We start from the raw sequence: 115,343 nt of genomic DNA, 5'->3' as shown, positions 1-115,343 counted from the left end.
TGATCGATCAGCGGCATGGCCAGAGCATCGTCGCCCATGCGCCAGGCGCCGAAGCCCTCGCCCATGTCGCAGTTCAGGAGAATGGGGTTCATGCCGGCAGCTTAGAGCGCCTGGAAAGCCTGCGTAAAGCCCGCGCCACATTCGAGAATCAGTCGCATTTACAAAATTTACACTTGCCTGCAGGCCAACCACCACGGCCTTTCCAGCCGGACACCCTGTCCATCAGTATCATTCGCAATTGAACCTTATATGCAAATCACTATCATCCCGGCCATCTGCACCGTTCCGACTGCACCCTCTTACTGCCAGGAGTAGATCGATGTCCGCCCTCAATTCCCGCACCGCCTTGGCCAGCGCCATTGCGCTGGCCGCCAGTTTCGGCGCCCAGGCCAACGAGCCTATCGCCCTGGGCGATGTGGTCGTCAGTGCCTCCGGCTTCGAACAGAAGATCACCGAAGCCCCCGCCAGCATCAGCGTGATCAGCCGCGAGGAGTTGCAGCAGAAGCGCTACAACAACCTGGCCCAAGCGCTGGGTGACGTCGAGGGTATCGACATCGGCCAGGGCACCGGAAAAACCGGTGGGCTGAACATCAGCATCCGTGGCATGCCCAGCCAATACAGCCTGATCCTGATCGACGGCCGCCGGCAGAACGCCGCCGGCAACGTCACGCCCAACGGTTTCAACGAGACGTCCACCAGCTTCATGCCGCCGCTGTCCGCCATCGAGCGTATCGAAGTGATTCGTGGGCCCATGTCGACCCTTTATGGTTCCGACGCCATGGGTGGCGTGATCAACATCATCACCCGCAAGGTCGGCAAGCAGTGGACCGGCTCGTTGACCCAGGATTACACCTATCAGGAACATCGCGATTTCGGCGATACCCGCAGCACCAGCGTCTATGCCAGTGGTCCGCTGGTAGACGACCTGCTCGGCCTGCAGATACGAGGCAGCCTGTTCAATCGTGAAGAGTCCGACCTGAGCTACGGCAATGGCGTTGATGTCAGCAAGCGCGGCCCATCTCCGGTCGATGGCGGTACCAACAATCTGGGCGCACGCCTGACGCTCACCCCGCACGAGAATCACGACTTCGGTCTGGACATCGAGCGCAGCCGCCAGAAGTACAACAACGACGAGTGCCAGCTCGGCAGTCTGGATGGCTTGAACCGCAACTGCACGGCCAGCGCCACCACCGCCAACGGCTATGCCGACGAGCTACGCTTCGAGCGCGAACAGATTGCCCTGACCCACAGCGCACGACTGGGCTTCGGCACTCTGGATTCCAGCCTGATGCACAACCGTACCGAAACCATCGGCCGCACCATTCCGGGCAATGTGATCGGCAACAGCTCCGGCATCCCGGGCACGCTCATCGGTGACGACCGCGATCTGGAAACCACCAATCTGGTTTTCGACAGCAAACTCGTGGCGCCAATTGGCGAATCGCACATTGCCACGCTCGGTGGCCAGTGGTGGAAAGCCGAAATGACCGACGGCATCGCGCTGGATGATTTCGAGCAGAAAACCTGGGCACTCTTCGCCGAGGACGAGTGGCGCCTGCGGGATGATCTGGCGCTGACACTGGGCGCTCGCTATGACGACCACGAAGCCTTCGGCGGCCACGTCAGCCCGCGCGCCTATCTGGTATGGAACACAACCGACAACTGGACGCTCAAGGGCGGCATCAGCCGTGGCTATCGCACGCCGGATCTGAACGACCTGCACAGCGGCATCAACGGTGTAACCGGCCAGGGCACCATCATCACCATCGGCAACCCGGACCTGGAACCCGAAACCACCACCAGCACCGAGTTCGGCGTGTACTTCGACAGCCTGGCCGGCTTCAATGCCAACGCCACCCTGTTCCACAACAAGTTCAAGGACAAGATCGCCACCGGCGACCCGGTCGCAGACCCGCTGTGCGCTGGCAACACCGGTGGCACCTGCGCCCAGCAGATCAACATCGACGAAGCCGTGACCCAGGGCCTTGAACTCGCTGCAAGCTGGAACTTCGCGCCGGCCTGGACACTTTCAGGCAATTACACCTACACCGACAGCGAACAGAAAAGCGGCGACAACAAGGGCGAACCGCTGACCAATACTCCCGAGCACCTGGCCAATGCCAAGCTCGCCTGGCAGACCACTGACCGCCTCAACCTCTGGCTCAAGAGCGAGTACCGAGGTGAACGTGCCCGATTTACCTCCAGGTACGAAAATCTGGCCAACGCCAATGGCAGCTACTCCACCAACCAGTCGATCTACGACACGCTGGGCAAGAACACCAAGGCCTATACCTTGTTCCACCTGGGTGGCTCGTTCAAAGCCTCGGAAAACGTCACGCTCAACGCCGCTATCTACAACCTGCTCGACAAGGACTTCGTCAAGGGCAAGGCCTACACCACTTACGCCAATAGCGGGGCGGCCAATGGCACGGCCTACGGGACGGACTATATCCAGAGCACCCAGTCCACCACTGGCGTGATGGAAGAAGGTCGTCGCCTGTGGCTGTCGGCAGTGGTCGAATTCTGACCACAAGCGCAAAAAGCAAAACGCCCACACGAGGTGGGCGTTCATCACGCGGCAGCGCGGGCCTGTCACCCGTAGGGTGCGTTGCGCGCACCTGCACTATCAGTGCGGTGCGCACGGCGCGCCCTACGCGGCATGGTCTCCAGGCTACGGTAGCAACCTGAGGGTGCGGCGCCTTACAGGTAGTAGGACTTCAGCGGCGGGAAGCCATTGAACTCCACCGCGCTGTAGCTGGTGGTGTAGGCACCGGTGGACAGCCAGTACAGGCGGTCGCCGCTGGCCAGGTTGAGCGGCAGGCCGTACTTGTAGTTCTCGTACATGATGTCGGCGCTGTCGCAGGTCGGCCCGGCGATCACCACCTCTTCCATCTCGCCCTTCTTCTCGGTCCAGATGGGGAACTTGATGGCTTCGTCCATGGTTTCGATCAGGCCGCTGAACTTGCCCACGTCGGCATAGACCCAGCGCTCGACCGCAGTACGCGACTTGCGCGCCACCAGCACCACTTCCGAGACCAGCACGCCAGCGTTGGCGATCAGCGAGCGGCCCGGCTCGAGGATGATTTCCGGCAGTTCGTCGCCGAAGTCTTCCTTGAGGAAGCGGGTGATTTCCTCGGCGTAGGTTTCCAGGTCATTGGTACGCTGGATGTAGTTGGCCGGGAAACCGCCGCCCATGTTGATCATCTGCAGGGTGATGCCGTCTTCTTCCTTGAGGCGCTCGAAGATCACCTTGACCTTGGCGATCGCGGCGTCCCAGACGTCGATATCGCGCTGTTGGCTGCCGACATGGAAGGAGATGCCGTAGGGCACCAGGCCCAGTTGCTTGGCCAGGATCAGCAGGTCCAGGGCCATGTCCGGCTGGCAGCCGAACTTGCGCGAGAGCGGCCAGTCGGCGCTGGTGGAGCCTTCGGTGAGAATGCGCACGTAGATCTTCGAGCCCGGCGCAGCCTTGGCGATGTTGCGCAGGTCGGCTTCGGAATCGGTGGCGAACAGGCGCACGCCCTTGTCGAAGAAGTAACGGATATCGCGGGATTTCTTGATGGTGTTGCCGTAGCTGATGCGCTCCGGGCCAACGCCGGTGGCCATGACCTTGTCCAGCTCGTAGATCGAGGCGATGTCGAAGCTCGAGCCCTTGTCGCGCAGCAACTCGATGATCTCGCTGGCCGGGTTGGCCTTGACCGCGTAGTAGATCTTGGCGAACGGGAAGCAGTTGCCCAGTTGATCGTAGGCGTCACAGATGATCTGCCGGTCGATCACCACGAACGGGGTTTCGTGCTGATCGGCGAACGCCTTCATGCGCTGGAAAGTGGCGGGTGCGTAGTAGTCTTCGACCTTGATCGACATGCTGGGGACTCCAATGGCAAAACCGGGAACACATTGATTCGGGCAGCAGAACCGCTTACAGGTTCCGCTACGTGTCGGGGCTGGCCGCGCTTAACACAGGCCTGAACGTCTGACAGTTTCCCCACTTTGGTTCGCCTACTTCCCAAGGCATGTCGCCGAGCATCACCGGTACCGACCATTCGCCGGCCGGCAACCTCTCGTCGTCAGTACTTGAGCCGGATGGATCGTTTCCAGCATGGACGTTCGGGCGCGGACTTTAAGACCATGCGTCCCTCAGATCAACCGGAAATTCTTCCTAATTTCATCTCGTTCCGGATATCACACAAAACGTCCTAAAATGCTGAACAGGCGGGGCTTTCAGCCAGTTTGGCGCAGCTGTGTTTCAGTGCCATTGCAGCACCAGTTCGTCCACCTGGGCGAAGCCCTGCAGATGGCGCCTGAGCAGCTCCTGCAACTCGTCGAGTTCGGCCGCACTCGGCGCGGTGCAGGTCAGCTGCAAGGCCTCGTCATCGGCCTGCAGCACGCACTCGCCGATGGAGAAACGCAGCAGGCCTTCGTGCTCGCTCCAGCGCGCCTCGATCTTGTGCGAAAAGTGCTTGCACAGGCGGCCAAGCAGGCGTGGCGCCTGGCTGCTGGGAAAACGGCTATGGCTATTGGGCATGAGGTGAGACTTCCTTGAGCAGAGGACTATCGGCCAGCACCAGCGGCTGGCCGAGCGAGCAGCGTTCGATACGTGCTTCGATGGCGTAGGCGCGGCGCAGCCATTGCGCATCCAGCACCTCGGCGGGAGCGCCGAAACGGTAAGCCCCGTCCGGCGCCAGCAACAGCAGGTGACTGCAGAACCGCAGCGCCAGATTGAGGTCATGGCAAGCCACCAGAGCGATGGTGCGCTCCGTGCGGCAACGCTCGGCGACGCAGTCGAGCACGCGCAGTTGCCAGTGCAGATCGAGCGCGCTGGTGGGCTCGTCGAGCAACAACAGTTGCGGCTCGCCGACCAGCGCCTGCGCCAGGCCAAGCAGTTGCCGCTGCCCGCCGGACAGGCGATCCATGCGCTGCAAGGCCAGATGCTCGATGCCCAGGCGCTGAAGAATCGTTTCGACCCGTACCGTCAGCTCGTGCGAAGCAAGCTGCGGACAACGCGCCCGCGCCGCCGCCAGCAAACTCTCATACGCCAGCAGCGACACCGCCTGTGGCAATTGCTGCGGCAGGTAGGCCACCTGCACCTGCTGGCGCCAGGGCGGCACACCGCTCAGCGTCGAATCACCCAACCGCGCTTTTCCCTGGCACGCCTGCAAACCGGCAATGGCGCGCAACAGCGACGATTTTCCGACGCCGTTCGGGCCGAGCAGGCCAACCAGGCTGCCGGCTTCCATGGCAGGCAGGCTCAGATCCTGCAAGATGCTGCGCGCGCCATAGCTCAGCCCCAGCCCCTCGATCTGCAGGCTCATAAGCTGCGCCCCCGCGCCAGGATCAAACCAATGAACAGCGGCACTCCGATCACGGCAGTGACCAGCCCCACCGGCAGGATCACCCCGGGCAGCAGCGCACGGCTGGCCAGGGATGCCAGCGACAACAGCAAGGCACCGGCCAGCGCACTACCGGGCAGATAGAAGCGGTGATCCTCGCCCAGCAACAGGCGCGCCACGTGCGGCCCGACCAGGCCGATAAAGCCGACCTCGCCGACGAATGCCGTGGCCACGCCGGTCAGCAGGCTGACCCGCAACAGCACGAAGGTGCGCAGGCGGCCGACGCGAATGCCCAGGCTACGCGCCTGTTCCTCACCGCCGCGCAGGCTGGTCATCGCCCAGGCCTGACGCAGCGCCAGCGTCAGGCACACGGCAAGCACCGCAGTCACCAACCCCACACGCTGCAGATCGGCACGCGCCAGGCTGCCGAGGGTCCAGAACACAATCTGCTGCAGCGCATCGGCATCGGCGAGAAACTGCAGCAACCCGACCAGCGCATTGATCCCGAACAACAGGGCGATACCGAATAGCACCAGGGTATGCAGCGCCTCCCCCAGCACCCGCGCCACCATGAGCAATAGCAGGCAGGAGATGAAGGCGCAGACGAAGGCCGCCAGCGGCAGCAGCAGGTCGGCGCCGAGCCCGCCCAGATTGGGCCGCAGCAGGATCACCAGCGCAGCACCGAGCGTCGCCGCCGCGCCGACGCCAAGCGTGAAAGGGCTGGCCAGGGGGTTGTTCAGCGCCGTCTGCATCTCCGCGCCAGCCAGGCCCAGGCTGGCGCCCACCACCAGCGCCATCAGCGCGTAGGGCACGCGAATCTCTAAAATGATCACCGCCTGCGCGGCGTCCAGATGCTGCGGCTGCAACAAGCCATGCGCCACATCCCACCAGCTCAGGCCAGCCGGGCCGGTGGCCAGATCGGCGATGAAACTGGCCAGCAGCAACGCCGCCAGCACGCCCAGGCAAGCCCAGCGCCGCAACAAGGTTCGCCGGTAGCCGATGCGCAACGCCTGCTGCGCACTCACAAGCTGATCCAGTACTGGCCGTCCAGCGTCACCGGCTGGAACTCACGGTAGAAGTGTTCCAGGGTGCGCTGCGGATCGAGATCGACAAAGGCTTCGGGATACAGCCACTTGGCGAACACCTGCACCGCCACCACGTTGAACGGACTGTTGTAGAAGCCATGCCAGATGGCATGCGCCCTGCCCTCGCGTACGGCGCCCAGATGCTGCAGGACGCCGCGTCCGAGCAGGTGCCTGAGCGAGGCCTGCGCCGCATCCGCCGTCACGCCCGGCCCCAGGGCGATATAGGGCGCGTCCTCAGCCAGGCTGTCGGCCGAGCCCACGGCGCTGGCGATGTACAGTTCGGGCGGCTGGCTGAGCAGCAGCTCCAGGCTGAGGGTGCCGGCATGGCCGGGCAGACGCTCGCGGGCGATATTGTCGCCGCCGGCCTCGGCCAACAGATCGGCGAACATGCCGCGCGCCATGCTTTCGCAGCAGCCCTCGCCAAGGCCGGCGCGGCTGTGCAGAAACACCTTGGGCGCGGCGCCTTGTGGCAAGCGTTCACGCACCGTAGCCAGCGCCTCGGCATGCGCCGCGTTGAAGGCTGCGGCACGCACCTCACGACCCAGCGCCTGGCCGAGCAGGGCCATGCTGCGCGGCGTGTTCAACAATGGCTGCTCGCGGAAATCAACGAACAGCACCGCCACTCCGGCGCGCTGCAGTTGCTCGATCAGCCTGCCCTGCGTGCTGTCCGGGCCATGCCCGGACAGGCTGAAAATGGCCAGATCAGGGCGCAGCGTCAGTACCTGCTCCAGGCTGAAAGTATCGGCCGCGCCCTGGCCAATGCGCGGCACCTTGGCCAACTCGGGAAAGGCCTGCTGGTATTGCCGCGCGCTGCCGGGATCGACCAGCGCCAGATCGGCAGGCATGCCCACCAGGCGCTCCAGCAACTGCTCGCCTTCAAGAATGGCCAGCACCGGCAACAGACGGCCCTCGCCCAACACGATGCGCTCGACGCGCTCGGGCACCTGCACCTCACGCCCGGCCAGATCGATCAGCACCTGCGCCTGTACCGGGGCCAGCAACGCCAACCCCAGCATCACTGCAGCAATTGCTCGCCCCATCAGATTCGCCATGCCAGGCCCAGACGCAGCTCACGGCCTGGCTCGTAGGAGCCACGGATACCCTCGTAGTCCGGAATGTGCTCGAAGTCCTCGTTGCTGGCGTGATCCAGGTACTGCTTGTCCAGCAGGTTCTTCAGCGTCAGGGTCACCGTCAGGCTCTCAGGCACGGCCTGCCATTCGGCATACAGGTCGTGCACGCCGTAGCCTGGCTTGGAGACATCGCCGACACCGGTGTGCAGGGTGTCGATGCCGCGCACGAAGCGACCCTGCCAGCCGAGGTTGAGATTGTCGCTGGCACGGTAGTCGGCAAAGGCGGTCCAGGTGTCGCCGAGGCTGGTGCCCAAACCGTTGTATTCGTAGACGTTGAGACGCTCGCCATCCAGACGCGCCTCATTGCGGTGGTAGCTCAGCCCCAGGCTGAGCTGCTGCCAGTGGTAGGCGGTGCTGAGCAGCACACCCTTGCTCTTCAGGTCACCGACGTTCTCATACAGATTGGGCCGGCCGATGGGGTCGGCGATGGCATCCTTGATCCGGGTGACGTAGGCCTTGCCGCTCAGCTCCCAGCCACCGTCGCGGTAGTCGAAGCCGACCTCGTCGGTACGCGCCTTCTCGGCTTTCAGGTCCGGGTCGTTGCCGGATACATCGAGCTTGAAGGCATCACGCACCTGCGGCCCGCGCAGCGCCCGCGCCTGGCCGGCGAAAACAGCCAGTTCGGGAGTCAGCTGGTAACGCAACCCCAGGTTGGGGCTGATGCCTTCCTCGGTGAAGTTCTGCTTGTCGCGGTCGTCGAGCTTGTAGCGGTCGTAGCGCAGGCCGGCGTCGAGCTGCAGACGCGAGGTGATCTGGTAGCGGTCCTGCAGGTAGACACCGAGCACTTCGCCGTCTTCGTGATCCAGCTCGCGGTCACCCTCTGGACCAAGGGTGGTGCGATCATCACGCAAGTCGACGCCATAGGTCAGCTGATGCGCGCCGATACGGCTGGTGTTGCGCAGGTCGAACCCCGTGCTGCGGGTATCGCCGAAGTACAGACCGAAGCGGCCGTCCTGCTCCAGCTCGTTGGTGGTGTGATAGGTGGTCAGCTCGACATCCAGCAGGTCGTTGTTCACGGGCTGCCAGGCGTAGTTGAGCGTCCAGGTCTCGCGTTCGGTGCTCAGCGGATACAGGCGATTGAAGCTGCTCGGGATCCACTGCGGGCGCTGGCTGCGCTCGCCTTCATCAATGCGCTTCTCGTAGCTCAGGCGCAGGGTCTGCTCCTCAGTCAGCTTGCCCACCAGCTTGGCGAAGCCGAGTTTCTGCCGCGATGCAGTGCCGAGCACATCATCGTTGTTGCCGTCTTCAAAGTCGTTCTGATCCTGGTAGGTGGTCATGGCCAGCGCCGACCAGTTCTCGTTGAAACGGCCGAACACACTGGCGCTGCTCTTGTAGCCCTCGCCATTGCTGAAGTAGCCGGTCTTGAGCAGCGCACCGAGCTGCTCGCCATCGCGCAGCAAGTCGTCCGGGTCCTTGGTGACGAAGCGGATCGCGCCGCCCAGCGCGCCCGGCCCGGCTGTCGCATCGCCGGTGCCGGCCTGGACTTCGGCGCGTTTGAGCAGTTCCGGCTCGATGCCGATGCGGCCCGTATGGTGGAAGGTCTGCCCCGGCTGGCTGGCGCCGTCGATGCTGATGTTCAGCAGGGTGTCCTCCAGGCCGCGCAGGTAGAGCTTCTGCGCCACGCCGGGGCCGCCGGCCACGGACACCTCGGGATTGGACTCGAACACTTCCTGCAGGTCGCTGGCCTGGTAACGCTGCAGTTGCTCGGCCTCGACGCTCTCGTTGCGGTCGATGGCGGCGGCGGTGATCTCCTGCGCCTGCAACTCCAGCGCGGTATCGGCGCCGTGCGCCTGCGCGGCGAGCAGGCTGGCAAAGGTTATGGCGCCGAGCAGACTCAGGCGATAAGGGCAGTGCGGCATGATCGATCCTCCCCAGGAAAGATGTGAATATTTCGCATTTGCGAATTCTCATCACAAGCACCCAGGCAGGGAACCACTTTTACAACTGTTACACCGCCGTGCGCGGCAGGCGGATGTCCATGAGCAAACCGCCACCGGCGCGATTGCTCGCCCGAATGCTGCCACCAGTGGCGCTGACCTGGCGCTGTGCCAACGCCAGGCCGAGGCCGAAACCGGCGCGCTCGCTGCCGCCGCGAAAGAACGGCTGGAAGATGCGCTCCAGCCATTGCTCGGCAACGCCCGGGCCCTGATCGGCGACCCGCAGCAGCCAGGCGCCATCCTCCTCGGCCAGGCTGACCTCGATCTGGCCGCCCGCCGGGGTGTGGTCGAGCGCATTGCGCACCACGTTCTCGATGGCCTGGCCCAACGCCCGATTACTGCTGCCATGCAGCGGCGCGCTGTCGGGCATCTGGCAGAGAATCTGCCGGTCCGGGTACTCGAAGCGAGCATCGTCGAGGATGCTGTCGAGCAGCTCGGACAGGTCCAGGCTCTCGTCGCGCAGCTCGGGTCGTTCGTTTTCCAGCCAGCTCAGGGTCAGCGCGTCCTCGACCAGGCGACGCATGCCGGCGCAGTCCTCGCGGATGCGTTCGAGCAGGCCGACCCGGTCGCTGCCTTGCTCGGCCAGGCTCACCGCCATCTCGATGCGCGTCAGCGGCGTGCGCAGCTCGTGGGACATGTCCGCCAGGCGCTGACGCTGATCGATGATCAGTTGCCCGGTGCGCGCGGCCATGGCGTCGAAGGTCTCCGCCAGGCGCGCCAGCTCGTCATTGCGCGAGCCCAGCAGCGAACGCACGCGCACGTCCAGGCGGCCGTCACTGAACTGCCGGGTGGCCTGTTCCAGGCGACCGAGCGGCTGCATCAGGTGGCGGTAGAGCACCAGGCAGACGATCAGCATCAACACCAGTGGCACCACCAGTTGCAGCAACAGCTTGGCGTAATGCCAGTTGAGGCCGGGGCGCATGCGCTGCGGCAGGATGATCAGGAAATGGGTCCGGCCGTCGGCGAACGGCAGATCCATGATGGGGTTTTCCTGGAAGTACAGGTGAATCTTCCAGCTCACGTCGCGGCCCAGGCCGAAGCCCTCGTAGAAGCGCTCGTTGAGCACGCTGCCGGCCAACGGTCGCACCTCGGACTCGACCACTGCCGCCCAGGTCTGCTCCTGCTGCTGCAGGGTAGTGAGCCAGCGCGCCAGGGCTTCATGATCGCCAGCGCGGTACATCGCCTCGGCCTGCTCGCCGTAGTGGCGCAGGGTGCGCTGATGTTCGGCGTCGATGAAGCTCATGCGCTCCTCGGTCTGCCAGGCGACGCGGGCGATGATCCAGAACAGCAGCACGCTGCCCAGACCGATGACCAGGCACAGCTTCCAGAACAGGCGCCGGTTCATGTGAAGGCGTAACCACGGCCGTGCAGGGTCTGCAGCCGGTCGGCGCCCAGGCCGGCCTCGCCCAGACGGCGACGGATACGGCTGACGTGCATGTCCAGGCTGCGGTCGTACTGGCTGTACTCGCGCTCCAGCGCCATGCGGTACAGGTAGGGTTTGCTCAGCGCCTCACCGCGATGGCTGACCAGCAACCAGAGCAGGCGGAACTGCAGTGGCGTCAGCGCCAGGTCGCAGCCTGCGACCCGCGCCTGCTGGGCGTGGCGGTCCAGTTGCAGTTCGTCGACCTGCAACTGTTGCGCCTGGCCGCCGCGCGCACTCTCCTGCGGGCGCGTGCGGCGCAACACGGCGTCGATGCGCAATTGCAGTTCGGTGATGTTGAAAGGCTTGGGCAGGTAATCGTCGGCACCATGGCGCAGGCCGCGAATGCGCTCCTCCTCAGCCCCGCATGCGGTGAGCATGATCACCGGAGTCTGCTGTTGCTCGCGCAGGCGCCGCAGCACGGAAAAGCCATTGACGTCCGGCAGCATCACGTCGAGCAACAGCAGATCCGGCGACTCACGCAGCGCCGTCTCCAGGCCCGCCTCGCCCAGATGACAGGCGCTGGTGGCGTAACCCTGACCGCGCAGCAGCTCGCCGAGCTGGGCGGCCAGGGTGCGATCGTCCTCGACGATCAGGATGCGAGCCAGGCTGGCGGTCATGTGGGTCACTCAGGGCGATTAAAGCGAATGATTCTCATATATAAAAATCACTTCGGCAACCCTGACCCATATGGCGCGTCTTGCTCGGGTCAATACACGTCACGACGATAGCGACCCTCCTCGATCAGCGCCTGCACCGCCTCGTCGCCGAGCAGGTCGCGCAACGCCGCATCCACACCGCCGGCCATGCCCTGCAGGCTGCCGCATATGTAAAGGGCAGCCCCTTCGTCCAGCCAGGCACGCAGGCGCTCGTGCTGCTCGCGCAACAGATCCTGCACGTAGCGCTTGTGCGCCTGATCGCGGGAGAACACCAGATCCAGATGCTGCAGCTCGCCGGCGGCCAGCGCCGTCTGCAGCTCGTTGCCACAGAAGAAGTCGCAGGCGCGGTTACGCTCGCCGAACAGCAACCAGTTGCGTGCCTGCCCTTCCAGAGTACGAGCCCGCAGCAGCGCACGCAGCCCGGCCAGGCCGGTGCCATTGCCGATCAGGATCAGCGGACGATCGTCGTCCGGCAGGTGGAAGCCGCTGTTGCGCCGTACCCGCGCCAGCACCTGGCCGCCCTCCGGCAGATGCTCGGTCAGCCAGCCAGACCCCAGGCCGAGGCTGCCGTCGTCCTGCATGGCCTGACGCACGATCAACTGCAGCACGCCATCGGCCACCACCGAGGCAATGGAGTATTCACGCGTACCCAGCGGCACCAGCGCATCGATCAACGCCTGGGCATGCAGGCCAACCAGGTGAGCGAAGCTGTCCGGCAACTGCCGTTGCGCCAGGGCTTCACCCAGGCTCGTCGTCTGCCCATCGAGCGTCACCGGCTCGAGGCCGTCGAAACCGGAGTGCTGCAGCCAGGCCTGCACCCGCGCAGGCGCATGCCGTGGGCGAATTTCCAGGATGTCGCCGGCCTGCCAGGTGCTCTGCGCCGGCGGCGTCAGGCCAATGAAGAACACCGGTGCGCCCTGGCTGCACGGGTTGAGCAGGCGCCGTTCGGCCAGCGTCCAGTTCTGCCAGGGCAGTTGTTCGAAGCGAATCGGCGCGGCGCCGGTCAGCTCGCTCAACTGCTGCTGCCAGCGCTGCAGCGCGGCCTGGTCAGCGCCATCGACTTCGATGCTGTCGAACAGCCGCTGCGCGCCCTGCAAGCCCAGCCAGTCGTTGATACGCCGGGCAAAGCCGCAGAAGTGCTGATACTGCCGGTCACCCAGCGCGAGCACGGCATAGCTCAATTGTTCGAGTGGCAGCGAGCCACCCAGCACCTTGCGCTCGAAGCCCTGCGCGGCATCCGGCGCCTCGCCGTCGCCAAAGGTGCTGACCACGAACAGCGCCTTCTGCGCATGGCGCAGGCTGTCGGCATCGACGCGCGACAGCGGCTCGACCCGCACCGCAATGCCGGCGGCCTGCAACTGCCCGGCGCTCTGCCAGGCCAACTGCTCGGCGAAGCCGCTCTGGCTGGCGAAGCCGACCAACCAACCGTCACCGGCATCGTCGCCCTTCAACGCAGCGCGTGCCGCCAGCGCCGCGCGCTTCTTGCGCCGGCGATCCAGATACAGCAGCCAACCGGTAATGAAGAACAGCGGCATGGCCCCGGTGGCCAGCATCATCAGAATGCGCCCCGGCATGCCGAAGTACTCGCCGACGTGCAGCGCGTAGATGCTGGCCAGCAGCTGCGCCTTGAAGCTCTTGTCGGCGTAGCGTTCATGGCGGCTGACTTCACCGCTTTTCGGATCGATCTGGAACTGGTTGAAGGCACGCACATGCTCGGCGCCATCGAGCATGTAGAAAACCGTCGCCGGCTGCCCGGCCACCGGCGGCAGGCGCAGGTTCCAGGCCACCAGCTTGGGTCCGGCAGTCTGCTGGATGCTCTGCCACACCGCGTCGTAGTCGACTTCCGGCGCGGGGCCGCTGGGCGCCTGGCGGCCGCCACGGCCACGCTCGCTGCGTTGCTCGGCCGGGGTATCGGAAAGCATGCGCGTCAGCCCTTCGCGGTACCAGTCATAGGACCAGTAGAGACCGGTGAGCCCGGCGCAGAGGTAGAACAGCAGCGCCCAGGTGCCCACAACGGCGTGCAGGTCCCAGTTGAAGCTGCGACCTTTCTTCCTCCAGTCCAGAGTCAGCCAGGTGCGCCAGCTCAGGGCCTGGCGCGGCCAGCGCAGGTACAGGCCTGACAGGCAGAAGAAGATCAGCGCAATCGTACTGGCAGCGGTTATCTGCTTGCCCACTTCGCCCATGGACAGGAAGCGGTGCAGCATCAGCATCAGGTGGAAGAAGTCCTGGCCAACGGGCTCGGCCAGGACTTCACCAGTGTAGGGGTCGAACACGATGCGCGGCCCACGCCGCTCGCCCGGCGGAGGTACAAGAAAAGCGGTGCCCGGCCCGTCATGGCGACTATCGACCCACAACCCGGTGACGCGATCAGCGGTAGCGGCCTCGATCTTCGCCGCCAGCTCGCCGGGCGGGAGATGCCCCTGTGCGCTGGGCTGGATCTGCCAGCGCTCGGCGTTGAGCGCCCGGGTTATCTCGCCCTCGAAGCTGTAGAGAGCACCGGTGATGCCCATGATGACCAGCACCAGGCCGGCGCTGATGCCGAAGAACCAGTGCAACTGGAAGATGATTTTCTTGAACACGACGGAGCCACCCTTGCCCTGACCCACTGCGACGGGCGGCCACTCTATATGGGAATAATTTTCATAACCATTCATTTACGCGTTATTTACGCATCCGCAAACTGGCCGAGTCGCGTCGCCTGCCGGCGCACTTGAAAGCCGATAGTCGTGCCTCCGCCAGAGCTCGCAGTTATCGGTATAATCACGCGTTTTACGGGTGCCAAGGCACCCTCAACGACTCCATCCAGGCACGTATTCATGACCACCCAGGCCGCAGAAGTCGCCAAGCGCCGTACCTTCGCCATCATTTCCCACCCTGACGCCGGTAAGACCACCATCACCGAGAAGCTGCTGCTGATGGGCAAGGCCATCGAGGTCGCGGGCACCGTGAAGTCGCGTAAATCCGACCGCCATGCCACTTCCGACTGGATGGAGATGGAGAAGCAGCGCGGCATCTCCATCACCACCTCGGTGATGCAGTTCCCCTACCGCGAGCACATGATCAACCTGCTCGACACCCCCGGCCACGAAGACTTCTCCGAAGACACCTACCGCACCCTGACAGCAGTGGACAGCGCGCTGATGGTGCTCGACGGCGGTAAGGGCGTCGAGCCACGTACCATCGCCCTGATGGACGTGTGCCGCCTGCGCGATACGCCCATCGTCAGCTTCATCAACAAGCTCGACCGCGACATCCGCGACCCCATCGAACTGCTCGACGAGATCGAGGCGGTGCTCAACATCAAGGCAGCGCCGATCACCTGGCCGATAGGCTGCTACAAGGACTTCAAGGGTGTCTACCACCTGACCGGCGACTACATCATCGTCTACACCCCGGGTCATGGCCACGAGCGCACTGCAGTCAAGATCATCGAGAAGCTGGATTCCGACGAAGCTCGCAACCACCTCGGCGACATGTACGAGCGCTTCGTCGAAGAGCTGGAACTGGTGCAAGGCGCCTGCCATGAGTTCGAACCTGAAGCCTTCCTCAAAGGCACGATGACCCCGGTATTCTTCGGCACCGCACTGGGCAACTTCGGCGTAGACCATGTGCTCGACGCCGTGGTCGACTGGGCGCCGCGCCCACTGCCACGCGCGGCCAACGAGCGCACTGTGGAGCCGACCGAGGAGAAGTTCACAGGCTTCGTGTTCAAGATCCAGGCGAACATGGACCCGAAACACCGCGACCGCATCGCCTTCATGCGCATCTGCTCGGGCAAGTACACACAGGGTATGAAGATGCGCCACGCGCGCCTGGGCAAGGACGTGCGCGTCGGCGATGCCCTGACCTTCTTCTCCAGCGAGCGCGAGCACCTGGAAGAGGCCTACGCCGGCGACATCATCGGCCTGCACAACCACGGCACCATCCAGATCGGCGACACCTTCACCGAAGGCGAAAACCTGGGTTTCACCGGCATCCCGCACTTCGCCCCGGAACTGTTCCGCCGCGTGCGCCTGAAGGACCCGCTGAAATCCAAGCAGCTGCGCCAGGGCCTGCAGGAGTTGGCCGAGGAAGGCGCCACCCAGGTGTTCTTCCCCGAGCGCAACAACGACATCATCCTCGGTGCGGTCGGTGTGCTGCAGTTCGACGTGGTCGCCAGCCGCCTGAAGGAGGAATACAAGGTCGAGTGCGCCTACGAGGCGATCAACGTCTGGTCGGCCCGCTGGATCGAGTGCAGCGACGAGAAGAAGCTCAAGGAATTCAAGGACAAGGCCCATGAGAACCTCGCCGTTGACGGCGGCGGCCACCTCACCTACCTGGCCCCGACCCGCGTCAACCTCAGCCTGATGGAAGAGCGCTGGCCGGAGGTCAAATTCCGCGCCACGCGCGAGCATCACTAAAGGCTCAAACCTGTAGGAGCCCGCTTGCGGGCGATCAGCTTCTGAATCACGCTTGACCCTGATCGCCGGCAAGCCGGCTCCTACGAAGAGCACTCGCTGACCAACAAACTACCGTGCTCGCAGGTACAGAGCAGCCGTGTCGTCGCGGGATCAGCCAGCAGGTATTCGGCGATTGCCGGCTCCAGCTCGGTGCGTATGCGCCGTGCCAGAGCCCTGGCACCGAAGCGGATGTCATGCTCGCGACAGAGCCAGGCGCGGGCACTCCGCTCCACGTGTAGCGAGCGACCCTGACGACCCAGGCGCTGATTGAGCTTGTCCAGCTCGATGTTCAGCAAGGCATCGAGCCACTGCTCGTCGACATGTTCGAACACCAGAATGCGGTCGATACGATTGAGCCATTCCGGCTCGAAGCGCTCATGCAGCCTCTGCTCCAGCAATGCGGCCTCGCCTCTCGGCGCCAGCCCCAGCCAACGTCGCCAGCCACGCGTGAAGCGCTCACGGTAGCGCTGCGCCTGGTGCGCGCCGATGTTGCTGGTCATGAAGATCAGGCTGTTGCGAAAATCCAGGGTGCGACTGCCGGCGGTCAGGGTCAGACGGCCATGTTCGAGAATGCCGAGCAGGCTCCGCAGCACTTCGGCACTGGCCTTCTCCAGTTCGTCGAACAGCACGATACCGGGCCGCCCGAAACTGCCGGCAATGGCTTCGGCATCGAACAGCGTGGTGCCCTCCTTGCTGCCGACGTAACCAGGCGGCGCACCGGTCAGGGCGGCGGCGTAGTGCTCCTGGGCCAGGGTGTGCATGTCGATCCGGCACAAGGCATCGACGCGGCCATGAATGGCCTGCGCCAGCAGGCGCACGATCTCGGTCTTGCCGACGCCGGTCGGACCCATGAACAGGTTCACCGCCAGTGGCCGCTCGCGCTCGCCGATATCGGCCTTGACCACCTTGAGCATGGCCTCGACCTGCGCCAGCACCGCGTCCTGGCCGACGATGCGCGAACGTAGCAGGGCCATCACGGCAGCGGGTTCAAAGAGGAAACGTGATTGCAATCGTGCGACGGAGACTTCGTCCAGTCGGTGGCGATTGTGTTCAATAAGGTCGTTTACGAAAGGCATGGGACGATCACCGGTAGGGTGCGCCGTGCGCACCAATGGTTCTCACGGTGCGCACGGCGCACCCTACACCGCCCGCTCCTTGCCGGAGTGCGGCAACTCACCCACGGGGCAGTCGGCCACGCCGATGCTCGAGCGGGTCAGCTTCTCCACGTCCTCCTGGGCCTTCTGCGCGTCCAGCACCCAGGTGCGGTAGAACTCGAAGGGGCAATCGGCCACGCCCTTGTCGCCATCACCGGAGTTGTAGACGCCGGTGTAGCCACGGTGCAGCAGCTTGAACAGATGGTTCTGCGACTGGTCGTTGGCCCGCGCATCACGGATCTGCGACACCGACAGCTGGGCGTACTGGATGCCCATTTCCTCTTCACCGCATTCGCCCAACGTCCGGCCGTCGAAGCCGATCAGCGCCGAGTGGCCGAAGTAGCTGTACACGCCGTCGAAGCCGGTGGCGTTGGCCACCGCCACGTAGCAGTTGTTGGCCCAGGCCATGGTCTTGGCCATCAACACCTGCTGGTCCTTGGCCGGGTACATGTAGCCCTGGCAACGCACGATCAGTTCGGCGCCCTTCATCGCGCAGTCACGCCAGATTTCCGGGTAGTTGCCGTCGTCGCAGATGATCAGGCTGATCTTCATGCCCTTGGGGCCTTCGGAGACGTAAGTGCGGTCGCCTGGATACCAGCCCTCGATGGGACACCAGGGAATGCATTTGCGGTAACGCTGGACGATCTCGCCCTGGTCGTTGATCAGGATGAGGGTGTTATACGGTGCCTTGTGCGGGTGCTCTTCGTGACGCTCGCCGGTAAGCGAGAAGATGCCCCAGGTCCTGGCCTCGCGGCAGGCGGCGGAGAAGATAGCCGTTTCCTCACCGGGGATGGTCGCGGCGGTGGCCATCATCTCGTCCTTGTCGTACATGATGCCCATGGTGCTGTACTCAGGGAACACCACCAGATCCATGCCGGGCAGGCCGAGCTTCATGCCTTTGATCATTTCGGCGATCTTGCGCGCGTTGTCGAGCACCTCGGCCTTGGTATGCAGGCGCGGCATCTTGTAATTGACGACGGCGACGCCGACGGTATCAGGGCTGCTGGAAATATCGCCGTGGCGCATGGCTGTATATCCTCCGGTTGACTGCGGTTTGTGGGAGCGGCTTCAGCCGCGAAATTCTCTCTGGGTCGCCGGTTATCGCGGCTGAAGCGCAATGCCGCCCAGCCGCTCCTACGGAACGTTCTGCGAACTGGATTCCCGCCTTCGCGGGAATGACGGTGAAAACCCACGTCATCCCCGCGCAGGCGGGGACCCAATAAACAGCCTCAGTGGCTGATCATCCACGGCCGTGCCGATGGACTGGCCTTGAGTCCGTGGGGGTTGGCCTTGGTCCGCTCGACCGGTTTGTTCGGGCCGCAGCAACTGCAGCCGGCCGGGTGCTTGCGGTTGGCCTTGTACTCTTCGAGGCTCTGCGGCGCATGGGCGCTGCGCTCGTTGGTTTCATGGGCGCGGCGCTGGCTGCCGGCCATGCTGGCCAGACCCGGGGCACTGAGGATCACCCGCTCGCTCGGCGCGTCGCAGTAAGGGCAGGCGCAGGCGGCGTCGCGCTCGGCCATCGGCCGCAGCACGGTGAAATCGCCACAGCTCGGGCAGTCGTATTCGTAGATGGGCATCGGAGCGCTCCTCGGGGAAGATAGGACGACGGCGCATTGTGGGAGGCGCTTTAGCGGCGATTGTCGCGGCTGAAGCCCCTCCCACAGGCGGGTACGCTCACTTGTCGTAGGCGATGGGTAGGTCGATGCTGCCGTCGAGGAACCTGGTCGGGCCGCTGGCGCTGGGGTTGATGTCGAACTCGAAGATATCGGTCGGCAGCCACAGCGTGGCGCAGGCGTTGGGGATGTCGACCACGCCGCTGATATGCCCCTGTACCGGCGCCGAGCCGAGCAGCGAGTAGCCCTGGGCCGGCGAGTAGCCGAACTTGGTCAGGTAGTTGATGGCGTTGAGGCAGGCCTGCTTGTAGGCCAGGTTGACGTCCAGGTAGTGCTGCTTGCCGTCGTCGTCGACCGAGATACCCTCGAAGATCAGGTAGTTGTTGTAGGTGGGCACGATCGGGCTGGGCTTGAAGATCGGGTTCTTGATGCCGTACTTGGCCATGCCGCCCTTGATCAGCTCGACCTTCATGTGCACCCAGCCGGCCATCTCGATGGCGCCGCAGAAGGTGATCTCGCCATCACCCTGGCTGAAGTGCAGGTCGCCCACCGACAGGCCGGCGCCGTCGACATAGACCGGGAAGAAGATCTTCGAGCCGCGCGACAGATCCTTGATGTCACAGTTGCCGCCGTGCTCACGCGGCGGCACGGTGCGTGCGCCGGTAGCGGCTGCCAGGTCGCGCGCCTCGCCCTTCATCTTGCCCATATGCGCAGTGCTGGCGAACGGCGGGTTGGCCAGCGGCGGTACGCGAGTCGGGTTGGTATCGATCAGCGCCTGCTCACGCTTGTTCCAGTCGGCGAGCATCTTGTGATCCGGCAGGCAGCCGATCAGCCCTGGGTGGATCAGGCCGGCGAAACGCACACCGGGAATATGCCGGCTCTTGGTGAACATACCCTCGAAGTCCCAGATCGACTTCTGCGCGGACGGAAAATGGTCGGTGAGAAAGCCGCCGCCGTTGTTCTTCGAGAAGAAGCCGTTGAAGCCCCAGAGCATGTCCTGCTTGGCGCCGATATCGAGCAGCTCGACGATCAGCAGGTCACCTGGCTGAGCGCCCTTCACGCCCACCGGCCCGGACAGGTAATGCACGGTGGACAGGTCGACGTCACGCACATCGCTGGCGTCGTCGTCGTTCTTGATCGCACCGCCGGTCCAGTCGTAGGTCTCGAGAATGAAGTCATCCCCCGGGTTGACCCAGCAGGCCATGGGAATGTCCGGGTGCCAGCGGTTGTGCACCTGTTCGTTTTCGGTAGCAGCCTGGTTGAGGTCGACCTTGATCAGGGTATCGGTCATGACTGAGCTCCATAAGACCTGTGAGGAATGCCGGCCTGTGCCGGGATACGCAGCCAGTCTCGAACGCGCGGTGAAATCGGCCAATACGTTGGATGACGTATGCCCGCATTGCAGGGTTCATGCGGCCTGCAGGCATTTTTCGCAGGCGCGAAAAAGCGGCCGGTGCATGGAGAACACACCGGCCGTAAAGCGGGAATTTGTACCTGTAGGAGCCGGCTTGCCGGCGATTGATTGCAAGCGACAGCATCGCCCGCAAGCGGGCTCCTACAGATTGCGTCACACCGACAGATAACGGCTGATGCTCGCCTCGTCGACTTTGTCGCGGGTTTCCTCGACGACGAACTTGCCCTTCTCGATGACCAGGAAGCGGTCGGCGATTTCCATGGTGAACGACAGCACCTGCTCGGATACCACGATGGTCAGATCGCGCATGTTGCGGATCTCCTTCAGGCTGCGGGCGATATCCTTGATGATCGACGGCTGGATGCCCTCGGTCGGCTCGTCGAGCAGCAGCACCTTGGGGTTGGTGGCCAGCGCGCGGGCGATGGCCAGCTGTTGCTGCTGGCCACCGGAGAGGTTGCCGCCCTTGCGGTGGCGCATCTCGAGCAGTACCGGGAACAGCGCATAGAGATCGTCCGGCACCTTGCCACCGGCCGAAGCCGGCAGGCCGGTCTGGATGTTTTCCAGCACGGTCATGTGCGAGAAGATCATCCGCCCCTGCGGCACGTAGGCGATGCCGCTTTCCACCCGCTGATGGGTTTCCAGTTTCGACACGTCCTTGCCGTCCACGCGAATCTGCCCGCCCCACTGCGGCAGGATGCCCATCAGGCTCTTGAACAAGGTGGTCTTGCCCATGCCGTTGCGGCCCATCACCGCGACGATTTCCTTCTTCGCCACGTCGAGGTTGAGCTCGTGGAGGATCTGGCTCTGGCCGTAGCCGGAAGCGAGGTTGCTGATCTGGAACATAGATGACTCCTTGCTAAACACGTCCCGGATTTCATCCGGGCTACGCGGCTCGGTCGCTTGGTGCGCACGGCGCACCCTACGTCCGGTTGAAGCCTCGGCATCCGGGATCAATGCCCCAGATACACCTCGATGACCTTGGGATTGCTCTGCACCGCCTCCATGCTGCCCTCGGCCAGCACCTTGCCCTGGTGCAGCACCGTGACGCGGTGGGCGATGCTCTTGACGAACTCCATGTCGTGCTCGATGACCAACACCGAACGGCCCTGACTGATGCGATTGAGCAGATCGGCCGTAGCCACTCGCTCGCTGACACTCATGCCGGCCACGGGCTCGTCGAGCATCAATAACTGCGGGTCCTGCATCAACAGCATGCCGATCTCCAGCCACTGTTTCTGCCCGTGCGAGAGCAGGTCGGCCTGACGGTGCAGGTGATCGCCGAGCATGATTTCCTGCGCCACCTGTTCGACCCGCTCGATCACCTCTTGCGTGCGCTTGAAGAACAGCGCGCCGAACACCTTGCGCCCGGCCGGGTAGGACATTTCCAGGTTCTCGAACACCGTCAGGTTTTCGTAGATCGACGGGTTCTGGAACTTGCGCCCGACGCCAGCGCGAACGATGTCGTACTCGCGCATCCTGGTCAGCTCACGGCCGTCGAAATCGATGCTGCCGGCAGTGGCGCGGGTCTTGCCGCAGATCAGGTCGAGCACCGTGGTCTTGCCGGCCCCGTTGGGGCCGATCACCACATGCACTTCATTGCGGTCGACATAGAGGTTGAGGTCGTTGACCGCCTTGAAACCGTCGAAGGACACGGTCAGCCCTTCGATGGCCAGTACCGGCTTGGCGGCCTGAAAGCCTGCGGGGCTGTTCATGGCGTGGTCTCCAGTTCAGGGGTTGGGCGCTTGCGGGTGGCGATGACGGCAGGCGGCGGTGTAACGAGAACCTGCGGTTTGCGCCGCAGGCGTGCCAGCCAGCGTTTGCCGTGGCTGTCCCACAGGCCGGCCAGTCCATTGGGGAAGTACATGACCACGACGATGAACAGGCCGCCCATCAGGTACAGCCACAGCTCGGGGAAACTCTCGGAAAAGTAGGTCTTGCCGAAATTGACCAGCAACGCGCCGTACACCGCACCGAGCAGTGACAGGCGCCCACCGACCGCAGCGAAGATGACCATCTCGATCGACGGCACGATGCCGACGAAGCTCGGTGACATGAAGCCCACCTGCAGGGTGAACATCGCCCCGCCGATACCGGCGAACGCCGCACCGACGCAGAACACGAAGATCTTGAAGCTGGCCACGTCGTAACCGGAAAAACGCACCCGCTCTTCCTTGTCGCGCATCGCCAGGAGCAGACGGCCCAGCTTGGAGGCGATGATGAAACGCGCGATGAGAATGCAGCCGATCAACAGCGCCGCACTGACGAAGTAGAGGACCAGCTTGGCCTCGTCGCTGCGGATGTCCCAGCCCTTGAGCGTGCGCAGGTCGGTGATGCCGTTGACCCCACCGGTCAGCCCTTGTTGGCCGATGATCAGCACGGTGAGAATCAGCGCGATGGCCTGGGTGACGATGGAAAAGTACACGTCGCCGACGCGGCGCTTGAACATCGCAATACCGATCACCAACGCCAGCAACACCGGCACCACTACCACGGCGATCAGGGTGAAGCTCAGGCTGTGGAAGGGTTCCCAGAACAGCGGCAGTTCGGTGATCTGGTTCCAGTCCATGAAGTCCGGGATGCCGGGTGTGGACTGGATCTTGGTGCTCTCCGGGTCGGATGCCTCGAGCTTGAGGAACATCGCCATGCAGTAGCCACCCAGGCCGAAAAAGATGCCCTGGCCCAGGCTCAGGATGCCGCCATAGCCCCAGCACAGCACCAGGCCAACGGCAACGAAGGCATAGGTCAGGTATTTGCCCACCATGTTCAGGCGGAAGGCATCCAGCGCCAGCGGGAATACCACCAGGATCAGCGCGGCGAGCAGCGCCAGGCCGATGGCGCCCTGCTTGCCGCCGAGCAGTTTGTCGAGTGTCGGATTCATGCTCGTGCCCTCAATTCAACGATCCTGTAGGAGCCCGCTTGCGGGCGATGAATAGGTTTGCAATCGCCCGCAAGCGGGCTCCTACGTTTCATTTGCGCACCTTGGCCGAGAACAGCCCCTGCGGGCGCAGCATCAGGATCAGCACCACGGCGGAAAGGGTGAACACCTTGGCCATCGAACCGCTGGTGAAGAACTCCAGCAGCGATTGCGCCTGGGCGATGCTGAAGGCCGAGGCGATGGTGCCGAGCAAGCTGGAGGCGCCGCCGAAGACCACCACCAGGAAGGTATCGACGATGTACAGCGAACCTGCCGTAGGCCCAGTCGAGCCGATGGTGGTGAAAGCAGCGCCTGCAACGCCGGCCACGCCACAGCCTAGGGCGAAGGTCATGCGGTCGACGCGCTTGGTGTTGATGCCCACGGAACGCGCCATCACCCGATTCTGCATGGTGGCGCGCACCTGCAGACCCCAGCGCGAGCGGTAGATCATCAGAAACAGCAAGGCGGTGAGCAGCAGGGTCAGGCCCATGACGAACAGGCCGTTGCGCGGAATATCGATGGCCTCGGTCGGGTTCCACGAGCCCATCAGCCAGTCCGGAAGCGTGGCGCTGACTTCACGCGCGCCGAAGATCGAACGAAAGCCCTGCTGCATCACCAGGGACAGGCCCCAGGTAGCCAGCAAGGTGTCCAGCGGACGCTGGTAGAGCTTGCTGATCATCGCCCATTCCACCAGCCAGCCGATGGCGCCGGCGATGAAGAACGAGAGGATGATCGCGAAGAAGAAATAGTAAGGCCCGAAGGCCGGTGCGTAGCTGGACGTCAGTGAAGACACCACGAAGGTGGTGTAGGCGCCGATGGTGAGAAACTCGCCATGCGCCATGTTGATCACGCCCATCTGCCCGAAGATGATCGCCAGCCCCAGAGCCATCAGCAGCAGCACGCAGAACACGGACAAGCCGTTGAACCCCTGCATGGCTGCGATGGCGCCGAATTCCGATAGCCATTCCATGTCGATGGTCTCCAGAAGAAAAGAGATAAGCCGGTAGGAGCCGGCTTGCCGGCGATCGGCCCGTGAGGCGCCATGGATCGCCCGCAAGCGGGCTCCTACGAGGAGAGAAGTGTTACTGGTAGCCTTCCGGGAAGGGGTTCGGTTCGATCAGGTCGGACTCGAACACCACCTTGAATTGACCGTCTTTCTGCACTTCACCGATGCGGGTCTTGCTCCACAGGTGATGGTTGTCGTGCACCTTGACGTAGCCTTCCGGCGCGGTGTCCAGCTCGATGCCCGGGGAAGCGGCGACCACCTTGTCGATGTCGAAGCTGCCAGCCTTCTCCACGGCGGCTTTCCACAGCCACGGGCCGAGGTAGGCGGCCTGGGTCACGTCACCGATCACCGCGTCCTTGCCGTACTTGGCCTTGAAGGCTTCGACGAAGGCGCTGTTGTTCGGGTTGTCCAGGCTCTGGAAGTACTTCATCGAGGCGTAGAAGCCGGCCATGTTCTCGCCGCCGATACCCAGCAACTCGTCTTCGGTGACCGACAGGGTCAGCAGGGTCTGCTTGTCGGCGGTGACGCCGGCGGCCTTCATCTGCTTGTAGAAGGCGACGTTGGAGCCACCGACCACGGCGGCGAACACCACGTCAGGCTTACGCAGCTTGATCTTGTTGATCAGCGAGCCGAACTGGGTATTGCCCAGCGGGTAGTACTCTTCGCCGACCACCTTGCCGCCGAGCACGTTCTCGATGTGCTTGCGCGCGATCTTCATCGAGGTGCGCGGCCAGATGTAGTCCGAGCCCAGCAGGTAGAAAGTCTTCGCGCCCTTCTCCTTGGCGACCCAGTCCAGGCCCGCGAGGATCTGCTGAGTGGCTTCCTGGCCGGTGTAGATGACGTTCTTCGACTGCTCCAGGCCTTCGTAGAAGGTTGGGTAGTAGAGCAGGCCGTTTTCCTTCTCGAACACTGGCAGCACCGCCTTGCGCGAAGCCGAAGTCCAGCAGCCGAACACGGTAGCGACCTTGTCGCCGACCAGCAGCTTGCGCGCCTTCTCGGCGAAGGTTGGCCAGTCGGAAGCCCCATCTTCCTGAACGACCTTGATCTGCCGGCCGAGCACGCCGCCGCTGGCGTTGATCTGCTCGATGGCCAGACGCTCGGCCTGAATCGAACCGGTTTCGGAAATGGCCATGGTGCCGGTGGCCGAATGCAGAATGCCAACCGTGACCTCGCTGTCGGTCACCGCCAGGCCGGTGGTATTCACCTCGGCGCTGGCCACATGGCTGAACAGGCTGGCGGCCAGCAGCGAGAGCGCTGCCGCCCCCACCGCCAGCCGGCGTGGAAGAAGTCGAATCGGTTGAGAGTCCATGGTCGTGCTCCTGTGCTGGTTATTCGTGCCGAACCACGCCGGCTTCGCAGCAAGGATGCGTTTGCCCCACCGAGCGGGGTATACGCAGCATGACGTAAGGGCATACGTCATCTGACGTACAGCGCCCTGCGCCAGTCTGGTGCAAGCTCAGCGCAGAAAAACCAGGCAGACAGAAGCCCGCGCGCGCGGCGGAGGCCTCGCCGAGCCAGGGCATGGAAGTTGCTGACATCCTCCCTGTAGGAGCCCGCTTGCGGGCGATCAGCATCGTCTGATCAGGGCACATCGCCGGCAAGCCGGCTCCTACAGGGACGCGCGACAGGGACGGTCTTATCCGATAACGCCAGCAGGACTTCGCCCGTGCAGCCAACCGGCACCCAGCGCATCATCAAGATTCGCCGCGACTACAACGCCTGGGTCGCCGACGAGACCATGGAGGACTACGCCCTGCGCTTCACGCCCAGGTCGTTCCGCAAATGGTCGGAACTGCGCATCGCCAACACCGCGCTCGGCGCCGTGTCGTTCCTCGCCCTGGAAGCCATCGGCGGCGCCCTGGCGCTGTCCTACGGCTTCACCAACACCCTGTGGGCGATCCTCGCGGTCAGCCTGGTGATCTTCCTCACCGGCCTGCCGATCAGCTACTACGCCGCCCGCTCCGGCCTGGACATGGACCTGCTGACCCGTGGCGCCGGTTTCGGCTATATCGGCTCGACCATCACCTCGCTGATCTACGCCAGCTTCACCTTCCTGTTCTTCGCCCTCGAGGCGGCGATCATGGCCCTGGCCCTGGAGCTGTACTTCGACATCCCGTTGGCCCTGGCCTATGTGATCTGCTCGATCATCATCATTCCGCTGGTGGCCTACGGCATCACCCTGATCAACCGTCTGCAGATGTGGACGCAACCCGTGTGGCTGTTTCTGCTGGTGCTGCCCTACGTGTTCGTCATCGCCAAGAACCCCGAGGCGCTGTCGGACTGGACCAGCTTCGCCGGCCGTGAGGGCGACCCCGGCAGCTTCAACCTGCTGCACTTCGGCGCTGCCTGCACCGTCGCCCTGGCCCTGATCACGCAGATCGGCGAGCAGGTCGATTACCTGCGCTTCCTGCCGGAGAAAACCCGCGCCAACCGCGTGCGCTGGTGGACGGCGCTCCTCCTGGCAGGCCCTGGCTGGATCATCCCCGGCGCGCTGAAGATGCTCGCAGGCGCCTTCCTCGCCTTTCTCGCCCTGCAGCATGAAATCCCCATGGAGCGCGCGGCCGAGCCGACGCAGATGTACCTGGTGGCCTTCAACTACGTGTTCGCCTCGCCGCAATGGGCACTGGCGGCCATGGTGCTGTTCGTCATCGTCAGCCAGGTGAAGATCAACGTCACCAACGCCTATGCCGGTTCGCTGGCCTGGTCGAACTTCTTCGCCCGCATCACTCACAGCCATCCTGGTCGCGTGGTATGGCTGGTGTTCAACGTGGCCATCGCCCTGATGCTGATGGAGCTGGGCGTGTTCGAGGCAATCGAGGAAGTGCTCGGCCTCTACGCCAATATCGCCATCGCCTGGATCGGCGCGCTGGTGGCCGATCTGGTGATCAACAAGCCGCTGGGCCTGTCGCCGAAATACATCGAGTTCAAGCGCGCACACCTCTACGACATCAACCCGGTGGGCGTCGGCGCCATGCTGATCGCCTCCTTGCTCTCGGTCCTTGCCCACGGCGGCCTCTTCGGCGCCCTGGCGCAAGCGGCCTCACCGGCCGTCGCGCTGTGCTCGGCATTTTTGTTGGCACCGCTGTTGGCCTGGCTCACCGGCGGGCGTTACTACATTGCCCGCGAACGCCAGCCGCACCTGCTTTATCCCCACACCGAGGCCGGCCAGGTGCAGTGCGGTCTGTGCAACAACCGTTTCGAAGAACCAGACACTGCACACTGCCCCGCCTATGGCGCGCCGATCTGCTCGCTGTGTTGCTCGCTCGACGCGCGCTGCGAGGATCGCTGCAAACCCAGAGCCCGCCTGAGTGATCAGCTCGATGACTTCATCGGCTGGCTCTTCCCGCGCGTCTCCATCCCGCGCCTGCACAGCCGTCTGGCGCAATACCTGGGCCTGCTATGCCTGCTGGTACTGATGCTGTTCGGCGCACTGGCGTTGATCTATAGCCAGGTGTCGCTAAGCCTGCTGACACAGGAGCCGGAAGTCCGCCAGACACTGTTCCAGGCTTTCCTCAAGGCCTTCCTGACGCTCTCGTTATTCGCCGCCATGCTCGCCTGGTGGCTGGTGCTGACCCGCGAAAGCCGGCGCGTGGCACAGGAGGAATCGGATCGTCAGACCCTGCTGCTGATGCAGGAGATCGAAGCCCACCGCAAGACCGACGAAGCCCTGCAGCAGGCCAAGGAAGCCGCCGAAGCGGCCAATGCGGCGAAGAGCCGCTACGTCACCGGGCTGTCGCACGAGCTGCGTACACCACTCAACAGCATCCTTGGCTACACCCAGATCCTGCAGCGCGACGCCGCCATGCAGAACCAGCACAAGGATGCCCTGGCCACCATCCTGCGCAGTGGCTCGCACTTGCTGTCTTTGATCGATGGCCTGCTCGACGTGGCCAAGATCGAGGCCGGCAAACTGCACCTGGAACTGGCGGAAATACCCTTTCCGGAGTTCATCGACCAGATCGAGCGCATGTTCACCCCGCAGGCGGCGGAGAAAGGCCTGCACTTTCGCCTCGAATGCATCGGCCGTATGCCCACCGTGGTGCGAGGCGACGAGAAACGCGTGCGGCAGATTCTGATCAACCTGCTGGGCAACGCGGTGCGCTTTACCGAGCGCGGCGAAGTACGTCTGCGCGTCGGCTACATGCGCGAGACCGCCACCTTCGAGATCATCGACACTGGAATTGGCATCGCCCCGGAGCAGATCGAGCGGATCTTCCAGCCCTTCGAACGCGGCGACCTGATGCGCCAGGACAACGGTGTCGGCCTCGGCCTGACCATCACGCGCATGCTCACTTCGCTGATGGGCGGCGAGCTCTCCGTACACAGCCAAGCCGGCCAGGGCACGTGCTTTCAGGTGCGCCTGTTCCTCTCCGAAGTACGGGTGCCGCAGGCGGTGGTGCACGTCGAACACGACATCACCGGCTACCAGGGCGAGCGCAGGCTGATCCTGGTGGTGGACGATCACCTCGAGCATCGCCGCGTGCTGGCCGGCATGCTCGAACCGCTGGGTTTCGAGGTGATCCAGGCCGCCAGTGGCCAGGAGGCGATCCGTCAGGTGGCGTTGCACAATCCGGCGTTGATCCTGATGGACCTGTCCATGCCACAGATGGACGGCTGGGAAACCAGCCGCCTGATTCGCCGCAACACCCAGTGCCAGGCGCCGATCATCGTCATCTCCGCCAACGCCTTCACCGACGACCGCGAGCGCAGCATCGCCGCTGCCTGCGACGACTACCTGGCCAAACCGGTGTACACCCCGCAGTTGCTGGAGCGCATTCAGCACCAGCTCGGCCTGACCTGGGTGCACCGCACCCGGCTGCAATCGTCACCGTCCGAGATCATGACGCTGCCGGGCACCGACGACCTGCAGGCGCTGCGCGAACTGGGCGCACTGGGTTACGTGCGCGGCATCCAGCAACGCCTGGACGATATCGACCGGCGCGATCCGGCCTGCGCCGGCTTCACCGCGTCCATGCGCCTGCTGGTGAAGAGCTTCCAGCTCGACGAATTCAACCGCCAACTGAAGGAGGCCGAACATGAATGCGCCGCTCCACCAGCCTGAGTCGCGGACTCCAGCCACCCAGCAGGCCGAACGCGGCATCATCCTGATCGTCGACGACACACCGGATAATCTCGCGCTGCTCTCCGACGCCCTCGACGACGCCGGCTACATGGTGCTGGTCGCGCTGGACGGTGCAAGCGCGCTGGGCCGCATCCAGCGGCGGCGCCCCGACCTGGTCCTGCTCGACGCGATGATGCCGGGGCTGGACGGTTTCGAGACCTGCCGGCGAATCAAGGCCGAGCCGAGCAGCGCCGACATCCCGGTGCTGTTCATGACCGCACTGACCGACAGCGAACACGTGGTACAGGGCTTCGAGGCCGGCGGTATCGACTACGTGACCAAGCCGATCAACCCCGAGGAAGTGCTCGCCCGCGTCGCCTCGCATTTGCGTACCGCGCGCATTCTGCAGGCTGCACGTGCGGCGTCGGGACCAGTCAACCTCAGCCTCGACGACGCCCCGGCGTATGCCAGGCTATCGGCGCGCTTTCAGCTCACCGAGCGCGAAGTGCAGGTGCTGCGCTGGGTAGCCTGCGGCAAGACCAACCGCGACATCGGCGACATCCTCGGCCTCAGTCCGCGCACGGTGAACAAGCACCTGGAGCACGTCTACGTGAAGCTCGGCGTGGAGACCCGCACCGCCGCTGCCTCGGTGGCCATGACGGCGATCGGCGAGAGGTGCCCATAGCCCGGGCTTGCCAGAGACCGACATCGCCCTGGGTCTCGGCGACCGCTTGCCTTGGCCTGATCGAACCTCCCGAACGCCCCAGTACCGTTACTCGGACGGCTCATCCTCCAATGTCCAGGCCACCAGCGAGTCGCCCATGCGCGTGCCGAACGAGCCGTGTCCGCCGGCCATCACCACCACGTACTGCTTGCCGGTCTTTTCCGAGACATAGCTGATGGGCGTGGCCTGACCGCCTGCCGGCAGCCTGTCCTTCCACAGTTCCTCGCCGGTGCGCATGTCGTAGGCGCGCAGGTAGTAGTCCAGTGTGCCGCTGAGAAAGCCCAGGCCGCTGGCAGTGATCAGCGGCCCGCCGAGTGCCGGCACGCCCACCGTCAGGGGGATGCCCAGCGGAGCGCTGTCGCGGCTGGTGCCGTTCTTGCGCTGCCAGACCTTCTCCATGCTGCGCAGATCCACCGCCGTGACATAGCCCCATGGCGGCGCCTGGCAAGGCAGCCCCAGCGGTGACAGGAACGGCTCCAGGCTGACCATGTAGGGCGCGCCGAGGTTGGGTTGCAGGCCCCGCTCGCTGCCACTGGCGCCAGCCTGTCCAGACTCTCCCTGACGCTTGACCAGACGCGAGACGAACGCCAGGTAGTTGGGCGCGCCGAATAGGATATGCCGCTGCGGATCGACCGCCACCGAGGGCCAGTTGAACACCCCGACGTTGCCCGGGTAGATCAGCGATCCCTGCTCCGACGGCGGGGTGAAGTCGCCCTCGTAACGCAGGCGGTGGAACTGGATGCGGCAGATCAACTGGTCGAACGGCGTACCGCCCCACATGTCGCGTTCGTGCAGCGGCTCATCGGGGGCATAGCTGAGTGCCGAAGCCGGCTGGGTCGGTGCGGTGAAGTCGCCCGCCACCGTGCCCTGTGGCACCGGATGCTCGCTGACCGGCACGATAGGTTCGCCGCTGCGCCGGTCGAGCACGTAGAGGTCGCCACGCTTGGTCGCCTGGATGATGGCCGGCAGCGGCCCATCGGGGCCTTCGATATCCACCAGGGTGGGCTGGGACGGCAGGTCGCGGTCCCAGAGGTCATGGTGCACGGTGCGAAACTCCCAACGTAGCCGTCCGGTTTCCAGGTCCAGCGCCACCAGCGCCGCCGTGAAGCGCTCGGCCTCGGCGCTGCGCTGCACGCCCCACTGGTCAGGCGTCTGGTTGCCCATGGGGATGTACACCAGGCCCAGCGCCTCGTCCGCCGTGGCGATGGTCCAGGAGTTGGGCGTGCTGCGCACGTAGGTCTCGCCTGAGGGCAAGGGTGCGGTGGCCTCGGGGCGGCCGGGGTCGAAGTTCCACACCAGCTCGCCGCTGCGCACGTCATAAGCGCGGATCACCCCGCCCGGCGAATCCACCGAGCCGTTGTCGGTCACCGAACCGCCGACTATCACCAGTTTCTCGGTTACCACCGGCGGCGAAGTCGGCAGGTAGACGCCCAGCGCGTCGTCACCCAGTCCCACCTTGAGATCGACCATACCGGCGTCGCCGAAGTCCTCACAAGGCTTGCCGTCATGCAGATCGAGCGCGTACAGCACGGCGTCGTTGGTCGGCAGGAACAGCCGTTGCGTGCAGCGCGGCGGTGCTTGCGGCGAAAGCTCGGCGACCGCACCATCTCGCGCTGCGATCAAGGGGCCGGCATAGGCGGCAGCATCGTGGTAGGCCAGGCCGCGGCAGGTCATGTGCTGGTAATACTCGGCCTGACGGTTGATGGCCGGGTCGAAGCGCCAGCGCTCCTCGCCAGTATCGGCGTCCACGGCGATGGCGATGCTGTGTGGCGTGCAGATGAACAGGTTGTCGCCGACCTTCAGCGGTGTCACCTGGTTGGTAATCTCACCGGGATCGCCCGCGCCAGGCAGGTCGCCGGTATGGAATTGCCAGGCCTTCTTCAGTCGTCCGACATTGGCCGAGGTGATCTGCTCGGCGCTGGCGTAGCGTTCGCCGCGTGCCGAACCGCCATAGGCGGTCCATTCGCTGGCCGAGCGGCTGCCTGGCACCACACCAGCAGTCGTCACGCGCGGCTCGTCGAAACGGCCGGGCAGGCGATGGTAGTCCTGCGTCAGCGAATAAACTGCCATGCTCGCGCCCAGCAGCAGGCCGATGCCCAGCACAACGCTGGCACCGTCACGCCAGGGCTGCCCGGGCGCGATGTGCCGGTTGATCCAGGGCAGCAGCAGCCACAGACCGAGCACGCACCACAGGTCGATACGCGGCGCCATCTGCCACCAGTCGAAGCGTACCTCGTAGATCGTCCAGGCCAGACTCGCCAGCAACAGCAGCGCATACAGCCACAAGGCCGCACGCTGACGGCACTGAATCAGCACACCCACCAACAGCAGGCCGATGCCCGCCAACAGGTAGTACCAGGACCCGCCCAGCCACAGCAGATAGGCACCGCCAAGCGCCAGCAGCGCGCCCAGAACGCCGGTCACCCAGGTCGTCAGTTTGATGCGCATGGGCTGCGCCTTGTTGTTCTCGGTCATTGCTCGCTCCCCGAACCACTGCCCCGTCCAGACCAGGGCCCTGATCTGTGGATGCGCAGTGACGGAGAGAGTTCAGCGATTCTGCGGCAGCATGAGTGACAAGCAGCGCGGCCGCGCCCTCCCCGCGTCGCCAGTGTTGGCATAAAGTGGTGCCTGAACCCGATCCACACTGGAGCAGCAATGGCCCACCCGAACCTCGTCGTCCTCACTGGCGCCGGCATCTCCGCCGAGAGCGGCATTCGCACCTTCCGTGCCGCTGACGGACTCTGGGAAGACCACCGCATCGAAGAGGTGGCCACGCCCGAAGGGTTCGCCCGTGATCCGGCCCTGGTGCAGCGCTTCTACGACATGCGCCGCGCCCAGCTGCGCGACCCGGCCATCGAGCCGAATGCCGGGCACCTGGCCCTGGCCGAGCTGGAGGCTGGTTGGCAGGGGGAATTCCTGCTGGTCACGCAGAACGTCGACAACCTGCACGAACGCGCCGGTTCCAAACGCCTGCTGCACATGCACGGCGAGTTGCAGTCGATGCTGTGCAGCAACAGCCAGCAGCGTTTTCCCTTGCTGGAGGACATGCCTGTCACGCAACCCTGCACATGCTGCGGGCTGGTCGGCAGCTTGCGCCCGGATATCGTCTGGTTCGGCGAGATGCCCTATCACATGGAGCGCATCCATGACGCGCTGGAGCAGTGCGAGCTGTTCGTCAGCATCGGCACCTCGGGGCACGTCTACCCGGCGGCTGGTTTCGTCGAACAGGCGCGTCGCGCGGGCGCGCATACGCTGGAGATCAATCTGGAGCCGAGCCAGGGCCATTCGCTGTTCGCGGAAAAACGCTACGGCCCGGCCACCGAGCAACTACCGCGCTGGGTGGCGGAGCTGTTGACGCGTTGAGAGGGAACGTAGGGCGGGTGAAACCCGCCAATACGCAAATGACTGGCCGACTATGCATTCCAACCCGTAGGAGCGGCTTTAGCCGCGAAAGCTGTTCGTGGCTGAAGCGGAATGCCGCCCAACCGCTCCTACAAGGGCCAACGTCCGGCCGTATCCCCTAACCGGCGGCGTCCTGGACAGGCGCAACCGCTTCGGCCGGCACCTCGGGCTCCGGGCTGAACACGCCGTTGCTCCAGGCGTAGTAACCCAGGCCCAGCGCCAGCAGCAGCGCCAGTATCCAGGGCCACACCAGCGATTTGTTGGCATAGGGATCGCGCAACGCCCGGTCGCTGCCCTCGGGCAGTTCCGCCATCTGCGTGAGCGCGGTGCCGAAGGGAATGCTGATGCGCGCCTGGGCATTCACCGCCCAGCCGTTGCCATCGAGGATCGGCCCCAGGCTGCGGCGCCGCAGCTTGAACCAGGCCAGCAGCATGGCCGGCCCGGAGATGGCCAGCAGCACACCGAGCAGCAGCAGCGGAACCTGCCACCAGGCCAGCGACAGAATCCCCGTGACCACCGCTGCCAGTGCCGTGCCCAGGGCGCCGACCGCCAGGCCGATGGCCGCGAAGATACCGGCGAACTTGGCGATATCGAAGGCCGGGGTCGGCGTGGCGGCTGGAGCAGCCCCGGTTTCGCCGACCTTGGCTGCGGTCTTGCTGACCATGTCGGCGTCGCGACTGGCCGCAAGCTTCTGCACCTGATCGGATACCAGCTTGGAAACGCGTCGATACGGCGACCAGAACGCTTCTCGAATGCTGATCGCGTGCTGTACCACCTTGACCACGGTGGCATCCCAGTCGTTGCCCTCGCGGTCATAGAACAGGCCGTGGCGCCCTGCCTGCAGATCACCCTCGCCACCGGCAGTCACCGCCACCACGATATTCAGGCTTTCCTTGCCCCGCACCGGCTCACCGCGACGGGTGCAGGCGCAATAGAGCAGGAAGCAGTCGCTGGCCGCCGCCACCTTGGCGTGGGCCTCGACGTTGTCGACCTCGACCACCAGCTCGCAGCTCTTGCCGTCGATGAAGAGCACGCCCGCCTGGAACACGGCCTTTTCCTGACGCGAATAGAACGCCTGGAAGGACACGAAGTTGCGCAGCAGCGTGACCAGGCCATGACGCAGGCGAATCAGCTTGTCCAGCTCGACCAGCCCGTCCGCCGCTTCGGCCACGGTCTTGTCCTCTTCCACCAGCGCCAGCAGGCGCGCTTCGGCGCCCTGCTCCACCAGCTCGAGAATGCGTCCGCGCTCGAGCACCTCGGCGATCGCCACGTTCGGCGTCTCGGCGCGCCAGGCCAGGTAGTTGCCGCACAGAGCGACCAGATGCTGCCACTGCTCGCGCGACAGACTGTCCTGCTCGCCATACACCGGCACCACCACACGCTGGCGGAATTCATCGACGGCATGCTGCCAGGCAGGGTTGAGGCCCTTGCTCAGCGGCAGCTCGTCGCCATGCTGCACGGTTGCCAGGGGCAGATCGGCCACCTCACGGGCATCGGCCAGCGACAGCGAGGCCAGGCGCACCAGTTCCTCTTCCCTGGCGTTCATCAGGGCGGCGGCGCGCGGGTCGAACTCGGCCATGGCCACGCGGGTGAAGTAATCGTCGATCTTGGCGCGCACGGCACTCAGTGCCTCGACAGCGGCCACGGTACCCTCACCGAACGCATCCAGCCCCTGCTCGGCGGCACGCGCATGCCAGGCATGCAGCTGCCGCGCCTGATCGAAGAAGGTGGTGATCTGCTCGGCGCCGACGGCCGGCTCGCCACTGCGGTCGGTCTGCGCACCCAGGCAGGCGATGATGTCGGCGATGGCGGGCTTCAGCTCGGTATCGTCGGTAAAGGTCGCCGGTACCAGGCCGTCGCCGTTGGCCTGCTGCGGTGGGAACAGCTTCGCCAGATCAGCGGTATCGGCAGGCGTCAGGCTCTCGCCATCGGGGCGGCCGAGCACGCCCAGCAGGCGCTGCGCAGCCAGACGCAGACGCGCACCCACGGCATCGTCGGTGAGCGACGACAGTTGCAGCGGCCCCTCGTGGAACAGCACGGCGGGGTCGGCCAAGCGCGCCAGCGTCCAATCGACCGCATCGAGCATTTCCGGGGCGCGGATACGACCGTCATTGTTCTGGTCGATGTACTGCAGCATGCGCCGGTCCAGCTCCAGGTTGTTCACCGGGCAGGCCAGGCTGGCCCAGAGCTTCTGGTCCAGGCCGCGCAGGGCGGCGAGGTCGGCGGGGGTTTCCAGTTGCACCTGATCGAAGCCGCCGGCACGGAAGAAGCGCCAGCGATGCGCGAGAGCTTGAGTCATCTACAGAAGGTCCTTTCTTTGTGAGGGCGACTGCGCCACGAAGCCTGCTGAGGACCGTCGCGGCGCATCGGCGCACCGCCCCCTCAACAGACGCCTACTTGCCGGGCGCTGTTCGACTCAGTGTAACCGAGGCCACGGACCCTGCGCTTATTGCGCTGCGACCGCCACAGGCTGCGCCTCGGGCCGTTTGATCAGGGCATAGAGCCCCCCGGTCACCAGGCTGCCGGCGACGATGGCGAGCAGGTACAGCAGCGCGTGATTGATCGCGTTGGGAATCAGCAGCACGAACAGACCGCCGTGCGGCGCCATCAGCTTGCAGCCGAAGTACATCGACAGCGCGCCGGTCAGCGCACCACCGGCAATACTGGCCGGGATCACCCGCAACGGGTCCTTGGCGGCGAAAGGAATCGCCCCCTCGGAGATGAAGCACAGCCCCAGCACCCCGGCTGCCTTGCCGGCCTGGCGCTCGCTCTGGGCGAACTTGCGCCGCGCCAGCACGGTGGCGATGGCCATGCCGATGGGCGGCACCATGCCGGCCGCCATGGTCGCCGCCATCGGCGCATAACTGCTCGACGCCAGCAGGCCGACGGAGAAGGCATAGGCCGCCTTGTTGATCGGCCCGCCGAGATCGACGCACATCATGCCGCCGAGCAGCACACCCAGCAGGATCGCATTGGTGCTGCCCATGCCGTCGAGAAAGGCGGTGAGTCCCGCCAGCATGCCCGCCACCGGACTGCCGACCAGATAGATCATCACCAGCCCGGTGAACAGGCTGGCCACCAGCGGGATGATCAGAATCGGCTTGAGCGCCTCGACGCTGGCCGGCAGGCGCACCCAATGGGCGATGGCCTTGGCCGCATAGCCGGCAAGGAAACCGGCGATGATGCCGCCGATGAAGCCGGCCCCCAGCGAACCGGCCAGCAGCCCGCCGATCATCCCCGGCGCCAGGCCCGGACGGTCGGCGATGGAATAAGCGATGTAGCCGGCCAGCAGCGGCACCATCAGTTGAAAGGCGCTCTCGCCGCCGATCTTCATCAGCGCGGCGGCCAGGGTGCCCTCCTCCTTGAACGCCTCGATACCGAAGACGAACGACAGGGCGATCAGCAGACCGCCCGCCACCACCATCGGCAGCATGTAGGACACGCCGGTGAGCAGATGCTTGTAGGGGCCGGTTTTCTCGCCACTGCTGGCGACGGCCTGGCCCTCGGCGGGTGCGGCTTCGCTCAGCGGCCGCGCCTCGTTCAAGGCCCGTTCCAGCGTCTGTTGCGGCTGTTTCAGTGCCACACCGGTGCCGCAGCGGTAGACCTTCTTGCCGGCGAAACGGCTGGTATCCACCTCGATATCGGTGGCCAGCAGCACGGCATCGGCCGCCGCGATGGCGGCATCGTCGAGCAGGTTGCGCGCCCCGACCGAGCCGCGGGTTTCCACCTGCAGCTCGATGCCCATGCGCAGCGCCGCCTGCTGCAGCGCCTCGGCAGCCATGAAGGTGTGCGCCACGCCGGTCGGGCAAGCGGTCACTGCGACCAGCCGGCGGCGACCGCTCGCAGCAGGCTCGCTGCTTTCGCCATAGGGCTGAGCGCGCTCGGCGGCGTCACGCAGAAAACGCTGCGGGTCGGCCAATGCCTCGGCCGGCGAAGCCTGGAACAGGCGCTTGCCGGCAAAACGCGCCAGCGGCAGCTCACCGGTCTTGACCACCAGCACCCAGTCGGCGGCGGCGATCTGCGCCTCGCTCAAGGGCGAACCAATCGCGCGCGCGTCATGCACCTCGACACGGGTTTGCCAGCCCAGGCGCTCGGCGGCGGCCTGCAGCAGGCGCGAACACAGCACGCTGGTGACCTGGCCATTGGGGCAGGCAGTGACGATCAGCAGATTCATGGAGGGTGCCTCTTATTGTTCTAAAGGGTGCAGTTGCACGGCCGCTTCGAAGCGCGCCAGTTGCTCGCGATCATGGATGCCGAAGCCGATCTGGGTGACCGCCTGCGCCGCCACTGCCGTGGCCAGGCGCAGGGTGCGCGCGGCCGGCCAGCCTTCGAGCAGGCCATGCAGGCTGGCCGCCAGCAGCGAGTCGCCGGCACCGACCGTGCTGGCGACTTCGACGCGCGGCGGTATGGCACGCAGGGCGATGTCCGGCCCATGCCAGTCGACGCCCTCTGCGCCACGTGACAGCAACAGGTGCTCGATACCTTGCGCGCGCAGCGTGTGCACGGCAGCAGACAGGTCGCTGCCACACACCTCGGCCAGCTCCTGCTCGTTGGGTTTGATCAGCCAGGGCGCGACACCGAGGGCGGCTTGCAGGGCTGCCCCACTGCTGTCGACCGCCAGCGGCACGCCGCTGGCCTTGATCCGCCGCAACAGACCGGCAAACCACTGCGGGGTGACGCCACGTGGCAGGCTGCCGGCGACCACCACGGCGTCATGCCCGGCGAGCAGCGGCTCCAGCTCGGCCTCCAGGCGTTGCAGGTGCTCGGCCTCGACCTGCGGGCCGGGACCGTTGAGGTCGGTGATGCAGCCATCGGCCTCGGCCAACTTGATATTGCTGCGCGTCTCGCCCGGCACGCGGACGAACAGGTCGTGAAAACCGCGCCTGTGCATCAGGCTCTCGAACGGCGCGGCATTGGCGCGGCCGAGAAAACCACCCACGCTCAAGGTATGGCCAAGATCGGCCAGCACCTGGGCGACGTTCAGGCCCTTGCCGGCCGCGTGGCTGCGCAGCTCATGGCAGCGGTTGATCGCACCGGGCTGCAGGCGCTCGAGACGCAGGGTCAGGTCCAGCGCCGGGTTCAGGGTCAGGGTCAGGATTCGGGCCATCAGTGCATCTCCGCTACCAGCGCGCGCACGGCGCTGGCGCTGTCCAGAGTCAGGGCGCGGTCGGCCAGGGTTCGCGCCTGGCGGCTGTCCAGCTCACGCACGCGCGCCTTGACCAGGGCAATCGAACGCGGCGTCACGCTCAGTTCATCCACGCCGAGACCAACCAGCAGCGGTACGGCCAGACGGTCGCTGGCCAGTTCGCCGCAAATGCCGACCCACTTGCCTTGCGCATGGGCAGCGGTCACGGTCATCTCGATCAGGCGCAGCACCGCCGGGTGCAGGCCATCGGCCTGCGCCGACAGCTGCGGATGGCCACGGTCGATGGCCAGGCAGTACTGAGTCAGGTCATTGGTGCCGATGCTGAAGAAGTCCACCTCGCGCGCCAGCACCGGCGCCAGCAGCGCCGCCGAGGGCACTTCGATCATGATGCCGACTTGCAGGTCGCGCACCTCGATCTCCTCGCGCAGGCGCTGCACCATGTCACGCGCCGCACGCCACTCCTCCACCGAACCGACCATGGGGAACATGATCCGCAGCGGGCGGCCATCGGCCGAGGCAAGCAAGGCGCGCAACTGGGTTTCCAGAATGTCCGGGCGCTGCAGGCTCAGGCGAATGCCACGCACACCCAGGAAAGGATTTTCTTCGGCCGGCATCGGCCAGTACGGCAGGGGCTTGTCGCCGCCAACATCCAGCGTACGCACCACCAGCGGGCGCCCATCCAGCGCATCGAGCACGCGCCGGTACTCGCGCTCCTGCGCGGCGTGATCCGGCGCCTGGGCATGCTCCATGAACACCAGCTCGGTGCGCAGCAGGCCCACGGCTTCCGCGCCCAGTTCCACGGCGTCGGCGGTTTCGCCGCTGGCACCGATATTGGCTGCCACCTCCACACGCACGCCATCGCGCGTCTGCGCATCGTTGAAGCGCTCGGTATGCGCCTGCTCACGACGCTGCTGCGCCGTCTCACGTTCATGCAGCGCCTGGTCGCGCTCTGCAGCATCCGGGGCGATGCGCAGCAGACCGCTGTCGCCATCGAGCAGCAGCGGCGTGCCCTGTGCCAGCGCCAGCACGCCATCGCCAGCACCAACCACGGCGGGAATCCCCAGGGCGCGGGCGATGATCGCACTGTGCGCGGTGGCGCCACCCTGGGCGGTCAGGATGCCAGCCACACGCTGACGGTCGAGGCCGGCGACGTCCGACGGCACGACTTCAGCCATCACCAGGATGTAAGGCTCGTTCGGCTCGCTGGGCAGCTCGATGCCACACAGGTGCGCCAGCACGCGGTTGCCGATATCACGCAGGTCAGCCGCCCGCTCCGCCAGCAATGGGTCATGCAGCGCTTCCTGACGCCTGGCAGCGGCCTCGACTTCGATCTGCCAGGCCGCTTCGGCGCTTGCCCCCTTGCCCAGACGCGCCTCGACGTCATCACGCAGCGCCGGATCGGCGAGCATGGCCAGGTGGGCACTGAAGATTTCCCGAATGCTCGCCACACCGGCGCCATCGACCAGGCGCTGGATTTGCGCAGCGACAGCGACCAGGGCTGCATCCAGGCGCGCGTGCTCCTGCTCGACACCCTGGCCTTGCTCGGCGAAATGAAACGCCGGCGGCGTGCGCACCAGCGCCGGGCCGATGGCGATGCCGGGCGAGGCACCGACCGCCTGCAGGCGGCTACCGGCAACGGGAGCAAGCGCTTCGACAGGCTGCAGCTGCGCCGCGACTTCGGGCAGCGCGTCGCTCAGCGGCTCGACCGTTTCGCCCAGGCCACTTTCCAGCGCGGCGCGAATGGCCGGCAGTGCACTGTCGGCAATCGCCGGTTCGGCGCTGAATTCGAGCATCTGCCCACGCCGCGCGCCCAGCGCCAGCAGGCGGCTGAGGCTCTTGGCCGAGACCCCGGCGCCCGTGTCACCGAGCAGGCGCACGCGGGTCTCACCGGCGAAGCCCTGCGCCAGTTCGCTCAGCGCCTTGGCCGGGCGCGCGTGCAGACCATGGGCATTGAGCAGCGGCACGCTGAGGCTGGGCCAGTCCGGCGGCACTTCACCGCCCAGCGCCTCGATCACCTGGCGGCTGTCGCTGGCTTCGCTGAACGCAGCCGCGCGACCACCGATCAGCACATCGCACAACCGCTCCAGCGCCTGACGGTGCGCCTCACCCTGGCTGGCCAGGCAGAACAGGCCGCGCAGCGCCTCACCGCGAAAACTCAGCGGCTGCGCCGGCGTGACGAACGCCAGGCCGGGCCGCTCGACACTGGCCTCGCTGTGCAGCCACCACAGGCCATCGCCCAGCGGCAGCGGCTCGCCACGGGCCAGCCCAAGCGCGAAGCCGCTGCGCGCACAACCGGCCTGGCGCAACAGACGCGCGCCCTGCCAGAGCAATTCGTCGAAGTCTTCAACCGGCTGCGCCAGCGCCACCAGTTGGCCGTCCAGTGCCAGTGCCTGCGGTGCGCCCTGCAGCAACTCGAGTATCTGCGTCGGCTCGCGGGCTTCGCGCAGCGCCTGGCTCAGATCGCCTTCGCCCAGGGCGCGGGTCAGCAGTTGCAGCAGGTGCAGGTGTTCGTCGGATTGCGCGGCGATGGCAATGGCCAGGTAGACCTGCTGGCCATTGCCCCAGTCCACCCCGGCGGGGAACTGGATCAGGCTGACGCCGGTGCGCAGCACCTGATCGCGGGTCTGCGGTGTGCCATGGGGAATGGCGATGCCCTGACCGAGAAAGGTCGAACCCTGGGCTTCGCGCGCCTGCAGGCCTTCGAGATAAGCCGCAGTAGCCAGGCCGGCACCGGCCAGCGCATCGCCGAGCATGGCCAGGGCTTCACCCTTGTTCGCCGCCGCCCGGCCCATCTGGATTTGGCTGGCATCGAGTTCGAGCATGATGGTCTCCGGCTTGGATTCTTGTTCTGATTGAGAAGGGCGTGCACGGGCTCGGCGCTCACTTACGCCACCCAAACACCCTCAAGACTAGCTGATGAATCGCCTTGCTGAAACGATTCATCAAACGCTGGCACCTTATCCGATAATGGGTAATCCTTGAAGCCCGGTCGTCGTCGAGTCGGTGTAGACTCGCCGCGCTCGCACGCTCGAAATCCTCCCTCTGCATGGTGCTGTGCCCGTGAAACTCAGCGACATCGCCCGCCTGGCCCAGGTCTCGCTGACCACCGCCAGCTACGTGATCAACGGTCAGGCCGAACGTCGGCGCATCAGCCCTGCCACCGTGGCCAGGGTGCTGGCAGTGGTCGAGGAACATGGCTATCGCCCGGACCAGCAGGCCGCCAGCCTGCGCCGCGGGCAAAGCCGCTGCCTGGGCTTCATCCTGCCGGACCTGGAAAACCCCAGTTACGCGCGCCTGGCCAAGCTGCTCGAACAGAAGGCACGCGCCGCCGGCTATCAGTTGCTGATCGCCAGCTCCGACGATGACCCGAGCAGCGAGCGGCAGTTGCTCGAGCTGTTTCGCTCGCGCCGCTGCGAGGCGCTGATCGTCGCCAGCTGCCTGCCAGCGGACGACCCGCTGTATCCGGCGATCGTCGCCGCCGGCCTGCCGGTGGTGGCCGTGGACCGCGCGCTGTCGCCCACCCACATCCGCTCGGTGGTCAGCGATGACGAGCAGGCCGGGCGCACCCTCACCGAAAGCCTGCTGACGCCCAAACCCCGGCATGTCGCCCTGCTCGGCGCCCGTGCGGAGCTGGTCACCAGCCAGGCGCGCGAACGCGGCTTCCATTCGGCGCTGGAAGGTTTCGACGGGCGCATCAGCGTCTACCACGGCGAGCTGTTCAGCCGCGCCTGCGGCTACCGGCAGATGCAGACGCTGCTGGAGGAAGTCGGCTTGCCGGATGCGCTGCTGAGCACCGCCTACGTGCTGCTCGAAGGGGTGTTCGACGCCCTGCGCGAACAGGGCAGCGAGCAGTGGCCCTCAGTGCGCCTGGCCACCTTCGGCGATACCCAGTTGCTGGATTTTCTGCCCCTGCGCGTCAATACCATGAGCCAGCAGCACGAACGCATCGCCGAGCGCGTGCTGGCCTGGACACTGCGGGCGGTGGAACACAACGACTATCAGCCCGGCATCGAAGCCATCGACCGCAGCTTCAAGGACCGAACCCGGAAGTAGGGTGCGCCATGCGCAAACACTGCGGTGAAGGATCGGTGCGCACAGCGCACCCTGCACCTCGTTCCGAGCCCCCTGCTAACCCCCCTGGATTTTCTGCAGCAGCGGCGCGCACTGGCTGGGCTCGTCGCCCGCGCTGGGGGCCACCAGCGCCAGCAACCCGGCCGCCGGCGCCACCGCGACGCCCAGCGCCACCAGACCAACACCCCGCAGCGCCAGCGGCGTGGCCTGCACGCCCGGCGCCGGCTGCTTGAACGTGCCGCGCACATAGAGCGGCGAGCGCAGGGAAAAGATACGAAAGCCCTTGGTCGAGGGGGTGATGGTGAAATCCAGCCGCTCGTTGGCGAAATTGGCGCTGCCATCGACCTTGATCAGCGCATTGTCGGTGTCGATGACGAACAGCCGCGTGCTCATCAGCCCCTGCCTGATGCCGAAATCAGCCGCCGCACAATGGATCTTCACATCCTCGTCGCCGAACAGCCTGCCGACCAGGTAGTTGCCGACGTTCAACCCGGCGATCTCCATCAGCCCGCGACTCACCGCACCATCGTTGATCAGCATCTTCAACTCGCCATCGGCGCTGCCGAGCAATGCGGCCACCGAGTTGCCGCGACCGCTGATGCGCGCATCGCCATTGAGCGCACCGAGGCTGGTCTGCATCGACGCGAAGGAGGGAAACAGCTGCTTGAGCTTGAGCGCGCGGGCACGCAGGCGCATCTGCCCCTGCAATGGCGTGGTGGCGCCATTGAGGCGGATCTGCGAATCGAGCCGGCCACCGGCCATGCCGAAACGCAGCGGCTCCAGACTCAGCGTGCCGTCATCGAGCAGCACATGGGTGTCGAGATCGGTGATCGGCAACTGCTCGCTGTGCACGATGCGCTTGCCGACGAAACGCACATCGGCGTCCATGGCGCGCCAGCGGTCGGTGCGGAACTGCGAAACGGGCAGCGCCTTGTTCGCCGGCTGCGTGTCCCGCTCGCCACGCTCGCGCTTGCCCTCGCTGGAATCGGCGCCAATCAGCGGCGCCAGATCACTGAACAGCAGTTGGTTGGAGGTCAGCCGGCCGGACAGTTTCGGCCGCGGCTCGCGGGCCACGAACGTCAGGTCGCCGTGGACATCGCTGGCGCCGATCTGGCCGTTGAAACCGAGGTAGCGAAAGATCGCCCCGTCGGCATCGTGCAGGTCGGCCTGCAGGCGGCCATCGGTGCTGTACGGCGGGGTATCCGGCAAGGTCACGCCGGTCAGTGGATAGAGGTGACCCAAGCTGGCACCGGACAGGCGCAAGCGCAGATCCAGTGCGCCCAGGTTCTGCGGATCGGTCAGGCTGCCGGCCAGCACGATACGGGTCGCGCCGATGCGCAGATCGGCCTGCAGCGGGAATGGCTGCGACGCGTCATGCAGCGCCAGCAGGCCACCGACCTTGCCGTTAGCGGTCAACGGCTGCCCGCGAAAACTGCCCTGGGTCTGCCAGGCGAAGGCGTAATCCTGGGCGCTGGCATTGCTCTGTGCCAGGCGCTCGGCCTCGCTCTTGCCGACGATCTCGGCGAAAGGGATCGGTTCGCCCAGCGGCTGGATAAGCGCCTCCAGGCGGGTATTGCTGAGCTTGTCGTCGAGCTTCACCTGCCCCTTGTCGAAAGCTATGGTGCCGATATCCAGCGTCCAGGGGCTGGGCTGGTCGGTGTCGTGCGCAGTCTCCTTGCCCAGATCGAACACCCAGTTGGCCCGACCATCGGCCAGGCGCTGCAGGTCGGCGACCGGCGCGCCGAGTTCGATACTGGGGATGCTGATCGTCTTCCACAGCAGCGGTAACGGCGACAGACGCAGACGCACGCTGTCGAGGCTGACGAAGGTATCGCCCTGCGCCCAGTCCGGGTTGCCCAGACGCAGCTGCTCGGCGGCAACCTGCGGCCAGGGCACCCAGGCACTCAAGCCCTGCTGGCCAGCCTCAGGCTGCCAGACCAGGCGCAGGTCACCCTCGATGGCGAACGGCCGATTCAAGGCGGCAGAAACCTGCTCGTTGATCAGCGGCCGCGCCCGATTCCAGTCGAACAGCACCAGAAACAGCATCAACGCTGCCAGCAACAACAGGAAAACGGCGAACAAGGCGCCTACAAACTTGCGCAAATGACGCACCCAGTGACCTCCTTATTTCACTGCCCGAGTGAAACTCGTCCATGTGCATGGGACTGAAAAGATTCGCCAACGCTCCCTTATCCTGGCGTGAAAGGGGAAAATAGCCGATTCTGAACGTCCTTTGGTGAGCAGACCGATGCGCCTGATCGACACCCATACGCACCTGGATTTCCCCGACTTCGACGCCGATCGCGACGAAGTGCTCGCACGCAGCCGCGCGCTGGGCGTGCAGCGCATGGTGGTGCTGGGCGTCTACCAGGCCAACTGGCAGCGCCTGTGGCAGTTGGTCGAGGCCAACGACAACCTGCATGCCGCGTTCGGCCTGCATCCGGTCTATCTGGATGACCATCACCCGCAGCATCTCCTTGAGCTGCGCGACTGGCTGGACAAACTGGCCGGGCACAGCAAGCTGTGCGCCGTCGGTGAGTTCGGCCTGGATTATTACCTGGAACACCTGGATCGGCAGCGCCAGCAAGCGCTGTTCGAAGCGCAGCTGCAACTGGCCGCCGAGTTCGAACTGCCGGCGCTGCTGCACGTGCGCCGTGCCCATGCCGCGACCATCGCCACACTCAAACGCTTTCGCCTGGCGCGCGGCGGCATCATCCACGCCTTCGCCGGCAGCCACGAGGAAGCTCGCGAGTACATCAAGCTGGGCTTTCGCCTCGGCCTTGGCGGCGCCGCCACCTGGCCGCAGGCCAATCGCCTGCACAAGGTGGTCGCACAGCTACCACTGGACACCATCGTGCTGGAAACCGACGCCCCGGACATGGCCCCCGCTATGTATCCCAACCAGCGCAACAGCCCGGAGTATCTGGCTGAAATCTGCAGCGAGCTGGCAGCGCTACGTGACGTTACAGGCGAGGAGCTGGCGGCGGCCAGCAGCCGTAATGCGGATGAGTTGTTCGGTTGGACATAGACCGCACAGAGCGCCGGCAAATCGCCCTACACGACCGTCCGTAGGAGCCCCGCCCCGGGGCGAATGTTTCCAGACCCTGTCGCCCAGATTCGCGGCTGAAGCCGCTCCTACAGGGTCAGCACGACGGTCGCAGGAATGCTGTGGGAGGGGCTTTAGCCGCGACGACTACAAAAGCATCGCCGCTGAAGCCCCTCCCACGGTGCGATCAGACCCGGAATGCGCCGATCAACTGCTTGAGACGCGAAACCAGCTCGCTCAGCTCGCGGCTGGCCTGCTCGGTCTGGCTGGCACCGGCAGCGGTGCGCTCGCCCGCATGGTTGATTTCGACGATGTTCTGGTCGATATCGTGCGCCACCGCCGTCTGCTGCTCGGCCGCCGCAGCGATCTGCTGGTTCTGGTCGACGATCATGCCCACCGCGCCGAGGATATTTTCCAGGGCCTGCTGCACCTTGGCCGACTGGCTGACCGTGCCATCGGCCATCTGGTGGCTGGCGTTCATCGCCTTCACCGCCGCCCCCACGCCGCCCTGCAGCTTGGCGATCATCGCCTCGATCTCTTCGGTGGACTGCTGCGTACGCTTGGCCAGGTTGCGCACCTCATCAGCCACCACGGCAAAACCTCGGCCCTGCTCGCCGGCCCGCGCCGCCTCGATGGCGGCATTGAGCGCCAACAGGTTGGTCTGCTCGGCGATACCCTTGATCACATCGAGCACCTGGCTGATCGCCGCACTGTCGCTGGCCAGCTGATTGATCACCGCCACCGACTGGTCGATTTCACCGGCAAGACGCTGGATCGCACCGACCTGCTGCTCGACCAACGCGCGGCCGCTGACCGTTTCCTGATTCACGCTCTGCGCGCTCCCCACCGCTGCAGCGGCGCTGCGCGCCACCTCCTGGGCAGTGGCGGACATCTGATTCATCGCCGTGGCTACCTGCTCGATCTGTGCACGCTGACCGGCCACCGCCTGGTTGCTCTCGCCTGAAACCAGCTCGACGCGATCCGCCTGGCCGCCGACCTCGCCCACCGTATGCCCGACGCGCTCGATCAGATCATGAATGCGCAGCACGGTCTGGTTGAACACCTGCCCCAGCTCGCCCAGCTCGTCTCGGCTCTGCGCCTGGAAGTTGGCCGTCATATCGCCTGCGGCAACCCTGTCCATCACCTGCCCCAGGTTTTTCAGGGTCGAGCGGGTGGACACGTAGAAGCCGCTGTAGAGGTAGACGATCAACAGGAACACCACCACCAGTGCCACCACCAGCAACACCATCTGCGCACGGTTCTCGGTCAGCCGCTCGCTCAACTGGCTGTCGAGGAACGCCAGCAGGCCGTCGTTGAAGGCGTAGGTCCTGGCCATTTCCTGGCTGACCTGATCGTAGAACTGCGCCCAGGGCGTATCCAGGCTGTCGGCGATGATCACCTGATCCTCGAACAGCACGCCACTGTCCTTCAGACTCTGGCGACTGGCTTCGGCCAGGCTGCCCAGCCCATTCTGCGCAACGACGTTACCGGCCAGTGCCTCCTGCAGATTCAGGCCGTACTCGGCGTGCAGCTTCTCCAGCTGCAGCAGCAGGTCATCGAACTGGGTGCTGGCTGCGGAATTGAGAAAACCCTGCCCCAGGGAATAGGCGCCGATGGCACGGCCTTGACTGAGCACATCGGTGATCTGCGGGGTGACGTTGGTGATCAGCTCGGTGATCTGCCGCACCTGGCGTTGCGGGTCCTGGCTCAACCCCGCCTGACTGGCCACCAGTTTGATGAAGACCTGGGAGGAGCCCAGCAGCTTCTCGACGATGACCGTCTTGCTCTGCAAGGAGGTCTCGGCCTCTGCGCTTTTCAGCTCGGTCAGCAATTCGTCGCGCTTGGCGACGAACTCTGCGGCCTGCTCGGCATCGCTGGTCACCGGCTGCAGCCCTTGCACACCGGCGTTGAGCGACTGCTGCAGTTGATCTATACGCCCCTCCAGATCCCCCGCCTGACCGGACTGACCGATCATCGAGTTGATCTGCACCAGATCGTTGAGGCTCTCGAGATCACGGCGCAGTTGCAGGCTGCTGCCGAGCAGTTCGAGGCTTTGCAGGGCAGTCTGGGTGCCGACGAACTGACGATAGGAGTCGCGCACCAGGTAGAAGTTGGTGACGAGCATGGGCAGGAAGAATAGAACGCTGATCAGGCTGAACTTCATGCCGAAGCTGAGGCGATTCATCAGCGCGATGGCCGGATACAACACGGTCTTCACTAGACGTCTCCAGTTGCCATTATTGTTATAGGTATCGCTTGGATCGCCGACGAGCCTCTCACGGGCTGATCACGGCGTCCTGTGTCGACCGACCTGCGGCGCGCCGATCCATACGGCGAATACAGGCAGATAAATGTGACGAAAATCACCAAACAGGGTCGACTACGGCCTCCTTATACCCCTTATCGACACGCGCCTTTGTAACTTAAGGTTAAACGCGCGCTGAGCGCGTCCAGCCAAGGCCATGCCGGAGCCCCGACTCGGGGCGAATGCTGTTTTGCCATTCGCCGCAGGGCGCGGCCTCCACGAAGCCGGCATGTAGGGCGGGTGCAACCCGCCACTGTGCGTGACAGCAGGTGGCCCCCGCCCTGCATAGCGTTTGGGCAGGATCTCTAGATGAACAGCACCCAGACCGCGTACCCGGCGTACCAGACCACCGCAGCACGGATCAGCAGTTGCCACAGCTGATCCAGGGTCTCGACGCCCTCCTCGCCCATGACCGGCGGCGGCATCTCACCGGCCGCACGCCCAGCCTTGATCACCAGCTGCGCAGCAGAAATGTCCCAGCTCAGCAGCTCATGCAGCAAGGCACGGCTGACGGCGACGAAGTTGCCGACCAGCGCGAAACTGGAAGCCAGGACCCGCGCCGGCAGCCAGTCGAAGGCGTGGCGCAGTTGCACGGCGCGCTCACGCAGGGCGGCTTGCTGCGCATGCTCGGCGCTCAAGGCCAGCAGGCGATAAGCCAGCGCCGCCATGGGGCCGAGCAGCAGATACCAGAAGATAACGGCGAAGAAGCTCTGATAGGCCTGCCACAGCAGATGCCCCTGAACCTGCTGCAGCAGTTCGGTGCTCTCCTCCGGCTGCAACGAAAGATCACGTTCAGCCACGTGGTAAGCCGCCTGACCGTCACCGCGCCGCCAGGCGTCGCGAAACGGCCCCAACGCCGCAAGCAGATCACCACGCCCCAGGCTGTAGATCAGCACCAGCAAATGCACGGGCAAGGCCAGCCAGCCGTAGGCCAGCGGCTTGAGGATCAGCAGCACCAGCCCCAGCGCCAATACCGGCAACAGCACCAGAATGGCCAGGCACAGCCACGGAGCCTGCTGCAGACCGCCTTGTTGCAGACGCTGCAGCTGCGCCAACCAGGGGCCGTCCTGCTGGATGCGCAGACGCCAGGCGGAAAATTTCTCGACCCACAGCACCAGCAGAATCACCAGAAAACTCATTGCTACCTCTCCTTCAATTCGGCGTGCAGACGCGACCAGTCGAACGCTGCCCCCGGGTCGGTCTTGCGCCCAGGGGCGATATCGCTGTGGCCACGGATACGCTGCGTCGACAGCGCCGGGTAAGCGTCCAGCAACTGTCGCGTCAGCTCGGCCAACCTGGCGTACTGGGCGTCGCTGTAGGGCAGATCATCCGTCCCTTCCAGCTCCACGCCCAGGGAAAAATCATTGCAGTTGTCGCGCCCCTCGAACCAGGAAACCCCGGCGTGCCAGGCACGATCCAGGCAGGAGACGAATTGCGTCAGGCCGCCATCACGCTCGATGAAGAAATGCGCGGAAACCTGCAGGCAGGCGATCTCGGCGAAGAAAGGATGCTCGTGCACGGGCAAGCGGTTCTGAAAGAACGCCTGCACCTTGCCGGTCCCGAACTGCCCAGGTGGCAGACTGATGTTGTGCACCACCAGCAGGGAGATTTCGCCACCGGGACGCGCGTTGCAATTCGGCGACGGGCAGTGAGGGATACCCTGGAACCAGCCAGTTGAAGGGTCGAGCTGCATGTGGCACTCCTGAACGTGTCACCACTCTAGAGCAGGTGGCTACGGCGGCCAAGAGCGAGGCCGCAACAGGATGTGCAAAGGCGGGAAATATCCAGGGAAACTCGGAAAAACCCATTCATCGGCACTCCCGCGAAGCCGGGAGCCAGGAGAGGCGCAGACGCTGGATTATCTCCCTTCGGGCCAGCGCAAGCGCTGTTCAGCGATAAAGCTGCAGTTGCGCCTGCGCAGCAATGACGTTTTTTCAGAACATCCCGAGGATCAAACGCTGCAGGAGCCGCGTCTCGCGGCGAATCGATATCGAGCACGCCGCACCATCGAAAAGCTTCGCCCCGGGGCGGGGCTCCTACCGGCCAAGCCGCTGCCAGGAGCGAAGCGCTCCCAGGCAACGATCAGCTGTGCTTCAACTTGCGCAGATTACCGATGACCGACTCCAGGGCGCGATCGAACAGCAGCGCATCGTCAAGCAGGCGCACAGCGTTGCGGCGGAACTCCACCGCCAGCGCGTTGCGCGTCTTCTCCAGCACCTTCATGCCGGTGCGATTGACGAACACGTATTTGCCAGTGGGTTTGATGATGGCCGCCAGCTTGCAGCGCAGCTTGTGCTCTTCATCTTCCTGGATTTCCACCCAGCTCCCCACACGCAGGCTGTCGACCTGCAGCAGCGCCTCGTCGTCGTCCGGGAGCACCACGTCCGGCTCCTGCGGGCGGGTCTGGCCCGGCGCGAGCAGAATGATCTCTTCGACCACCTCGACCATCGCCGGAGCGTCATCGACCTCTTCGGCCGCCGGCAGCTCCAGCAGTGGCAGCTCGATGCCGGCTTCACTCGGATCGGTCTGCGCAGCATCCTCGGCAACGGCCGTCTCGGCTTCAGGGGTCGCGCGCTTGAAGCGCTGGAAGGCCTGCACATGCAGCACTTCCAACTGACTGAAGAATTCGCTGGTAGAGAACGGATCGAACGCAGCACTGGCCATGCCTTCGCGCAGCGCCTTGAGCAAGCCGGGCACCAGCTCCAGCAAGCGCAGACGCGCTTCGGGGTCTTCGTGCGGGGCGACGCTCCAGACCAGGTCATCCATGGTCTGCAGCGCAGCCTGCCATTCGTCCGACTCCACGCCATGCTTGAGGCAGGTGAGCATCAGCACCTTGCTCCAGGCTTCCTGCAGCAGGCGCACCACCACTTCCGGCAGCGTCTTGCCCAGCAGCCGCTCGTTCAGTGCCTGCTCGACCTGGCGGCGGGCCAGTTCGGCCTTGGCGCTGCCTTCCTCGGCGTCGCGGGTACGCTGCTCGAGCAGTTCGCTGCGACGACGCTCATCGCCCGTGAACGCCATGAACTCGGCCAGCAGTTCGGAGAAGATCGCCGGATCATCGACGAAATCGTTCAGCAGGCGCTGAACCACCTGCTCGATCTTCTGATAGAGGCTGTCACGCTGCGCATCGTCCTGATCGACCCAACCCAGCGCGGCAGAGGCGATTTCGTTGAGCAAGCGGCGCGCCGGATGGCTGCCACGGCTGAAGAAGGTCTTGTCCAGTACCGCCACCTTGAGCATCGGAATCTGCAGGCGGCCAATCAGAGCCTTGAGCGAATCCGGCAGGGTGCGGTCATCGAGAATGAACTCGAACAGCATCGACACCAGATTGATCACGTCTTCGTCGACCTCGCCCACCACCCGCGCCTTGCCACTCTTGGCACTGGCACGTTCGAGCAGTCGCTCGAGCTGGTCGCGAAGATCGAAATCCTCGACGCTGACCTGCGCCGGGGCCCGTTGCTGCATGTGCGACAGCAGGCGCATCAGGTCGCTGCTGGTGATCGGCATTGCATCGGCGGCCTGAGCCCGGCGCGGCATCGCCGTGCCACGCACTTGCGAGAGCAGATCCTGCAGCGCACCGAACACTTCCTGCACACCCTGATCGGCGCCTTCGAGCAAGGGAATGCCTTCCTCACCGGACGACTGGACATAAGCGGAAGCTGCCGGGCGCTGCTGACGGCGCGGTGCGGCGGACTTCAGCTCAGGCAGCACGCCTGCGCTGACCAGCGCCTGATTGGCCTCGGCATAAAGCATGTCGCAACTGCCGAGCACGTACTTTTCGAACAGCTTGAGGATGATCAGCTTGACCTTGATCTCCACACCCAGGCTGCTGCAGGCGTCGAGGAAGTATTCGCTGAGCAGGGTCGGGCCGAGCGGGTTGCTCTTGTCATCCAGCTTCTTGCTGATCACCGCATTGAGGCGCGTGGTGAGATGGCCCAAGGCGACAGCATCTCGGCTCATCACCTTGGCCACCATGGCGTCCAGCGCCACGGTCTCTTCCAGCTCGTCGTTCTGCACCAGGCTCAGGCTGTCGAACGACACGGCATCCAGAGCCGGCTGGGGCTTGCCGATTTCGTACTGATTGAGATTGGCGAAGGACTCGAACACCTTCTGCAGAAAGCCGCGCTCGATGTTCTTGCGCTTCAGGCGCAGGTCGCGCATGGCCTCGAAGAACGCATTCTGCTCGGTATTGCTGGTCGCCCGATCCGCCATCTCGAAGAGGGTATCGTCAGCATTGTCGAACAGGCTCTGCAGGTTCTGCTTGAGCTGTTGCGCGGCTTTGTCACGCACCTGAATCAGCGCCACGGGCAGTCTTCCTACCGGCGAAGTTGGCGATTGCTCTGCGGTGGCCTTGTTCAGGTGCACCACGTTCGCGTCGGTCTTCATTCTAGTCTCCCGCAGACTGCCCGAACTCGAGCTTCCTGGTCTGCACAGCGTCAACCGAGCGTCGTCCGTAACGTCAAAGGCCTGGCGTCAATAATGAAAAAAGTAAAGCCATTATAGGGAGGCCGCGCGCCATACCAAGCCAATTTTTCCTGCAGACATGACCCAGATCACAGATAGCCACACGCCACCTACAGACGGTAGTCCCTACACGACAGCCGTATTTCTACAGCCTAACGCTGACAGCCCTGTGACGCTGCCCCGCTGGTCGGGCCGCAGCCGCCTTTTCAGGCGCCGCGACCCGCAGCGAATCCTTTTGCCCCGCGATGATTCCGAGCACACTCCAGCCCATTGCCCTCCCCCTGCCTGCCTCTATAATCGCCGCTCGCCTACACCGGAGCCGATCATGCCCAACCTGACCCTCGCCGACCTCAGCAGCGAAATCGAAGCCAACGTCCGTCGCGCCCTGGCAGAAGACATTGGCAGCGGCGACATCACGGCCCAGCTGATTCCGGCCGAGCGCCTGGCCAGCGCCCGCGTGATCACCCGTGAAGAGGCAGTTATTTGCGGCACCGCCTGGGTCGATGCGGTATTTCGCCAGCTCGACCCGCGCGTCGCGGTGCATTGGCAGGTGCAGGATGGCGACAAGGTCAACGCCGACCAGACCCTGTTCCGCCTCGAAGGCCCGGCGCGCGCACTGCTCAGCGGCGAGCGCAGCGCCCTGAACTTCCTGCAGAGCCTGTCTGCAGTCGCCACCCGCTGCCGCCACTATGCCGACCTGGTAGCAGGCACCCAGGTAAAGCTGCTGGACACCCGCAAAACCCTGCCGGGCCTGCGTCTGGCGCAGAAGTACGCCGTGACCTGCGGCGGCTGCCACAACCACCGCATCGGTTTGTACGATGCTTTCCTTATAAAGGAAAACCACATCGCCGCCTGCGGCGGCATCGCCCAGGCCATCAGCGCCGCCCAGCAGATCGCCCCAGGCAAGCCGGTGGAAGTGGAGGTGGAAAGCCTGGAAGAGCTGCGCGAAGCCCTGGAGGCGGGCGCCGATATCGTCATGCTCGACGAACTGTCGCTGGACGACATGCGCGAAGCCGTGAGACTCACCGCCGGCCGCGCCAAGCTCGAAGCTTCGGGCGGCATCAATGACAGCACCTTGCGCGTGATCGCCGAGACGGGCGTGGACTACATCTCGCTGGGGACGCTGACCAAGGATGTGAAGGCGGTGGACTTGTCGATGCGCCTGGCGTTGTAAGCCACCAACTCATTGCGGGAGCCGCGCCTCGCGGCGAATCGCGGCCTCAGCGAAATCGCACTGAGCTACAAAAAGCTCGCCCCGGGGCGGGGCTCCTACAATTTCAGGGCCATTGAAGGCATCGCGCGGGATGAATTAGCGGAAGCGTAATCCGTCGTTACGCAGCCCACACCTGACACCAGAGACAAATCATCTCAACCCATCGCGCAGAATTCAGCTATCTGCATCAGCAGCAGCCTGGTGGCAAACGATGACGATGGAGGCAACTACGACGACTCCACCCTACGCATCCGCCCTGCCGCGCTCATAAAAGGTCAACCCGACGCGAGCGATATGATCGAGCAGCGCCGGGTTATCGATACGATCCTTGAGAGAAAGATCGACCATCCAGGGCAGCAACAACTCGTCGATCTGGCTCTCCATGGCCAATAACTGCGCCAGTGAAAGCCCTTCCCCCTCAACCGTCAGATCGATATCCGACCCAACTCGATAATTACCTTTGGCACGTGAGCCATACAGAATGACTCGCTCGACCTGCGGACACGCGCGAAAAACAGCGCATAACTTCTCGACCGCATGCAGCGGCAACCCGAACCTCGCATTGGTCGTGCCGCTGTTACGCCCACCTGAACTGCGACACGACTGCAAGGCCTGCCATTTTTTGTCAGTTTTCGCCCTAAAATCCGTTCAACGCTATAGAGATACGGCCCTAATGCACAGCTCAAGTGCCGCCTGCAAGACTGGCACATTCAATGCATGAGCTAGTTCAGCGCAGCGAATACGTTGCCTACACTAACTCTTGGAGCGACCCCGATATGAAATCCATGCAAAAAGGCTTCACCCTGATCGAACTGATGATCGTTGTCGCGATCATTGGCATCCTGGCCGCTGTAGCCCTGCCTGCTTACCAGGACTATACCGTCCGCGCCAAGGTCTCCGAAGGCCTGATCGCTGCCAGCGCCATCAAAATCGGTGTTACCGATGTATTCGCCGATAACGGTGTCGCTGGCGTAGCAGCGTATTCGGCAGAAATCGCAGCGGATCAACCCAACTTGACCACAGCTCTGATCACCGCCATCGCAGTTGACGCTGCAAACGGCACTATTTCTGTCACCATGGGCGGCATTCCCCAGCTAGGCGCAAATAACGTATTGGCTTTGGTACCGGAGATCAACAACAACCCCATCGCGAACAACAACTCCACTGGCTCCATCACCTGGGACTGCAAAACCACCAACGGCGCCACTACTATCGACGTCAAGTTCCTGCCTGCAAACTGCCGCACATAAGCACAGCTTGCGACATACAGAAAAGAGACTGCCTAGGCAGTCTCTTTTTTTGTCACAACATTGCTCCTCAACTCGCAATCATCTCTGGTTAGTAGCAGGCTTGTTCGCTATAAATTACCGACATAGACAAATTGACTGGCAGCTATTCATGAATGCTTCCCCCGCTCTAACCGGCCTCGCCAAACAACTGGTCATAGCGAATCTCCTCGACGAGAACAGCTCTCTACAAGCCCAGCAGCAAGCCCAGCGCAACAAGCTGTCGCTGGTGACCTATCTGGTGCAGAACAAGCTGGTAAAGAGCCGCGCCCTGGCCGAATTGGCCTCGGAGCAGTTCGGCGTTTCCTTTCTCGACCTCAACACCCTCGACAAGGAAAGCCAGCCACGTGACCTGATCAGCGAGAAACTGGTACGCCAACACCGCGTGCTGCCATTGTGGCGTCGCGGTAACAAGCTGTTCGTCGGCCTCTCCGACCCGTCCAACCACCAGGCCGTCACCGACGTACAGTTCAGCACCGGCCTGACCACAGAAGCCATTCTGGTCGAGGACGACAAACTAGGCGATGCCATCGACAAGTTCTTCGACTCAGCCAATAGCGGCATGGAAGACCTGGCCGATGTCGACCTCGACGGTTTGGATGTGCAGGCCGTCGATGATGAGAAACCTGTGGGCGATGGAGGCGCTGACGCCGACGATGCGCCGGTAGTACGCTTCGTCAACAAAATGCTGCTGGACGCCATCAAGGGCGGCTCATCAGACCTGCACTTCGAACCTTACGAGAAAAACTATCGCGTGCGTTTTCGCACCGACGGCATTCTGCATGAGGCGGCACGCCCGCCAATCCAGCTCGCCCCAAGAATTTCTGCCCGCCTAAAGGTCATGGCTGCACTGGATATCTCCGAGCGGCGCAAGCCGCAGGACGGCCGTATCAAGATGAAGATCTCCAAGACCAAGGCCATCGACTTTCGCGTCAACACGCTACCCACACTGTGGGGCGAAAAGATCGTGATGCGGATTCTCGACCCTACCAGCGCGCAAATGGGCATCGACGCACTGGGCTATGAGGAAGAGCAGAAAGAGCTCTATATGAACGCCCTCAAGCAGCCCCAGGGTATGATTCTGGTCACCGGCCCCACCGGCTCGGGCAAAACCGTATCGCTCTACACCGGCCTGAACATCCTCAACACGGCTGACGTGAATATCTCTACTGCGGAAGACCCGGTGGAGATCAACCTGGAGGGGATCAACCAAGTCAACGTCAACCCCAAGCAGGGCATGGACTTCACCCAGGCACTGCGCGCCTTCCTGCGTCAGGACCCGGATATCATCATGGTCGGTGAGATCCGCGACCTGGATACAGCCTCCATTGCCGTCAAGGCCGCACAGACCGGGCACATGGTCATGTCGACCCTGCACACCAACAGCGCCGCGGAAACCCTGACCCGCCTGCGCAATATGGGTGTGCCTTCGTTCAATATCGCCACCTCGGTGAACCTGATCATCGCCCAGCGCCTGGCGCGCAAGCTGTGCAGCAGCTGCAAGAAGGAAGTCAACGTACCCCGCGAAACTCTGCTGGCCGAGGGCTTCCCCGAGGACAAGATCGGCACCTTCAAGATTTATGGTCCCGTGGGCTGTGAAAACTGCAAGGGCGGTTACAAGGGCCGCGTCGGTATTTATGAAGTGGTTAAAAACACGCCCAACCTGCAGCGGATTATCATGGAAGAAGGCAACTCCATCGATATTGCCGCGCAGATGCGTAAAGACGGCTTTAATGACCTGCGCACCTCCGCTTTGCTCAAGGCCATGCAAGGGGTTACCAGCCTTGAGGAAGTCAACCGCGTGACCAAGGATTAACCATGGCCGAAAAAGCTCTAAAAACCAGCGCATTCAAGTGGGAAGGCAAAGACAGACGCGGCGCGGTCGTCTCCGGCGTGATCAATGGGCAGAATCCAGCCCTGATCAAGGCGCAACTGCGCAAGCAAGGCATCAACCCCACCAAGGTGCGCAAGGAATCATCGTTGTCCTTTGGCAAGGGCAAGAAGATCAAACCCATGGATATCGCCCTGTTTACCCGACAGATGGCGACCATGATGAAGGCCGGGGTGCCGCTGCTGCAGTCCTTCGACATCATTGCCGAAGGCGTCGACAACCCCAATATGCGCAAGCTGGTGGACGAAGTAAAACAGGAGGTAGCGGCCGGCAATAGCTTTGCTACCTCGCTGCGTAAAAAACCTGCATATTTTGATGAACTTTATTGCAACTTAGTGGAATCCGGGGAGCAGGCTGGTGCCTTGGAGAGCCTTCTTGACCGTATTGCCACCTATAAAGAGAAGACCGAGGCACTCAAAGCCAAGATCAAAAAGGCAATGAACTACCCGATTGCAGTGGTAGTCGTCGCCGTGATCGTTTCAGCAATTCTACTTATCAAGGTCGTACCGCAGTTTGAAGATGTTTTTGCTAACTTCGGAGCGGAACTTCCGGCCTTTACACAGATGGTCATAGGCATCTCTCATTTCATGCAGGAATGGTGGTTTATCTTCCTGGCCGCAGCACTTGTTGCTGCATTTGCATTTAAAGAAGCCATGAAAAGATCACAGAAGCTGCGAGATTCTGTAGATCGTGGAGTACTTAAACTTCCAATTATCGGCGACATCCTCTATAAATCTGCCGTCGCACGCTTCGCTCGCACATTGTCCACCACATTCTCGGCTGGCGTGCCTCTCGTAGACGCGCTGGACTCTGTTGCTGGTGCAACAGGCAATGTCGTTTTCAAAAATGCGACCAATAAAATCAAGGCAGATGTTTCAACCGGCATGCAGTTGAACTTCTCCATGCGCACTACTGGAACGTTCCCCAGCATGGCGATCCAGATGACCGCCATTGGCGAAGAGTCCGGCTCACTGGATGAGATGCTCGACAAGGTGGCCAGCTTCTATGAGGCTGAAGTGGACAATATGGTCGACGGCCTCACCAGCCTGATGGAGCCCATCATCATGTCCGTACTGGGTGTGCTGGTCGGCGGCCTGATCATCGCCATGTACTTGCCTATCTTCCAGCTGGGCGCAGTGGTCTGATCGATGCCTGTACTCGACTTCCTGGCCAGCCATGCGCTGGCCTTTGTTTTGTGTGCTTTGCTACTGGGCCTGCTGGTCGGCAGCTTCCTCAATGTAGTGATCTATCGCCTACCCGTGATGCTGCAACGCGACTGGCAAGGCCAGGCGCGCGAGGTGCTGGAGTTGCCGCCAGCACCGGCAGCAGAAACCTTCAACCTGATCCTGCCCAATTCCTGCTGCCCGCAATGCGGCCATGAGATAAAGCCCTGGGAGAACATCCCGGTCATCAGCTATCTGTTTCTGCGCGGCAAGTGTTCGAACTGCAAGACTCCGATCAGCAAGCGTTACCCCATCGTCGAACTGGCCTGCGGGCTGCTTTCCGCTTACGTCGCCTGGCATTTCGGGTTTACCTGGCAGGCCGGGGCGATGCTGGTGCTGGCCTGGGGGCTGCTGGCGATGAGTCTGATCGATGCCGATCACCAGATTCTGCCGGATGTGCTGGTGCTGCCATTGCTGTGGCTGGGCCTGATCGTCAATTACTTCGGGCTGTTCACCAGCCTGGAAGACGCGCTCTGGGGGGCGATTGCCGGCTACCTGAGCCTGTGGTCGGTGTACTGGCTGTTCAAGCTGATCACCGGCAAGGAAGGCATGGGTTACGGTGATTTCAAGCTACTGGCCATGCTCGGCGCCTGGGGTGGCTGGCAGATTCTGCCGCTGACCATTCTGCTGTCGTCGCTGGTCGGGGCGGTACTCGGGGTCATCATGCTGCGCATGCGTGGCAGCGATTCCGGCACGCCGATTCCCTTCGGCCCCTATCTGGCGATTGCCGGCTGGATCGCCCTGCTGTGGGGTGACGTGATTACCGGCAGTTATCTGAAGTTCGCCGGGTTTTGAGCTAACCCAGCAACACTCGTCACTCCCGCGAAGGCGGGAGCCCAGGAGTTATTCTGGCTCCACAAGCTGGGTCCCCGCCTTCGCGGGGATGACGGATCGCGGCACACGCGGTTCGCATCGCATCCAATTCCCCCCTACAATCGCGGCCTTGAGCAGTAACGAGGCCGCATTGGCGTTATGAAACCCTGGATACTCGGCCTGACTGGCGGCATTGGCAGCGGCAAGAGCGCGGTGGCGCAAGGCTTTATCGAGCGTGGCGTGCACGTGGTGGACGCCGATCATGCGGCGCGCTGGGTGGTCGAACCGGGACGCCCGGCGCTGAGCAGGATCGTCGAACATTTCGGCGCGGGCGTGCTGCAAGCCAATGGCGAGCTGGACCGCGCCGCGCTGCGCAAGCTGATATTTGCCGCCCCCGAGCAACGCCGCTGGCTGGAAAGCCTGCTGCATCCGCTGATCGGTCAGGAGATCGTTCAGGTGCTGGCGCGCGCAGAATCGCCCTATGCCATTCTGGTGTCGCCACTGCTGGTCGAGTCCGGCCAGCGGCAGATGACCCAACGCATATTGGTCGTCGACACCCCTGCCGAGCTGCAGGTGCAACGCACCATCGCGCGCGACCAGAGCTCCGAAGAACAGGTTCGCGCCATCATGCAGGCCCAGGCCAGCCGCGAAGAACGCCTGCGTCATGCCCACGACGTGCTGGTCAATGATCGTGATAGGGCCTGGCTGGACGCGGAGGTCGAGCGCCTGCACAACTTCTATCTGACCCTGCGTGGAGGCCAGCCATGACCATTACCGTTCAATGCCCAACCTGTAGCGCACCCGTCGAGTGGAAAACCGAAAACACCTACCGCCCCTTCTGCTGCGAGCGCTGCAAGCTGATCGATCTGGGCGCCTGGGCCGCCGAAGAGCATGCGATTCCCGGCAATGACCTGGAAGACGAGATATTCAGCGGCGAGCTGCCGACAAGGCCGCATTGACGCGCAATCGCGGCTGAAGCCGCTCCTACGGTAGCGCCCAAGGAAGACCATCAGCATCATGCACGCAGGCGGTGCGCACGGCGCACCCTACGGGGCTCAGGGGCGCATGAAGGCGTAATCGCGGTCATCGTCGAGGTTGTCGGCGAGAAACTGCAGTTCGCCGCCCAGTTCCTGAGCGTCGCGCAGCGCCTTGTTCTGCTGCACGATTTCCGCCAGCAGCGCACGCAATACCATCAGGCGCTCGAAACCCTGGGCTTCGGCGTCGCGCAAAACATCGTGCAGAGCGCTTCTGGCCCAGCTGTGAATACTCATGTTCAAGTCCCTCGGCGGCGTTTTTCACAGCATGGCGGCAGGCCCGCTCCGAGTCTTGATCAGGATCAATCCCGGCAACGCCATTCAATCGGCCAATACAGCGCCATTCACTCGCCGTGATCCCCCTCCTTCCAGGGCGCCTGCAGGTAGCGGCTGCGGTTGAAGGTTTCCAGCCAGTCCGGGTAGAACACCACGAGCGCAGTGACGATGGTGCCGTTGATAAAGGCCTCGGGGAACGCCACCAGCCACAGGTAGCCGGCAAAGTCGTCCAGCCAGGGCGGCATGGGGAACAGCCCGTCCATCCACAACAGGGCAAGGCCGCCGAGCAGCGTCATCAGCGTGGCCAGCGCCGCCGGGAAGAAACCGCAGAAGAAGATGTAGACGAACAGATTACGCGGCTGCGCGCGCTCGACACGGATTGCGCACGCCTCGGTGACCAGCACCGGAATCAGCACCAGCAGCACGCCGTTGACGCCGAGCGAGGCCAGATCCATGCGCCCGATAGCCAGCAGGCCAAGCTGCGCCGCCAGGCCCGCCAGCACGGCGAGTGGCCAGTCGAGCAGCAGGGTTACCGCCGTCATGCCGATGAAGTGGTAGGACAGCCCGGAGTCGAAATCGCGGCGCACCAGCCATAGCAGAAACAGCGCGAGCATGGTGCCGAACAGCAGATGCTGGCGGCGCAGGTCACTGAACAGTTCGACCCAGGGCGCCCGTGCTATCGCCCAGAGCAGCACCAGCCCATAGACCAGCCAGCCGCCCAGCAAGGTGGAGAACGCCAGTAGGTTGGAAGCGATCATGCGCGCACACCCTCTCCCTCATTCATCGCCGTGCCAGAGAGTCTACACCGGCACTCGTAGCGCCTGGGCAATCTGCTGAGAACTGGCAAGATGCGTATTCATCCCCACGCAGGCAAGGATCCTGGCGCTCGGAGTGACAAGCTGCACGGAAGTGACGCAGCTGTTTACCCCAGCCACAGTCAAGCGAATACATTGAGCCCTACCAGGCTGTTGAAAAACTACCTGCGTTGGCAATTCTGCGTTAAAAACGGCCTCAAAATGCTCATTTACAGCACGTAAACTGCGCTTTTTCGGCCATTTCTGCCTTGTCTTGCCTGCCTCGCCTACGTTTTTCAACGGCCTGCTACTGGCCTGGATCCAAATCTCCAGGATGGCTCAGGGATGGCCTGAAATAGTCGTCATTTCCGCGCAGACGGGAATCCAGGTGCTCGGCATGACGGCCAGCGCTGGATGATTCCCCTTCAGGCCAGCGCAAGCGCTGTCCCGCATGCGCTGGAATGACGCTTGTCTTGATACTGACGCTCATGTTCGGAGCCTTCACCAACGATTGTCCAGCTCGCCGCGCGGTAAGCGCTGGCAAGCCAGCCTGCGCTACGGCTAAGCTTCGGACATGGACGATTCCGATTATCTGCGCCTGCTGACGCACCAGGCCGAACAGGCCAATGCCTTTCTCTCCAACGCGAAAAAATGGGAGCGCGAGCGCTGGGTTTGTCAGCGCCTGCTGCAAGCACTGAACGTGCGTCACCACAGCGATGACTTCACGCCCAGCGGCCAGGAGCCGCCGGACGTGCTGTTTCGCGAGGCCAATTTCGAAGTGTTTTTCGTGCTCGATGAAGGGCGGCGCCTGAATGACGAGTGGCGCGCCGAACTGGAACGGCGCCGCAGCGCCTTTTCCCTGAGCCAACTGGTGCGCCGCGAAGCACGCCCCAAGCGCATTCCGGCCAGCGAAATGCAGGCACGGCTGGCGCCGACCCTGCGCAAGAAGGCGCATAACTACCGCGAGCGCGGCATCGACCTCGGCGAACTCGACCTGGTCGCCTTCGTCAGCCTCAAGCGCGCCGTGCTCGACTGCAACAGCCACTTCCCGCCCCCCACCGAATACCTGCGCCAGGGCTGGCGCTCGCTGTCGCTGGTCGGTCCGCGCTTCGCCCGTGTGCTGTTCGCTCACCCGGACGCGCCGGTTTTTCTGCGGCAGAACCTCGGGCGCAGCCTGCTGTTCGACATCGGTATCGGCCTGTGAGCCCCTTGCAGGAGTTGTTGGCCGAGGTACCGCAGGTCGGCCAGGTGCGCTGGATAGGCGTACGCCCCAGGGCACGTGAGGCGATGCTCGAAGTCGAAGCCGTGGAAGCGCGGCGTGAAGCCGGCCTGACCGGCGATCACAGCCGCCCCGGACCGCGCAATGCGCGGCAGGTCACGCTGATCCAGTGGGAACACCTGGCCGTCGTCGCTGCCCTGCTCGGCCGCGACGCGCCCATGCCGCCGAGCGAGCTACGTCGCAATATCGCGGTCGCCGGCATCAACCTGTTCAGCCTCAAGGGCCGGCGCTTTCGCATTGGCCAGGCGCTGCTGGAAACCACCGGCTGGTGCCAGCCCTGCGCCCGCCTGGAGGAACGCCTCGGTCGCGGCACCTTCCAGGCCATGCGCGGCCACGGCGGCATCACCGCCCGCGTGATCGAGGGAGGCATCATCCGCCTGGAGGACGCCGTAAGCGTTGAAATCCTTGACCCATTATCTGACCCGCAGGACAACGACGCTCGCCAAGGCTGGCGGGCACGCCTAGAATAGGCGCATTCAAGCAGAGGCCCACCCATGACCAGCCGCCTGAGCCCCGAAGACCAGCAGAAAGTCGACCACTACCTGAGCGCACCGCAGCATCAGGTTGAACGTCAGCCGTTTCGCGTCTGGCGCCTGCTGGCGGTGGTCATGGTCGTGACCATTGGCCTGGGCCTGCTGAGCCGCCTTCTGAGTCGACTGGTGCTATGAGCTGCCTTGCGCTCGCCCTCTCGCACTCACACCGTCTTTTTCAAAGCCTTGTGAGCAATATCCATGTCCCATCGCATCGTGATCGTCGGCGGAGGCGCCGGCGGTTTGGAGCTGGCCACCCGTCTGGGTAGAAAACTGGGCAAGAGTGGCGCCGCCCGAATCATTCTGGTCGACGCCAACCTCACCCATATCTGGAAGCCCCTGCTGCACGAAGTGGCCGCCGGCTCGCTGAACTCCTCGGAAGACGAACTGAACTACGTGGCCCAGGCCAAGTGGAATCATTTCGAGTTCCAGCTCGGGCGCATGTCCGATCTCGACCGTGCCGGCAAGAGCATCACCCTGGCACCGACGCTGGATGACGACGGCCAGCTGCTGATGCCTGAGCGTCGCATCACCTACGACAGCCTGGTCATTGCCGTTGGCAGCACCACCAATGACTTCGGCACACCAGGCGCCGCCGAGCACTGCATTTTCCTCGACACCCGCGCGCAGGCTGAGCGCTTCCATCGCCGCATGCTCAGCCACTACCTGCGCGCGCACGCCAACGAGGGCGAAGACGGCTCGAAGATCGACATTGCCATAGTCGGCGCCGGTGCCACCGGGGTCGAGCTGGCAGCAGAACTGCATCACGCCGCCAAGCAGCTGGCCGCCTATGGTCTGAATCGCATTCGCCCCGAAGACATGCGCATCACCCTGATCGAAGCCGGGCCACGCGTATTGCCTGCGCTGCCCGAGCGCATCGCGCGGCCGGTGCATAAGACCCTGGAGAAGCTCGGCGTCACCGTACTGACCGGCGCCGCCGTCAGCGAAGTGACTGCCGATGGCCTGAAAACCGCCGACGGCAACTTCATTCCGGCCAGCCTGAAAGTCTGGGCTGCCGGCATCCGCGCCCCCGGTTTTCTCAAGGACCTCGACGGCCTGGAGAGCAACCGCATCAACCAGCTGCAGGTTCGTCCGACCCTGCAAACGACGCTTGACGACGACGTGTTCGCCTTTGGCGACTGCGCGGCCTGCCCACAGCCGGGCACCGAGGGCCGCAACGTGCCGCCACGCGCCCAGGCGGCGCATCAGCAGGCCTCGCTGCTGGCCAAGTCGCTACGCCTGAAGATCAGCGCCCAGCCACTGCCGGAATACCGCTATCGCGACTACGGTTCGCTGATTTCGCTGTCGAGCTTCTCTGCGGTCGGCAATCTGATGGGCAACCTGACCGGCAGCGTCATGCTCGAAGGCTGGCTGGCACGGGTGTTCTACGTGTCGCTGTACCGCATGCACCAGATGGCCCTGTATGGCGTGCCACGCACCCTGCTGCTGATGCTCAGCGATCGCATCGGGCGCAGCACCGAGCCGCGCCTGAAACTGCACTGAAGCAGCAGCAACAAGCGCTGTAGGCTGGGCCGGGCGGCGATCCGCTTCAGCCCACCTCTCGCCCCCCGCTGGTGGGCTAAAGCCCACCCTACGAGCTAGAAGCGGGCGCAGGGCGGGACAGGGGGAGACGAGCAGATGCGTAGCCCGGATGAAATCCGGGACGCTCTCGATACAGAACAGCCGCCCCGGACCGCATTCGAGCCGCGTCGCAAAAACCAAACACGCAAACACGAAAAAGCCCGCACTAGGCGGGCTTGTTCGTTGTAGTGGTGGGTCGTGTAGGATTCGAACCTACGACCAATTGGTTAAAAGCCAACTGCTCTACCAACTGAGCTAACGACCCAAAAATGGTCGGGGTAGGGGGATTCGAACTCCCGACATCTTGCTCCCAAAGCAAGCGCGCTACCGGACTGCGCTATACCCCGATAGGAAGTTGGCTCCGCGACCTGGACTCGAACCAGGGACCCAATGATTAACAGTCATTTGCTCTACCGACTGAGCTATCGCGGAACTTCGGTCTTCCAGCTCTGCTGCGCTTCGGCTTTCGCTTTACCGCTTCAGAGGCGCGCCATTTTACGTAGCAAAATTTCCCTGTCAAGCCCTGCAAACTGCTTTTACGACAATGCTTTGCAGACAAGCCATGGACTACTATATGTTTCATCGAACTGCGGCACGACGCAGGACGCGCCAGCCGACGACGCCAGTCAGGACAGTCCATGAGCAACCAGGACAAGCCCCCCATTCATCCCAAGGTGGTCAGCCTCGCCAGCCGCGGTATACAGCCGCGCTTCAGCGATCTGGTACAGGCCTGCCGCAAACTGGTGATGAATCGCCTGGCGGAGCATCTGAGCGGTGTATTCGGCCAAGTCGATGACACCCTGTTCGAGTGCGCCGAGAAGGCCGAGAACAACAAGGTGCAGACGCTGTTCTTCGACAACATGCGCGAGATCCGCCGCCAACGCCCGCAGATCGAGCGCAGCTACCACCAGGCCATCGCCAACAATTTTTCCGCTTTCCTCGACGGCAAACTGCAGGATCAGACGCCGGCCGAAGTGGACCCCGAGCAGTTGGCCCTGGTGCAGAACGAGGATTACGAAGAAACCCTGCAAGTCACCAATATGGTCAGCCGGGTCAAGGCACGCTGCACCCAGCCGCTGTTCGCCCTGGAGCAGCGCCTGGCGCTGCTCAACAACGGCCAGAAGCTCGGCGAGGACAGCAACCCCTTCGGCCCGCAGGCCATTGCCCAGGCGTTTCGCGATGCGCTGGCGCCCTGCCCCTTCCCGCTGCAGATCAAGACCATCCTGTACATGCTCTTCGATCGCCATGTGATGCAGAGCCTCGATTCACTCTATGGCGCACTCAACCAGCGCCTGATCGATGCCGGCGTGCTGCCCAACCTCAAGTACAGCGCGCAGATCAACCAGAGCGTCAGCCGCCCCGATGCGCCTCAGGCAGAAGCCCCGACGCCCCAACAACAAGCGCCGGGCAGGGCGGGCGCGACTTCCGCCCCCGTGGAACCGGCGCTGTTCGACCTCGATCTCAGCGCCCCGCCGCCGAGCGATCCGGCCGCACTGTTCAGTGGTTTGTCCAGCCTGCTCGGCGAGCACCGTCAGAGCCACCCGGACGCCCCGCTCCTGGGCGGTACACGGAGTATCATCAGTTTCTCGCCGCGCGAGGCCAGCCGCACCTACAGCGCCAGCGAATTGCTCGCAGCGCTCAACCGCATGCAACAGCAGTCGGCCCACGAACTGGCCCAGCGCCTGCATCAGCCACAGGCCGTTGAAGGCCTCAAGGCCGACCTGCAACAGCAGCTGGAGTCGCACAGCAGCCTGCCGGGCGACAGCAAGGTGTCCGACCAGGAAGCCGACGTCATCGACCTGGTGGGCATGCTGTTCGACTTCATCCTCGATGACGAGAACCTGCCGGACGCCTGCAAGACCGCACTCTCGCACCTGCATACGCCCTATCTGAAAATTGCGCTGCAGGACAAGGCACTGTTCACCCAGCACCACCACCCGGCGCGACGCCTGCTCAACACCATGGCTCAGGCCGGCGTGCTGTACGGCAACGAAGGCGACGAACGCGGCCTGCTGGCCAAGATGCAGTGGGTGGTCGAACGGGTGATTCACGGTTTCAGCGGTGATCTGGGGCTGTTCGACAGCCTGATCGAGGAGTTCAACGAATACGTCGAGACCCTGCGCCACAAGGTCGAACTGCGCGAGCGTCGCGCGGTCGAGGCGGCCAAGGGCCGTGACCGCCTGCTCGGGGCTCGCGAACAGGCGCTTGAGGTGATTCAGCGCTGCGTCGGGCAGCGCGACCTGCCAACCATCATCCGCAATTTCCTCGAACTGACCTGGGCCGATGTCCTGGTTTTCGTCTTGCTGCGCCACGGCGAGCAGAGCACGGAGTGGAAGCGCTCCTGCGAAGTGGCCGAGCAACTGGCCTGGAGCGGCACGCCGCTCGGCGAGGTCGAGGTGCTGCAATTGCAGGAACAGCGCGTGCCTATGCTCAGCGACCTGCGCAAGGGCCTGGAATTGCTCGGCGGCTACCATGAGGACGGCATCCGTCGCCTGCTGCAGGACCTGGTGGCCTGCCAGCACGCGGTGCAAGCCAAACAACCGCAGTTGGCCGCCCAGCTCAGACCCACCCTGCCAGAAAGCCCCCTGGGCGCCATGCTCGGTGAGGATGCCGACCTGGCTCGCCAGGCACCTTCGCGCAGCAAGCTCTCGGCACGCGCACAAGCCCTGGCCAAGGAACTGGCCAGCGTCGAATTCGGCACCTGGTTCGAGTTCGTCGAGGACGGCAAGAGCCGCGTACTCAAGCTTTCCTGGTTCAGCCCGACCACGCACAACTACATGTTCGTCGACCACAGTGGTCAACGCGTGGCGATCAAGCCGCTGACCCTGCTGGCCAGCGAGATGGAAAAGGGCCTGGCCCGCATCGTCACTCCCGAACGCGCGACGCCACTGGTCGATCGCGCGCTGACTGCCATTTACCGTGTGCTGCAGCGCTTCACTGGGCGCACGGCCGAACCCCGCTGAGGAATTTCCATGGAAGAGCGTCGTCAACACAGCCGCCATGGCACCGAAATGCAGCTGGAGGTCTTCGACCTGAACAGCGGGCAGCGCCTGGGCCGCATCGTCGACCTGTCTGCCGATGGCTTCATGCTGTTCAGTGATACCCCCCACACCGCCGACGCGGTGCTGGAATGCCGCCTGGTGTGCACCTCAGGCAGCGATTCGGTACAAGAAGTACACCTGGGCGCCGATTGCCTGTGGAGCCGCCCCGGTGCCGACGGCCAGCATTGCTGGGCCGGCTTTCATATCATCGATCTGGCCGAGGATCAGGCCAAGGCACTGGAAAGCCTGCTGGCCAGGCTCTGAAGTAGGGTGCGCTGTGCGCACCGATATTCCAGCGTAACTACGAAACCAAAGCAGCCTTTCGTGGGGCGCCGCTCCTGCAGACAGCCTGCGCCCACAACGCAAAACGGAGCCCGCAGGCTCCGTTTTTCATCTGGCATAACACCGGGATATCGCATAGCGGGTTACGCGGCGCACTCTGCTCGTGAAACCAGCCGATTACGGGCCTGGCGCCGCTAACCCACTCTACGCCAGCTTCTTGTAGCGCACGCGGTGCGGCTGCGCGGCGGCCTCGCCCAGGCGTTTCTTGCGGTCAGCTTCGAACTCGGTGTAGTTGCCTTCGAAGAAGTTGACCTTGCCGTCGTCCTCGTAGGAGAGGATGTGCGTGGCGATACGGTCGAGGAACCAGCGATCGTGGGAGATCACCACCGCGGCGCCCGGGAAGTCCAGCAGCGCCTCTTCCAGCGCGCGCAGGGTTTCCACGTCGAGGTCGTTGGACGGTTCGTCGAGCAGCAGCACGTTGCCGCCCTGCTTCAGGGTCAGCGCCATGTGCAGGCGACCACGCTCACCACCGGAGAGGTCCTTGACGAACTTCTGCTGGTCGGCGCCCTTGAAGTTGAAGCGACCGACGTAACCGCGCGACGGCACCTCGTAGTTGCCGACCTTGATCATGTCGAAGCCGTCGGAAATCTGCTCCCACACGGTCTTGTTGCCTTCGAGCATCTCGCGGCTCTGCTCGACGCTGGCGATCTGTACGGTTTCACCGATCTCGATATGGCCGGAATCCGGCTGCTCCTTGCCGGTGATCATGCGCAGCAGGGTCGACTTACCGGCACCGTTACCGCCGATCACGCCGACGATGGCGCCTTTGGGAATGCTGAAGGACAGGTCGTCGATCAGCACGCGGTCGCCGAAGGACTTCGACACGTTGTGGAAGTCGATGACCTTGTCGCCCAGACGCGGACCGGCCGGGATGTAGATCTCGTTGGTCTCGCTGCGCTTCTGGAATTCCTGCGACTGCATTTCCTCGAAGCGCTGCAGACGCGCCTTGGACTTGGACTGACGCGCCTTGGCACCCTGGCGTACCCACTCCAGTTCGGCCTTCATCGCCTTGGCATGCGACGCCTCGGCCTTGGCTTCCTGGGCCAGACGGTTGGCCTTCGATTCCAGCCAGCCGGAATAGTTACCCTCGTAGGGGATACCGTGGCCGCGGTCGAGTTCGAGAATCCAGCCGGCGACATTGTCGAGGAAGTAACGGTCGTGGGTGATGGCCACCACGGTACCGGGGAAGTCGTGCAGGAAGCGCTCCAGCCAGGCCACCGAGTCGGCGTCCAGGTGGTTGGTCGGTTCGTCGAGCAGCAGCATGTCTGGCGCCGACAGCAGCAGGCGACACAGCGCCACGCGGCGTTTCTCACCGCCGGACAGGTGCTCGATCTTCGCGTCCCAGGCCGGCAGACGCAGGGCGTCGGCGGCGACCTCCAGCTGGCGCTCCAGGTTGTGGCCATCGGAAGCCTGCAAAATGGCTTCGAGTTTGGCCTGTTCGGCAGCCAGGGCATCGAAGTCGGCGTCCGGCTCGGCGTAAGCGGCGTAAACTTCGTCAAGACGGGCCTGGGCCTGCTTGATCTCGCCTACCGCCTCCTCGACGATGTCGCGCACCGTCTTGTTCGGGTCGAGCTGCGGCTCCTGCGGCAGGTAGCCGACCTTGATCCCCGGCATCGGACGGGCTTCACCGTCGATCTCGGTGTCGACGCCGGCCATGATGCGCAGCAGCGTGGACTTACCGGCGCCGTTGAGGCCCAGCACGCCGATCTTGGCGCCTGGGAAGAATGACAGGGAGATGTCCTTCAGAATTTCACGCTTCGGCGGGACGACCTTGCTGACCCGATGCATGCTGTAGACGTACTGAGCCATGGAGAACCTGACTGGTGAGAATGAGGGCTGAGAATGGCGGGCCTTGCAGGCACTGCGAAAGCGTTGCGAGTGACGAAACCGGCAATGCCTGCTGTCTGACCATCTGGCGCGTGCCGGCCTGGCCGCCGTATTACCGGCTGCAGGCCGTTTGCACGAAGCCTGCAGCGGGGCGTTTGCAGAGACCTTAGCCCCTGCTGGAGCGAACGCCAAGTACCGCGCGGACAGTTCACGCGCGCGGCGCAAAACTACCGGAATGTGCGTGGCAGGGCAAACCTACGTTCGTCGGCGCAGCTGGCACTTGGCCACGTTTACAGGCATTCTAGCCGGCTCGCGCGAGCGCAGGCATGCCCGCACGTCTCAACGCTCAAAATAGCCCAGCACCGGCTACAGGTTCACAGAACGTGTCGACTCCCTCATCCCAGCCTTCCTCCTCCCCGGGCGAGTCGCGCGCAGCGTTGCGCCGTGCCCTGGTGGTGCTGGTGCTGGCGATACTGGGATTGCTGGCCTGGCAACTGAGCCAGGAATATCGCCAGTTGCTCGATAGTCAGAAGCAACTGAGTCAGGGTTACGGCGCCCAACTGGCCAAGCACCTGAGCCTGAACATGCGCCTCAAGGCGCAGGCGGGCCAGGCGATGCTGCAAAGCAGCCCAGCGCGCGCTGGCGACGGCAGCGAACTGGTCACGGCATTGCGCAGCATCTTCCCGACCGTCAACAGCGTGGCCTGGCTCGATGCCAACGGGCAGTTGCTGGCCGACAGCGCCAGCGAGTCGCGCGACCTCAGTTTCATTCGCAACCAGCAACAACGCAGCGGCGCAGCGCCCTATCACTTCGCCTTCAGCGCACTGGACGGCGGCGCGCTCTACCTGCTGCTGCGTCAGCCCGACCACAGCCACCGGATATTGCGCATGCGCACCAGTGCGCTGCGTGGCTGGCTGCGCGAGCAGCACCAGAGCGAGCACAAATGGTTGCTCGAAGACCTGCTCAGCCACCGCGTGATCGCGCGCGCCGACGACCTGCAACAGGCTGGCGGCATCATCGCCCCGGTGACTGCGGCAGAACAGGCACAAAGCCTGGACCTGATCGCCCTGCCCGGCAGCGACTGGCAACTGCGCGCCCTGTTCGATGCGGATCGCGCCGGCAACGAGCTGATGCCGACCCTGGCCGGCAAGTTCCTGCTGTTCGCGCTGTGCAGCCTGCTTACCCTGCTGGCCCTGTACGGCCTGCAACGCGAGCAGCGCAGCCTGCAGCGCCTCAATAGCGAAACACGCCGCTCGCTGCGCCAGGCCGCCAGTGCGCTCGGCGCCGTCGAAGAACGCATTCTGGTGACTCAGGCCGATGGCAAGGTGCGCTACCTGAACCCGCAGGCCGAAGCGCTGTTCGGCGTTCTCAGCGACGTGGCCGGGGAACTCCATTTGCTTGATCTGCTGCCCGATCTCGACCCGTTGCTGCTCAACAGCCCACAACTGACCAGCGACCTGGGACCGGAGCTGATCAGGGTCGAAAGCGAGGGGCGCGAGCGGCTGTTCGCCGTGACCCGTAGCGATATCAGCGAGGTCGGCCGCCATGCCGGTTACGTCTGGGTGCTGCGCGATGTGACCGATGAGCAGCAGGCCATGCGCGTACTGCAGGAAACCCGCAGACGCTATCAGGACATCTTCGACGGCACTGGCGTCGCCCTGTGCGTGCTCGACCTTTCCGGCCTGCGCAGCCTGTTGCTGCAGCACAAGTTGCGCGATGCGGCGGGGTTGCAGCGCTGGTTGCAGGCCGATGCCCGGCATCAGCAACTGCTGGTCGAGCAACTGCGCATTACCGAGGCCAACCAGGTGGCGCTCAACCTGCTCGGGGTGAAGTCGACCGAACAGGCCTGGCAACAACTGATCGACAACGGCCCGGTACAGCCGGACGACCTGTGTTACCGCCTGGCCGTCGCCGTGCTCGAAGGCCCCAACCTGATGGAGCTGGAAACCCAGCTGGTCACCGCACAGGGCTTGCAGCGTCACGTCTGGCTGGTGCTACGCCTGCCGGAAATGCTCCAGGACTATCAGGCCGTCACCCTGAGCATCAGCGATATCACCAGCCGCAAGCGCATCGAGCTGTCGCTGATCGAGCGTGAGCGCTTCTGGTCCGAAGTGGTTCGCTCGGTCCCCGACCTGCTCTACGTGCATGACATGCAGAACCGGCAGGTGCTGTTCAGCAACCACAGCCTGGGGTTGCAGCTGGGCTACAGCGTCGGCGAGCTCAAGGCGATGGCCGGGGAGTTCTGGGAGCAGGTACTGCACCCGGACGACAGTGAATACTACTGGCGCATCCGCAACCTGCAGAAAGTTGTTGGCGACGGCTTGCTGCTCGAATCGGTGCTGCGCTGGCGTCACCGCGACGGCCAGTGGCGCTGGTTCAGCATCCGTGAGCAGGCGCTGGCGCGCGATGATCGCGGTCGCGTCAGCCGCCTGATCGGCGTGGCCAAGGACATCACCGAGCAGATCGAGCGCAACCAGTCGCTGCGTGACAGCGAGCAGCGCTACCGCCTGCTGGCGGAAAGCATCAGCGACGTGATCGTCTCCACCGACGACAGCCTGACCCTGAACTACGTCAGCCCGTCGGTTGAAGCCATGCTCGGCTACAACGCCGAATGGATGATGGCCAATGGTCTGCAGGGCCTGGCGGCCAACCCGCAGCAACTCGACAGCCTCTACCTGCTGCTCGAGCGCATTCGCGATTCGCTCGGCGAGCGTGACCGCCTCGAGCGTCTGCGCGAGGAACTGCCGGATCAGCTGTTCGTGTTCGACTGCCTGCGTGCCGACGGCCACAAGATCCCGGTGGAACTGCGCCTGGTGCTGATGTGGGACGAGAATGGTCGCTTCGAAGGCATCCTCGGCGTTGGCCGCGACATCAGCCAGCAACGCCGCGCGGAAAAAGACCTGCGCATGGCCGCAACGGTATTCGAGCACTCCACCGCCGCGATTCTGGTGACCGATCCGGCCGGCTACATCGTTCAGGTCAACAAGGCCTTCAGCCGCGTCAGCGGTTATTCCGCCGGTCAGGTGCTCGACCAGCTTCCCGGCATGCTCACCGCCGATCGCCAGCAGGCGACACACCTGCAGTACATCCTCGGCCAACTCAACCAGCGCGGCAGCTGGGAGGGCGAGGTGTGGCTCAAGCGCAAGGGTGGGGAGAACTTTCCGGCGTGGGTCGGCATCACTGCGGTGCATGACGAGGAAGGCGACCTGGTCAGCTACGTGTGCTTCTTCAGCGACATCAGCGAACGCAAGGCCAGCGAACAGCGCATCCATCGCCTGGCCTACTACGACGCCCTGACCCACCTGCCCAACCGCACCCTGTTCCAGGATCGCCTGCACAGCGCCCTGCAGCATGCGGATCGGCATGATGAATGGGTGGTGCTGATGTTCCTCGATCTCGACCGTTTCAAACCGATCAACGATTCCCTCGGTCACGCCGCCGGCGACCGCATGCTCAAGGACGTGGCCGTGCGCCTGTCGGCCTGTGTCGACGGCGACGACACCGTGGCGCGCATGGGTGGCGACGAGTTCACCCTGCTGCTGCAGCCACGCGCCACCCGCGAGGGCGCGCTCAATCGCGCCATTCATGTCGCCGAGCAGATTCTCTCCAGCCTGGCACGCCCCTTCGTCCTCGAAGGCCGCGAATTCTTCGTCACCGCCAGTATCGGCATCGCCCTCGCCCCGCAGGACGGTAGCGAACTGAGCCAACTGATGAAGAACGCCGACACCGCGATGTATCACGCCAAGGAACGCGGCAAGAACAACTTCCAGTTCTACCAGGCCGACATGAACGCCAGTGCCCTGGAACGTCTGGAGCTGGAAAGCGATCTGCGCCACGCACAGGAGCAGGGCCAGTTCGTCCTGCATTATCAACCGCAGTTCTCCGGCGATGGCAATCGCCTGACCGGGGTCGAGGCGCTGCTGCGCTGGAACCATCCGACCCGTGGCCTGGTGCCGCCCGATGAGTTCATCCCGGTACTCGAAGAACTCGGCCTGGTGGTGCAGGTCGGCGAATGGGTGCTGGAAGAAGCCTGCCGTCAGCTCAAGGCCTGGCACGAGGAAAGGATCCGCATCCCCAAGATTTCGGTCAACCTGTCGGCCCGTCAGTTCGCCGAAGGCGATCTGAGTGCACGCATCGCCGCCATTCTGGACAGAACCGGAGTAGCACCGGCCTGCCTGGAGCTGGAACTGACCGAAAGCATACTGATGCGTGACGTCGCCAGCGCGATGCAGACGCTCGGCAACCTCAAGCGTTTGGGCCTGTGCATTGCCGTGGATGATTTCGGCACCGGCTACTCGTCGCTGAACTACCTCAAGCAGTTCCCCATCGACGTATTGAAGATCGACCGCAGCTTCGTCGACGGCCTGCCCGATGGTGAGCAGGACGCGCAGATCGCCCGCGCCATCATCGCCATGGCACACAGCCTGAACATGATGGTGATCGCCGAGGGGGTGGAGAGCCAGGCACAACTGGACTTCCTGCGTGAACACGACTGCGACGAAGTCCAGGGCTACCTGCTGGGCAGGCCCATGCCCGCACGTCAGCTCACCGCCCAGTTCAGCGGGGCAGCGCTGTTCATGCTCAGCTGACCAAGCGAACGCCGGGCCTGCGCCCGACTCGGCATGAAGGCCACTTGTCAGGCTCATGACCGACCTTCATATGCCTGAATGCGACCTTTGCGGTAGAATCCGCCCCCTCTTTCTACCGCCCAGCTGATATCAGGGGACCGCCATGTTCAGCCGTGATTTGACCCTCGCTCGTTATGACGCCGAACTCTTTGCCGCGATGGAGCAGGAAGCCCAGCGCCAGGAGGAGCACATCGAGCTGATCGCCTCGGAAAACTACACCAGCCCGGCGGTGATGGAAGCCCAGGGCAGCGTGCTGACCAACAAGTACGCCGAAGGTTATCCGGGCAAGCGTTACTACGGTGGTTGCGAGTACGTCGACGTGGTCGAACAGCTCGCCATCGACCGCGCCAAGGCGCTGTTCGGCGCCGACTACGCCAACGTCCAGCCGCACTCCGGCAGCCAGGCCAACAGCGCCGTGTACATGGCCCTGCTCAACGCTGGCGACACCGTGCTGGGCATGAGCCTGGCCCACGGCGGCCACCTGACCCACGGCGCCAGCGTCAGCTTCTCCGGCAAGATCTACAACGCCGTGCAGTACGGCATCAACGACCAGGGCCTGATCGACTACGACGAAGTCGAGCGCCTGGCCGTCGAACACAAGCCGAAGATGATCATCGCCGGCTTCAGCGCCTACTCGCAGGTGCTGGACTTCCCGCGCTTCCGCGCCATCGCCGACAAGGTCGGTGCCTACCTGTTCGTCGACATGGCCCATGTGGCCGGTCTGGTCGCCGCCGGTCTGTACCCGAACCCGGTGCCGTTCGCCGACGTCGTCACCACCACCACTCACAAGACCCTGCGCGGCCCGCGCGGTGGCCTGATCCTGGCGCGCAAGAACGAGGAGCTGGAGAAGAAGTTCAACTCTGCGGTATTCCCGGGCGGCCAGGGCGGCCCGCTGGAGCACGTCATCGCCGCCAAGGCGGTGTGCTTCAAGGAAGCGCTGCAGCCTGAGTTCAAGGCTTACCAGGCGCAGGTGATCAAGAACGCTCAGACCATGGCTCAGGTGTTCATCGACAACGGCTACGACGTGGTCTCCGGCGGCACCGAGAACCACCTGTTCCTGCTCTCGCTGATCAAGCAGGACATCACCGGCAAGGATGCTGACGCCGCCCTGGGTCGCGCCTTCATCACCGTCAACAAGAACAGCGTACCGAACGATCCGCGTTCGCCGTTCGTCACCTCCGGCCTGCGTATCGGCACCCCTGCCGTCACCACGCGCGGCTTCAAGGAAGACGAGTGCCGTCAACTGGCAGGCTGGATCTGCGACGTGCTGGCCAACATCGGCAACGATGAAGTCGAAGGCCGCGTGCGTGAGCAGGTCAAGGCGCTGTGCGCGAAGTTCCCGGTCTACGGCAACTGAGGCCGCGCCTGAAATGAAGAAGCCCGCCAATCCGGCGGGCTTCTTTTTGCCTTGTCGATTTCCTTGTCATGCACGGGATACAGCTAGTGCGCACGGCGCACCCTACTGAACTCCGCGAGTCGTGCGCACCGACAACGAAGCGGGCGATACCGCCTACGCAGGCTGTTTCACATAGCGCGCCAGCTGCACGTCACGGCTCATCACCTGAAGCGTGGCGGCCAGCACCTGCTCACTGGTGGCGTCGGCTTTGCTGAAGATGCTGCCGAAATTGTCGTGAGTGACCTTGGCGAAGTGCGCACGATCCTGGGCTTCGACGCCCAGCAGGGTGGCATAGGCGTCCAGTGCCTCGCCCTGGCCCATGGCCATGTCTTCGGCGATGGAGTCGAGCATGCCGTTCATCGCCAGCATGGAGCGACCGTTGTAGCCCAGCGCGCCACTGGTGTCGCAACCGTTGGTACCGGACGTCATGCCGAAGGTGGCGTTACCCGAGGTGCCATTGGTGGTGGTGGCCAGGAAGTGCGGCGCTATACCACGCTGCCCTTCGAACAACATGTTGCCCCAGCCGCAGCCATTGCCGCCCGCAGCATCGGCGAATGCACCAACACTGGCCATGCTCAACAGGCCGAAGACCAAACCTTTACCCAGCAGTCGCTTGCTCATATGTGTCGCTCCGCAATATCGAGTAATAAAAACCGCACTAGGAGCTTTGGCGAGACTTGGCTCCCTGTCAAACTCATATCCGTCAGCTGTGCGCCACGACACAAGGAACAGCGCGCGAGCATGCGCGTTGGCTATAGTATTGGGAAACCTGCAGATCGGAGTTCGGGAATGAGTGATACAGCCAACGAGCGTCGGCGCTTTCAGCGCATCGCCTTCGACGCCCCCACCGTACTCGTTCAAGGTGAGCGGCAATGGGCGGCGGTGTTGCATGACCTTTCGCTCAAGGGTCTGATGGTCGAGACTCCGGCAAACTGGAACGCTGACCCGGATCAGCCGTTCGAAGCGCAGATCCAGCTCGGCGACGAAGCGCAGGTAAGGATGGAGGTGTTGCTGACCCGTACCCAGGCGGGCTATCTCGGCTTCGTCTGCCGCCATATCGACCTGGAATCGATCAGCCATCTGCGCCGCCTGGTCGAACTCAATCTGGGTGACGAGAGTCTGCTGGAACGGGAGCTCGCCGCCCTGGGCGAGCAACCCTGATCAAGGCTGACCGAGTGCTTCGGCGAATCCCTGGCGGATTTCATCCTCGGGCAGGTCGTCACCAATGAACACCAGCACGCTTTCGCGCGCCTCGTGCGCCGCCCACTCGCTATCCCAGTCAAAGCTGTAGAGTCGCAGCACCCCCTGGAACACCAGGCGGCGCGGCTCGTTCACCACCGCAACTACCCCCTTGTAGCGCAGCAGCGCATCGCCGAAGCGCGCCAGCAAGCCCTCCATGAACGCACTGAGGCGCTCCAGGTCGACCGGCTCAGGGCTCTCCAGCACCAGCGTGCGGATGCGATCAGACGTATTCGTTGCAGGCGTCAACGGCCGCCACGTCAGACCGCGATCCGGAGCGGGATCGAGCTCGAAGCCACCTAAGTCGAGCAACGCTGCCAGATCGATTCGACCCTGCTTGACCAGCTCGATCGGCGCGCGCCGGTTGATCCGCTGCAGACGCGCCCGCAGCGCCTCGACGCTGGACGCGTCGGCCAGGTCGGTCTTGCTCAGCAGGATGAGATCGGCGAACCCGACCTGCGCCTGGGCGATGGTCTCGCTCAGGTGACGCTCGGCGTTGACCGCATCGACCAGGGTGACGATACCGTCGAGCCGATAGCGCGCGCCCAACTCTTCGGTGGCGAAGAAGGTCTGCGCCACTGGAGCCGGGTCGGCCAGGCCGGTGCACTCGATCACCAGGCGGTCGAACGCCAGCTCGCCGCTGTCGCGTTTGTCCAGCAAGAGAAACAGCGTCTTCTCCAGTTCGACATGAATCGAGCAGCACACACAGCCATTGGCCAGGGTGACCAGCTTCACCGGTTCATCGCCAAGCAACTGGCCGTCGATGGGGGTGGCGCTGAATTCGTTCTCGATCACCGCCAGACGCAGGCCGTGCTCGCCCCTGAGCATGTACCGCAGCAGGGTGGTCTTGCCGGCACCGAGAAAGCCGGTGAGCACGGTGACGGGAATGGGCAGTGGAGTCATTCGCTACATCCTCGACACAGGGCGATGAGCCTGTCACGCCATCCAGAAATGAACAGGCCACGGCAAGCGTGGCGTGTAGCAGGCTGACAGCGGTTCAACAACAGCGCATGGGCCGCCCGTAGCCGCCACCATAACGCGCTTCCTGGCGCTCACGGAAGAACGCCTCGTAGCTCATCACCGGCTGATGCGGGTGCTTGTTGGCCATGTGCTCGACATAGGTCTCATAGTCGGGCATACCCACCAGCATGCGTGCAGCCTGGCCCAGGTAGCGGCCCATGCGGGCAAGATCGTTGAACATGACAGGCTCCTTAACTCAGTTCGGCAGCAGCCTGATACGGCGCCTCACGATCGCTGCGCTCGGCCTTGCCCAACGCCTGACGTGCGACCTTGATGGCGTAGAACAGGATGCTCAGCACCACGAACAGAAACAGCGCGGTCAGTACCGCGTTGGTGTAGGCATTGAACACCACGTGCTGCATCTGCGTCATGTCCTTGGCCGGGGCGATGATCTGGCCGGCGGCCATGGCATCGCTGTACTTGTTGGCCAGCGCCAGGAAACCGATCGCCGGGTTGGCATCGAACAGCTTGATCAGGCCCGCCGTGGTGGTGCAGATCAGCAGCCAGACAGCCGGCACCAGGGTGACCCAGACGTAGCGCTGACGCTTCATCTTGACCAGCACCACGCAGCCCAGCATCAGCGCGATGCCGGCGAGCATCTGGTTGGAGATGCCGAACAGCGGCCACAGGGTGTTGATGCCGCCCAGCGGATCGACCACGCCCTGATACAGCAGCCAGCCCCACAACGCCACGCAGCCAGCGGTGGCGATCAGGTTGGCGGCCCAGGAATCGGTCTTCTTCAGCGACGGTACGAAGTTGCCCAGCAGGTCCTGCAGCATGAAGCGCCCGGCACGCGTGCCGGCGTCCACCGCGGTGAGAATGAACAACGCCTCGAAGAGGATCGCGAAGTGGTACCAGAAGGCCATGGTGTTTTCACCCGGCAATAGGCTGTGCAGGATCTGCGCGATACCCACGGCCAGCGTCGGCGCGCCTCCGGCACGGGCCAGGACGCTGTGCTCGCCGATATCACGAGCCGTGGCTTCGAGCTGCTCGGGGGTGATCATGAAACCCCAGCTGCTGACGCTGGCTGCCACCGACTGCACGTCGCTGCCGACCAGCGCGGCCGGGCTGTTCATGGCGAAGTAGATGCCCGGCTCGATCACCGAGGCCGCGACCATGGCCATGATGGCAACGAAGGACTCCATCAGCATGCCGCCGTAGCCGATGTAGCGCGCGTGGCTCTCGCTGGCCAGCAGCTTGGGCGTGGTGCCCGAACTGATCAGCGCGTGGAAACCGGACACCGCGCCACAGGCGATGGTGATGAACAGGAAGGGGAACAGGCCGCCCTTCCACACCGGGCCGGTGCCGTCGATGCACTGGGTCAGCGCCGGCATTTTCAGCTCCGGCAGGGTGATCAGGATGCCGACTGCCAGGGCCAGGATGGTACCGATCTTGAGGAAGGTCGACAGGTAATCGCGCGGCGCCAGGATCAGCCACACCGGCAGCACTGCGGCGACGAAGCCGTAACCCACCAGCATCCAGGTGATCTGCACGCCGGTGAAGGTGAAGGCCGGGCCCCAGAACGGATCGGCCGCGACCACGCCACCGAGCCAGATCGAGCCGAGCAGCAGCACCACGCCGATGAGCGAAATTTCACCGATGCGTCCCGGGCGGATGTAGCGCATGTAGATGCCCATGAACACTGCGATGGGCAGGGTCGCCATCACCGTGAACATGCCCCAGGGGCTCTCGGCCAGCGCCTTGACCACGATCAGCGCCAGCACGGCGAGGATGATGATCATGATCAAGAAGCAGCCGAACAGCGCGATGGTGCCGGGAATCCGGCCCATTTCCTCGCGCACCATGTCGCCCAGCGAGCGACCGTTACGGCGTGTGGAGAGGAACAGCACCATGAAGTCCTGCACCGCGCCAGCCAGCACCACGCCGGCGATCAGCCACAACGTACCGGGCAGGTAGCCCATCTGCGCAGCCAGCACCGGGCCCACCAGCGGCCCGGCGCCAGCAATCGCTGCGAAGTGATGACCGAAAAGAATGTGCTTGTTGGTAGGAACGAAGTCGAGACCGTCGTTGTTGACCACTGCGGGCGTGGCTCGCGCCGGATCCAGCTCCATGACACGTGTAGCGATGAACAGGCTGTAGTAACGGTAGGCGACCAGATAGATCGCCACGGCTGCAACCACGATCCACAAGGCGTTGATGGGTTCACCACGGCTCAAGGCAACGGTGCCTAGGGCGAAAGCGCCCAGCATGGCAACGGCGAACCAGGCGACATGGCCGGCAATTCGAGTCATTGCAGCTCTCCTGCCGAAGCCTCTTGGGCGACGGCGATCATGGGTCCTGAGGATATTCCGAGGGAGGTCTGCCACTATCCGCATCTACGCTGAGCGGGAAAATTCGCAGGACTACTCACAAAAATATCCGTAGGACTACGCAGAGATACGCTGAACACTTGCGTAGCACGCCTGAAGCGCAGAACCTGTCCGATCGCTCATGTTTACCTGCGCCCCCCTGCTGCCCACGTAACGGCTCGCCATGCTCGGCCGTCCATCATTCCCCTATCCTGCGCAGAATCTCACACCCGACACGGCCACTCGCCGTCGCGATAGAACAGGGATAGCCGAGGAAAGCCCGGAGGAAGACCCGATGAACGATCCGCTCATTCGCATCGCTCTGGTCGATGATCACGCGTTGATACGCGAGGGCGTGCGGGTGCTACTGGAAGCCGTCGAGCACTACAGGGTGGTCGGCGAGGCCGGCTCTGCCGAAGAAGCCGTGACACTGATCGAACGCGAACGACCCGACGTCGTGCTGATGGATATTGGCCTGAAGGACGTCAGCGGGCTGGAGCTGACAGCAACGCTCACTCGCCGTCATCCGTGGCTCAGGGTGTTGATCCTGAGCATGTACAGCGACCGGCAATATGTTCGCCAATCCCTGCAGGCTGGTGCCGCTGGTTATGTGCTCAAGGATGCGACATCACGAGAAATCATCGCGGCGATCAAGGCACTAGCCGTTGGCGGTCGTTACTACAGTGGCGCACTTGCCGAGGCGCTGACCGGCTGCACGTCAACGCCGGAGGCAGTACTGACCCCGCGTGAGAGTCAGATACTGCAAATGATGGCGCAAGGCTTGAACAACAAAGCCATGGCACGTGAACTGGCGATCAGTGTGCGCACCGTGGAAAGCCATCGCCTGAATATTCGCCGCAAGCTGGATATCGAAAAACCTGCCGACCTGATGCGCCAGGCCATGCAACACAGCGGGCAACGCTGCCACCCGTGCAACGACTGACGCCTGTGCGTGCGCGTAAGAATCAGTGGGCGCGGCACACTACCTCGGCAGCCTTGCGACGCTGACGTCGCGCTTCGATACGTTTGGCTTCGCGCTTTGCTTCACGTGACTGCGCAACCTGAGCGTCCGCATTGAACGCACGGGAGATCAAATCGAAGAACAGAAACATGCTGTGGCCTCCTTTTTGGACACATCACCATGCTGCACGCCGATAGCCGGCTATCTATTGATCTGCGTCAAGGGTTGCCGGTGCTGCAATTGCGGCAGGACGCCGCAATTGCAGCACCCTGCCTTCGAACGGAAAAGCCCTTCGCACACCGAACGAACGATGCTCATGCCGGCTAGCAAGGGCTTGGAGTGGTTGCCGCCCTGCCAGGCACTTACCAGGCGTAGCTCACGCCGATCGTTCCCTTGAACGCATGATTGTCGGAGCGGCCGGCCCCAAGAGCCTCGGCATAGCTGATCTCCCCAGACGCACTCCAGTTGTCTTGCCGAGCGACGCTGCCACCAACCCCCAGTTCCCCCCAAAGAGGCGGGCTGTCCTGCTTGAGACGAACCTTGGCGACATCGACTTCACTGCCGGAAAGGATGTCGTAGCTCAGGTTGGCAATGCCGTACAGCTTCACCGGATTGTTCTGGCGCTTGTCGCCGTACCAGCTCACGGGCGGCTCAACCTGGATACCGACACGACCTTTGAGGCTATCGTTTCTGGCCTGAACGATGCGTGCACCATGTTCGTCCCTGAAACTGTCGAAGGCGACGTGAGTCCATGCCAATTGAGCTTGCGGAACCACCGCCCAATCCGAACCGGCATCAAGACGCTGACCGACCTCCAGGCTCATCACGGACGACCAGCCTTTGTTGCCACCCGCCGTCTTGCTCGATAGCGTGCTGTCATACCAGGTCAACTGCCCCACGGAGTCGGCATAGAGGCCACTTTCCTCCAGCCAGGTAGCACTGGCGCCTACACCGTAGCCGGTCGTGGTGATCTTGCCCCTGCGCTTCTCGCCACTTGCCGAATCGCGGGTGACGTCGACATTGACGTGCGACGTGCCCAGGGTTGCGTAGAGACCGGCGTTGAGCACGCCGTGATCATTCTGCACAGCCGTGTTTTCATAGCCGAGCTGCATGAAACCGATGTGCTGGGTATAGGGCGAACCCTTCTTGGGGGCGTAAGAGCCGTATTCGCCAGCCACACGTCCCCAGGAACCGGCCGGGCTCGTCTCACTGCGGCTGCCTTTCTCAGCGCCATCGGCAATACCCTTCAGCCAGATGCTATGACCTTTACGCTGCTGCAAAGAACCAAGGGTCGACAGCGCATAATTGCCGAGCTGATCGGAATAGACACGCACAGTCTGCGCTGAAGCACTCAGCGCTTGGTTACCCGGCCCACCAGCAGACGAGGTATCGATGGAGCGCAGGAACCAGTCCTGATCGCTCATGCCTCTATCGAGACCGCCTCGATACAGGCTGTACTCGAAAGCACCGGCCACCACCGGCGCATTGAGACGAAACGCATCGGCAGAGGTCGTCGCGCCATTGATGGCTTCGACAATCTGGATGCCGTTGGCCGTGGTGAGCGCACCGGGGCCGCCCACATTGGCGATCGACAGCGTGGTAGTACCCGTAGCCGTACCGCCATCGATAACGATGCGATCGGACGCTGATCCATCTGCCCCCAGGTAGGTGCTGAGGGCAATGACACCGCCGCTACCCACGTAGTTGTTCGTCGTGAAGGTGGCAGTGGCACTATCACCGATGCGGATTTCGCCCGCATTCGTCACGCTGCTCAGCGCATGACTGAAACCGTTCAGGTCCAGCACACCGCCAGCATCGATCCTGTAGCTGGAGCTGGAACTGAATGCACCGGCATTGCCGGCAGCCAGTCGCCCGGCCGTTACATGCGTCTCCCCGCCGTAGACATTGGCTCCCGTCAGCGTCGTGGTACCCGCGCCGATCTGCGCCAGCCCACCACTGCCGGATATGACACCCGCGTAGGTGATGTCATCGGAACGGCTGAAGGCCAGCGTACCGTTATTGACTACATCCCCTGTGATGGAGCCGGTGGTGCCGCCCGCACCGATCTGCAACGTCCCGGAGTTGATGGCCAGCGAACCGGATGTCGTCGAGACAGCCCCGCCGACCTGCCAGAGCGATCCGGACACGTCCAGACTGGAGAACCCTGAAAGATCGCCTGAGACGAAACCCGAACCCTGCAATTGCAGACTATTGCCCGTCCCCGTGCTGACAGCTGCCCCATTGAGTACGGAGCCATCGGCAAGGGTCAGGGTATTGTCGTTGCCCGCAACAGCAACGGCCGTACCGCCGATTCCGGTAATGGTTCCAGTGTTGGTCAGGCTGTTGTTATCCGTCTGCAGCGTCACACCCGTGCTGCCGAAGATGAGCCCGGCATTGGTGATATTGGCGACACCGCTACCAACCAGCAGGCCGCTGGACGTGGCATCCGTACCGATGATGGAGCCCGTGTTGGTCGCCGTTATCCTTCCCTGCCCCTGGGAAAAACTGACCCCGGTTCCCCCCGTGATCGTACCGGTGTTCACGAACGTGCCGGTACTTGCGGCCGTGGAACCCAGGCGAATGTCCACACCGATGCCGCCGGCCCCCGCAGACACCGTACCGTTCTGAATCACCGATGCCGAGCCCGCAGCGCCCGAGGCAACGGCGCGAATACCGGTCGAGCCATCAGCGGTCAGATTGATCTCGCCATCGTTGACGACGGTGACCGCATGATCGACGCCCGCATCCTGGGCAAAGATGCCGAAGGCAGCGTTCCCGGAGAGAACGCCACTGGAACCGTTGGTGACAGAGACATCACCATTGGTGAACACGTAGATCGCCCGGCCGCCTGTTCCCTGCAGCGAGACCGAGCCATTGTTGACCAGCGTACCGGTCGAGTCACCCGAGGAGCCACGAATGACAAGACCATGGGTGTTGTCCTGCGCGATGATGACGCTGGCCCCCTCCTCGACCGTGAGAGCGGCATTACCCGCGGTCGTGACTGACGGAACGCCCAGGCCGATACCTACGGTGGTATCCGAATGAGCACCAAGCGGATTGCCCCCGGTTGTATCGACGACCGTACCTGCGGCCAGCGTTACGTGGTTATTCGCACCGGTGTAGTTAATGCCATCTGCATAAGGGTTCCCGGTACCGTTACACACGACCGTGGGACCGACCCCACACTCATTGGCCCCCAGCGCCAGCGCTGGGATGCAGGCAATGGCGGCCATTGCCGAACACGACGTTATCGCCAGAAGACTGCTCGACCGCGCTCTCAAGGGGCTTAGGCCATGCTGTTTTACCTTATTCATAATGAATTCACGTTATCCAAATTAATGTAATTTTTCACTTCAGGCACACCGTGCCTACTCGTAAATCACTGCGCACGCATACGCGCCTGCAAGTTCCGAGTCACTCCATGCACCGCACGCAACGCACACCACCCAGAACTCAAGCTTCAAACCCACGAAACAACTGATTCCAATAAAGACACTTCGCCAAAAAGTGAAATCACCCTTCCAAGAAGGCAAATCGACATAAAGCACCCAAGGCAACTTTCTCAAGTAACGCAAATTACCAAGGCGTATATCCAGACACTATCTGCACCATGACCGCTGCATTAAAACTGCCTGAAGCGCGACACTGACTGGCCTTTAGCCTTCTTTTGCCACCGCAATCAGCATTGCACTGACCACCTGACCTGAACTCCATAGCCCCTGCCTCAAGCGCTGGCAAAGGCGCGCCAAAGAGGACCAGCAGAGACTATCGAATGCACTCTCTGGTGAAAGGCCACTGACAACATCGAACGATTAACAACAGGCTTGCCTGAGAGTGAAGTTTGCACACTCGAACTTTTCAGCGGCCATCCGATATCACGCCACTGTGCCGCCCCTGCCGGTAACGACATCAAGGCCACATCAACAACTGAACACCTTCAAACACCAACAGTTTGACGACTCTCTTATTGCCGGGCACGCAGTCACAAAAAATGATTCTGCAACCACGCGCAGTTACAACGAGCAAGCCACCCACACAGAAGTACACTGCAGGCTTCCATATATAGGAAGCGCACGGTATGCCGATCGAGTTCAAAGTGAACATTGCCTCGAACGAGACAACGAGGAAAACTTTAACGCACAGTCCCTGACCAAAAGCTGAACAAGCCAGAGCCCGGCACTAAGAATATTCTTAAAAAGTAACTTATCGTCACTCCGCGAATGCACGAGCCCCGGAGATCCACAGGTTCTGGATTCCCTCTTTCGCAGGAATGACAGTGTTTCAGTGCTGCCCCAAAGCGGTTCGTACCTCGCGCTCAGCCAGCAGACTCGCCGACCACATGGCGGACGGCCTACGTCACCAAGGCTCAGTCGAACAATGCGTCAAGCGCCTGCTCCAGACGTGTCACGGCGATGACCTGCAAGCCCGGCGGAGCTTCCTTGGGCGCATTGCCCTTGGGCACGATGGCGCGCTTGAAGCCGTGTTTGGCCGCCTCCTTGAGGCGCTCCTGACCACTCGGCACCGGACGAATCTCGCCGGACAGGCCGATCTCGCCGAACACCAGCAGGTCGTGCTGCAGCGGCCGGTTGCGCAGGCTGGAGATGACCGCTGCCATCAGCGCCAGGTCAGACGCCGTTTCCAGCACCTTGACCCCGCCAACCACGTTGAGGAACACGTCCTGGTCATAGGTTGGAATGCCGCCGTGGCGATGCAGAACCGCCAGGAGCATGGCCAGGCGGTTCTGATCCAGGCCCAGGGTGACGCGGCGCGGATTGCCCAGATGACTGGTGTCGACCAGCGCCTGCACCTCCACCAGCATCGGTCGCGAGCCTTCCCAGGTGGCCATCACCACACTGCCGGGCACCGCCTCCTGCGCGCGGGTGAGGAAGATCGCCGAAGGGTTGGAGACTTCCTTCAGGCCCTTGTCGGTCATGCCGAATACGCCCAGTTCGTTGACCGCGCCGAAACGGTTCTTCACCGCCCTTAGCAGGCGCAAGCGACCGTCGGACTCGCCCTCGAAATACAGCACAGTGTCGACCATGTGCTCCAGCACGCGCGGGCCGGCCAACGCGCCTTCCTTGGTGACGTGGCCGACGAGAAAGATCGCCGTGCCGCTCTGCTTGGCGAAGCGCACCAGCAGCGCCGCACTTTCGCGTACCTGGGCCACACCGCCAGGCGCCGACTGCAGTTGCTCAGTGAAAATGGTCTGGATCGAGTCGATCACCATGACCTTGGGCTTTTCCTGGCGCACGGTGGCGATGATCGATTCGATGCAGGTTTCGGTCATTACCTTGAGCTTGTCCTGCGGCAGGTCCAGCCGCCGCGCACGCATGGCCACCTGCTGCTGCGACTCCTCACCAGTGACGTAGAGGGCGGGAAAACGCGTGGCGATATTGCACAGGGTCTGCAGCAGGATGGTCGACTTGCCGATGCCTGGGTCGCCACCGATAAGCACCACCGAGCCATCCACCAGACCGCCACCGAGCACCCGATCGAGCTCGCCGGAAGCGGTGGAAAAGCGCGGAATTTCCTCGACACTGACTTCAGCCAGGGTCTTGATATTGGCCTTGTCGCCAGCCCAGCCAGTGCGCCCGCTGGGCGTGGCGCCCTCCACCAGGGTTTCGACCAAGGTATTCCAGGCGCCGCACTCACCACACTGCCCTGCCCATTTGGGAAAGGTGGCGCCGCACTCGGTGCAGCCGTACATGCGTTTTGCCTTGGCCATTGCGATCGATCCTGCCGCTGAACGAAGACTGGAACGATACCGAACAACTGGATAAATTTACAGACCACTGCCACTCTGCCCGGAATGCCCATATGCAGATTCAACTGCTCCCCACCAGCACCGAACAGCTGGCGCTGCTGGCCAACCTCTACCAGTTCTACGCCTACGAAAGTTCGGACTGGGAGCAGGAAGACGTGGAGACGGACGGACGTTTCTACATCCACCACCCCCACCTGCAGCGCTATTGGCAGGAGCCGGGCTGGAGTGCGCAACTGATACTGGTCGATGGCTTCATCGCCGGTTTCCTGCTGATCGAACGGAGCGAGTTAGCCGGTCTCGATGCGCCAGAATTCGCCGACCTGTTCATCCTGAAAAAGTATCGTCGCCAGGGCATCGGTCGCGCCCTGGTACAGCAGGTGATGGGCGATGGCAGGCCCTGGCTGCTGCGCTTCTACCGCCAGGATGAGCTGGCCTGTGCCTTCTGGCAGCAGCTGCTGAGCGAATGGCCCAGGCCGGCGCGACCGGTATGGACGGAAGAAGAGGCGGACGGGCTGCTCACTTATCTGATCAACCCGCCCGTGCATTGAGGTCTTGATGCCATGCAAAGCCGGTGCGCACGGCGCACCCTACCGGTAGCGATCCCGCAAGGGGCGCTGAGTGCGCCACCTGTTCCGGGCATCAACCCCGACAGCCATTGCCACAACCGCAGCACTGACCTGCAGCGCGTTTGAGCTGGCGCGCCAGCTCGTCCTTCATCGCTACACGGTGGAGTTTCAGCGCGCTGAGGGTAACGTCATCGAGCAACTCGATACCCTCCTCGATGCGGCAGATGCGCTTGTCCAGCGCTTCGTACTCTTCGGCCTGGCGCGCGAAGTGTTCATCGCTCTGCCGCAGGCGCTGCAGTTCGTCGCGCAGTTCGGCGAAGTCATGAACCAGCGGGTGATGGTCGACGTGCATGATGAAGCCTCTGACAAGAAAGATGGCTCCAGCCTAGCGCCACACGTCGACCGTTCATTTGATCCGGATCAAGCACTGCCCGCCTTGCGCAACAGATCGGCGATCTCGTCCTTGAGACCCACACGCTGCAGTTTGAGCCCCTGCAAGGTCAGGTCGTCGGCAGCCTCGCGGCCGTCCTCTATTTCGTAGATGCGCTTGTCCAGCGCCTCGTACTCGCCAGCCAGGCGAGGGAAATGCGGGTCACTTTGCATCAGCTTGCGCATGACGTCGCCTTGCTGAGGGAATTCGCGGGTCAACGGGTGATGTTCGAGCGGCATGAGAAACCTCCCAGAGGATAACATCCTTAGCCTAGCCGAAGCTTGCGTCGCTGCCCGTCAGCGTCTCAGTTGCCCGTGAATTTCGCCCTGTTCAAGGCGAGCGGCGCTGTTGCCCAGAACATCCTCGGCCTGCAGGTCCGCGCCACGTTCAGCCAGCATCTGGAGCAACTCACGACGCTGGAACAACGCCGCGTACATCGCTGCAGTCTGACCGGCGCCATTGCGCTGATCGGGATGGCAGCGGGCGCCGAGCAGACGCCTGGCGATACTCAGCTCGCCTTTGAATATGGCGCCCATCAGTGCGGTATTGCCACGGCGATCTTGTGCACAAGGATCGGCACCGGCGGCCAGCAGGCGTTGTACCAGAGCGTCATGGCCGTGATAGGCAGCCAGAATCAGGGCGGTATAGCCCTGGCCATCGGCGCTGTCGAGGTCATAACCAGCGGCGATGAACTTCTCGAACATGGACGTATCGCCACGTCGCGCAGCATCGAAATAGTAGTACTGGAGCTGGGCACGTACTTGTTCGGCATCAGCCGACGCAAATTCGGCTGTCTCGGCGCGAACCACGCCGCACGCCAGCAACAGGATCAACAACAAACTTACAGGCATGGCAACTCTCCGTGTGCGCCGCAGCCGGAGCGATCCTCGCCCCGGCCCGGCTCAGGACTCAGTCCTGCAGTTTCGCGGCCAGTTGCTGGACACGCTTAAGATCACCTTTGGCAACTTTGGTCAGGCCGGTGCCGTAGTCAACATCCGCTTTGTAAAAGTACGACAGCATCAGATGCTTGCTCTCGTCGTCGACCGGCGCCAGCGCGCCACCTAGGCTATTGATCAAATCGCGCTGCTCTTTCTTGCTGTAGGAGCGATACAAATCGCCGGCTTGCTTGAAGTTCTGCTCACGCTGAATCTTCGCCTGCTGGGTGGTGCCGGAAAGCGGCAGTTGGCTGTAGCGGGCGTGAGGGGTTTCTTCACGCGGCTGCAGGCGGCTGGGCTGGTAGTTGACCGACGTTTTGGTCGCTGCCAGATTCATCGCACCATCCTGATTGCCGTTGTTCACCGCCACCATCGCGGCGTTGATTGGCAGGTGCAGGCCATTGGCACCGAGGCGGTACATCTGGGTGTCGGCATACGCGAACAGACGGCCCTGAAGCAGGCGATCCTCGGAAGGCTCGATACCCGGCACCAGGTTGGACGGCGCCATGGCAACCTGCTCGGTTTCCTGGAACACGTTGTCCGGATTCTTGTTCAGCACCATCTGGCCGATCTTGCGCGCGGGGACGTCGGGCCAGATCTTGGTGGCATCCAGAGGATCGAAGGAGAACTTGGCCAGATCCTCGGGCTTGAGCACCTGAATGTAAAGATCCCATTTGGGGTAGTCGCCACGCTCGATGGCCTCGACCAGATCACGTGTCATGTGGCTGTAGTCATTGGCCTGCACTTCGGCCACTTGGCGCGGGTCCAGGTTCTTCACGCCCTGCTGGCTCTTCCAGTGAAACTTGACGTAATGCGCCTGCCCCTCGGCACTAACCAGCTTGTAGGCGTGCACGCCATTACCGTCCATCTCACGATAGCTGGCCGGCGTGCCCTCGTTGGAGAACAGCTGAGTCAGCGTGCGGGTCGCTTCGGGAATGTGCGAGAAGAAGTCGAAAGTGCGGCGGCTGTCATCCAGGTTGGTGCGCGGGTCCGGTTTAAAGGCGTGAACCATGTCCGGGAATTTGATGGCATCGCGAATGAAGAAGGTCGGGAAGTTATTGCCCACCAGATCCCAGTTACCCTCGGCGGTATAGAACTTGGTAGCGAAACCACGCGGATCACGCAGGGTTTCCGGCGAATGCAGGCCATGTACGACGCTGGAGAAACGTACGAATACAGGCGTCTTGCTGCCTTTCTCGAACACCTTGGCGATGGTCAGATCGGAAATGTCGGCGGTGGCGGTGAACTCACCGTGGGCGCCAGTGCCGCGGGCGTGAACCACACGCTCTGGAATGCGTTCACGATCGAAGCGCTGCAGCTTCTGAATCAGTTGTACATCCTGCAGCAGAGTTGGGCCCGAGGCACCAGCGGTCTGCGAGTTCTGGTTATCGCCCACAGGCGCACCATTGTCACGGGTCAGAGGTGCGGCATGAACGGAAAGGGACATCATGCTGGCAACCAGAGCAACTGCGATCAGGCGCATGGCCGAAGGCGTGCGCGAATGAAGGGACATAGGGATTACCTCGTTATGGTCTCAAAAGGCGCGTCTTGGCACGCCTTGCAAGACTACGAGGGAGGCAACGGCTGATCGAAATTGAAAAAGTAAAGCGTAACGATAGTCAATGATTATTCCTCTGATCGGCGCACATCTGCCATGAGAGCCGCGACATTGACCGTTGGCCTGCCGAAACCTACTGACGAAAAAAGCACCCTGCTTCCAGTACATGACAAGACGCCCATGCATCCGCTGCTGCTCGCCATACAGGGGCGAGTAAGAAGCGCCTGGGTCGGTGAAGATGCCTGTAACGGCAAAAACTGGCAGGGCAAGAAAGATGAAGCGGGTATCACCAAGACCGAACTGGAGCGCCTGCGCCTGGCCTACTGAAACCGCGAGCGGGGCGTGCGGACATGAATTGTTGCAGCTTGAAATACGCTCGCAGCGACCTTTCCGCTAAATTGGCCGGCCATTGGCCACTTATCCCCCTACATGACACTCCTGATAGCGTTCGCTGTCCTCTCCATTCTGGTTTCGTTCATCTGCTCCATCCTCGAAGCCGCCCTGCTCTCCCTCACGCCCAGTTACATCGCTCAGCAGAAGGTTGCCAAACCGCAGCTGTACGAAAGGCTGAAAGAGCTCAAAGACAAGATCGACCAGCCGCTGGCGGCCATCCTGACCCTCAATACCGTGGCGCATACCGTTGGTGCGACCGGTGTCGGTGCACAGGTGGCGATCGTCTTCGGCGACGGTTACCTGGGTATCGCCTCGGCGGTCATGACCCTGTTGATCCTGGTGCTTTCGGAGATTCTGCCGAAGACCATCGGTGCCCGTTACTGGCGCGCCCTGGCACCCTTCCTGCCCAGCCTGCTGCGAGCGATGATCCTGCTGCTCAAGCCGTTCATCGTCATGTCGGACCTGATCATGCGTCTGTTCGGCGGCAAGGAGCCAGAGCACGACATTCGCCAGGAGATCAAGGCCCTGACCCTGCTTGGCCGCGAAGTGGGCAAGCTCGACGAAGACGAGCAGCGGGTGATCAGCAACATCCTCGATCTGCACGAGATTCGCCTGCGCGACATAATGACCCCGCGCATCGTCTGCGAATCCGCCGCACCGGATGAATCGATCGCTGCGTTCAAGGCGCGTGCCCGCGAGAGCCAGTTCTCCCGTTACCCGGTGATCGGCGAGGACGAGTCGCCGCTGGGCGTGGTGTTCCGTTATGACGCCCTGGCGGCCGAGAACGATGACGAACCGATCACCCAGATCATGAAACCGCTCAAGGTCGTGCCGGACAGCATGAACGTGGAAACCCTGATGACCCTGCTCATGCAGGAGCGTCAGCACATGTGCCTGGTGTACGACGAGTTCGGTAGCTGGCACGGCCTGGTGACACTGGAAGACATCATGGAAACCATCATCGGCAAGCCGATCCTCGACGAGACCGACGATATCCCCAACATGCGCCGCTTCGCCAAGCGCCGCTGGGAACATCGACTCAAGGCGATCCGCGAAGACTGATCACCAGTAGTTCTCCACCGCCACCTGACCCGGTCGCCGGGTCAGGCTCAGATTCAGGCCGCGCGCCTTCAGGCGCTGACGAATGTCGTCGATCATCTGCGGGTTGCCGCAAATCATCACTCGTGAATGCTCGGGCGCCAGCTGCAGGCCCGCTGCCCGCTCCAACTCACCCTTGTCGAGCAGATCGGTGATACGCGCATTCAGGCAGTCCGCCGCCTGCTCGCGGGTGACCACCGGCAGGTAGGTGAGCTTGTGAGCGAATTCGGCCAGGTGTTCCAGCTCGCCAAAACTCCTGATCAGTGGCTGATAAGCCAGCTCGGCGAAGCTGCGCGCGCTGTACACCAGCACGATACGCTCGAAGCGCTGCCACACCTCAAAGTCTTGCAGGATCGACAAAAACGGCGCGATGCCGGTACCACTGCCCAGCAGCCAGAGGTCACGGCCGTCGACGAAGCGGTCCAGGGTCAGATAGCCGGTGGCCATCTTTTCCACCAGCAGGCTGTCGCCCACGCGCAGTCTGCTCAACTCGCTGGTGAACTCGCCGCCCGGCACCACGATGGAGAAGAACTCGAGAAACTCGTCATGCGGCGCGGACACCAGCGAATAGGCGCGCCAGACCACGCTGCCATCGGCTTTCTCCACGCCCAGGCGCACGAACTGCCCGGCGCGGAAACGAAACCCCGGGTCACGGGTGGTGCGCAGGGTGAACAGGCTCGGCGTCAGGCTGTGTACCTCGAGCAGCGTCTGACGGGTGAACTTGTCTTCGCTGACGGTCATAATCGCCCCCTTCATTGAATACCCGCTCAGTCTGGCGCAATCGGCCAGCGACAAACACCGAAGGTTTGCATGCCTACTCTCGAAACTCCCTTCGCCAGCCTCGAACTGCAGCGTCAGCCGCACCAGGCGAACGAGCCGCTACAAGCCTTCGATGCCGCCGACGAATACCTGCTGGGTCATCTTCATGAGCAAGGCATCGAGGCAGGCAGCCGTGTGCTGGTGCTCAACGACAGCTTCGGCGCCCTCACCTGCTCGCTGGCCGGGCACTGCCAGGTGACCAGCAGCGGCGATTCGCACCTGGGCTTTCTCGCCCTGCAGAAGAATCTCGCCAGTAACGGCCTGGGTGGCGAGACGGTGACCTTTCTGCCGAGCTGCGAAACTCCGCAAGGGCCGTTCGACTGGGTGCTGATTCGCGTGCCGAAGACCCTGGCGCTGCTGGAGGAGCAACTGATTCGTCTGCACGGCCAGTTGGCGCCGGGCGCCCGCGTGGTCGCAGGGGCGATGATCAAGCACCTGCCGCGCGCCGCCGGTGATCTGCTGGAGCAATACGTCGGCCCGGTGCAGGCTTCGCTGGCGGTGAAAAAAGCCCGCCTGCTGGTCGCCACGCCTGAAACCAAGGCAATGCCGCACTCGCCCTACCCGACCCGCTACCGCCTGGATAAACCGGCGCTGGAGCTGGTCAACCATGCCAACGTGTTCTGCCGTGACGGCCTGGATATCGGCACCCGCGCCTTTCTTCCGCATCTGCCACGCCACCTCGGGCGCGTGCGCGTCGCCGATCTCGGTTGTGGCAACGGCGTGCTCGGCATCGCCTACGCCCTGGGTAGCCCGCAGGCGGAGCTGACGCTGGTGGACGAGTCCTATATGGCCGTGCAATCGGCGCAGGAAAACTGGCGCGCGGCACTCGGTGAACGACCAGTGACCATACGCGCTGGCGACGGTCTGGCCGAACAGCCCGCCGACTCGCTGGATATGGTGCTGTGCAACCCGCCCTTCCACCAGCAGCAGGTGGTCGGCGACTTCCTTGCCTGGCGCATGTTCCAGCAAGCCCGCGCGGCGCTGGTCACCGGTGGTGAACTGTGGATCGTCGGCAACCGCCACCTGGGCTACCACGCCAAGCTGGCGCGCCTGTTCCGTGGCGTCGAGCAGGTGGCGGCCAATCCGAAATTCGTGGTGCTCAAGGCGAGAAAGTGACCCGTTGATTGTAACGGCCGAAAAGTATCACTAAAGTGGCACTTTCATCTGCGCAGCGGGCACCGTCCATGAAAGTCGAGTTGGTCACCAACCTGAAGCGACAGGCCACCAAGATTCTGGCCGACCTTCACGAGTCCAAAGAACCTGTACTGATCACCGAACATGGAATGCCTTCGGCTTATCTGGTGGATGTCGATGACTACCAGTTCATGCAGAAGCGTCTCGCCCTTCTGGATGCTCTGGCTCGCGGTGAACGTGCCGTAATCGAGGGCAACACCCTGAACCATGAGCAGGCCAAGGAAAGGCTGAGCAAATGGCTGAAATAGTCTGGACGAACACCGCCCTCGAGCAGCTCGACGATCTCGCGCACTACATCGCCCTCGACAAACCGGATGCCGCGCGAGCACTGGTCAGAAGAGTCGTTGAAACAGTCTCACGGTTAGTGGATTTCCCCCTGTCGGGCCGCGTTCCTGATGAGCTTCCACACTCGGTGTACCGCGAAATCGTCGTCCCACCCTGCCGAATTTTCTACCGTTATACAGACACAACGGTTTTCATCATCCACATCATGCGAGAGGAGCGCGTGCTGCGCGCCCAGATGCTCGAGTCATCGTCATAACGTCAGGGTAAAGCGCGACAGCAAGGCGCCCGGCAAGGCCATCGAGCCCGTCTGCCTGGCGCCGTAAGTGCCGCCTGGCAGCAGCAGCTCAGGTTCGCGGGTCAACGCCTCCAGTTGCGGGCCGAGGAAGTCGAACAGCGAATCATCGAAACGCATGGTGTCCACCGGCGCCTGGATCTGCCCATCCTCGACCCAGAAGGTGGCGAAGCGGGTCATGCCGGTCAGGCGCGCGGCGGGCAGGTCGGAGAAGTTGCCGTACCACAGGTTACCGATATACAGCCCGGTGCCGAGCCGTTGCAGCACGTCGTGCTCGTCCAGCTCACCGCCTCGCATGTGCAAGGACAGCGGATATTCGCCACTGCACGCACCATTTGCGATCAGTCCATATTCTGCGGCACTGCGCGAGCTGACCAGGCGTTCGCCAGGTCGCCCCTGGCCGATCAGGCGCAGCGGCTGGCGTGGCCCTTCGGAGGTGAAAGCCGGCGCCAAGCCACCCTCGATGCGTTCGTCCATCGTCAGCAACGGGCTGAGTTCGGCCTTGCCGTTGAACAGACGCTGCAACGGGCTGCCACCTGACGCCAGCGCCTGGGCGCCGAAGCCCCAGCAGCACAGGCTGACCAGCTCTTCCAGCGCAGCCGGCGCGAGGTAGGCGCGATAGGTCCCTGGCTGCAGCGCCTTGGCCGGTCGACCGAGAAACTCCAGCTGTTGCCGTGCACGCTCCAGCTTGCGAGCGAAGGCCTGGGCGTCCCACTGCGTGCCGGCATAAGCGCTTTTCACTGCCTGGCCGTTGCCGTGAAACAGGCTGAACTCCAAGTTGAAACTGCTCGCGGCGTACCAGCCGAACGCGCCCCAGGAACTGGCGAAGCCCTGGTACTGCGGCCCCACGGCCAGAAAGCCGACCAGATCCAGACCAGCCGCCGCCGTGACGATCTGCTGCGCCATGGCCGCGCCATCGAGTCGCACCGCTTCGCCCGCCAACTCGCTGCGCCAGGCCTCAGCGTTCACGCGCAGATAAGGGTCGTCACTCAAGGTTGGCAGCACGCCACGCAGGCGCTGCACTATTTGCTGCAGGCGCGGCAAATCCTCGTCAAGCACACCGCTGAGCGCCAGTTTGCTTTCGGCATGGCGCTGGCCCTGGTACAGCGACAGGGTGACGTAGGCCTGCTGCACCTGCCCGGCCTGACGCACCTGGCCCTGGTTGAAACGGATGAAGCTGGACACCTCGGCGCCGTAGGCCAGGGTAAAACCCTCCTCGCCCACCACCTGCGCCTGCAGCTGCTCCAGCAACGCACTGAAATGCTGACGTGCATCCATCAGGCAGCCCCTCCGAAAACGTCGATATCGGCGAAGACGCAGGCCGGCGAGGCGTGCCCGACACGGATCACCTGGTTGGGTTCGCCCTTGCCGCAATAGGGCGTGCCCATCACCTCGAAGGTGCTGGCGTCGCCTACCGCGCGCAGGTTGCGCCAGAACCGCGAGCTGATGCCGCGGTAATTGGGGTTCTTCACCACACCCTTGAGTTCGCCGTTTTCGATCAACTGGCCCCATTCGCAGCCGAACTGGAATTTGTTGCGCGCATCGTCGATCGACCAGGAGCGGTTGTTGCTCATCAGGATGCCGCGTTCGATGCCGCCGATCAGCTCGGCCTGGGTCTTGTCACCCGGCTCCAGATTGAGATTGGCCATGCGGTCGATGGGCGGCCGGTTCCAACTGCACGCACGGCTGTTGGCCACACCCGGCAGACCACTGCGCCACTGCGACAGCGCACCGCCGAGCGGGCGCTGCAGGACGCCATCGCGGATCAGGTAATGGCGCTGCGCCGGAGTGCCATCGTCATCATGGCAGTAGCTGGCCAGCTCGCCTGGCACGCCCGGATCGAAGGTCACGTTGAGCAGCGACGAGCCATATGGGTAATGACCGAAATCTTCCTGGCGAATGAAACTGGTGCCGGCGAAGTTGCGCTCGTCACCGAGAATGCGGTCCAGCTCCAGTGGATGGCCGATGGACTCGTGGATCTGCAGGATCATCTGGTCCGGCATCAACAGCAGGTCACGCGAACCGTTCGGGGTGTTGGGCGCCAGCAGCAGTTGCAATGCCTCGTCGGCAATGCGCTCGGCACTGCCGATCACGCCCAACTGCTGCAGCACCTCGGCACCGCCCTGCCGCGCCAGATGAGTGCCGCCGAAACTGCGGCTCTGGCTGTCATGCTCGTCGCTGGCGGTGACGCCCACCTGCGGGAAGACGTAGCGCTGGGCACGGCGCAGGCAGGCGCCCGCGCTGTTGAGGTAGATCTGCTCATGGCAGGTGAAGGTCAAGCCGACATGGCTGTCGACCAGACGCGCATCCTGTGGAATCCGCGCCGACTCGGCCATCAGCAACTCGAACCAGTAGCCGGCACCCGCCAGCGGCTGCGCGTAACCCGGCATCACATCGTCGCTTTGCTCGGTGGGGTACGGCAGGCAGGCGAGGTCGAGCAGGTTGTGCCCAGCCAACGTGCGTGCCATCTGCTCGGCGCGCTCCAGCGCGGCCTGCAAGCCGGCCTGACTGAGATCGCTGGTGGCCGCATAGGCTTCGACACCGGCGATACGCACGGTCAACATGGCGCCAGCATCGTCGACGAAGGAAGGCGCCTGCGCCACACGCCGCCGCACCCAGTAGGACTCCCTGCTCTCGCACACATGGCGCAGCGACCAGTAGTCGGCAGTGGATTTCAGCGCGGCGAAGCGGCGCTGCAGGGTATCGCTGAGGGCGAACATCGGGCTTCCTTGGCTGGCGACGAAAGGAGGCCAGTATGGGAACAAGCACGCGCCGGGATCAACCGCCGACCGGCAAGCAAAAGCCAGACGCCGCCCCGCTCCCGATCAGAAATCGACCGTAGCCGAGACCTTGACGGTACGCGGCGCGCCCTGGGTCAGGTAGCCACCATTGGCCGAGGCCCAGTAGCTCTCGTCGGCGACGTTCTCCACTATCGCGTTGAAGGTCACGGCGCGCTGGTCGAGACGAGTCTTGTAGCGTGCGCCCAGATCGACGCGGGTCCAGGCCGGGATGCCGTAGTCATTGGCGGTATCGACATACTGACCACCGGTGCGCAACAGCAGGCCATTGAGGCTCAGCCCCGGCACGCCCGGCACATCCCAGTCGGCACCGACATTGAACTGGAATTCGGGCACCCCGACGGCCTGGTTGCCATCGTTGCCACCACCGACCGTGCCGCGCAGCTCGGCTTCGGTCCAGGTCGCCCCTCCCAACAGGCGTAACCCGCTGAGCGGCTCGCCGAACAGGCTCAGCTCGATACCACGGTTACGCTGCTCGGCATCCACGCCGTAGTTGCCACTGCCGTCGAGCACACCTTGCGGCTGCTCGATACGGAAGACACTCAGGTTGCCGCCGAAGCGACCCCAGTCGAGCTTCACCCCCAGCTCGGTCTGCTTGGAGCGGTACGGCGCGAACATCGTTCCGCGATTGTTCGCCGCATTGGGCGCCGTCGGCCCCTGCTGCAGCGACTCCACACGGTTGGCATAGAGCGAGAGGTACTCGGTGGGCTTGATCACCAGGCCATAGGCGGGCGTGGTGATGCTGTCCTGGTAGTTGGAGGTACGGGCGCCACTGGCCGCGCTCCAGGCGTCGGCGCCAATGGTCTGCCGGCGCAGGCCCAACGTCAGCAGCACACGATCATCGACAAAACCCAGGGTGTCGGAGACCGCCAGGCTTTTGTTCTGCACCTTGGAGGTGGTGTCCGGGTCATGCAGATCGCCGGAGACGCTGGTGGCGGGCGGCTCTGCAATCGGCAGCGCTTCGTACAAGTTGCCATTGCCACGGCTACCAGCGGCGGTGGACTCGAAGGCGTTACGCTTTTCCTGCCAGATGCCGTTGGCCGCCAGATTGACCTTGTGGCTGACCGGGCCGCTCTGCAGTTCGCCGCGCAGCCCCGTGGCCAGGCTCAGGGTTTCCTGGTCGAGCGGCGAATACAGGCGGCCGATGCGGGCCGCACCATCGGCGCCATAGACGTAGTTGGAGGCGTACACGCCGTTCTCCCGCGTGTACTTGCCGCCGCCGATCAGGTAGGCGGTCCAGGACGGCGACAGATCGTACTCGGCGCTGAACATGCCATAGCTGTCTTCCAGCTGCGACCAGCTCCAGGGCTGGGCGTAGTTGTGTCTGGAGTCAGGCACGGACGGCACCTTGCCATTCAAGGTCGAGGTGATGCCCGTCGTGGTCAGGTAGACAACGGAACGTCCCTCGTTGACGCGCTGCTTCTGGTAGCCAAGGTCGGCTGCCAGGCGCAGGCGCTCGCCACGGTAGTCCAGGGCAACGGTGGCCAGGCTGAAACGCGAATGCTCGTCGTCGACGGCCGTCTCGCCTTCACGTTGCGCCAGGTTGACCCGTACACCGAAGCGGTTGTCCTCGCCGAAGCGACGCCCAAGATCGAGATGCCCGCCCACGCGACTGTCGTTGGCGTAGTCCAGGGTGAAGCTGCGGGTCGGGGTGTCCTCGGCGCGCTTGGAGACCACGTTGATCGCCCCGCCGACGCCACTGCCGCCAGGCGCCACGCCATTGATGAAGGCGTTGGCGCCCTTGAATACCTCGACGCGCTCGACCGACTCGGTGGAAATGATCTGCCGCGGCAATATCCCGTACAGACCATTGAAGGCGATGTCATCGCTGTACAGCTGGAAGCCGCGTACGACGAAGACCTGCGAGAAGTTGCCGAAGCCGTAGGACTGGCGCACGCCCGGGTCGCTGGCCAGCACATCGGCCAGGGTCTGCGCCTGGCGCGTTTCGATCAGCTCGGAGGTGTAGCTGGAAAAGGCGAAGGGCACGTCCTGCATGTCCTGGTTGCCCAGCAGGCCGATGTTCGCGCCGCGCGCCACCTGGCCGCCGGCATAGCTGGCCGGCAGGTCGCGGCGGCCATCGAGCTGGCCGCTGACGGTGGTGGCGCCCAGCTCCAGCACATCGCTGTTATCAGGACGCGGGATCAGCGTGACGGTGCCGTCGGCGCCGACACTGAAGGTCAGGCCGCTGCCCTGCAGCAACTGCTGCAGCCCTTCGCCGACGGAATAATCCCCCTTGAGTGCCTGGCGGCCACTGATCCCGCGAGTCAGGCTGGCATCGTAGAGCAGGCGGATGCCGGCCTGCTCGGCGAAATCGGTGAGCGCCGAATCCAGAGGCTGGGCCGGGATGTCGAGCTCGACGGCCTGCACCTGCGCTGCAGCGAGGCCGAGGGAAAGCACGATCAACGTCGGGAAGAAGGGAATCGAACGCATACGGATATCCTGTGTTCTGCTGGCCATTCATGCGAAAAAGTCGCATTTGCAGAAAAAGAAGACGAAGGTAATTCGCATTCCTGAACCGGCAATGCAAATATTTTCGAAAAAGATTCGTGGCATCACCCAGTCGTAGCCCGGATGCAATCCGGGGGCTTTGTTTGCCGATCCCGGATTGCATCCGGGCTACAGCGTTTGTACGACCAAGGCTTGTCCACTATCGGCCTGGTAACGGGGTCGGCCAAAGACGGTGGACAAAAAGAGCGTTGTCCACCCTACGTGGATGCAGTCCGGCAGCTATCAGATTGGAAGATCAACCGTCGGACGACACCAGCAGCACGCCCGGCAAGTGGGTCAACTTGACCGGCAGCGCGGTCTCGATGGCGCGCAGTACGGCCTGTGGATCATCCAGGGCGAACACGCCGGTGACCTTCAGCTCACGCGCCGCAGCATCGAGAAACAGCACCTGCTGAGTTTGCTGGCGCTGCAGCTCCTCGAACACTTCGGGCAACGGACGATCACGGAATACCAGCCGCCCCCGTTGCCAAGCCAAAGCCCGCGCGGCATCCAGTGGCTGCAGTGATTGCAGACGACCACCACGCCAGGCGATCTGCTCGCCAGCCTGCACGGCTCGCTCGGTATCCTCGCTGTCACTGACCTGCACATGCCCTTCGCTGACCGCCAGCAACACCTGATCCCCCAGCAGGTTGACGTCGAACCGAGTACCGGTGACGCGAATGCGCGCCTCACCGGCCTCGATCACGAAGGGGTGGTTGGTATCGGCCGCTACCTGAAAATCGACCTGACCGCGATACAGACGTACTCGGCGCTGACCGTCTGCATCGGCGTTCCAGTCAAGAGCGGTGGTGCCATTGAGCTGCAGCCGCGAGCCATCCTCCAGCGTCACCTCGCGGATTTCACCGGCCTGAGTGCGTACATCGGCATGCCAGCCTGGCGGCGCCAGCCACAGCGCCAGCAGCAGGCAGGCGGCGCTGGCCAGTGGCAGCGGCCAGCGTCGCTTGCGCCTGGGCATGGCCTGCACCACGGCAGCCGGCCGTTCGATCTGGCCGAGCAGCGCCCACAGACGCTCCGTCTCGGCCAGAGCACTGGCGTGCTCGGCACTGGCCTGGCGCCAGCGCTCGACCGCCGCGCGATCGGCGGCACTGGCTCGCCCGGAATTCAGCAGCACCAGCCACTCCCGGGCCTGGCTGCGCAGATCGGCCTCAGCGGTCATCCATGCGTTCCTGGCAATATTCGAGGGCCTTGAGGATATAACGTCCGGCCATGCTTTCCGAGACGCCCAGACGCTCGCCGATCTCACGTTGAGTCAGCCCGTCCAGGCGGTTCCACAACAGCGCCTGGCGCAGGTGTTCGGGCAACTCATGCATCAGGATCTGCAGGCGAGCCAGACGGCGGCTGTCCTCGATGGCGCGTTCGGGTTCGGGGAGTTCGCTTTCCAGCGCATCGTCGAGCGGTGCCGACTGCGGACGAACCTGTTGTTGCCGATGATGGTCGATGAGCAGGTTGCGGGCGATACGGTAGAGAAAGGCGCGCACGTTGCCGATCTCCTCGGTCCGGCGCCCTTGCAAGCGCAGCCAGGTTTCCTGGCGCAGGTCGGCGGCGAGCTCGCTGCAGCGTGTCTGCCGGGTGAAGAAGCGCAGCAGCTCCGAGGAATGGCGCCGGAACAGTTCTTCAGGGGGCAGTGGATCGACAGGCAGGGACACGAAGAACTCTCGGTGCCGGGAAAGCCCGAGAAAATATTACAAACGCAAATGATTTTCAAATATATCCACTCGACCCTGTCGGCCGAATGGCAGTCGGCTGGATCGCCGGGCTCAGCCCGGCGTCCCCAACCCCGCCGCGCTCATGAACTGGCGCAACAGCCAGGCCACTATGCCCAGCGCGGTGACGCTGCAGGCCCAGATCAGCACCAGCCAACCCAGACGCTGCCACAACGGTTTTTTATCCTGCTCGACCTTGGTCATTTCACGGCCCTCAGTGGTAGCCATCATCCACCGTCACCTTGCCTCTAAACACGTAATAGCTCCAGGCGGTGTACATGAGGATGAAGGGGATGATGAACAGCGCGCCCACCAGCATGAAGCCCTGGCTCTGCGGCGGTGCGGCGGCTTCCCAGATACTGATCGACGGCGGGATCACGTTCGGCCACAGGCTGATGCCCAGACCGCTGTAGCCAAGGAAGATCAGCGCCAGGGTGAGCAAGAATGGCGAGTAGTTGGCGTTGCTGGCCACGGCCCGCAGCAGCGCCCAGGTGCACAGCAGCACCAGCACCGGTACCGGCATGAACCAGAACAGGTTGGGCAGGCTGAACCAGCGCTCGGCAATATCCGGGTGAGCAAATGGCGTCCACAGGCTGACGATGCCGGTCACTCCCAACACCACGAATACCAGCGGGCGCCCCAGATCATGCATCTGCTGTTGCAGGCGACCTTCGGTCTTCATGATCAGCCAGGTGCAGCCGAGCAACGCGTAGGCGGCGATCAGCGCCAGGCCGCAGAACACCGAGAATGGCGTCAGCCAATCGAACGCGCCGCCGGCAAAGCTGCGGTTGACCACCTCGAAACCGTCGATATAGGCCCCCAGCGCCACGCCCTGGAAGAAGGTGGCGGTCAGCGAGCCGCCAATGAAGGCCTTGTCCCACAGATGGCGCTTGGCGGCCTTGGCCTTGAAGCGAAACTCGAAGGCCACGCCACGGAAGATAAGCCCCAGCAACATCAGGATCAGCGGCAGATACAGCGCGTCGAGCACCACTGCATAGGCCAGCGGAAAGGCACCGAACAGCCCCGCACCACCGAGTACCAGCCAGGTCTCGTTGCCGTCCCAGACCGGCGCGACGGTGTTCATCATCACGTCGCGCTCGCCGTCGTCGCGAACGAAGGGAAAGAGGATGCCGATGCCCAGATCGAAGCCATCCATCACCACATACATCATCACACCGAAGGCGATGATCACCGCCCAGATCAGTGGAAGGTCGATACCCATGTTCAGCTCCTCTGCGGCAAGGTGTCGGTTTCGCCATCGTCCAGGCCTTCTTCGGCAGCCGACAGCGGACGCGCTGGCGTACGCGGCAGGCCGGGCCCACCCTCGGACGCTTCCTTGCCCTCGTCGATCTTCGGCCCCTTGCGCACCAGGCGCAGCATGTAGCCGATACCCGCACCGAACAGCACGAAATACACCACCACGAACAGCACCAGGGTGAAGCCCAGCTGCGCCGCGCTATGCCCTGACGAAGCATCGGCGGTACGCATCAGACCATGGACGATCCACGGCTGGCGGCCGATCTCGGTGGTGTACCAGCCCGCGAGGATGGCGATGATCCCGCTCGGGCCCATCCACACGGCCAGGTGCAGGAACGGACGGCAGGTATACAGCCGCTCGCCCCGACGCAGCCAGGTCCCCCAGAGGCCGACGAAGATCATCATCAGGCCCATGGCGACCATGATGCGAAAGGTCCAGAAGACGACGGTGGAATTGGCCCGGTCCTCCGGCGGGAAGTCCTTCAGCGCGGGCACCTGCTGGTCCAGGCTGTGAGTGAGGATCAGGCTGCCGAGCGCGGGTATCTCCACCTTGAAGCGGGTTTCCTCGCGCTCCATGTCCGGCCAGCCGAACAGGATCAGCGGCGTCGGCTCGTCGCCGACGTTCTCCCAGTGACCCTCGATGGCCGCGATCTTCGCCGGCTGGTACTTGAGCGTATTGAGGCCGTGCAGGTCGCCGATGAAGGCCTGCACCGGCGCCACCAGCAGGGCCATCCACAGCGCCATCGACAGCATCTTGCGGATGGCCGGGTTGTCACGCCCGCGCAGCAGGTGCCAGGCCGCCGAAGCACCGACGAAGAAAGCGGTGGCGAGGAACGCCGCCGTGGCCATGTGCGCCAGGCGATAGGGGAACGACGGGTTGAACACCACGGCGAACCAGTCCACCGGAATTACCCGCCCGTCGATGATCTCGAAGCCCTGTGGCGTGTGCATCCAGCTGTTGGAAGCGAGGATCCAGAAGGTCGAGATCAGCGTGCCGATGGCCACCATCACCGTGGAGAAGAAGTGCAGGCCCGGCCCGACGCGATGCCAGCCGAACAACATGACGCCGAGGAAGCCCGCTTCGAGGAAGAACGCGGTGAGCACCTCGTAAGTCAGCAGCGGCCCGGTGACCGCCCCGGCAAAGTCGGAGAACGCGCTCCAGTTGGTGCCGAACTGGTAGGCCATGACCAGGCCGGAAACCACGCCCATGCCGAAGTTGACCGCGAAGATCTTCGACCAGAAGTGGTAAAGATCGCGGTACAGCGTATTGCCGGTCTTCAGCCACAGCCCCTCGAGCACCGCCAGGTAGCTGGCCAGACCGATGGTGATGGCCGGAAAGACGATGTGGAAGGAAATGGTGAAGGCAAACTGGATTCGGGCGAGATCGAGCGCCTCTAGGCCGAACATGTCACATCCTCATTCAGGGTTATTTCGGCCCCAGCACGCAAAGCCGATCCATAGACTCCAGGTCTTGGAGTCACACGAGCTGAAATTGTTCTTATGGAAGTGGTATGCAGCCCAGAAGCTGCTGAGTAACGCGCGAAAAGGCGTATTGATCTGGATCAATGCGCACTAAAAGACTAGCCGCTAAAGGCCCAACTGGCGCTGTGGTGATTTGCCGCGCGACAGGCCACCGCAGCGTTCACCGAAAACAGCACGCTGCAAGCGCTTGTCGCGGCTCAAGCCCCTCCCACAGCCAGGCGGCGCGCAAAAAAAGGGCGGCCACGCGCTATGCGGGCCGCCCGAATCACGGAGTTGCTTACATCGAGTGATCGCGATGACTTGCAACCACCCGTATTGGATTACCGCTCGAGGATTGCAGTCACACCCTGACCACCGGCCGCGCAGATGGAAATCAGGCCGCGCCCCTCGCCGGCCACCGCCAGCAGCTTGGCCAGGTTGGCGACGATGCGTCCGCCAGTGGCTGCGAATGGGTGGCCAGCAGCCAGCGAGCTGCCCTTGACGTTCATCTTGCTGCGGTCGATGGAGCCCAGCGCGGCGTCCAGGCCCAGGCGCTCCTTGCAGTACTCGGCATCCTCCCAGGCCTTGAGCGTGCACAGCACCTGGGCGGCGAAGGCCTCGTGGATCTCGTAGTAGTCAAAATCCTGCAGGGTCAGGCCATTGCGCGCCAGCAGACGCGGTACCGCGTACACCGGCGCCATCAGCAGGCCCTCCTTGCCCTGGACGAAATCCACCGCCGCCGCCTCGCCATCGCGCAGATAGGCCAGCACCGGCAGACCACGGGCCTTGGCCCATTCCTCGCTGGCCAGCAGCACCAGCGAGGCGCCATCGGTCAGCGGCGTGGAGTTGGCCGGCGTCAGCGTGCCACGCGGACCACGCTCGAAGCAGGGTTTGAGGGTCGCAAGCTTCTCCGCGCTGATGTCCGGCCGCAGGTTCTGGTCGCGGGTCAGGCCGAGGAACGGCGTCATCAGGTCATCGTGCCAGCCCTCGGCGTAGGCCGCCGCGAGCTTCTGGTGACTGGCCAGCGCCAACTGATCCTGCTCGTCACGCGCGATGGCCCAGCGTTGCGCCATCAGCTCGCAGTGCTCGCCCATCGACAGCCCGGTGCGCGGCTCACCATTGCGCGGAATGTGCGGCGCCAGGTGGCGCGGGCGAATCTTCAGCAGGCTCTTGAGCTTGTCACCGGTGCTCTTGCCGCGATTGGCTTCCAGCAGAATCTGCCGCAGCCCCTCGTTGACGCCGATGGGGGCGTCGGAGGTGGTGTCGACACCGCCGGCGATGCCACAGTCGATCTGCCCAAGGGCGATCTTGTTGGCCACCAGAATCGCCGCTTCCAGGCCGGTGCCGCAGGCCTGCTGCAGGTCGTAGGCCGGGGTTTGCGGTGCCAGGCGCGAGCCCAGCACGCACTCACGGGTCAGGTTGAAATCCCGCGAGTGCTTGAGCACGGCACCGGCCACCACCTCGCCGAGGCGCTCACCATGCAGATTGAAGCGCTCCACCAGCCCTTCGAGGGCGCTGGTCAGCATCTCCTGATTACTCGCCCTGGCGTAGACGGTGTTGGAACGCGCGAACGGAATACGGTTGCCGCCTACGATGGCGACCCGGCGCAACTGGATCATGGGGACTCCTTGCTGGTCGAGAAATCGAAGAAACCTGTGGCGAACTATTGCCCGTCCGCCAGTTCCCAGAAACATGAGACTGACACTGTAGCCTTCTGGCCGCACAGGCTAAACCTCGGCAGGCCGCGAACATTGGCCGCCTTGCCGGCGCGTGAGGCAACAGGGTCAATTGCGCTTTGCCTGTCGCCGCGTACAGTGACACGACTTTCGATTCGCCCGCAGGAGCCCTTCATGTCCGATCGTTACCTCGCTTTCGCCAACTCCTCCACCGGCCGCCGCCTGGTTGGCGCCCTCGGCCTGCCGGCGCCTGTGCGCCTGGAACGCTGGATGGCTGGCCGCGTGCGACCGGTGGACGGCGCCCTGCTGCTGGGCGGTGAAGGCGAACTGCTCCAGGCCGTGATGCCCTTCGCCAACAAGCTCACCGATCAATTGTTCTCAGCTCGCGACGGCCAGCTCGATCTGCCCCGCTGGACCGCCGAGCACAGCCCCAAACTCAAGGCGCTGGTATTCGACGCCAGCCACCTGACCCGTTTCGAGCAGCTGATCGAGCTGCGCGACTTCTTCCAGCCCACCTTCAAGGGGTTGGCCAATAGCCCTCGCGTGGTGGTGCTGGGGCGTGCGCCCGAATCACTCAAAGACCCGATCGCCGCCAGCGTGCAGCGTTCACTGGAAGGTTTTACCCGCTCGCTGGGCAAGGAAATCCGTCGCGGTGGCAGCGTGCAATTGCTCTATGTCGGCAAGGGTGGCGAGCAGCAACTGGAAGGCGCGCTGCGCTTCTTCCTCTCGCCGAAAAGCGCCTACGTCTCCGGTCAGGTGCTGCATCTCGGCGCCTGCGGCGAACAGGTCAGGGACTGGACACGCCCATTGGCTGGCAAGAAGGCGCTGGTCACTGGCGCCTCACGCGGTATCGGCGCGTCCATCGCAGAAGTGCTCGCCCGTGACGGCGCCGAGGTCGTGCTGCTCGATGTGCCACAGGCTGCCGATGCGCTGCAGGCGCTGGCGGCACGCCTGGGCGGGCGCGCGGTGATCCTGGATATCTGCGCCGACGATGCGCCGCAGTGCCTGGTCGAGGCGTTGCCCGACGGCCTCGACATCGTCGTGCACAACGCCGGCATCACCCGCGACAAGACCCTGGCGAAGATGAGCGACGCGTTCTGGAACTCGGTAATCGACGTCAACCTCAAGGCGCCGCAGGTGCTGACCCAGGCGCTGCTGGACGCCGACAAGCTGCACGACAACGGCCGCGTGGTGCTGATCGCCTCGATCAGCGGCATTGCCGGCAATATGGGCCAGACCAACTACGCAGTGAGCAAGGCTGGCGTGATCGGCCTGGCTCAGGCCTGGGCGCCGGCACTGGCGAAGAAAGGCATCAGCATCAACGCGGTGGCCCCCGGTTTCATCGAAACCCAGATGACCGCCGCCATTCCGCTGGGCATCCGCGAAGCCGGCCGACGGATGAACTCCATGAGCCAGGGCGGCCTGCCGCAGGACGTCGCCGAAGCCGTGGCCTGGTTCGCCCAGCCGGGCTCGGGCGCGGTGAGCGCGCAGGTGCTGCGCGTGTGCGGGCAGAGTCTGCTCGGTGCCTGAGACCGTTGGGCTGGTGGGCTGAAGCGGATCGCCGCCCGGCCCACCCAACTGCCAGGGCATTTGGTGTAGGGTGCGCCGCGCGCACCGAGGCCATCCATTAATCCGGTGGGTGCACGGTGCGCGCGGCGCACCCTGCGGCGTCACGCCTTGCCGCGCTTGCGAAACTCCACCGGTGTTTCCCCGACCCAGCGCTTGAACGCGCGGTAGAAGGTGCTCGGCTCGGAGAAGCCGGTACGCTCGACTATCACTTCGATGCGCTCGTCGGTCTTGAGCAACAGCTCCTTGGCCAGGCGGCAGCGGTAATCGGTGATCAGATCATTGAAGCGCACACCGGCCATGGCCAGGCGCTCGCGCAGGCGCCGCGCCGGCATGTTCAAGCGCGCCGCCACCTGCTCCAGGGTGGCGCCACCATCGACCAACAGTTCGGCAATCAACTCACGCACCTGGCGCACCAGGTCCAGCCTCTCCACCTCCGCCAATTGCCGCCGCGCCAGCGACTCGTGCATACGCAACAATTCCGGTGCGGCGTGGCGCGAGACCTTGTCCAGCACCGCAGCATCGAACAGCAGTGCGCAGTCCTCGGCGCCGAGGCGCACCGGGCAACCATAAACCGCCAGATAGCGCTCAGCGGATGCGCCTTCGGCATGCATGAAACGCACTTCACGCGGGCGAAAAGCGTTTTCGGTCAAGGCCGCGAACAGACGGATCACCGCGCCCGCCAACATCTCCGGAAAATGGCGCGGCGTATCGGCTTGCAGGCCCAGCGTCAGCACGGCCATGTCGCCGTCCACATGCAAGTGCGCATTGAGGGTGTCGGAGAGCAGGCGTACGTAGCGCAGCGCATGGCGCAGGCCCGCGCCAAAGGTTTCGCTGGAGAGAAAAAGGTATTCCAGAAGCAGGCCATGGAAAGCAGGCAGATGCTGGGCCAGGTACAGCCCGACGTGCTCCTCGCCGCACTCTTCGCTGGCGGCCTTCCAGAACGCCGCCTGGGCCGCATGGGGAAAACGGCCAGCCGGCAGCCCGCCAGGAGGCAGGCCAACACGCACCAGCACGCGGTCGGGATCGGTTCCGCTGGCACGCAGGGCATCGATTACCGGGCGCATCAGCGCCACATCGTCGGTCAGATCACGCATGATTCCTGCTGTTCTTCTTATTAGTGAGCATTACTCGTGAACGGCGCCATCTTAGGGGCAGCGAGCCGCCGCGCGCAAACCGCGCATCAGACCGATTGACTGCCCTGCGTACGTGCTGGGCAGAACAGCCAATGTCAGCGCGGGTCTGAGGGTTAAGCTGCAGACATTCATTCGCCAAGGAGTTCGCCAATGGCCATCGACTGGCTCGATCTCGATGCACCACCGGCTCTGCCCGGTCTGTTCCTGCGCGCAGCCCTGCGCCGCAAGGTGACTGGCCGCCAACTGCCCGACATCGGTCTGCGCTGCCGCGTGGAGGCGGACCCGAAGCACCTCGCGCGCTATCGCCAGGTCTGCGCCATCGCAGACAGCCCGTACCTGCCACCTGTCTATCCGCACGTGCTCGCTTTCGGCCTGCAGATGAAGTTGCTCACCGACCGCCGCTTTCCCTTCCCGCTGCTGGGCCTGGTGCATCTAGAGAATCGTATCCGTGTGTTGCGTCCGCTGGGTGGGCTGGGGCCGTTCCAGATCAGCGTGCAGGTCGCCGATCTGCAACCGCACGACAAGGGCGCCACCTTCAGCCTGATCACCCGACTGAAAGACCAACTCGGCCTGCTCTGGCAAGGTGACAGCCGCATCCTTTGCCGCGCCTTGCGTCTCGAAGGGCAGGCGCAGCCCGGTGCCGAGCAAGAGCCGCTGGAGCTGTCGCCACTGACCGACTGGGCGGCACCCGCCGACACTGGCCGGCGCTATGCGCGCGTGGCCGGCGACTACAACCCGATCCACCTGTTCGCCGTGACGGCCCGCCTGTTCGGCTTCCCGCGCGCCATCGCCCATGGCCTGTGGAACAAGGCGCGCAGCCTGTCAGCCCTGCACGCGCACCTGCCGCAGAGCGGCTACGAGGTGGAGGTACGCTTCCAGAAACCCGTGTTGCTGCCCACCCACGTTGCCCTGCAGGCCAGCGAGTCTGCCGCCAGCGGCCAGTTCCGCCTGATCGGCGAGGGCGATATAGCGCATATGGCCGGGAGTTGGCAGCCGCTGGAAAGCTGATCTCCACTTCCGGTAGGAGCGGCTGGGCGGCATTGCGCTTCAACCGCGAAATGGATCGCGGCTGAAGCCGCTCCTACGCACAGACAAAAACTACTCCGTAACTTGCAGCGCGCGTCGTTCGAGCCGAAGCTATGCGGCTCGAACGGAGCCGCACCATGAACCTCGCCGAACTCACCGCCCGCATGCACGCCATTCGCGATCACAACGACTGGCGTCGTTACCAAAGCCCGAAGAACCTGGTCATGGCCGCCAGCGTGGAGATGGCCGAGCTGGTGGAAATCTTCCAGTGGCTGAGCGAGGAGCAGTCGCGCCAGTTGCCTGCCGATCAGCTCGCCCATGCCGGCCAGGAAGTGGCCGACGTGCTGCTCTACCTCCTGCAACTGTGCAGCGAGCTGGGCCTCGACCTGAACCAGGTGGTGCTCGACAAGCTCGCCGACAACGAACGGCGCTTCCTCAAATGAGCGACCGCCACTTCGACGAACTCGCCACCCGCTTCGCCGAGAAGATCTACGGCGGCGCCAAGGGTGCCATTCGCCTCGCCGTGTTGCAGGCCGACCTGGCCGAGGCGCTGCCGGATCGCCCGCTGCGGGTGCTGGACGTCGGCGCCGGCCTGGGTCACATGAGTCTGTGGCTGGCCCAGCGTGGTCACCAGGTCACTCTGGCCGAACCCGCCGAACCCATGCTCGAAGGTGCACGCCAGCGCTTCGCCGAAGCCGGACAGAACGCCACCTTCATCCAGGCGCCCTGGCAGGAACTGCTCGGCCAGCTGCAAGAGCCCTTCGATCTGGTGCTATGTCACGCCGTACTGGAGTGGCTGGCCGAGCCGGCGGCCATCCTGCCGGTGTTGCACCAGCTGACTGCAAGCAATGGCTGGCTGTCGCTGGCCTTCTATAACAAGGACGCGCTGATCTACCGCAACCTGCTCAAGGGTCATTTTCGCAAGCTGCGCAAGGAACACTTCGCCGGTGAGAAACAGAGCCTGACACCACAACAACCGGTAGACCCACGCGAACTGGCCACGCAACTCGTCGCCCACTGGCAGGTCGAAAGCCGCAGCGGCGTGCGCGTGTTCCACGATTACATGCCGCAGCAATTCCAGGCCAAGGCCGAGCTGATCGACTTACTGGAAATGGAACTGGCGCACCGCCGCCACCCCAGCTTCGAGGGGCTCGGCCGCTACCTGCACTGGATCTGCCGACCACGCTGAAGTCGTGGCGCAGGCGTTGGACGAAGCCGACAGTCCGGCGTAGCCTGAAGCCATCGGGGATGTCGCGCGCGACCACGGAGACGACCATGCGCACCGCCATAGCCATACTCATGCTGCCGCTGCTGGCCGCCTGCCAGAGCCAGAACCCTTACCAGGCCGAATCGCTGCCGATGCCACCGGCACCACCTGGCGCGGCGACGACCTTCGACCACAGCGCCTATCCCGCTGCGCCACGCGACTACGGTCGCTACCGCAGCTGGAGTTGGCTCGATGGCCGTGCGCCTGGTGGTGATCAACTGGCCGACAGCGTCAGCGCCGGCCTCGACCAGTACGGCCTGCGCCCGGCACTCAAGGGTCCTGGCGATGTGCTGGTCAACGCCCGGATCAGCCAGGAAACCCGCCTGCTCCAGTATCAGGACAACGTCGGTGGCTACTACGGCACCGGCAGCCACTGGGACCGCCACTACGGCGCCTACGGTAGCGTTCCTATCGTGCGCACCTACGAACAGAAAGTGGCGGTGGTACGCATCGAACTGATCGACCCACGCGACCGCCAGGTGGTCTGGTCAGGTAGCGGCGAAGCCGCGGCCGGCAAGGACCAGGCGGCGCAGGCCGACGCCATGCGCGCGGCCATCCGCAGCGCGCTGGACGGCTATCCCCCCTATTGATCGACTGCCCGGAGAGCATCATGCGTAACCTGTCCTACCTGATCGTGGCCTTGCTGCTCAGTGGCTGCGCCAGCGTCAGCCTGGAGCGCGACTTCGACCCCAGCCGCGATTTCGGCGCCTACCGCAGCTGGAGCTGGATGGACGACAAGCTCGCCTACCAACCCAATGACGCGCGCCTGAAGAGCGATATCACCGAGGCGCGCATCAGCCAGGCCGTCGCCGAACAGCTCGACCAGCGCGGCCTGCGCCAGGCGGCCGATGGTCAGAGTGACCTGAAAGTCCAGAGCGTGCTGATCGTCGACGAGCGCCAGGATCAGGTCACCACCCAGTACGGCGGTGGCTGGGGTGGTTATTGGGGCGGCTACTGGGGTGGCCCGGCCTTCACCGAAACGCGCCGCGTGAACTACAAGGTGGCGACCCTGCAGATCGACCTGTACGACGCCAAGGACGGCAAACTGGTGTGGCGCGGTAGCGGTGAGCAGGTGATGCGCAGCCAGCCGCCAACGCCTGCCGAGCGCGAACGCGCGATCCGCGAAACCGTCACCCAGGTGCTCTCGCAATATCCACCGCGCTGAACAAGGACCACCCGGCTTGAACGCACACCTGCAACACCGCCCGGCCACGGCCACCGATCTCGGCGACGTGGTCGGCTTCGCGCAGACCGTCGATGAACTGTTCTTCTGCTACCCCAAGGCCATCTGGCCGCTGAACGTCGGCCAGCTCGCTGCAGCCATCGCCGAGCGGCGTGAAAGCACGGTGGTGGAGCTGGATGGAAAAGTCGCCGGCTTCGCCAATTTCTACCAATGGCAGCACAACGCGTTCTGCGCCCTGGGCAACCTGATGGTGGCGCCCTGGGCGCGCAGCCAGGGCGTGGCGCAGTACCTGGTGGAGGTGATGGAACAGATCGCCCGCGAGCGCTACAAGGCGCCGCTGATGAAGGTGTCCTGCTTCAACGCCAATGCCGGTGGCCTGCTGCTTTACACCCGCCTCGGCTACCAGACCGTCGGCATCGTCGAACGCCGCGCCCCGGACGGCAGCCGCGTGGCCCTGGTGCAACTGGAAAAAGCCCTGCAGTAGCGCCCTATCCCTTCACCCCATTGCTCTCTCTGGAGTTACCCATGAATCAGATCAGCGGCTGGCTGCTGGCCTTGCCCTTCATCGCCGGCGCTGTGCTGCCTCTGCAGGCCGGCATCAACGGCCAACTGGCCCGCCAGCTGTCCAGCGTCTTCGCCGCAGCGCTGATCTCCTTCGCTGTCGGCAGCCTGGCGTTGCTGCTGATGACCCTGAGCCAGCGCGAGATGCCTGGTTTCGGCGCACTCAAGGAATTGACCTGGTGGCACTGGAGTGGCGGACTGCTCGGCGCCTTCTTCATCGCCACGGCGGCCTTCGCCGGGCCACGGGTCGGGGCACTGCTGTTCATGGTGCTGGTGATCGCCGGGCAATTGGCCATGGCCATTACCCTCGATCACTTCGGCTGGGCAGGTTTTCGCGAAGCGCCCATCACCTTTGGCAAGGTGGCGGGCTTGCTGCTGATCGTTGCCGGCATCTGGCTGATCCGCCGGGGGTGAAACCTCATTGGCGTTGCAGCCGGTAGAACAGATTGGGTTCGCTGGCCAGATAAAGATTTCCCTGTGCATCGAAGGTGACACCTTCGGCCTGCGGCACGCTGCCACGCAAGCCTGCGAAGCCCCGAAGCAGGGAACGGAAGCTGATCAGTTGCCCATCTTCGCCCAGCTCGATGAGCAAGCGTGATTCATCGCTCAGCAACACCAGATGGCCGGTGCGCTCATCGAAATGCACGGACGCCAGATCGCTGGCGAATATCCGGTGGTCTATCCAGTCCTGGCGATCGATCACTTCAAGGCCGAACTCACCCTGCAGGCTGCGTTTGAGGCCGCGAATCTCGTAGAGCTTGCGCGGTGAGTGTTCCTTGACGACGAACAAACGGTCGCCAGCCCGATCGTAGCCGAGCCCTTCAAAGCCCTGGTTGCCACCCAGATCGATACCAAGGGTCAGTGCACGATAATCGGCACGCTGCAGGGTCCCCTCAAGCTGCGGCACAGGCACCGCGACCAATGCTTGCTTGCGCTCTTCGGCCAGAAGCAGCAGGTCATCACCGAGGTAGGTCACCCCCTCGATATCCTGAAAACCATGCAGCGGATAGCGGCCCAGGACCTCGCCATCGAGGCTCAGCCTCAACAGTTGCTCCGGGTTGTTGAGCACGGCCCAGATCTGATGGCGGTCGTCGTCGTAGCTGAGACCAGAGAAATTATCGGAAACGCCGACGACCGGTTTGGCATCGACCTCGACCCGATACTCCGGCAGCCACAGGCTGCGGTGCGCCCAGTCATCCTGATGCCAGGACGTCGTGATCCAGAAATAGAGACGGTCGTCCAGGTGCATCGCTTTCATCTGGTAGGCAGCCAGCAGGGCCCCCAGCAGCAACGCCCATTTCCATGGACTCAGAACAGGAAGCTTTCCAAGCATCCCCTTGGCAGCGGACATCATCGCGTAGCGCTCGCTTGAAGGTGGATGGTGCAGTGTGCGGCGGATTTGTTGCAGTCATTCGAGACAACGCAGCCTGGGCTCTGACTGCCGGCAGAGCGGCGGGTTCGCCGCAGGCAGGCGGCAAAGGTAACAAGGTGTTGAGGACTGAACGGCGCAGGATGCTGGCCAATCGACACCCTTGCTGCAAGCAAAAAGCGCTATGCTCACGCGAGAGCATTCTGTGATCACAAAAATGACCGACGCCGAAGTACCGCGCCAACCCAATACCTTCGCCCTGTGGCGTGAAGTGGATGACACCCGCATCCGCACGCGTCTGGGAGGATTCTTCTACCTGCTTGCCTGGTTGCTGACCTGGGTGTTCAGTGCCGATCCTGGCAACCTGACGGCAAGCGGTGTGCTGGGCTGCACGGTGTTCGCCGCACTATTGGCTGCACGCCTGCTGCACCGTCCTGATGGAATCCACCATCCCGAGCAACTGCAGCGCTGGCTCGATCATCACTGGGGGCTGATACTTCTCACCGCCTTGTGCTGGGGGCAGGCTCACGCGCTGGCGCTATACAGCGACGCCTACAACGACTCGGAAATGATCGCCACCCTCGCCACGGTGGCCTTCGCTACGGCGATGACCTTCAACTTCGCCATGCGCCGTGGCCGCGCCCTGCTGGCCCTGGCCCTGCTCTACCTGCCGGGCCTGGCGGTGATGGCGCTGAATTGGCAGCACCAGCACGCGATGCTGATCACCCTGACCTTCTACCTCGGCTATCTGATTCTGGTGTTGGGCCGCAATCACCGTGAATACCGTGCGACCCTCGACCTGGAGCTGAAGCTGCTGGAGCAGCAGAGTCAGCTCGATCTGCTCAGCCGCACCGACAGCCTGACACAGCTGGGCAACCGCTATCAGTTCAACAACCTGTTCCCCAGCCTGGTAGCCAATGCGGTGCGCCAGGGCGAGCCGCTGTCGCTGGTGCTGATGGATATCGACTTTTTCAAGAAGGTCAACGATGAACACGGCCACGCCGGTGGCGATGCTTGCCTGAGCGCATTCGCCGAACGCATGCGCAAGGTGTTTCGCCGTGATGCCGATGCCCTGCTGCGCCTGGGTGGCGAAGAATTCGGCGTGCTGCTGCCGGGCACCACCCTGGCCCAGGCGTGGGATCTGGCCGAGCAATTTCGTCAGGAACTGGCAACGGAAGGCCTGCTGCTGGCCGGCCAGCGCCTGGAGCTGACCACCAGTCTGGGCGTCGGCTGCTTCAGCAGCAGTCATGACGGCGACGCCGACGCCTTCTTCAAGCGCGTCGACGGTGCGCTCTACCGCGCCAAACGAGAGGGCCGCAACCGCCTGGTTACGGCCGATCACTGAGGCTCCGCTGGATCGTGCGGGGTTTGGGTAGGGTGCGCCGCGCGCACCAGCAAGTCTGCGGGGATAAGCGGTGCACACGGTGTTCAGCCGGGGGACATGGTAAACACCTGTCGGGGGACATGGGTAACAGGTTGATGATCATGTTGCCCGTT

The 115,343-nt window shown here is 63.7% G+C and carries 95 protein-coding genes, 3 tRNA genes and 1 pseudogene (1 of these 99 running past the window's edge); 39 read left to right on the top strand and 60 right to left on the bottom strand.

Annotated features, from left to right (window positions below):
- Positions 1–92, bottom strand: partial view of a 5-oxoprolinase subunit PxpA gene (locus ACN0X6_RS14485; RefSeq protein WP_417704923.1) — the 5' portion only. It extends 652 nt beyond the left edge of the window; the window shows 92 of its 744 coding nt (coding positions 1–92); it begins with the start codon at positions 90–92; its stop codon lies off the left edge, out of view.
- A gap of 227 nt (positions 93–319) precedes the next feature.
- On the opposite strand from ACN0X6_RS14485, the gene ACN0X6_RS14480 reads away from it, so the two are divergent.
- The gene (locus ACN0X6_RS14480) at positions 320–2,527 is read left to right on the top strand and encodes a TonB-dependent receptor domain-containing protein (protein WP_417704921.1); all 2,208 of its coding nucleotides are present in this window, start codon (positions 320–322) and stop codon (positions 2,525–2,527) included.
- 173 nt (positions 2,528–2,700) lie between these two features.
- Here the strand turns inward: ACN0X6_RS14480 and ACN0X6_RS14475 are convergent, their stop codons facing one another.
- The 9 genes from ACN0X6_RS14475 to ACN0X6_RS14435 form a co-directional block, all read right to left on the bottom strand.
- Positions 2,701–3,864: a type III PLP-dependent enzyme gene (locus tag ACN0X6_RS14475; RefSeq protein WP_417704919.1), complete on the bottom strand. Its 1,164-nt coding sequence runs from the start codon at positions 3,862–3,864 to the stop codon at positions 2,701–2,703.
- A 382-nt stretch (positions 3,865–4,246) separates the two neighbouring features.
- Positions 4,247–4,525 (bottom strand): DUF2218 domain-containing protein, encoded by a 279-nt coding sequence (locus ACN0X6_RS14470; protein ID WP_417704917.1) that lies wholly within the window; start codon positions 4,523–4,525, stop codon positions 4,247–4,249.
- Complete coding sequence (locus ACN0X6_RS14465; protein ID WP_417704915.1) at positions 4,515–5,312, bottom strand: ABC transporter ATP-binding protein; 798 nt, start codon at positions 5,310–5,312, stop codon at positions 4,515–4,517. The genes ACN0X6_RS14470 and ACN0X6_RS14465 overlap by 11 nt, the downstream gene beginning before the upstream one ends.
- Complete coding sequence (locus tag ACN0X6_RS14460) at positions 5,309–6,355, bottom strand: FecCD family ABC transporter permease (RefSeq protein ID WP_417704913.1); 1,047 nt, start codon at positions 6,353–6,355, stop codon at positions 5,309–5,311. The genes ACN0X6_RS14465 and ACN0X6_RS14460 overlap by 4 nt, the downstream gene beginning before the upstream one ends.
- A complete protein-coding gene (locus ACN0X6_RS14455) occupies positions 6,352–7,455 on the bottom strand; it encodes an ABC transporter substrate-binding protein (RefSeq protein WP_417704911.1) in 1,104 nt (367 codons plus the stop codon). The genes ACN0X6_RS14460 and ACN0X6_RS14455 overlap by 4 nt, the downstream gene beginning before the upstream one ends.
- A complete protein-coding gene (locus tag ACN0X6_RS14450; protein WP_417704909.1) occupies positions 7,455–9,404 on the bottom strand; it encodes a TonB-dependent receptor domain-containing protein in 1,950 nt (649 codons plus the stop codon). The genes ACN0X6_RS14455 and ACN0X6_RS14450 overlap by 1 nt, the downstream gene beginning before the upstream one ends.
- A gap of 88 nt (positions 9,405–9,492) precedes the next feature.
- Positions 9,493–10,827 carry a sensor histidine kinase gene (locus ACN0X6_RS14445; protein ID WP_192980044.1) on the bottom strand — a complete coding sequence of 445 codons (1,335 nt, stop codon included), beginning with the start codon at positions 10,825–10,827 and terminating at the stop codon, positions 9,493–9,495.
- A complete protein-coding gene (locus tag ACN0X6_RS14440) occupies positions 10,824–11,522 on the bottom strand; it encodes a response regulator transcription factor (protein ID WP_079784596.1) in 699 nt (232 codons plus the stop codon). The genes ACN0X6_RS14445 and ACN0X6_RS14440 overlap by 4 nt, the downstream gene beginning before the upstream one ends.
- Positions 11,523–11,611: 89 nt before the next feature.
- The gene (locus ACN0X6_RS14435) at positions 11,612–14,140 is read right to left on the bottom strand and encodes a PepSY domain-containing protein (RefSeq protein ID WP_417704906.1); all 2,529 of its coding nucleotides are present in this window, start codon (positions 14,138–14,140) and stop codon (positions 11,612–11,614) included.
- 237 nt (positions 14,141–14,377) lie between these two features.
- On the opposite strand from ACN0X6_RS14435, the gene ACN0X6_RS14430 reads away from it, so the two are divergent.
- Complete coding sequence (locus tag ACN0X6_RS14430; protein ID WP_417704904.1) at positions 14,378–15,961, top strand: peptide chain release factor 3; 1,584 nt, start codon at positions 14,378–14,380, stop codon at positions 15,959–15,961.
- A gap of 80 nt (positions 15,962–16,041) precedes the next feature.
- On the opposite strand, the gene ACN0X6_RS14425 is transcribed toward ACN0X6_RS14430, so the two are convergent.
- The 9 genes from ACN0X6_RS14425 to urtA form a co-directional block, all read right to left on the bottom strand.
- Complete coding sequence (locus ACN0X6_RS14425; protein WP_417704902.1) at positions 16,042–17,076, bottom strand: AAA family ATPase; 1,035 nt, start codon at positions 17,074–17,076, stop codon at positions 16,042–16,044.
- 63 nt (positions 17,077–17,139) lie between these two features.
- Complete coding sequence (locus ACN0X6_RS14420; protein WP_417704900.1) at positions 17,140–18,180, bottom strand: aliphatic amidase; 1,041 nt, start codon at positions 18,178–18,180, stop codon at positions 17,140–17,142.
- A gap of 203 nt (positions 18,181–18,383) precedes the next feature.
- Positions 18,384–18,731, bottom strand: a complete 348-nt coding sequence (locus ACN0X6_RS14415) for an FmdB family zinc ribbon protein (RefSeq protein WP_417704898.1) — start codon at positions 18,729–18,731, stop codon at positions 18,384–18,386.
- 97 nt (positions 18,732–18,828) lie between these two features.
- Positions 18,829–20,058: a formamidase gene (gene fmdA / locus ACN0X6_RS14410; protein ID WP_192980050.1), complete on the bottom strand. Its 1,230-nt coding sequence runs from the start codon at positions 20,056–20,058 to the stop codon at positions 18,829–18,831.
- A 276-nt stretch (positions 20,059–20,334) separates the two neighbouring features.
- On the bottom strand, positions 20,335–21,024 hold the full coding sequence (gene urtE, locus ACN0X6_RS14405; protein WP_160019406.1) for an urea ABC transporter ATP-binding subunit UrtE: 690 nt from the start codon (positions 21,022–21,024) through the stop codon (positions 20,335–20,337).
- Between the two features lie 107 nt (positions 21,025–21,131).
- Entirely contained in the window at positions 21,132–21,893 is a 762-nt protein-coding gene (gene urtD, locus ACN0X6_RS14400) for an urea ABC transporter ATP-binding protein UrtD (protein ID WP_192980051.1), read from the bottom strand.
- A complete protein-coding gene (gene urtC, locus ACN0X6_RS14395; RefSeq protein WP_417704895.1) occupies positions 21,890–23,059 on the bottom strand; it encodes an urea ABC transporter permease subunit UrtC in 1,170 nt (389 codons plus the stop codon). The genes urtD and urtC overlap by 4 nt, the downstream gene beginning before the upstream one ends.
- 88 nt (positions 23,060–23,147) lie before the next feature.
- Positions 23,148–24,065: an urea ABC transporter permease subunit UrtB gene (urtB, locus tag ACN0X6_RS14390; protein ID WP_072423750.1), complete on the bottom strand. Its 918-nt coding sequence runs from the start codon at positions 24,063–24,065 to the stop codon at positions 23,148–23,150.
- Positions 24,066–24,177: 112 nt separating this feature from the next.
- A complete protein-coding gene (gene urtA, locus ACN0X6_RS14385; RefSeq protein WP_192980053.1) occupies positions 24,178–25,410 on the bottom strand; it encodes an urea ABC transporter substrate-binding protein in 1,233 nt (410 codons plus the stop codon).
- Between the two features lie 357 nt (positions 25,411–25,767).
- Here urtA and ACN0X6_RS14380 point away from each other — a divergent pair, with 357 nt between their 5' ends.
- Both ACN0X6_RS14380 and ACN0X6_RS14375 read left to right on the top strand, forming a co-directional pair.
- Positions 25,768–29,163, top strand: a complete 3,396-nt coding sequence (locus ACN0X6_RS14380) for an ATP-binding protein (protein WP_417704893.1) — start codon at positions 25,768–25,770, stop codon at positions 29,161–29,163.
- Positions 29,138–29,848, top strand: coding sequence for a response regulator (locus tag ACN0X6_RS14375; protein WP_417704891.1), 711 nt, complete (start codon positions 29,138–29,140; stop codon positions 29,846–29,848). Before ACN0X6_RS14380 ends, ACN0X6_RS14375 begins: the two co-directional genes overlap by 26 nt.
- Before the next feature lie 87 nt (positions 29,849–29,935).
- Here the strand turns inward: ACN0X6_RS14375 and ACN0X6_RS14370 are convergent, their stop codons facing one another.
- Positions 29,936–32,362 carry a membrane-bound PQQ-dependent dehydrogenase, glucose/quinate/shikimate family gene (locus ACN0X6_RS14370; protein WP_417704889.1) on the bottom strand — a complete coding sequence of 809 codons (2,427 nt, stop codon included), beginning with the start codon at positions 32,360–32,362 and terminating at the stop codon, positions 29,936–29,938.
- 180 nt (positions 32,363–32,542) lie between these two features.
- Between ACN0X6_RS14370 and cobB the strand changes: the two genes are divergently transcribed.
- Positions 32,543–33,250 (top strand): Sir2 family NAD+-dependent deacetylase, encoded by a 708-nt coding sequence (gene cobB / locus ACN0X6_RS14365; RefSeq protein ID WP_417704887.1) that lies wholly within the window; start codon positions 32,543–32,545, stop codon positions 33,248–33,250.
- A 157-nt stretch (positions 33,251–33,407) separates the two neighbouring features.
- On the opposite strand, the gene ACN0X6_RS14360 is transcribed toward cobB, so the two are convergent.
- The 4 genes from ACN0X6_RS14360 to ptsP form a co-directional block, all read right to left on the bottom strand.
- On the bottom strand, positions 33,408–35,588 hold the full coding sequence (locus tag ACN0X6_RS14360; protein WP_417704885.1) for a hypothetical protein: 2,181 nt from the start codon (positions 35,586–35,588) through the stop codon (positions 33,408–33,410).
- Positions 35,589–35,735: 147 nt separating this feature from the next.
- Entirely contained in the window at positions 35,736–37,463 is a 1,728-nt protein-coding gene (locus tag ACN0X6_RS14355; RefSeq protein ID WP_417704883.1) for a fructose-specific PTS transporter subunit EIIC, read from the bottom strand.
- 12 nt (positions 37,464–37,475) lie between these two features.
- Positions 37,476–38,396: a 1-phosphofructokinase gene (gene pfkB, locus ACN0X6_RS14350; RefSeq protein WP_417704881.1), complete on the bottom strand. Its 921-nt coding sequence runs from the start codon at positions 38,394–38,396 to the stop codon at positions 37,476–37,478.
- Positions 38,396–41,257: a phosphoenolpyruvate--protein phosphotransferase gene (gene ptsP, locus ACN0X6_RS14345; RefSeq protein ID WP_417704880.1), complete on the bottom strand. Its 2,862-nt coding sequence runs from the start codon at positions 41,255–41,257 to the stop codon at positions 38,396–38,398. The genes pfkB and ptsP overlap by 1 nt, the downstream gene beginning before the upstream one ends.
- A gap of 238 nt (positions 41,258–41,495) precedes the next feature.
- Here ptsP and cra point away from each other — a divergent pair, with 238 nt between their 5' ends.
- Complete coding sequence (gene cra / locus ACN0X6_RS14340; RefSeq protein ID WP_417704878.1) at positions 41,496–42,488, top strand: catabolite repressor/activator; 993 nt, start codon at positions 41,496–41,498, stop codon at positions 42,486–42,488.
- Between the two features lie 75 nt (positions 42,489–42,563).
- On the opposite strand, the gene ACN0X6_RS14335 is transcribed toward cra, so the two are convergent.
- Positions 42,564–44,618, bottom strand: a complete 2,055-nt coding sequence (locus tag ACN0X6_RS14335; protein WP_417704876.1) for an AsmA family protein — start codon at positions 44,616–44,618, stop codon at positions 42,564–42,566.
- 136 nt (positions 44,619–44,754) lie between these two features.
- Here ACN0X6_RS14335 and ACN0X6_RS14330 point away from each other — a divergent pair, with 136 nt between their 5' ends.
- Positions 44,755–45,534: a TatD family hydrolase gene (locus ACN0X6_RS14330; protein ID WP_417704874.1), complete on the top strand. Its 780-nt coding sequence runs from the start codon at positions 44,755–44,757 to the stop codon at positions 45,532–45,534.
- Positions 45,535–45,739: 205 nt separating this feature from the next.
- On the opposite strand, the gene ACN0X6_RS14325 is transcribed toward ACN0X6_RS14330, so the two are convergent.
- The 5 genes and pseudogenes from ACN0X6_RS14325 to ACN0X6_RS14305 all read right to left on the bottom strand — a co-directional run bounded on the left by ACN0X6_RS14325 (position 45,740) and on the right by ACN0X6_RS14305 (position 52,240).
- A complete protein-coding gene (locus tag ACN0X6_RS14325; RefSeq protein WP_371821454.1) occupies positions 45,740–46,444 on the bottom strand; it encodes a methyl-accepting chemotaxis protein in 705 nt (234 codons plus the stop codon).
- Positions 46,445–46,594: 150 nt separating this feature from the next.
- A pseudogene (locus ACN0X6_RS14320) lies at positions 46,595–46,801 on the bottom strand (HAMP domain-containing protein); the annotation flags it as partial.
- Between the two features lie 1,361 nt (positions 46,802–48,162).
- Positions 48,163–48,996 carry a regulatory signaling modulator protein AmpE gene (ampE, locus tag ACN0X6_RS14315; RefSeq protein WP_417704872.1) on the bottom strand — a complete coding sequence of 278 codons (834 nt, stop codon included), beginning with the start codon at positions 48,994–48,996 and terminating at the stop codon, positions 48,163–48,165.
- A 2-nt stretch (positions 48,997–48,998) separates the two neighbouring features.
- Positions 48,999–49,550: a 1,6-anhydro-N-acetylmuramyl-L-alanine amidase AmpD gene (ampD, locus tag ACN0X6_RS14310; RefSeq protein WP_417704870.1), complete on the bottom strand. Its 552-nt coding sequence runs from the start codon at positions 49,548–49,550 to the stop codon at positions 48,999–49,001.
- Between the two features lie 389 nt (positions 49,551–49,939).
- Positions 49,940–52,240, bottom strand: coding sequence for a DUF1631 domain-containing protein (locus ACN0X6_RS14305; protein ID WP_417704868.1), 2,301 nt, complete (start codon positions 52,238–52,240; stop codon positions 49,940–49,942).
- 403 nt (positions 52,241–52,643) lie between these two features.
- Here ACN0X6_RS14305 and nadC point away from each other — a divergent pair, with 403 nt between their 5' ends.
- The gene (gene nadC / locus ACN0X6_RS14300) at positions 52,644–53,492 is read left to right on the top strand and encodes a carboxylating nicotinate-nucleotide diphosphorylase (protein WP_417704866.1); all 849 of its coding nucleotides are present in this window, start codon (positions 52,644–52,646) and stop codon (positions 53,490–53,492) included.
- Positions 53,493–53,774: 282 nt separating this feature from the next.
- Here nadC and ACN0X6_RS14295 read toward each other — a convergent pair whose 3' ends face one another.
- Positions 53,775–54,080: a nucleotidyltransferase family protein gene (locus tag ACN0X6_RS14295; protein ID WP_417704864.1), complete on the bottom strand. Its 306-nt coding sequence runs from the start codon at positions 54,078–54,080 to the stop codon at positions 53,775–53,777.
- Between the two features lie 227 nt (positions 54,081–54,307).
- On the opposite strand from ACN0X6_RS14295, the gene ACN0X6_RS14290 reads away from it, so the two are divergent.
- The 6 genes from ACN0X6_RS14290 (at position 54,308) to yacG (ending at position 59,703) form a co-directional block, all read left to right on the top strand.
- Positions 54,308–54,781: a pilin gene (locus ACN0X6_RS14290; protein WP_417704862.1), complete on the top strand. Its 474-nt coding sequence runs from the start codon at positions 54,308–54,310 to the stop codon at positions 54,779–54,781.
- A 148-nt stretch (positions 54,782–54,929) separates the two neighbouring features.
- Positions 54,930–56,633 (top strand): type IV-A pilus assembly ATPase PilB, encoded by a 1,704-nt coding sequence (gene pilB, locus ACN0X6_RS14285; RefSeq protein WP_417704860.1) that lies wholly within the window; start codon positions 54,930–54,932, stop codon positions 56,631–56,633.
- Positions 56,634–56,635: 2 nt separating this feature from the next.
- Complete coding sequence (locus tag ACN0X6_RS14280; protein WP_417704858.1) at positions 56,636–57,853, top strand: type II secretion system F family protein; 1,218 nt, start codon at positions 56,636–56,638, stop codon at positions 57,851–57,853.
- A gap of 3 nt (positions 57,854–57,856) precedes the next feature.
- The gene (locus ACN0X6_RS14275) at positions 57,857–58,726 is read left to right on the top strand and encodes a prepilin peptidase (protein WP_417704856.1); all 870 of its coding nucleotides are present in this window, start codon (positions 57,857–57,859) and stop codon (positions 58,724–58,726) included.
- Positions 58,727–58,903: 177 nt separating this feature from the next.
- Complete coding sequence (coaE, locus tag ACN0X6_RS14270) at positions 58,904–59,512, top strand: dephospho-CoA kinase (RefSeq protein WP_417704854.1); 609 nt, start codon at positions 58,904–58,906, stop codon at positions 59,510–59,512.
- Positions 59,509–59,703: a DNA gyrase inhibitor YacG gene (gene yacG, locus ACN0X6_RS14265; protein ID WP_417704852.1), complete on the top strand. Its 195-nt coding sequence runs from the start codon at positions 59,509–59,511 to the stop codon at positions 59,701–59,703. Before coaE ends, yacG begins: the two co-directional genes overlap by 4 nt.
- A gap of 96 nt (positions 59,704–59,799) precedes the next feature.
- Here the strand turns inward: yacG and ACN0X6_RS14260 are convergent, their stop codons facing one another.
- Together ACN0X6_RS14260 and ACN0X6_RS14255 are read right to left on the bottom strand one after the other, a co-directional pair.
- On the bottom strand, positions 59,800–60,015 hold the full coding sequence (locus ACN0X6_RS14260; protein ID WP_417704851.1) for a hypothetical protein: 216 nt from the start codon (positions 60,013–60,015) through the stop codon (positions 59,800–59,802).
- Between the two features lie 107 nt (positions 60,016–60,122).
- Positions 60,123–60,812 carry an energy-coupling factor ABC transporter permease gene (locus ACN0X6_RS14255; RefSeq protein ID WP_417704849.1) on the bottom strand — a complete coding sequence of 230 codons (690 nt, stop codon included), beginning with the start codon at positions 60,810–60,812 and terminating at the stop codon, positions 60,123–60,125.
- Between the two features lie 610 nt (positions 60,813–61,422).
- Between ACN0X6_RS14255 and ACN0X6_RS14250 the strand changes: the two genes are divergently transcribed.
- The 4 genes from ACN0X6_RS14250 (at position 61,423) to ACN0X6_RS14235 (ending at position 64,160) form a co-directional block, all read left to right on the top strand.
- Positions 61,423–62,052 (top strand): DUF1780 domain-containing protein, encoded by a 630-nt coding sequence (locus ACN0X6_RS14250; protein ID WP_417704847.1) that lies wholly within the window; start codon positions 61,423–61,425, stop codon positions 62,050–62,052.
- On the top strand, positions 62,049–62,597 hold the full coding sequence (locus tag ACN0X6_RS14245; protein ID WP_417704845.1) for an MOSC domain-containing protein: 549 nt from the start codon (positions 62,049–62,051) through the stop codon (positions 62,595–62,597). The genes ACN0X6_RS14250 and ACN0X6_RS14245 overlap by 4 nt, the downstream gene beginning before the upstream one ends.
- Positions 62,598–62,621: 24 nt before the next feature.
- The gene (locus tag ACN0X6_RS14240) at positions 62,622–62,795 is read left to right on the top strand and encodes a DUF3094 family protein (RefSeq protein WP_075745439.1); all 174 of its coding nucleotides are present in this window, start codon (positions 62,622–62,624) and stop codon (positions 62,793–62,795) included.
- 63 nt (positions 62,796–62,858) lie between these two features.
- Positions 62,859–64,160 (top strand): NAD(P)/FAD-dependent oxidoreductase, encoded by a 1,302-nt coding sequence (locus ACN0X6_RS14235; protein ID WP_417704843.1) that lies wholly within the window; start codon positions 62,859–62,861, stop codon positions 64,158–64,160.
- 267 nt (positions 64,161–64,427) lie between these two features.
- Here ACN0X6_RS14235 and ACN0X6_RS14230 read toward each other — a convergent pair.
- From ACN0X6_RS14230 to ACN0X6_RS14220, 3 genes are all read right to left on the bottom strand, one after another.
- Positions 64,428–64,503, bottom strand: a tRNA-Lys gene (locus ACN0X6_RS14230).
- A gap of 5 nt (positions 64,504–64,508) precedes the next feature.
- Positions 64,509–64,585, bottom strand: a tRNA-Pro gene (locus tag ACN0X6_RS14225).
- 9 nt (positions 64,586–64,594) lie between these two features.
- Positions 64,595–64,670, bottom strand: a tRNA-Asn gene (locus ACN0X6_RS14220).
- A gap of 206 nt (positions 64,671–64,876) precedes the next feature.
- On the opposite strand from ACN0X6_RS14220, the gene ACN0X6_RS14215 reads away from it, so the two are divergent.
- Positions 64,877–67,201 (top strand): DUF1631 domain-containing protein, encoded by a 2,325-nt coding sequence (locus tag ACN0X6_RS14215; RefSeq protein ID WP_417704841.1) that lies wholly within the window; start codon positions 64,877–64,879, stop codon positions 67,199–67,201.
- A gap of 9 nt (positions 67,202–67,210) precedes the next feature.
- Positions 67,211–67,543, top strand: coding sequence for a PilZ domain-containing protein (locus ACN0X6_RS14210; protein WP_196473815.1), 333 nt, complete (start codon positions 67,211–67,213; stop codon positions 67,541–67,543).
- Between the two features lie 222 nt (positions 67,544–67,765).
- Here ACN0X6_RS14210 and ettA read toward each other — a convergent pair whose 3' ends face one another.
- Positions 67,766–69,430 (bottom strand): energy-dependent translational throttle protein EttA, encoded by a 1,665-nt coding sequence (ettA, locus tag ACN0X6_RS14205; protein WP_417704838.1) that lies wholly within the window; start codon positions 69,428–69,430, stop codon positions 67,766–67,768.
- Between the two features lie 455 nt (positions 69,431–69,885).
- On the opposite strand from ettA, the gene ACN0X6_RS14200 reads away from it, so the two are divergent.
- Positions 69,886–74,037, top strand: coding sequence for an EAL domain-containing protein (locus tag ACN0X6_RS14200; protein WP_417705021.1), 4,152 nt, complete (start codon positions 69,886–69,888; stop codon positions 74,035–74,037).
- A 142-nt stretch (positions 74,038–74,179) separates the two neighbouring features.
- Entirely contained in the window at positions 74,180–75,433 is a 1,254-nt protein-coding gene (gene glyA, locus ACN0X6_RS14195; RefSeq protein ID WP_417704836.1) for a serine hydroxymethyltransferase, read from the top strand.
- Between the two features lie 153 nt (positions 75,434–75,586).
- On the opposite strand, the gene ACN0X6_RS14190 is transcribed toward glyA, so the two are convergent.
- On the bottom strand, positions 75,587–76,093 hold the full coding sequence (locus ACN0X6_RS14190; protein ID WP_417704834.1) for a DUF3015 domain-containing protein: 507 nt from the start codon (positions 76,091–76,093) through the stop codon (positions 75,587–75,589).
- A 168-nt stretch (positions 76,094–76,261) separates the two neighbouring features.
- Here ACN0X6_RS14190 and ACN0X6_RS14185 point away from each other — a divergent pair, with 168 nt between their 5' ends.
- Complete coding sequence (locus tag ACN0X6_RS14185; protein WP_417704830.1) at positions 76,262–76,633, top strand: PilZ domain-containing protein; 372 nt, start codon at positions 76,262–76,264, stop codon at positions 76,631–76,633.
- Here the strand turns inward: ACN0X6_RS14185 and yjiA are convergent, their stop codons facing one another.
- The 3 genes from yjiA to ACN0X6_RS14170 all read right to left on the bottom strand — a co-directional run bounded on the left by yjiA (position 76,634) and on the right by ACN0X6_RS14170 (position 79,983).
- Complete coding sequence (gene yjiA / locus ACN0X6_RS14180) at positions 76,634–77,614, bottom strand: GTPase (RefSeq protein WP_417704828.1); 981 nt, start codon at positions 77,612–77,614, stop codon at positions 76,634–76,636.
- Between the two features lie 94 nt (positions 77,615–77,708).
- A complete protein-coding gene (locus ACN0X6_RS14175) occupies positions 77,709–77,912 on the bottom strand; it encodes a YbdD/YjiX family protein (protein ID WP_417704826.1) in 204 nt (67 codons plus the stop codon).
- A 10-nt stretch (positions 77,913–77,922) separates the two neighbouring features.
- Positions 77,923–79,983 carry a carbon starvation CstA family protein gene (locus ACN0X6_RS14170; protein WP_417704824.1) on the bottom strand — a complete coding sequence of 687 codons (2,061 nt, stop codon included), beginning with the start codon at positions 79,981–79,983 and terminating at the stop codon, positions 77,923–77,925.
- A gap of 352 nt (positions 79,984–80,335) precedes the next feature.
- Between ACN0X6_RS14170 and ACN0X6_RS14165 the strand changes: the two genes are divergently transcribed.
- A complete protein-coding gene (locus ACN0X6_RS14165; RefSeq protein ID WP_417704822.1) occupies positions 80,336–80,983 on the top strand; it encodes a response regulator in 648 nt (215 codons plus the stop codon).
- 22 nt (positions 80,984–81,005) lie between these two features.
- Here ACN0X6_RS14165 and ACN0X6_RS14160 read toward each other — a convergent pair whose 3' ends face one another.
- From ACN0X6_RS14160 to radA, 3 genes are all read right to left on the bottom strand, one after another.
- The gene (locus ACN0X6_RS14160; RefSeq protein WP_417704821.1) at positions 81,006–81,152 is read right to left on the bottom strand and encodes a hypothetical protein; all 147 of its coding nucleotides are present in this window, start codon (positions 81,150–81,152) and stop codon (positions 81,006–81,008) included.
- A 211-nt stretch (positions 81,153–81,363) separates the two neighbouring features.
- Complete coding sequence (locus ACN0X6_RS14155; protein WP_417704819.1) at positions 81,364–84,234, bottom strand: autotransporter outer membrane beta-barrel domain-containing protein; 2,871 nt, start codon at positions 84,232–84,234, stop codon at positions 81,364–81,366.
- A gap of 1,133 nt (positions 84,235–85,367) precedes the next feature.
- Positions 85,368–86,726, bottom strand: coding sequence for a DNA repair protein RadA (gene radA / locus ACN0X6_RS14150; protein ID WP_417704817.1), 1,359 nt, complete (start codon positions 86,724–86,726; stop codon positions 85,368–85,370).
- Positions 86,727–86,818: 92 nt separating this feature from the next.
- On the opposite strand from radA, the gene ACN0X6_RS14145 reads away from it, so the two are divergent.
- Complete coding sequence (locus ACN0X6_RS14145) at positions 86,819–87,313, top strand: GNAT family N-acetyltransferase (RefSeq protein WP_417704815.1); 495 nt, start codon at positions 86,819–86,821, stop codon at positions 87,311–87,313.
- 91 nt (positions 87,314–87,404) lie between these two features.
- Here ACN0X6_RS14145 and ACN0X6_RS14140 read toward each other — a convergent pair whose 3' ends face one another.
- From ACN0X6_RS14140 to katB, 4 genes are all read right to left on the bottom strand, one after another.
- Positions 87,405–87,683 (bottom strand): YdcH family protein, encoded by a 279-nt coding sequence (locus ACN0X6_RS14140; RefSeq protein WP_417704814.1) that lies wholly within the window; start codon positions 87,681–87,683, stop codon positions 87,405–87,407.
- Between the two features lie 68 nt (positions 87,684–87,751).
- Complete coding sequence (locus ACN0X6_RS14135) at positions 87,752–88,000, bottom strand: YdcH family protein (RefSeq protein ID WP_417704812.1); 249 nt, start codon at positions 87,998–88,000, stop codon at positions 87,752–87,754.
- A 57-nt stretch (positions 88,001–88,057) separates the two neighbouring features.
- Complete coding sequence (locus ACN0X6_RS14130; RefSeq protein WP_417704811.1) at positions 88,058–88,612, bottom strand: ankyrin repeat domain-containing protein; 555 nt, start codon at positions 88,610–88,612, stop codon at positions 88,058–88,060.
- A 58-nt stretch (positions 88,613–88,670) separates the two neighbouring features.
- Complete coding sequence (katB, locus tag ACN0X6_RS14125; protein ID WP_417705019.1) at positions 88,671–90,179, bottom strand: catalase KatB; 1,509 nt, start codon at positions 90,177–90,179, stop codon at positions 88,671–88,673.
- Between the two features lie 255 nt (positions 90,180–90,434).
- Between katB and ACN0X6_RS14120 the strand changes: the two genes are divergently transcribed.
- Positions 90,435–90,581, top strand: coding sequence for a hypothetical protein (locus tag ACN0X6_RS14120; RefSeq protein ID WP_417704809.1), 147 nt, complete (start codon positions 90,435–90,437; stop codon positions 90,579–90,581).
- A gap of 102 nt (positions 90,582–90,683) precedes the next feature.
- Positions 90,684–91,709, top strand: coding sequence for a CNNM domain-containing protein (locus tag ACN0X6_RS14115; RefSeq protein ID WP_417704808.1), 1,026 nt, complete (start codon positions 90,684–90,686; stop codon positions 91,707–91,709).
- Here ACN0X6_RS14115 and ACN0X6_RS14110 read toward each other — a convergent pair whose 3' ends face one another.
- Positions 91,710–92,486, bottom strand: coding sequence for a ferredoxin--NADP reductase (locus ACN0X6_RS14110; RefSeq protein WP_417704806.1), 777 nt, complete (start codon positions 92,484–92,486; stop codon positions 91,710–91,712). It lies immediately after the preceding gene.
- A 69-nt stretch (positions 92,487–92,555) separates the two neighbouring features.
- On the opposite strand from ACN0X6_RS14110, the gene ACN0X6_RS14105 reads away from it, so the two are divergent.
- The 3 genes from ACN0X6_RS14105 (at position 92,556) to ACN0X6_RS14095 (ending at position 94,299) form a co-directional block, all read left to right on the top strand.
- Positions 92,556–93,680: a methyltransferase gene (locus ACN0X6_RS14105; protein WP_417704804.1), complete on the top strand. Its 1,125-nt coding sequence runs from the start codon at positions 92,556–92,558 to the stop codon at positions 93,678–93,680.
- A 68-nt stretch (positions 93,681–93,748) separates the two neighbouring features.
- Positions 93,749–94,006 (top strand): type II toxin-antitoxin system Phd/YefM family antitoxin, encoded by a 258-nt coding sequence (locus tag ACN0X6_RS14100; protein ID WP_021487971.1) that lies wholly within the window; start codon positions 93,749–93,751, stop codon positions 94,004–94,006.
- Positions 93,994–94,299: a type II toxin-antitoxin system RelE/ParE family toxin gene (locus ACN0X6_RS14095; protein ID WP_417704802.1), complete on the top strand. Its 306-nt coding sequence runs from the start codon at positions 93,994–93,996 to the stop codon at positions 94,297–94,299. The genes ACN0X6_RS14100 and ACN0X6_RS14095 overlap by 13 nt, the downstream gene beginning before the upstream one ends.
- On the opposite strand, the gene ACN0X6_RS14090 is transcribed toward ACN0X6_RS14095, so the two are convergent.
- From ACN0X6_RS14090 to ACN0X6_RS14050, 9 genes are all read right to left on the bottom strand, one after another.
- Entirely contained in the window at positions 94,294–95,613 is a 1,320-nt protein-coding gene (locus ACN0X6_RS14090; RefSeq protein WP_417704800.1) for a TldD/PmbA family protein, read from the bottom strand. The two genes, ACN0X6_RS14095 and ACN0X6_RS14090, sit on opposite strands and share 6 nt — an antisense overlap.
- Positions 95,613–97,055: a TldD/PmbA family protein gene (locus tag ACN0X6_RS14085; protein ID WP_417704799.1), complete on the bottom strand. Its 1,443-nt coding sequence runs from the start codon at positions 97,053–97,055 to the stop codon at positions 95,613–95,615. The genes ACN0X6_RS14090 and ACN0X6_RS14085 overlap by 1 nt, the downstream gene beginning before the upstream one ends.
- A 105-nt stretch (positions 97,056–97,160) precedes the next feature.
- On the bottom strand, positions 97,161–99,563 hold the full coding sequence (locus tag ACN0X6_RS14080) for a TonB-dependent siderophore receptor (RefSeq protein WP_417704797.1): 2,403 nt from the start codon (positions 99,561–99,563) through the stop codon (positions 97,161–97,163).
- 313 nt (positions 99,564–99,876) lie between these two features.
- On the bottom strand, positions 99,877–100,797 hold the full coding sequence (locus tag ACN0X6_RS14075; protein WP_417704795.1) for a FecR family protein: 921 nt from the start codon (positions 100,795–100,797) through the stop codon (positions 99,877–99,879).
- Complete coding sequence (locus ACN0X6_RS14070; protein WP_074936200.1) at positions 100,787–101,287, bottom strand: RNA polymerase sigma factor; 501 nt, start codon at positions 101,285–101,287, stop codon at positions 100,787–100,789. Before ACN0X6_RS14070 ends, ACN0X6_RS14075 begins: the two co-directional genes overlap by 11 nt.
- Positions 101,288–101,398: 111 nt before the next feature.
- Positions 101,399–101,548: a DUF2474 domain-containing protein gene (locus ACN0X6_RS14065; protein ID WP_099522599.1), complete on the bottom strand. Its 150-nt coding sequence runs from the start codon at positions 101,546–101,548 to the stop codon at positions 101,399–101,401.
- Between the two features lie 10 nt (positions 101,549–101,558).
- The gene (gene cydB / locus ACN0X6_RS14060; RefSeq protein WP_192980091.1) at positions 101,559–102,566 is read right to left on the bottom strand and encodes a cytochrome d ubiquinol oxidase subunit II; all 1,008 of its coding nucleotides are present in this window, start codon (positions 102,564–102,566) and stop codon (positions 101,559–101,561) included.
- A gap of 2 nt (positions 102,567–102,568) precedes the next feature.
- Positions 102,569–104,008: a cytochrome ubiquinol oxidase subunit I gene (locus ACN0X6_RS14055; RefSeq protein ID WP_417704792.1), complete on the bottom strand. Its 1,440-nt coding sequence runs from the start codon at positions 104,006–104,008 to the stop codon at positions 102,569–102,571.
- 395 nt (positions 104,009–104,403) lie between these two features.
- Positions 104,404–105,681, bottom strand: coding sequence for an acetyl-CoA C-acetyltransferase (locus tag ACN0X6_RS14050; protein WP_417704790.1), 1,278 nt, complete (start codon positions 105,679–105,681; stop codon positions 104,404–104,406).
- 231 nt (positions 105,682–105,912) lie between these two features.
- Here ACN0X6_RS14050 and ACN0X6_RS14045 point away from each other — a divergent pair, with 231 nt between their 5' ends.
- Entirely contained in the window at positions 105,913–107,268 is a 1,356-nt protein-coding gene (locus ACN0X6_RS14045) for a 3-oxoacyl-ACP reductase (RefSeq protein WP_417704789.1), read from the top strand.
- 140 nt (positions 107,269–107,408) lie between these two features.
- Here ACN0X6_RS14045 and ACN0X6_RS14040 read toward each other — a convergent pair whose 3' ends face one another.
- Positions 107,409–108,401, bottom strand: a complete 993-nt coding sequence (locus tag ACN0X6_RS14040; RefSeq protein WP_417704787.1) for an AraC family transcriptional regulator — start codon at positions 108,399–108,401, stop codon at positions 107,409–107,411.
- Between the two features lie 189 nt (positions 108,402–108,590).
- Here ACN0X6_RS14040 and ACN0X6_RS14035 point away from each other — a divergent pair, with 189 nt between their 5' ends.
- The 7 genes from ACN0X6_RS14035 (at position 108,591) to ACN0X6_RS14005 (ending at position 112,891) form a co-directional block, all read left to right on the top strand.
- Positions 108,591–109,448, top strand: a complete 858-nt coding sequence (locus ACN0X6_RS14035; protein WP_417704785.1) for a MaoC/PaaZ C-terminal domain-containing protein — start codon at positions 108,591–108,593, stop codon at positions 109,446–109,448.
- A 155-nt stretch (positions 109,449–109,603) separates the two neighbouring features.
- Positions 109,604–109,909, top strand: coding sequence for a nucleotide pyrophosphohydrolase (locus ACN0X6_RS14030; RefSeq protein ID WP_417704783.1), 306 nt, complete (start codon positions 109,604–109,606; stop codon positions 109,907–109,909).
- On the top strand, positions 109,906–110,655 hold the full coding sequence (locus tag ACN0X6_RS14025) for a methyltransferase domain-containing protein (RefSeq protein WP_417704781.1): 750 nt from the start codon (positions 109,906–109,908) through the stop codon (positions 110,653–110,655). The genes ACN0X6_RS14030 and ACN0X6_RS14025 overlap by 4 nt, the downstream gene beginning before the upstream one ends.
- An 86-nt stretch (positions 110,656–110,741) precedes the next feature.
- The gene (locus ACN0X6_RS14020; RefSeq protein WP_417704780.1) at positions 110,742–111,323 is read left to right on the top strand and encodes a DUF4136 domain-containing protein; all 582 of its coding nucleotides are present in this window, start codon (positions 110,742–110,744) and stop codon (positions 111,321–111,323) included.
- A 20-nt stretch (positions 111,324–111,343) separates the two neighbouring features.
- Entirely contained in the window at positions 111,344–111,898 is a 555-nt protein-coding gene (locus tag ACN0X6_RS14015; RefSeq protein ID WP_417704778.1) for a DUF4136 domain-containing protein, read from the top strand.
- 16 nt (positions 111,899–111,914) lie between these two features.
- On the top strand, positions 111,915–112,400 hold the full coding sequence (locus ACN0X6_RS14010) for a GNAT family N-acetyltransferase (RefSeq protein ID WP_417704776.1): 486 nt from the start codon (positions 111,915–111,917) through the stop codon (positions 112,398–112,400).
- Between the two features lie 41 nt (positions 112,401–112,441).
- On the top strand, positions 112,442–112,891 hold the full coding sequence (locus ACN0X6_RS14005) for a DMT family transporter (protein WP_160019317.1): 450 nt from the start codon (positions 112,442–112,444) through the stop codon (positions 112,889–112,891).
- 4 nt (positions 112,892–112,895) lie between these two features.
- On the opposite strand, the gene ACN0X6_RS14000 is transcribed toward ACN0X6_RS14005, so the two are convergent.
- Complete coding sequence (locus tag ACN0X6_RS14000) at positions 112,896–113,831, bottom strand: SdiA-regulated domain-containing protein (RefSeq protein ID WP_417704774.1); 936 nt, start codon at positions 113,829–113,831, stop codon at positions 112,896–112,898.
- A gap of 232 nt (positions 113,832–114,063) precedes the next feature.
- Here ACN0X6_RS14000 and ACN0X6_RS13995 point away from each other — a divergent pair, with 232 nt between their 5' ends.
- Entirely contained in the window at positions 114,064–115,191 is a 1,128-nt protein-coding gene (locus ACN0X6_RS13995) for a GGDEF domain-containing protein (RefSeq protein ID WP_417704772.1), read from the top strand.
- Positions 115,192–115,343: the final 152 nt, after the last annotated feature.

It is taken from the genome of Pseudomonas sp. (genome assembly GCF_048269965.1).
Classification (GTDB): domain Bacteria; phylum Pseudomonadota; class Gammaproteobacteria; order Pseudomonadales; family Pseudomonadaceae; genus Aquipseudomonas.
The sequence above is the reverse complement of the archived record's forward strand: the minus strand, read 5'-3'. Positions and strand labels throughout refer to the sequence as shown.

Excerpts from the sequence above, each read along its gene's own strand:
- ACN0X6_RS14480 (WP_417704921.1), top strand. The coding sequence starts at position 320 with ATGTCCGCCCTCAATTCCCGCACCGCCTTGGCCAGCGCCATTGCGCTG.
- ACN0X6_RS14475 (WP_417704919.1), bottom strand. The coding sequence starts at position 3,864 with ATGTCGATCAAGGTCGAAGACTACTACGCACCCGCCACTTTCCAGCGC.
- ACN0X6_RS14470 (WP_417704917.1), bottom strand. The coding sequence starts at position 4,525 with ATGCCCAATAGCCATAGCCGTTTTCCCAGCAGCCAGGCGCCACGCCTG.
- ACN0X6_RS14465 (WP_417704915.1), bottom strand. The coding sequence starts at position 5,312 with ATGAGCCTGCAGATCGAGGGGCTGGGGCTGAGCTATGGCGCGCGCAGC.
- ACN0X6_RS14455 (WP_417704911.1), bottom strand. The coding sequence starts at position 7,455 with ATGGGGCGAGCAATTGCTGCAGTGATGCTGGGGTTGGCGTTGCTGGCC.
- ACN0X6_RS14450 (WP_417704909.1), bottom strand. The coding sequence starts at position 9,404 with ATGCCGCACTGCCCTTATCGCCTGAGTCTGCTCGGCGCCATAACCTTT.
- ACN0X6_RS14445 (WP_192980044.1), bottom strand. The coding sequence starts at position 10,827 with ATGAACCGGCGCCTGTTCTGGAAGCTGTGCCTGGTCATCGGTCTGGGC.
- ACN0X6_RS14440 (WP_079784596.1), bottom strand. The coding sequence starts at position 11,522 with ATGACCGCCAGCCTGGCTCGCATCCTGATCGTCGAGGACGATCGCACC.
- ACN0X6_RS14430 (WP_417704904.1), top strand. The coding sequence starts at position 14,378 with ATGACCACCCAGGCCGCAGAAGTCGCCAAGCGCCGTACCTTCGCCATC.
- ACN0X6_RS14425 (WP_417704902.1), bottom strand. The coding sequence starts at position 17,076 with ATGCCTTTCGTAAACGACCTTATTGAACACAATCGCCACCGACTGGAC.
- ACN0X6_RS14420 (WP_417704900.1), bottom strand. The coding sequence starts at position 18,180 with ATGCGCCACGGCGATATTTCCAGCAGCCCTGATACCGTCGGCGTCGCC.
- ACN0X6_RS14415 (WP_417704898.1), bottom strand. The coding sequence starts at position 18,731 with ATGCCCATCTACGAATACGACTGCCCGAGCTGTGGCGATTTCACCGTG.
- fmdA (WP_192980050.1), bottom strand. The coding sequence starts at position 20,058 with ATGACCGATACCCTGATCAAGGTCGACCTCAACCAGGCTGCTACCGAA.
- urtE (WP_160019406.1), bottom strand. The coding sequence starts at position 21,024 with ATGTTCCAGATCAGCAACCTCGCTTCCGGCTACGGCCAGAGCCAGATC.
- urtD (WP_192980051.1), bottom strand. The coding sequence starts at position 21,893 with ATGAACAGCCCCGCAGGCTTTCAGGCCGCCAAGCCGGTACTGGCCATC.
- urtC (WP_417704895.1), bottom strand. The coding sequence starts at position 23,059 with ATGAATCCGACACTCGACAAACTGCTCGGCGGCAAGCAGGGCGCCATC.
- urtB (WP_072423750.1), bottom strand. The coding sequence starts at position 24,065 with ATGGAATGGCTATCGGAATTCGGCGCCATCGCAGCCATGCAGGGGTTC.
- urtA (WP_192980053.1), bottom strand. The coding sequence starts at position 25,410 with ATGGACTCTCAACCGATTCGACTTCTTCCACGCCGGCTGGCGGTGGGG.
- ACN0X6_RS14375 (WP_417704891.1), top strand. The coding sequence starts at position 29,138 with ATGAATGCGCCGCTCCACCAGCCTGAGTCGCGGACTCCAGCCACCCAG.
- ACN0X6_RS14370 (WP_417704889.1), bottom strand. The coding sequence starts at position 32,362 with ATGACCGAGAACAACAAGGCGCAGCCCATGCGCATCAAACTGACGACC.
- cobB (WP_417704887.1), top strand. The coding sequence starts at position 32,543 with ATGGCCCACCCGAACCTCGTCGTCCTCACTGGCGCCGGCATCTCCGCC.
- ACN0X6_RS14360 (WP_417704885.1), bottom strand. The coding sequence starts at position 35,588 with ATGACTCAAGCTCTCGCGCATCGCTGGCGCTTCTTCCGTGCCGGCGGC.
- ACN0X6_RS14355 (WP_417704883.1), bottom strand. The coding sequence starts at position 37,463 with ATGAATCTGCTGATCGTCACTGCCTGCCCCAATGGCCAGGTCACCAGC.
- pfkB (WP_417704881.1), bottom strand. The coding sequence starts at position 38,396 with ATGGCCCGAATCCTGACCCTGACCCTGAACCCGGCGCTGGACCTGACC.
- ptsP (WP_417704880.1), bottom strand. The coding sequence starts at position 41,257 with ATGCTCGAACTCGATGCCAGCCAAATCCAGATGGGCCGGGCGGCGGCG.
- ACN0X6_RS14330 (WP_417704874.1), top strand. The coding sequence starts at position 44,755 with ATGCGCCTGATCGACACCCATACGCACCTGGATTTCCCCGACTTCGAC.
- ACN0X6_RS14325 (WP_371821454.1), bottom strand. The coding sequence starts at position 46,444 with ATGTCCGCCACTGCCCAGGAGGTGGCGCGCAGCGCCGCTGCAGCGGTG.
- ampE (WP_417704872.1), bottom strand. The coding sequence starts at position 48,996 with ATGAGTTTTCTGGTGATTCTGCTGGTGCTGTGGGTCGAGAAATTTTCC.
- ampD (WP_417704870.1), bottom strand. The coding sequence starts at position 49,550 with ATGCAGCTCGACCCTTCAACTGGCTGGTTCCAGGGTATCCCTCACTGC.
- ACN0X6_RS14305 (WP_417704868.1), bottom strand. The coding sequence starts at position 52,240 with ATGAAGACCGACGCGAACGTGGTGCACCTGAACAAGGCCACCGCAGAG.
- nadC (WP_417704866.1), top strand. The coding sequence starts at position 52,644 with ATGCCCAACCTGACCCTCGCCGACCTCAGCAGCGAAATCGAAGCCAAC.
- ACN0X6_RS14290 (WP_417704862.1), top strand. The coding sequence starts at position 54,308 with ATGAAATCCATGCAAAAAGGCTTCACCCTGATCGAACTGATGATCGTT.
- pilB (WP_417704860.1), top strand. The coding sequence starts at position 54,930 with ATGAATGCTTCCCCCGCTCTAACCGGCCTCGCCAAACAACTGGTCATA.
- ACN0X6_RS14280 (WP_417704858.1), top strand. The coding sequence starts at position 56,636 with ATGGCCGAAAAAGCTCTAAAAACCAGCGCATTCAAGTGGGAAGGCAAA.
- ACN0X6_RS14275 (WP_417704856.1), top strand. The coding sequence starts at position 57,857 with ATGCCTGTACTCGACTTCCTGGCCAGCCATGCGCTGGCCTTTGTTTTG.
- coaE (WP_417704854.1), top strand. The coding sequence starts at position 58,904 with ATGAAACCCTGGATACTCGGCCTGACTGGCGGCATTGGCAGCGGCAAG.
- yacG (WP_417704852.1), top strand. The coding sequence starts at position 59,509 with ATGACCATTACCGTTCAATGCCCAACCTGTAGCGCACCCGTCGAGTGG.
- ACN0X6_RS14260 (WP_417704851.1), bottom strand. The coding sequence starts at position 60,015 with ATGAGTATTCACAGCTGGGCCAGAAGCGCTCTGCACGATGTTTTGCGC.
- ACN0X6_RS14255 (WP_417704849.1), bottom strand. The coding sequence starts at position 60,812 with ATGATCGCTTCCAACCTACTGGCGTTCTCCACCTTGCTGGGCGGCTGG.
- ACN0X6_RS14250 (WP_417704847.1), top strand. The coding sequence starts at position 61,423 with ATGGACGATTCCGATTATCTGCGCCTGCTGACGCACCAGGCCGAACAG.
- ACN0X6_RS14240 (WP_075745439.1), top strand. The coding sequence starts at position 62,622 with ATGACCAGCCGCCTGAGCCCCGAAGACCAGCAGAAAGTCGACCACTAC.
- ACN0X6_RS14235 (WP_417704843.1), top strand. The coding sequence starts at position 62,859 with ATGTCCCATCGCATCGTGATCGTCGGCGGAGGCGCCGGCGGTTTGGAG.
- ACN0X6_RS14215 (WP_417704841.1), top strand. The coding sequence starts at position 64,877 with ATGAGCAACCAGGACAAGCCCCCCATTCATCCCAAGGTGGTCAGCCTC.
- ACN0X6_RS14210 (WP_196473815.1), top strand. The coding sequence starts at position 67,211 with ATGGAAGAGCGTCGTCAACACAGCCGCCATGGCACCGAAATGCAGCTG.
- ettA (WP_417704838.1), bottom strand. The coding sequence starts at position 69,430 with ATGGCTCAGTACGTCTACAGCATGCATCGGGTCAGCAAGGTCGTCCCG.
- glyA (WP_417704836.1), top strand. The coding sequence starts at position 74,180 with ATGTTCAGCCGTGATTTGACCCTCGCTCGTTATGACGCCGAACTCTTT.
- ACN0X6_RS14190 (WP_417704834.1), bottom strand. The coding sequence starts at position 76,093 with ATGAGCAAGCGACTGCTGGGTAAAGGTTTGGTCTTCGGCCTGTTGAGC.
- ACN0X6_RS14185 (WP_417704830.1), top strand. The coding sequence starts at position 76,262 with ATGAGTGATACAGCCAACGAGCGTCGGCGCTTTCAGCGCATCGCCTTC.
- yjiA (WP_417704828.1), bottom strand. The coding sequence starts at position 77,614 with ATGACTCCACTGCCCATTCCCGTCACCGTGCTCACCGGCTTTCTCGGT.
- ACN0X6_RS14175 (WP_417704826.1), bottom strand. The coding sequence starts at position 77,912 with ATGTTCAACGATCTTGCCCGCATGGGCCGCTACCTGGGCCAGGCTGCA.
- ACN0X6_RS14170 (WP_417704824.1), bottom strand. The coding sequence starts at position 79,983 with ATGACTCGAATTGCCGGCCATGTCGCCTGGTTCGCCGTTGCCATGCTG.
- ACN0X6_RS14165 (WP_417704822.1), top strand. The coding sequence starts at position 80,336 with ATGAACGATCCGCTCATTCGCATCGCTCTGGTCGATGATCACGCGTTG.
- ACN0X6_RS14160 (WP_417704821.1), bottom strand. The coding sequence starts at position 81,152 with ATGTTTCTGTTCTTCGATTTGATCTCCCGTGCGTTCAATGCGGACGCT.
- ACN0X6_RS14155 (WP_417704819.1), bottom strand. The coding sequence starts at position 84,234 with ATGGCCGCCATTGCCTGCATCCCAGCGCTGGCGCTGGGGGCCAATGAG.
- radA (WP_417704817.1), bottom strand. The coding sequence starts at position 86,726 with ATGGCCAAGGCAAAACGCATGTACGGCTGCACCGAGTGCGGCGCCACC.
- ACN0X6_RS14145 (WP_417704815.1), top strand. The coding sequence starts at position 86,819 with ATGCAGATTCAACTGCTCCCCACCAGCACCGAACAGCTGGCGCTGCTG.
- ACN0X6_RS14140 (WP_417704814.1), bottom strand. The coding sequence starts at position 87,683 with ATGCACGTCGACCATCACCCGCTGGTTCATGACTTCGCCGAACTGCGC.
- ACN0X6_RS14135 (WP_417704812.1), bottom strand. The coding sequence starts at position 88,000 with ATGCCGCTCGAACATCACCCGTTGACCCGCGAATTCCCTCAGCAAGGC.
- ACN0X6_RS14130 (WP_417704811.1), bottom strand. The coding sequence starts at position 88,612 with ATGCCTGTAAGTTTGTTGTTGATCCTGTTGCTGGCGTGCGGCGTGGTT.
- katB (WP_417705019.1), bottom strand. The coding sequence starts at position 90,179 with ATGCGCCTGATCGCAGTTGCTCTGGTTGCCAGCATGATGTCCCTTTCC.
- ACN0X6_RS14120 (WP_417704809.1), top strand. The coding sequence starts at position 90,435 with ATGCATCCGCTGCTGCTCGCCATACAGGGGCGAGTAAGAAGCGCCTGG.
- ACN0X6_RS14115 (WP_417704808.1), top strand. The coding sequence starts at position 90,684 with ATGACACTCCTGATAGCGTTCGCTGTCCTCTCCATTCTGGTTTCGTTC.
- ACN0X6_RS14110 (WP_417704806.1), bottom strand. The coding sequence starts at position 92,486 with ATGACCGTCAGCGAAGACAAGTTCACCCGTCAGACGCTGCTCGAGGTA.
- ACN0X6_RS14105 (WP_417704804.1), top strand. The coding sequence starts at position 92,556 with ATGCCTACTCTCGAAACTCCCTTCGCCAGCCTCGAACTGCAGCGTCAG.
- ACN0X6_RS14100 (WP_021487971.1), top strand. The coding sequence starts at position 93,749 with ATGAAAGTCGAGTTGGTCACCAACCTGAAGCGACAGGCCACCAAGATT.
- ACN0X6_RS14095 (WP_417704802.1), top strand. The coding sequence starts at position 93,994 with ATGGCTGAAATAGTCTGGACGAACACCGCCCTCGAGCAGCTCGACGAT.
- ACN0X6_RS14090 (WP_417704800.1), bottom strand. The coding sequence starts at position 95,613 with ATGGATGCACGTCAGCATTTCAGTGCGTTGCTGGAGCAGCTGCAGGCG.
- ACN0X6_RS14085 (WP_417704799.1), bottom strand. The coding sequence starts at position 97,055 with ATGTTCGCCCTCAGCGATACCCTGCAGCGCCGCTTCGCCGCGCTGAAA.
- ACN0X6_RS14080 (WP_417704797.1), bottom strand. The coding sequence starts at position 99,563 with ATGCGTTCGATTCCCTTCTTCCCGACGTTGATCGTGCTTTCCCTCGGC.
- ACN0X6_RS14075 (WP_417704795.1), bottom strand. The coding sequence starts at position 100,797 with ATGACCGCTGAGGCCGATCTGCGCAGCCAGGCCCGGGAGTGGCTGGTG.
- ACN0X6_RS14065 (WP_099522599.1), bottom strand. The coding sequence starts at position 101,548 with ATGACCAAGGTCGAGCAGGATAAAAAACCGTTGTGGCAGCGTCTGGGT.
- cydB (WP_192980091.1), bottom strand. The coding sequence starts at position 102,566 with ATGGGTATCGACCTTCCACTGATCTGGGCGGTGATCATCGCCTTCGGT.
- ACN0X6_RS14055 (WP_417704792.1), bottom strand. The coding sequence starts at position 104,008 with ATGTTCGGCCTAGAGGCGCTCGATCTCGCCCGAATCCAGTTTGCCTTC.
- ACN0X6_RS14050 (WP_417704790.1), bottom strand. The coding sequence starts at position 105,681 with ATGATCCAGTTGCGCCGGGTCGCCATCGTAGGCGGCAACCGTATTCCG.
- ACN0X6_RS14045 (WP_417704789.1), top strand. The coding sequence starts at position 105,913 with ATGTCCGATCGTTACCTCGCTTTCGCCAACTCCTCCACCGGCCGCCGC.
- ACN0X6_RS14040 (WP_417704787.1), bottom strand. The coding sequence starts at position 108,401 with ATGCGTGATCTGACCGACGATGTGGCGCTGATGCGCCCGGTAATCGAT.
- ACN0X6_RS14035 (WP_417704785.1), top strand. The coding sequence starts at position 108,591 with ATGGCCATCGACTGGCTCGATCTCGATGCACCACCGGCTCTGCCCGGT.
- ACN0X6_RS14030 (WP_417704783.1), top strand. The coding sequence starts at position 109,604 with ATGAACCTCGCCGAACTCACCGCCCGCATGCACGCCATTCGCGATCAC.
- ACN0X6_RS14025 (WP_417704781.1), top strand. The coding sequence starts at position 109,906 with ATGAGCGACCGCCACTTCGACGAACTCGCCACCCGCTTCGCCGAGAAG.
- ACN0X6_RS14020 (WP_417704780.1), top strand. The coding sequence starts at position 110,742 with ATGCGCACCGCCATAGCCATACTCATGCTGCCGCTGCTGGCCGCCTGC.
- ACN0X6_RS14015 (WP_417704778.1), top strand. The coding sequence starts at position 111,344 with ATGCGTAACCTGTCCTACCTGATCGTGGCCTTGCTGCTCAGTGGCTGC.
- ACN0X6_RS14005 (WP_160019317.1), top strand. The coding sequence starts at position 112,442 with ATGAATCAGATCAGCGGCTGGCTGCTGGCCTTGCCCTTCATCGCCGGC.
- ACN0X6_RS14000 (WP_417704774.1), bottom strand. The coding sequence starts at position 113,831 with ATGATGTCCGCTGCCAAGGGGATGCTTGGAAAGCTTCCTGTTCTGAGT.
- ACN0X6_RS13995 (WP_417704772.1), top strand. The coding sequence starts at position 114,064 with ATGACCGACGCCGAAGTACCGCGCCAACCCAATACCTTCGCCCTGTGG.